This is a genomic window from Pseudomonas sp. GWSMS-1, assembly GCF_049847425.1.
Classification (GTDB): Bacteria; Pseudomonadota; Gammaproteobacteria; order Pseudomonadales; family Pseudomonadaceae; genus Aquipseudomonas.
On the sequence record NZ_JBMHHV010000003.1, the window covers coordinates 167899 to 282889 of the forward strand.

Here is a 114991-nt window from a genome sequence, read left to right on the forward strand (position 1 = left end):
GCACGATTTGCGGAACCACTCCAATACCAAAGCCTAGGCTGACCATGCTGACAATGGCTTCGTTACCGCTGACCTGTGCATAAATTCGCGGTTTGATGCTGTGGTTTTTCAGCCAGCGGTCTGTGCGTGTTCGGGCCAGTCCTTCCTCTGAAAGAATCATCGGCACTTCCCGCCAATTCGCGGCGTTGGGGTTTTTCAGTTGCTCATCTGTTAATAGTTGAGGCGACAGTGGGCCGATAAAGCACAGTGCGGAGCGGGCAATTGGCTGGAACTCGATGCCGGCTGGCAGACTGTCGGGGCGCGCGCCGATGGCAAGGTCTTCAAGGCCTTCTTGTACGCGTTGCACCGCTTTGGCGGCGTCGCCTGTGTGCAGCTTCATCTCAATGCGTGGGTAGTCCTGGCGAAAGCTGCTCAGGATGTCGTAAAGAAAGCTGTAGCTGGCCGTTACCGAGCAATACAGCGAGAGCTCTCCATGCAGGATCAGCTGATCCTGTTTGAAGGTCTGGCGCATTGCCTGCAAACCGCTTATGACCTCTTTGGCGTATTCACGAAATTGGTTGCCCTCGCGGGTCAGGCTGACTGAGCGGTTGTCTCTCAGAAACAGCGGCGCACCAAGTTCATCCTCAAGCTGCTTGATGCTGCGGCTGAGGGCGGAAGGGCTGACATGCTGTTCGCGGCTCGTCTTGCCGAAATGCAGGTTGTCGGCCAGAGAAAGGAACAGTCTTAGGGCGTGGCTATCCATGGTTGTTTCAATTTTCGGCATGTTGTGTTGCGAATATATCATTTTACGCAACTTGGCTGATCACTTAAGGTGGCTCTGTCGCGGTGCTTGCACCCATCCCTTTCGATTAGAAGAGCTAAGAACATGAAAGTTTATTACGACAAAGACTGTGACCTTTCGATCATCCAGGGCAAGAAAGTTGCCATCATCGGCTACGGTTCCCAGGGCCATGCTCAAGCGTGCAACCTGAAAGATTCCGGCGTTGACGTGACTGTTGGTCTGCGTAAAGGCTCGGCCACCGTTGCCAAGGCTGAGGCCCACGGCCTGAAAGTGACCGACGTAGCCAGCGCTGTTGCTGCAGCTGACCTGGTCATGATTCTGACCCCGGACGAGTTCCAGTCGCAGCTGTACAAGAACGAAGTTGAGCCGAACATCAAGAAAGGCGCTACCTTGGCCTTCTCCCACGGTTTTGCAATCCACTACAACCAGGTTGTGCCGCGTGCAGACCTCGACGTAATCATGATCGCGCCTAAGGCTCCAGGCCACACCGTGCGCACCGAGTTTGTCAAAGGCGGCGGTATCCCTGACCTGATCGCTGTTTACCAGGATGCTTCCGGCAACGCTAAAAATGTTGCGCTGTCCTACGCGTCGGGTGTTGGTGGCGGTCGTACCGGTATCATCGAAACCACCTTCAAGGACGAGACCGAAACCGACCTGTTCGGTGAACAGGCCGTACTGTGCGGTGGTACCGTTGAGCTGGTTAAAGCAGGCTTTGAAACCTTGGTGGAAGCCGGCTATGCACCTGAGATGGCTTACTTCGAGTGCTTGCATGAATTGAAGCTGATCGTTGACCTCATGTACGAAGGCGGTATCGCCAACATGAACTACTCGATCTCCAACAACGCTGAATACGGTGAGTACGTAACTGGCCCTGAGGTTATCAACGCCGAATCCCGCCAGGCTATGCGCAACGCGCTGAAGCGTATTCAGGACGGCGAATACGCGAAGATGTTCATCAGTGAAGGTGCCACCAACTATCCTTCGATGACTGCCAAGCGTCGTAACAACGCTGCCCACGGTATTGAGATCATCGGTGAGCAACTGCGCTCCATGATGCCGTGGATCGGTGCCAACAAAATCGTCGACAAAGCTAAGAACTAAGCACTGTTGATGTGAGAAAAAAACGCGGCCAAGGCCGCGTTTTTTCATGGTGCGGCAAGGCTTCTGGTATAAAGCCTGAGTGTTGATGGGTGCTGCGATGAATTATGAACGGCAGCGCTTGTCGAAATTCTCCAAATACGTTGCAAGGTGTTGTTCATGAATGAGCGTCCAGATGAGCCCCAATCTTCCGGCGATGCAGAAAGTCTGCTGCCAATCGATGAGCATATAGAGGAGGGGCATGACGCTGAGGGGCGTAAGGTCCGTCACCGCGGCATTTATCTACTACCTAACCTTTTCACCACGGCTAATTTGTTTGCCGGTTTCTACGCCATCATCAATGCCATGAACGGTAACTTTTATGTAGCGGCCGCTGCAGTATTTGTCGCCATGGTGCTCGATGGACTTGATGGGCGGGTAGCGCGCCTGACCAATACTCAGAGCGCCTTTGGTGCGGAGTATGATTCGCTGTCCGACATGGTTGCCTTTGGTGTCGCTCCGGCACTGCTCGCCTTTGAGTGGGCGCTGGGGAGTATGGGTAAGGTTGGCTGGATGGTCGCCTTCATTTATGTGGCTGGCGCTGCCTTGCGTCTAGCGCGCTTCAATACGCAGATTGGCAGTACCGATAAGCGTTACTTTATTGGCTTGGCCAGTCCTGCGGCTGCGGGTGTGGTTGCGGGTACGGTATGGGCTTTTAGTGACTTTGGCATCAAAGGCTCGAATATGGCTTTTGCGGTTGCGATTCTAGTGGCTGCTGCAGGCATGCTGATGGTTAGCAATATCAAGTACAACAGCTTTAAGGATCTCGACTTGAAAGGTCGAGTGCCTTTTGTGGCCATCTTGGCCGTAGTGTTGTTGTTTGCGGTTGTGTTCAGCGATCCGCCGCGAATTCTGCTGATCATCTTCCTAGCTTATGCGGCTTCAGGGCCAATCCAGTACCTGCTTCGCTTGCGTCGCGTTAAAAGCGCCTAGCGACTGCGGGATAAGTTCGACAAAGCCGTTGAGGCGTCAGCTTCAACGGCTTTGTCGTTTCTGCGGGCGGCGCACATTTGTCGGCGGGTAGGGTTCTTGCGGTGGGTGTTGAGTAAAAAAGCTGAGCAATCGCCTGGCTTGTATCGTGTTCTTTATGTCGCGCTGCTCTTTAGGCATGTGTGGCTGCTTAAACTTCTTATAAAACAATAGGTTGGTTTTCAAGAAGGGGTTGCAAAGCAGCGAAAGCTGCGTAGAATATGCGTGGCTGGCAGGGTAGTGGTTTGATTCTGTTGGTGGTTCGGTTGAGGCAATCGAAAGCGGTAAAAGAGGCGGTTGACAGCGGTTTGAAACGCTGTAGAATTCGCCTCCCGCTGACGAGAAGCTAGGAGTTGATCGAAAGCGCAAGTGGTTGAGTTTGAAAAGAAATTTTCGAAATCACTTGACGGAAGATGAGGCTGCTGTAGAATTTGCGCCTCGGTTGAGACGAAAGACTTAACCACCGCTCTTTAACAACTGAATCAAGCAATTCGTGTGGGTGCTTGTGAGGTAAGACTGCTAGTCGCAAGATTATCAGCATCACAAGTTACTCCGCGAGAAATCAAAGATGTAACCAACGATTGCTGAGCTAGGTTTAGGGTTTTCTCAAAACCCAAGCAGTATTGAACTGAAGAGTTTGATCATGGCTCAGATTGAACGCTGGCGGCAGGCCTAACACATGCAAGTCGAGCGGTAGAGAGAAGCTTGCTTCTCTTGAGAGCGGCGGACGGGTGAGTAATGCCTAGGAATCTGCCTAGTGGTGGGGATAACGTTCGGAAACGGACGCTAATACCGCATACGTCCTACGGGAGAAAGCGGGGGACCTTCGGGCCTCGCGCCATTAGATGAGCCTAGGTCGGATTAGCTAGTTGGTGAGGTAATGGCTCACCAAGGCTACGATCCGTAACTGGTCTGAGAGGATGATCAGTCACACTGGAACTGAGACACGGTCCAGACTCCTACGGGAGGCAGCAGTGGGGAATATTGGACAATGGGCGAAAGCCTGATCCAGCCATGCCGCGTGTGTGAAGAAGGTCTTCGGATTGTAAAGCACTTTAAGTTGGGAGGAAGGGTAGTAACTTAATACGTTGCTACTTTGACGTTACCGACAGAATAAGCACCGGCTAACTTCGTGCCAGCAGCCGCGGTAATACGAAGGGTGCAAGCGTTAATCGGAATTACTGGGCGTAAAGCGCGCGTAGGTGGTTCAGTAAGTTGGATGTGAAATCCCCGGGCTCAACCTGGGAACTGCATCCAAAACTGCTGAGCTAGAGTACGGTAGAGGGTAGTGGAATTTCCTGTGTAGCGGTGAAATGCGTAGATATAGGAAGGAACACCAGTGGCGAAGGCGACTACCTGGACTGGTACTGACACTGAGGTGCGAAAGCGTGGGGAGCAAACAGGATTAGATACCCTGGTAGTCCACGCCGTAAACGATGTCAACTAGCCGTTGGGAGTCTTGAACTCTTAGTGGCGCAGCTAACGCATTAAGTTGACCGCCTGGGGAGTACGGCCGCAAGGTTAAAACTCAAATGAATTGACGGGGGCCCGCACAAGCGGTGGAGCATGTGGTTTAATTCGAAGCAACGCGAAGAACCTTACCTGGCCTTGACATGCTGAGAACTTTCTAGAGATAGATTGGTGCCTTCGGGAACTCAGACACAGGTGCTGCATGGCTGTCGTCAGCTCGTGTCGTGAGATGTTGGGTTAAGTCCCGTAACGAGCGCAACCCTTGTCCTTAGTTACCAGCACGTAATGGTGGGAACTCTAAGGAGACTGCCGGTGACAAACCGGAGGAAGGTGGGGATGACGTCAAGTCATCATGGCCCTTACGGCCAGGGCTACACACGTGCTACAATGGTCGGTACAAAGGGTTGCCAAGCCGCGAGGTGGAGCTAATCCCATAAAACCGATCGTAGTCCGGATCGCAGTCTGCAACTCGACTGCGTGAAGTCGGAATCGCTAGTAATCGTGAATCAGAATGTCACGGTGAATACGTTCCCGGGCCTTGTACACACCGCCCGTCACACCATGGGAGTGGGTTGCACCAGAAGTAGCTAGTCTAACCCTCGGGAGGACGGTTACCACGGTGTGATTCATGACTGGGGTGAAGTCGTAACAAGGTAGCCGTAGGGGAACCTGCGGCTGGATCACCTCCTTAATCGAAGACTTCAGCTTCTTCATAAGTTCCCACACGAATTGCTTGATTCATTGAAAAAGACGATTGGGTCTGTAGCTCAGTTGGTTAGAGCGCACCCCTGATAAGGGTGAGGTCGGCAGTTCGAATCTGCCCAGACCCACCAATTGTTGTGGGGTTTGGCCTTGTACGAATATGGGGCCATAGCTCAGCTGGGAGAGCGCCTGCCTTGCACGCAGGAGGTCAGCGGTTCGATCCCGCTTGGCTCCACCATATACAGCATAGTAAGAGTTCAGAAATGAACGTTCCTGCTAACAGCAGATGAATGTTGATTTCTGGTCTTTGACCAGTAAGAAAATCGTTCTTTAAAAATTTGGGTATGTGATAGAAGTGACTGATTAATTACTTTCACTGGTAATTAATTTGGTCAAGGTAAAATTTGTAGTTCTCAATTGCAAATTTTCGGCGAATGTCGTCTTCACGTTAGAGACAATAACCAGATTGCTTGGGGTTATATGGTCAAGTGAAGAAGCGCATACGGTGGATGCCTTGGCAGTCAGAGGCGATGAAAGACGTTGTAGCCTGCGATAAGCTCCGGGGAGTCGGCAAACAGACTTTGATCCGGAGATCTCTGAATGGGGGAACCCAGCCAGCATAAGCTGGTTATCACACACTAAATACATAGGTGTGTGAGGCGAACCAGGGGAACTGAAACATCTAAGTACCCTGAGGAATAGAAATCAACCGAGATTCCCTTAGTAGTGGCGAGCGAACGGGGACTAGCCCTTAAGTTGATTTGAGATTAGTGGAAGGCTCTGGAAAGTGCCGCCGTAGTGGGTGATAGCCCCGTACACGAAAATCTCTTATCAATGAAATCGAGTAGGACGGAGCACGAGAAACTTTGTCTGAATATGGGGGGACCATCCTCTCCAAGGCTAAATACTACTGACTGACCGATAGTGAACTAGTACCGTGAGGGAAAGGCGAAAAGAACCCCGGAGAGGGGAGTGAAATAGATCCTGAAACCGTATGCGTACAAGCAGTGGGAGCCCACTTTGTTGGGTGACTGCGTACCTTTTGTATAATGGGTCAGCGACTTATATTCAGTGGCGAGCTTAACCGAATAGGGGAGGCGTAGCGAAAGCGAGTCTTAATAGGGCGACAGTCGCTGGGTATAGACCCGAAACCGGGCGATCTATCCATGGGCAGGTTGAAGGTTGGGTAACACTAACTGGAGGACCGAACCGACTACCGTTGAAAAGTTAGCGGATGACCTGTGGATCGGAGTGAAAGGCTAATCAAGCTCGGAGATAGCTGGTTCTCCTCGAAAGCTATTTAGGTAGCGCCTCGTGTATCACTGTTGGGGGTAGAGCACTGTTTCGGCTAGGGGGTCATCCCGACTTACCAAACCGATGCAAACTCCGAATACCAACAAGTGTCAGCACGGGAGACACACGGCGGGTGCTAACGTCCGTCGTGAAAAGGGAAACAACCCAGACCGTCAGCTAAGGTCCCAAAGTTATGGTTAAGTGGGAAACGATGTGGGAAGGCTTAGACAGCTAGGAAGTTGGCTTAGAAGCAGCCATCTTTTAAAGAAAGCGTAATAGCTCACTAGTCGAGTCGGCCTGCGCGGAAGATGTAACGGGGCTCAAACCATACACCGAAGCTACGGGTTCATCTTAGGATGAGCGGTAGAGGAGCGTTCTGTAAGCCTGTGAAGGTGAGTTGAGAGCTTGCTGGAGGTATCAGAAGTGCGAATGCTGACATGAGTAACGACAATGGGAGTGAAAAACTCCCACGCCGAAAGACCAAGGTTTCCTGCGCAACGTTAATCGACGCAGGGTGAGTCGGCCCTAAGGTGAGGCAGAAATGCGTAATCGATGGGAAACGGGTTAATATTCCCGTACTTCTAATTACTGCGATGGAGGGACGGAGAAGGCTAGGCCAGCACGGCGTTGGTTGTCCGTGTTTAAGGTGGTAGGCTGAATGCTTAGGTAAATCCGGGCGTTCAAGGCCGAGAACTGATGACGAGTTATCTTTTAGATGACGAAGTGGTTGATGCCATGCTTCCAGGAAAAGCTTCTAAGCTTCAGGTAATTAGGAACCGTACCCCAAACCGACACAGGTGGTTAGGTAGAGAATACCAAGGCGCTTGAGAGAACTCGGGTGAAGGAACTAGGCAAAATGGCACCGTAACTTCGGGAGAAGGTGCGCCGGTGAGGGTGAAGCATTTACTGCGTAAGCCCATGCCGGTCGAAGATACCAGGCCGCTGCGACTGTTTATTAAAAACACAGCACTCTGCAAACACGAAAGTGGACGTATAGGGTGTGACGCCTGCCCGGTGCCGGAAGGTTAATTGATGGGGTTAGCTAACGCGAAGCTCTTGATCGAAGCCCCGGTAAACGGCGGCCGTAACTATAACGGTCCTAAGGTAGCGAAATTCCTTGTCGGGTAAGTTCCGACCTGCACGAATGGCGTAACGATGGCGGCGCTGTCTCCACCCGAGACTCAGTGAAATTGAAATCGCTGTGAAGATGCAGTGTATCCGCGGCTAGACGGAAAGACCCCGTGAACCTTTACTATAGCTTTGCACTGGACTTTGAGTTTGCTTGTGTAGGATAGGTGGGAGGCTTTGAAGCGTGGACGCCAGTTCGCGTGGAGCCAACCTTGAAATACCACCCTGGCAACCTTGAGGTTCTAACTCTGGTCCGTTATCCGGATCGAGGACAGTGTATGGTGGGTAGTTTGACTGGGGCGGTCTCCTCCTAAAGAGTAACGGAGGAGTACGAAGGTGCGCTCAGACCGGTCGGAAATCGGTCGTAGAGTATAAAGGCAAAAGCGCGCTTGACTGCGAGACAGACACGTCGAGCAGGTACGAAAGTAGGTCTTAGTGATCCGGTGGTTCTGTATGGAAGGGCCATCGCTCAACGGATAAAAGGTACTCCGGGGATAACAGGCTGATACCGCCCAAGAGTTCATATCGACGGCGGTGTTTGGCACCTCGATGTCGGCTCATCACATCCTGGGGCTGAAGCCGGTCCCAAGGGTATGGCTGTTCGCCATTTAAAGTGGTACGCGAGCTGGGTTTAGAACGTCGTGAGACAGTTCGGTCCCTATCTGCCGTGGACGTTTGAGATTTGAAAGGGGCTGCTCCTAGTACGAGAGGACCGGAGTGGACGAACCTCTGGTGTTCCGGTTGTCACGCCAGTGGCATTGCCGGGTAGCTATGTTCGGAAAAGATAACCGCTGAAAGCATCTAAGCGGGAAACTTGCCTTGAGATGAGATCTCACTGGAACCTTGAGTTCCCTAAAGGGCCGTCGAAGACTACGACGTTGATAGGTTGGGTGTGTAAGCGCTGTGAGGCGTTGAGCTAACCAATACTAATTGCCCGTGAGGCTTGACCATATAACACCCAAACAATTTGATGTTTGTGTGTCTCTATGAAGACTGCAACAGCCGAAAATTTGTAAGAACACAGCTACCTTTATCACATACCCAATTCGGAGCAGCGTCTAACGACGATACTCCAGCTGAATCGCTTGACGACCATAGAGCATTGGAACCACCTGATCCCATCCCGAACTCAGTAGTGAAACGATGCATCGCCGATGGTAGTGTGGGGTTTCCCCATGTGAGAGTAGGTCATCGTCAAGCACCTATACCAAAACCCCCGATCAGGAAACTGGTCGGGGGTTTTACTATTAGTACAGGCATGAAGTTTTGAGCGATCAAAACTACTACCTAGAGATGTAATGCAAGTCGTTGACTAGAAAGAGAAATCTTCGAAAAACAGCTTGACTAAACAAGAGGCTGCTGTAGAATTCGCGCCTCGGTTGAGACGAAAGACTTAACCACCGCTCTTTAACAACTGAATCAAGCAATTCGTGTGGGTGCTTGTGAGGTAAGACTGCTAGTCGCAAGATTATCAGCATCACAAGTTACTCCGCGAGAAATCAAAGATGTAACCAACGATTGCTGAGCTAGGTTTAGGGTTTTCTCAAAACCCAAGCAGTATTGAACTGAAGAGTTTGATCATGGCTCAGATTGAACGCTGGCGGCAGGCCTAACACATGCAAGTCGAGCGGTAGAGAGAAGCTTGCTTCTCTTGAGAGCGGCGGACGGGTGAGTAATGCCTAGGAATCTGCCTAGTGGTGGGGGATAACGTTCGGAAACGGACGCTAATACCGCATACGTCCTACGGGAGAAAGCGGGGGACCTTCGGGCCTCGCGCCATTAGATGAGCCTAGGTCGGATTAGCTAGTTGGTGAGGTAATGGCTCACCAAGGCTACGATCCGTAACTGGTCTGAGAGGATGATCAGTCACACTGGAACTGAGACACGGTCCAGACTCCTACGGGAGGCAGCAGTGGGGAATATTGGACAATGGGCGAAAGCCTGATCCAGCCATGCCGCGTGTGTGAAGAAGGTCTTCGGATTGTAAAGCACTTTAAGTTGGGAGGAAGGGTAGTAACTTAATACGTTGCTACTTTGACGTTACCGACAGAATAAGCACCGGCTAACTTCGTGCCAGCAGCCGCGGTAATACGAAGGGTGCAAGCGTTAATCGGAATTACTGGGCGTAAAGCGCGCGTAGGTGGTTCAGTAAGTTGGATGTGAAATCCCCGGGCTCAACCTGGGAACTGCATCCAAAACTGCTGAGCTAGAGTACGGTAGAGGGTAGTGGAATTTCCTGTGTAGCGGTGAAATGCGTAGATATAGGAAGGAACACCAGTGGCGAAGGCGACTACCTGGACTGGTACTGACACTGAGGTGCGAAAGCGTGGGGAGCAAACAGGATTAGATACCCTGGTAGTCCACGCCGTAAACGATGTCAACTAGCCGTTGGGAGTCTTGAACTCTTAGTGGCGCAGCTAACGCATTAAGTTGACCGCCTGGGGAGTACGGCCGCAAGGTTAAAACTCAAATGAATTGACGGGGGCCCGCACAAGCGGTGGAGCATGTGGTTTAATTCGAAGCAACGCGAAGAACCTTACCTGGCCTTGACATGCTGAGAACTTTCTAGAGATAGATTGGTGCCTTCGGGAACTCAGACACAGGTGCTGCATGGCTGTCGTCAGCTCGTGTCGTGAGATGTTGGGTTAAGTCCCGTAACGAGCGCAACCCTTGTCCTTAGTTACCAGCACGTAATGGTGGGAACTCTAAGGAGACTGCCGGTGACAAACCGGAGGAAGGTGGGGATGACGTCAAGTCATCATGGCCCTTACGGCCAGGGCTACACACGTGCTACAATGGTCGGTACAAAGGGTTGCCAAGCCGCGAGGTGGAGCTAATCCCATAAAACCGATCGTAGTCCGGATCGCAGTCTGCAACTCGACTGCGTGAAGTCGGAATCGCTAGTAATCGTGAATCAGAATGTCACGGTGAATACGTTCCCGGGCCTTGTACACACCGCCCGTCACACCATGGGAGTGGGTTGCACCAGAAGTAGCTAGTCTAACCCTCGGGAGGACGGTTACCACGGTGTGATTCATGACTGGGGTGAAGTCGTAACAAGGTAGCCGTAGGGGAACCTGCGGCTGGATCACCTCCTTAATCGAAGACTTCAGCTTCTTCATAAGTTCCCACACGAATTGCTTGATTCATTGAAAAAGACGATTGGGTCTGTAGCTCAGTTGGTTAGAGCGCACCCCTGATAAGGGTGAGGTCGGCAGTTCGAATCTGCCCAGACCCACCAATTGTTGTGGGGTTTGGCCTTGTACGAATATGGGGCCATAGCTCAGCTGGGAGAGCGCCTGCCTTGCACGCAGGAGGTCAGCGGTTCGATCCCGCTTGGCTCCACCATATACAGCATAGTAAGAGTTCAGAAATGAACGTTCCTGCTAACAGCAGATGAATGTTGATTTCTGGTCTTTGACCAGTAAGAAAATCGTTCTTTAAAAATTTGGGTATGTGATAGAAGTGACTGATTAATTACTTTCACTGGTAATTAATTTGGTCAAGGTAAAATTTGTAGTTCTCAATTGCAAATTTTCGGCGAATGTCGTCTTCACGTTAGAGACAATAACCAGATTGCTTGGGGTTATATGGTCAAGTGAAGAAGCGCATACGGTGGATGCCTTGGCAGTCAGAGGCGATGAAAGACGTTGTAGCCTGCGATAAGCTCCGGGGAGTCGGCAAACAGACTTTGATCCGGAGATCTCTGAATGGGGGAACCCAGCCAGCATAAGCTGGTTATCACACACTAAATACATAGGTGTGTGAGGCGAACCAGGGGAACTGAAACATCTAAGTACCCTGAGGAATAGAAATCAACCGAGATTCCCTTAGTAGTGGCGAGCGAACGGGGACTAGCCCTTAAGTTGATTTGAGATTAGTGGAAGGCTCTGGAAAGTGCCGCCGTAGTGGGTGATAGCCCCGTACACGAAAATCTCTTATCAATGAAATCGAGTAGGACGGAGCACGAGAAACTTTGTCTGAATATGGGGGGACCATCCTCCAAGGCTAAATACTACTGACTGACCGATAGTGAACTAGTACCGTGAGGGAAAGGCGAAAAGAACCCCGGAGAGGGGAGTGAAATAGATCCTGAAACCGTATGCGTACAAGCAGTGGGAGCCCACTTTGTTGGGTGACTGCGTACCTTTTGTATAATGGGTCAGCGACTTATATTCAGTGGCGAGCTTAACCGAATAGGGGAGGCGTAGCGAAAGCGAGTCTTAATAGGGCGACAGTCGCTGGGTATAGACCCGAAACCGGGCGATCTATCCATGGGCAGGTTGAAGGTTGGGTAACACTAACTGGAGGACCGAACCGACTACCGTTGAAAAGTTAGCGGATGACCTGTGGATCGGAGTGAAAGGCTAATCAAGCTCGGAGATAGCTGGTTCTCCTCGAAAGCTATTTAGGTAGCGCCTCGTGTATCACTGTTGGGGGTAGAGCACTGTTTCGGCTAGGGGTCATCCCGACTTACCAAACCGATGCAAACTCCGAATACCAACAAGTGTCAGCACGGGAGACACACGGCGGGTGCTAACGTCCGTCGTGAAAAGGGAAACAACCCAGACCGTCAGCTAAGGTCCCAAAGTTATGGTTAAGTGGGAAACGATGTGGGAAGGCTTAGACAGCTAGGAAGTTGGCTTAGAAGCAGCCATCTTTTAAAGAAAGCGTAATAGCTCACTAGTCGAGTCGGCCTGCGCGGAAGATGTAACGGGGCTCAAACCATACACCGAAGCTACGGGTTCATCTTAGGATGAGCGGTAGAGGAGCGTTCTGTAAGCCTGTGAAGGTGAGTTGAGAAGCTTGCTGGAGGTATCAGAAGTGCGAATGCTGACATGAGTAACGACAATGGGAGTGAAAAACTCCCACGCCGAAAGACCAAGGTTTCCTGCGCAACGTTAATCGACGCAGGGTGAGTCGGCCCCTAAGGTGAGGCAGAAATGCGTAATCGATGGGAAACGGGTTAATATTCCCGTACTTCTAATTACTGCGATGGAGGGACGGAGAAGGCTAGGCCAGCACGGCGTTGGTTGTCCGTGTTTAAGGTGGTAGGCTGAATGCTTAGGTAAATCCGGGCGTTCAAGGCCGAGAACTGATGACGAGTTATCTTTTAGATGACGAAGTGGTTGATGCCATGCTTCCAGGAAAAGCTTCTAAGCTTCAGGTAATTAGGAACCGTACCCCAAACCGACACAGGTGGTTAGGTAGAGAATACCAAGGCGCTTGAGAGAACTCGGGTGAAGGAACTAGGCAAAATGGCACCGTAACTTCGGGAGAAGGTGCGCCGGTGAGGGTGAAGCATTTACTGCGTAAGCCCATGCCGGTCGAAGATACCAGGCCGCTGCGACTGTTTATTAAAAACACAGCACTCTGCAAACACGAAAGTGGACGTATAGGGTGTGACGCCTGCCCGGTGCCGGAAGGTTAATTGATGGGGTTAGCTAACGCGAAGCTCTTGATCGAAGCCCCGGTAAACGGCGGCCGTAACTATAACGGTCCTAAGGTAGCGAAATTCCTTGTCGGGTAAGTTCCGACCTGCACGAATGGCGTAACGATGGCGGCGCTGTCTCCACCCGAGACTCAGTGAAATTGAAATCGCTGTGAAGATGCAGTGTATCCGCGGCTAGACGGAAAGACCCCGTGAACCTTTACTATAGCTTTGCACTGGACTTTGAGTTTGCTTGTGTAGGATAGGTGGGAGGCTTTGAAGCGTGGACGCCAGTTCGCGTGGAGCCAACCTTGAAATACCACCCTGGCAACCTTGAGGTTCTAACTCTGGTCCGTTATCCGGATCGAGGACAGTGTATGGTGGGTAGTTTGACTGGGGCGGTCTCCTCCTAAAGAGTAACGGAGGAGTACGAAGGTGCGCTCAGACCGGTCGGAAATCGGTCGTAGAGTATAAAGGCAAAAGCGCGCTTGACTGCGAGACAGACACGTCGAGCAGGTACGAAAGTAGGTCTTAGTGATCCGGTGGTTCTGTATGGAAGGGCCATCGCTCAACGGATAAAAGGTACTCCGGGGATAACAGGCTGATACCGCCCAAGAGTTCATATCGACGGCGGTGTTTGGCACCTCGATGTCGGCTCATCACATCCTGGGGCTGAAGCCGGTCCCAAGGGTATGGCTGTTCGCCATTTAAAGTGGTACGCGAGCTGGGTTTAGAACGTCGTGAGACAGTTCGGTCCCTATCTGCCGTGGACGTTTGAGATTTGAAAGGGGCTGCTCCTAGTACGAGAGGACCGGAGTGGACGAACCTCTGGTGTTCCGGTTGTCACGCCAGTGGCATTGCCGGGTAGCTATGTTCGGAAAAGATAACCGCTGAAAGCATCTAAGCGGGAAACTTGCCTTGAGATGAGATCTCACTGGAACCTTGAGTTCCCTAAAGGGCCGTCGAAGACTACGACGTTGATAGGTTGGGTGTGTAAGCGCTGTGAGGCGTTGAGCTAACCAATACTAATTGCCCGTGAGGCTTGACCATATAACACCCAAACAATTTGATGTTTGTGTGTCTCTATGAAGACTGCAACAGCCGAAAATTTGTAAGAACACAGCTACCTTTATCACATACCCAATTCGGAGCAGCGTCTAACGACGATACTCCAGCTGAATCGCTTGACGACCATAGAGCATTGGAACCACCTGATCCCATCCCGAACTCAGTAGTGAAACGATGCATCGCCGATGGTAGTGTGGGGTTTCCCCATGTGAGAGTAGGTCATCGTCAAGCACCTATACCAAAACCCCCGATCAGGAAACTGGTCGGGGGTTTTACTTTGTGCGCCGAAAATATAAGCCGCGCTGCCAAGCCTTGATAGGCAACCAAACTGTGCATCGTTATCATGCGTGCCTTATTGCATGGCGGAACTCAAATGCTTGCATTGTTAAGGCTTCTTCAAGATGGGCGCTTCCACTCTGGTGAGGCGCTTGGTGCTGCCTTGGGTGTTAGTCGTTCGGCGGTTTGGAAGCAGCTACAGGTGCTTCAGGCTGAGTTGTCTTTGCCGGTACATAAGGTGCGTGGGCGCGGCTACCGGCTAGAAACTCCCCTGCGGTTGCTCGATGCGGATTGGTTGAATGCTCAAGTGGATGCGCCGCAGTGGCGCGCCTGCGTTATGCCGAGCGTGGATTCGACCAATGCTGAGGCGCTACGTCTACTTCCTTCAGCGGCCTCGCTACCGTTCTATGTGCTAGCCGAGCGACAAACAAGTGGGCGGGGACGGCGTGGTCGTAGCTGGATCAGTCCTTTCGGTGAAAACCTCTATTACAGCCTGGTTGTGCGTGTTGAGGGCGGTGTCCGTCAGCTTGATGGCATGAGTCTGGCTGTTGGCTTGGCGCTGCTCAACGTTATCCATCGTTTTGGTGTGACTAAGGCGGGGCTCAAATGGCCAAATGATGTGCTGGTTGGCGATCGTAAGCTGGCAGGTATTTTGTTAGAGCTATCAGGTGATCCGGCTGATGTTTGTCATGTGGTCATCGGCATCGGTTTGAATGTGAATATGCTTGTGGCTGAACCAGGAGTTATTGGGCAGCCGTGGACTTCGATGCGTGCCGAGTTGGGATGCCTGTTAGACAGAAATGAGCTAGTGGCTGAGTTAAACAGGCAGCTGTCAAGCTATCTAGATATACAGCGTCGGGATGGTTTCGCCGCATTGCAGGATGAATGGCACGCTAATCATCTCTGGCAGGGCCGATCTGTTGCGTTAACGGCAGGCGCTGACCCTGTTGAGGGAAAGGTTTTGGGGGTGGATCACTCGGGGGCAATTCGCCTAAGTATTGATGGGGTTGAGCGTGCCTTTAGTGGTGGAGAGCTCAGCCTGAGGTTGCGTGATGATTCTTGAGCTCGACTGCGGTAATACGCTTATAAAGTGGCGTTTGCTTCGAGATGGCAGTGCTATGGTAGTTGCCGGTGGTGTTGTTGAGTCTGATCAGGCGCTGATAGCTATTGTGCGCGAGCAAAACGTGCACTTGCGTGCCTGTCGCTTAGTGAGTGTGCGCACTGATGACGAAACGGCGCAGTTAATCGCGCTCACTGAGCAGGCCTTTACTGTTGAGTGTCGCGTTGCGCGCTCTGCAACGCTGTTGGCTGGAGTGCGTAACGGTTATGGTCAATACCAGCGGCTTGGGCTTGATCGTTGGCTTGCTGTGGTGGGGGCTTATCAGTTGTCGCGAAAGGCTGCGTTGGTTATCGATCTCGGCACTGCGGTTACTTCTGACTTTGTAAGTATGGAAGGTGAGCACTTGGGGGGCTTTATTTGTCCAGGTTTGCCTTTGATGCGCACGCAACTGCGTACCCATACACGGCGGACTCGCTATAACAGCGAGGAAGCTGCGCGTGCGCTCGAAGACCTGGTGCCAGGGCGCGCAACTGCAGAAGCTGTTGAGCGTGGTTGTGTGCTGATGCTGCGTGGCTTCGTGAGCGCTCAAGTGGCTATGGCTGCTGAGTTCCTGGGTGAGGATTTTGATGTTTTCCTCACGGGCGGTGATGCTCCCTTGGTCGTCGATGTTGTGCCGGGTGCGCGGGTTGTGCCGGATCTGGTTTTTATGGGCTTAGCGATCGCTTGCCCGGTCAATTGAGGTCATGCATGCGCTGGATGTTCTTGTGGTTCATTGTGCTGAATTTATTCTATTACGTTTGGCATCAGCAGCAGGCTCCGCTAAGGGTTACAGAGGTTGCTCCGCTCAATCTGTCGCAAGGCAGCAAGCGGGATATTCGTCTGCTGAGTGAGTCGAGTACCCCGATTCGACGAGAGGTTGCTGAGGCGCAACCGGTTGAGGCGGTGTGCTTGTTTCTTGGTGGTTTTGAGTCGAGAGCGGACGCGTCGGCCGTCGAGCAACGGTTGCTGAGCCTGGATATTCAGTCGCGGGTGCAAAGTATGGATGCGGCCGGTGGGGTCGACTACTGGGTCTACCTGCCGCCTTTGGCTTCACGGCAAGCTTCGCTGCGACAGTTGCGTGAGCTGCAGGCGCGGAAAATAGATAGCTACATTATTACTCAGGGCGATTTAGCCAACGGCATATCGCTGGGCATCTTTCCGCGAAGTGATTCAGCGCAAAGTGTTATGCAGCGCTTGCAGGACGCAGGTTATGAGCCATCACTCCGCGAGCTGACCCGTGCGCATCGTAGTTTCTGGGTGCGTATATCCCCGCAAAGTAGGCGTTTGGCGGATGATTCCGTGCTGCAGCGTTTAGCTTTTGACTTCAATGGCTTAGAACAGCAAATAATTCCGTGCGAGGGGGTTGCAAGGGGGCTTTAGAATGCATAGAATGGCGCCCGCTCAGCAGGGTGGCGCTTACAAGTGCTCTGCAGAGTTGCTGTCAATGTAGCTAACCTCAGGTTTTATAATGAGAAATTGCTTGACAGCAGGTCGGCATCGAATGAGAATGCCGCCCCGTTTGGAGGGATTCCCGAGTGGCCAAAGGGATCAGACTGTAAATCTGACGTCATCGACTTCGAAGGTTCGAATCCTTCTCCCTCCACCAGATTTAGCAAGAGTTGTAGATTGAGCGGGTATAGTTTAGTGGTAGAACCTCAGCCTTCCAAGCTGATGATGCGGGTTCGATTCCCGCTACCCGCTCCAGTTTTACTGCTCTTGCGTCGTGTTTTGCTCATGTAGCTCAGTTGGTAGAGCACACCCTTGGTAAGGGTGAGGTCAGCGGTTCAAGTCCGCTCATGAGCTCCATTTGATAAAGGCAGATATGCGAGTATCTGCCTTTGTTTTATGGTGCTGATACTAAGTCAGTTCTTCCCTTGGAGGCAGTCAAAATGGCTAAAGAAAAGTTTGATCGTTCCCTACCGCACGTCAACGTAGGCACTATTGGCCACGTTGACCACGGTAAGACCACTCTGACTGCAGCGCTGACACGCGTCTGCTCCGAGGTTTTCGGTTCTGCTGTTGTTGACTTCGATAAGATCGACAGCGCGCCGGAAGAGAAGGCTCGTGGTATCACCATCAACACCGCACACGTTGAATACAACTCGCTGATCCGTCACTACGCTCACGTTGACTGCCCGGGTCACGCTGACTATGTGAAGAACATGATCACCGGTGCTGCGCAGATGGATGGCGCTATCCTGGTTTGCTCGGCCGCTGATGGTCCGATGCCGCAAACTCGTGAGCACATCCTGCTGTCCCGTCAGGTTGGCGTTCCGTACATCGTGGTCTTCCTGAACAAGGCTGACCTGGTTGACGACGCTGAGCTGTTGGAGCTGGTGGAAATGGAAGTGCGTGACCTGCTCAGCACTTACGATTTCCCGGGCGATGACACTCCGATCATCATCGGTTCCGCGCGTATGGCGTTGGAAGGTAAAGACGACAACGAAATGGGCACCACTGCCGTTCGTAAGCTGGTTGAGACTCTGGATAGCTACATTCCAGATCCAGTGCGTCTGACCGACAAGCCGTTCCTGATGCCAATCGAAGACGTATTCTCGATCTCCGGTCGTGGCACCGTGGTAACTGGCCGTATCGAGCGTGGCATTGTTCGCGTTCAAGATCCGCTGGAAATCGTTGGTCTGCGCGATACCACTGTCACCACCTGCACCGGTGTTGAAATGTTCCGCAAGCTGCTCGACGAAGGCCGTGCTGGTGAGAACTGCGGCGTTCTGCTACGTGGCACCAAGCGTGACGACGTTGAGCGTGGCCAGGTTCTGGTTAAGCCAGGTTCGGTTAAGCCGCACACCACCTTCACTGCCGAAGTGTATGTGTTGAGCAAAGAAGAAGGCGGTCGTCATACTCCGTTCTTCAAAGGCTACCGTCCTCAGTTCTACTTCCGTACAACTGACGTAACTGGTAACTGCGAACTGCCGGAAGGCGTTGAGATGGTAATGCCAGGTGACAACATTCAGATGACTGTCACGCTGATCAAAACCATCGCAATGGAAGAAGGTCTGCGTTTCGCCATTCGTGAAGGCGGTCGTACCGTCGGTGCTGGCGTCGTAGCAAAGATCATCGCTTAATCGATTGATCTGTTTTAGTCAGGCCGGCATAATGGTCGGCCTGATTCAGTTTTTAGGTCAGTAGCTCAATTGGCAGAGCGACGGTCTCCAAAACCGTAGGTTGGGGGTTCGATTCCCTCCTGACCTGCCATATTCAATAGAATTTGGCGCGTCTTTTTACAGGATATTAGTAGATGAATGTTAAGGCTGAAGCCAAAGACTCGCGCTTTGATCTAGTGAAGTGGCTCCTAGTCGCTGCCCTAGTGATTGCAGGTGTGGTCGGTAATCAGTATTTCTCTGCTGAACCTATCTTGTATCGTGTTCTGGCGCTGCTGGTGGTTGCGGCGGTTGCTGGTGTGATTGCTTTGCAGACGTCAAAAGGGCAAGCCTTTTGGGTGCTGGCAAAAGAAGCGCGCGTTGAAATTCGTAAGGTCGTTTGGCCTACTCGTCAGGAAACCACGCAGACAACATTGATTGTTGTGGCTGTTGTTCTGGTTATGGCGTTGATGTTGTGGGTCTTGATTCCCTGCTTGGTTGGCTTGTTTCGTTGATTGTCGGTTAAAGGTGTCCCGTGGCTAAGCGTTGGTACGTTGTGCATGCTTACTCGGGTTACGAGAAGCATGTGATGCGCTCGTTGGTCGAGCGTGTGAAGCTCGCTGGTATGGAAGATGTTTTTGGTGAAATTCTGGTCCCTACTGAAGAAGTAGTCGAGATGCGGAATGGTCAGAAGCGCAAGAGCGAGCGTAAGTTTTTCCCAGGCTATGTTCTGGTGCAGATGGAGATGAGTGAGGCGACTTGGCATTTGATCAAGAATACGCCGCGCGTAATGGGCTTCATTGGCGGTACAGCCGATAAGCCGGCGCCAATCACTGAGAAAGAAGCCGAAGCCATTCTCCGTCGTGTGGCTGATAGTGGTGATAAGCCGAAGCCTAAGACGTTGTTCGAGCCAGGTGAGATGGTGCGCGTCACTGATGGTCCGTTTGCCGATTTCAGTGGTGTGGTTGAAGAAGTTAATTACGAAAAAAGCCGTATTCAGGTAGCTGTGACTATTTTTGGTCGCTCTACCCCGGTAGAGCTGGAGTTCAGTCAGGTCGAAAAGGCATAACTGAAATAAGCATCCCTTACCCCGCAGCCTTGGGCTGCGGGGTTTTGTCGTCACTGGGATAAACAGGTAATAACTGGGGAGCCGCAAGGCGTTAGAACCCAATATTGGAGTAGCTCATGGCTAAGAAAATTACGGCTTATATCAAGCTGCAAGTAAAGGCTGCACAAGCCAACCCGTCGCCACCCGTCGGTCCAGCTCTGGGTCAGCACGGCGTGAACATCATGGAATTCTGTAAGGCGTTCAATGCCCGTACTCAGGGTATCGAGCCAGGCCTGCCGACTCCAGTGATCATCACTGTATACAGCGACCGCAGCTTCACCTTTGAAACCAAAAGCACCCCGGCTGCCGTTCTGTTGAAGAAAGCTGCTGGTCTGACCAGCGGTTCGGCTCGTCCGAACACCGTTAAGGTCGGCACTGTGACTCGTGCTCAGCTGGAAGAGATCGCCAAGACTAAGCAGGCTGATCTAACTGCCGCTGATATGGATGCAGCTGTGCGTACTATCGCCGGCTCCGCTCGCAGCATGGGCCTCAACGTGGAGGGTGTGTAATGGCTAAGTTGACCAAACGTCAAAAGGCAATCGCTGAGAAAGTTGAAGCCGGTAAGGCTTATAACTTTGTTGAAGCGGCCGCTCTGCTGGCTGAGCTGTCGGCAGTCAAGTTCTCTGAGTCGGTAGATATCGCCGTCAACCTTGGTGTTGACCCGCGTAAATCTGACCAGGTTGTTCGTGGCGCTACTGTGCTGCCGAACGGTTCGGGCAAAAGCGTTCGCGTTGCCGTGTTCACCCAGGGTCCAGCTGCTGAAGCCGCTCTGGCTGCCGGCGCTGACCGCGTAGGTATGGACGATCTGGCTGCTGAAATGAAAGGCGGCGATCTGAACTATGACGTGGTTATTGCTTCCCCGGATGCAATGCGCGTTGTCGGTCAGTTGGGTCAAGTGCTCGGTCCACGTGGCCTGATGCCTAACCCGAAAGTCGGTACCGTGACGCCTGACGTTGCGACTGCTGTGAAGAATGCCAAAGCGGGTCAAGTGCGTTTCCGTACTGACAAGAACGGCATCATCCACGGTTCTGTTGGCAAGGTTGGCTTTGACGCTGAGAAGCTCAAGCAAAACGTTGAATCGCTGATTTCTGACCTTAAGCGTCTGAAGCCATCGACTTCGAAAGGTATCTACGTTAAGCGCGTAACCCTGAGCACCACTATGGGCCCAGGTTTGATCATTGATCAAGGCTCGCTGGACGCGTAACACATAGGGGCGGCGCGAGCGATTGCGCCGCTTCGACACTTTGGGGTCCCTGCTTTGCGGGGGCTATCCAAGACCGTAGGTGGCGCAAGCCTTAAACTTAAAGCCTACGCAGATGGTGCTCCCGGTTCCTTACCGAATCAGACACCAAAACGACATCGGGCTTCGGCCAGATGAAACGGTAACAAGCAGGAGTTAAACCCGTGGCAATTAAACTCGAAGACAAGAAGGCCATCGTCGCTGAAGTCAACGAGGCTGCCAAAGTCGCTCTGTCCGCTGTTGTGGTTGACGCCCGCGGTGTGACTGTAAGCGCTATGACCGGACTCCGTAAAGAGGCCCGCGAGGCTGGTGTATACGTACGTGTTGTACGTAATACCCTGCTCAAGCGCGCTGTTGAGGGCACTGATTATGCTGTCCTCAATGACGTGTTCAAAGGCCCGACCCTGATTGCATTCTCCAAGGAACATCCGGGCGCTGCTGCTCGTATTTTTAAAGAGTTCGCCAAGGGTCAGGATAAGTTCGAGATCAAGGCAGCTGCGTTTGAGGGCAAGTTCCTCGCAGCAAACGAGATCGACGTGTTGGCTTCGCTGCCAACTCGCGACGAAGCCATTGCGAAGCTGATGAGCGTGATTCAAGGCGCTACCAGCAAGCTGGCTCGTACTCTGGCGGCCATTCGCGACCAGAAAGAAGCTGCTGCTGCCTAAGGCATCGTCAACTCTTTCAAAATCATATGTTTAATTTGATGGCTGCGTAGGCTGTCACCCCAATACAGGATTTAAAGTCATGTCTCTGACTAACGAGCAAATCATCGAAGCAATCGGCCAGAAAACTGTTCTGGAAGTTGTTGAGCTGATCAAAGCAATGGAAGAAACCTTCGGCGTTACCGCTGCTGTTGCTTCTGCTGGCCCAGCTGCTGCTGCCGCTGTTGTTGAAGAGCAAACCGAATTCAACGTGATGTTGCTTGAAGCCGGCGAGAAGAAAGTAAACGTGATCAAGGCAGTTCGTGAACTGACCGGTCTGGGCCTGAAAGAAGCCAAGGCTGTTGTTGACGGCGCTCCTGCCATGGTTCTGGAAGCTGTTGCGAAAGACGCAGCTGACAAAGCCAAGGTTACCTTGGAAGAAGCTGGCGCCAAAGTCGAGCTCAAGTAAGCGACGACCTTGCGTCTACAGCCCGAGCGACTCGCGTAAGGCTGATGGCTGGTGGCTTTTGCCACCGGCCTTTTTCCGTTCTAGGTCGGCTAATCGTAGGCTGGCCGGGACGTGAAATACCCGCCCGATGTGGCGGTGCAAACTTAGGGTTTGCAAGAGTTTCTGGCAACTCCCGTCGGAGGGGCCAAATAAGCAGGTGACCAAGCTGGGGAACGCTGATGGCTTACTCATATACTGAGAAAAAACGTATCCGCAAGGACTTTAGCAAGTTGCCGGATGTCATGGATGTGCCTTATCTCCTGGCCATCCAGCTGGATTCGTATCGCGAATTCCTGCAGGCAGGAGCGACCAAGGACCAGTTCCGCGACATTGGCCTGCATGCGGCCTTCAAGTCTGTTTTCCCGATCATCAGCTATTCCGGCAATGCTGCTCTGGAGTATGTCGGTTATCGCCTGGGCGAGCCGGCTTTTGATGTCAAGGAATGTACGCTGCGTGGCGTAACCTACGCCGTGCCGTTGCGAGTCAAAGTCCGTCTGATCATTTTCGACAAAGAGTCGTCGAATAAAGCGATCAAGGACATCAAAGAACAAGAAGTGTACATGGGCGAAATTCCGCTCATGACCGAGAACGGTACCTTCGTTATTAACGGTACCGAGCGCGTTATCGTGTCCCAGCTGCACCGTTCCCCAGGCGTGTTCTTCGACCACGACCGTGGTAAGACGCACAGCTCGGGCAAGCTGCTGTACTCGGCGCGCATCATTCCTTACCGCGGCTCCTGGTTGGACTTCGAGTTCGATCCGAAGGACGCCGTGTTCGTGCGTATCGACCGTCGCCGCAAACTGCCGGCTTCCGTGCTGTTGCGTGCGCTGGGTTACAGCACAGAAGAAGTGCTGGACGCGTTCTATGCGACCAACGTGTTCCATGTGAAGGGTGAAAGCCTCAACCTGGAATTGGTCCCGCATCGCCTGCGCGGTGAGATTGCTGTCTTGGATATCCTGGACGACAAGGGCAAGGTCATCGTTGAGCAAGGCCGCCGGATTACCGCGCGCCACATTAACCAGCTGGATAAGGCTGGTATTACTGAGCTGCAAGTACCGATTGATTACCTGATCGGTCGTACCTCGGCTAAGGCGATCGTGCACCCGGCTACCGGCGAAATCATCGCTGAGTGCAACACCGAATTGAGCGTCGAGATCCTGGCCCATGTGGTTAAGGCTCAGGTTGTACGCATCGAAACGCTGTACACCAACGACATCGATTGCGGTCCGTTCATCTCCGATACCTTGAAGATCGACAGCACCACCAATCAGTTGGAAGCGCTGGTCGAGATCTACCGCATGATGCGTCCTGGCGAGCCGCCAACCAAGGATGCAGCTGAGACCCTGTTCAACAACCTGTTCTTCAGCCCAGAGCGTTACGATCTGTCGGCTGTAGGTCGGATGAAGTTCAACCGTCGTATCGGTCGCACCGAGATCGAAGGTTCGGGCGTGCTGAGCAAAGAAGATATCGTTGCGGTCCTCAAGACCCTGGTTGATATCCGTAACGGCAAAGGCATCGTCGATGACATCGACCACCTGGGTAACCGTCGTGTTCGCTGCGTTGGCGAAATGGCCGAGAACCAGTTCCGCGTTGGCCTGGTACGTGTAGAACGTGCGGTCAAAGAGCGTCTGTCGATGGCTGAAAGCGAAGGCTTGATGCCGCAGGACCTGATCAACGCCAAGCCGGTTGCGGCTGCCGTTAAAGAGTTCTTCGGTTCCAGCCAGCTCTCGCAGTTTATGGACCAGAACAACCCGCTCTCTGAAATCACCCACAAGCGCCGTGTTTCGGCTCTTGGCCCGGGCGGTTTGACCCGTGAGCGTGCAGGCTTTGAAGTCCGTGACGTACACCCGACCCATTACGGCCGTGTGTGCCCGATCGAGACGCCTGAAGGTCCGAACATTGGTCTGATCAACTCGTTGGCAGCCTATGCGCGCACCAACCAGTACGGCTTCCTTGAGAGCCCGTACCGTGTGGTGAAAGACACGCTGGTGACTGACGAAATCGTGTTCCTGTCGGCCATTGAAGAGGCCGATCACGTGATCGCCCAGGCTTCGGCGACCATGAACGACAGCGGTCAGCTGGTTGATGAGTTGGTTGCCGTACGTCACCTCAACGAATTCACCGTTAAAGCGCCTGAAGACGTCACCCTGATGGACGTGTCGCCGAAGCAGGTAGTTTCGGTTGCTGCTTCGTTGATTCCGTTCCTCGAGCACGACGACGCCAACCGTGCGTTGATGGGTTCGAACATGCAGCGCCAGGCTGTACCGACACTGCGTGCTGACAAGCCGCTGGTAGGTACTGGCATGGAGCGCAACGTGGCACGCGACTCCGGCGTTTGCGTCGTGGCGCGTCGTGGCGGTGTGATTGATTCGGTTGATGCCAGCCGTGTTGTGGTTCGCGTCAATGACGACGAAGTTGAAACTGGCGAAGCCGGTGTCGACATCTACAACCTGACCAAATACACCCGTTCCAACCAAAACACCTGCATCAACCAGCGTCCGCTGGTGAGCAAAGGTGACAAGGTTGAGCGCAGCGACATCCTGGCCGATGGCCCGTCCACCGATATGGGTGAATTGGCTCTGGGTCAGAACATGCGCGTCGCGTTCATGCCGTGGAACGGTTACAACTTCGAAGACTCCATCTGCCTCTCCGAGCGCGTGGTGCAAGAAGATCGTTTCACCACGATCCACATCCAGGAACTGACCTGTGTGGCGCGTGACACCAAGCTCGGCTCGGAAGAAATCACGTCCGACATCCCTAACGTTGGCGAGTCCGCACTCAACAAGCTGGACGAAGCAGGCATCGTGTATGTCGGTGCTGAAGTCGGCCCTGGCGACATTCTGGTAGGTAAAGTGACGCCTAAGGGCGAAACCCAGCTGACCCCAGAAGAGAAGCTGTTGCGTGCGATCTTCGGTGAGAAGGCGTCTGACGTTAAAGACACCTCCCTGCGTGTGCCGACTGGCACCAAAGGTACCGTTATCGACGTGCAGGTCTTCACTCGCGACGGCGTTGAGCGTGATGCGCGTGCCCTGTCGATCGAGAAGAGCCAGCTCGACGAGATCCGTAAGGACCTCAACGAAGAGTTCCGCATCGTTGAAGGTGCAACCTTCGAACGCCTGCGTTCCGCTCTGGTGGGTAAGAAAGCCGAAGGCGGCGCTGGCCTGAAGAAGGGCGCAGAAGTCACTGACGAGTTCCTCGACGGCCTCGAGCACGGTCAGTGGTTCAAGCTGCGCATGGCTGACGATGCGCTGAACGAGCAGTTGGAAAAGGCTCAGGCCTATATCTCCGACCGCCGTCACTTGCTCGACGACAAGTTCGAAGACAAGAAGCGCAAGCTGCAGCAGGGCGATGACCTGGCACCAGGCGTACTGAAGATCGTCAAGGTTTACCTGGCTATCCGTCGTCGCATCCAGCCGGGTGACAAGATGGCTGGTCGTCACGGTAACAAGGGTGTGGTCTCGGTGATCATGCCGGTTGAAGACATGCCGCACGACGTCAACGGTACGCCGGTCGACATCGTTCTCAACCCGCTGGGCGTACCGTCGCGTATGAACGTTGGGCAGATCCTCGAAACTCACTTGGGCCTCGCGGCTAAAGGTCTGGGCGAGAAGATTAACCGCATGCTCGAAGAGCAGCGCAAGGTCGCCGAGCTGCGTAAGTTTATGCAGCAGATCTACAACGAAATTGGCGGTCGTCAGGAAAGCCTGGATGAACTGAGTGATCAGGAAATCCTGCGTTTGGCGCACAACCTCAAAGGCGGTGTGCCGATGGCCACGCCGGTGTTCGACGGCGCTAAGGAAACTGAGATCAAGGCCATGCTCAAGCTGGCCGATCTGCCAGAGAGCGGTCAGATGCAGTTGGTTGACGGTCGTACCGGCAACCTCTTCGAGCGTCCGACCACCGTTGGTTACATGTACATGCTGAAACTGAACCACCTGGTGGACGACAAGATGCACGCGCGTTCCACGGGTTCCTACAGCCTGGTTACTCAGCAGCCGCTGGGTGGTAAGGCGCAGTTCGGTGGTCAGCGCTTCGGGGAGATGGAGGTCTGGGCACTGGAAGCTTATGGCGCCGCCTACACCCTGCAGGAAATGCTGACCGTGAAGTCGGACGACGTGAACGGCCGTACCAAGATGTACAAAAACATCGTGGACGGTGATCACCGTATGGAGCCGGGCATGCCCGAGTCCTTCAACGTACTGATCAAAGAGATCCGTTCGCTGGGTATCGACATCGATCTGGAAACCGAATAACACGTGACGCGAATCGAGAGCGCGGCTGTATAGTCCGCTCTCTGCTCCGCCAGGAGGAAAGGCCTTGAAAGACCTACTGAATTTGCTGAAAAACCAGGGTCAAGTCGAAGAGTTCGACGCAATCCGTATTGCGTTGGCGTCGCCTGAGATGATCCGTTCGTGGTCGTTCGGTGAAGTTAAAAAGCCGGAAACCATCAACTACCGTACGTTCAAGCCTGAGCGTGACGGCCTGTTCTGCGCCAAGATCTTTGGCCCGGTAAAGGATTACGAGTGCCTGTGCGGTAAGTACAAGCGCTTGAAGCATCGCGGCGTGATCTGCGAGAAGTGCGGCGTTGAAGTGGCACTGGCCAAGGTTCGGCGTGAGCGCATGGCGCACATCGAACTGGCTTCGCCGGTTGCTCACATCTGGTTCCTTAAGTCGCTGCCAAGCCGTATCGGTTTGCTGATGGACATGACCCTGCGTGATATCGAACGCGTTCTCTACTTCGAGAGCTATGTCGTTATCGATCCGGGCATGACCACCCTTGAAAAAGGCCAGCTGCTGAACGACGAGCAGTACTTCGAAGCCCTCGAAGAGTTCGGTGATGACTTCGACGCCCGCATGGGTGCTGAAGCCGTTCGCGAACTGCTGCACGCGATTGACCTGGAGCACGAGATTGGCCGTCTGCGCGAAGAAATTCCGCAAACCAACTCGGAAACCAAGATCAAGAAGCTGTCCAAGCGCCTGAAGCTGATGGAAGCCTTCCTGGGGTCGGGCAACCTGCCTGAGTGGATGGTGTTGACCGTTCTGCCGGTTCTGCCGCCAGATCTGCGTCCGCTGGTTCCGCTCGACGGTGGCCGTTTTGCGACTTCGGATCTCAACGATCTGTATCGCCGCGTGATCAACCGTAACAACCGCTTGAAGCGCCTGCTTGATTTGTCCGCGCCGGACATCATCGTGCGCAACGAAAAGCGCATGCTGCAAGAAGCGGTCGACGCCCTGCTCGACAACGGCCGTCGTGGTCGCGCCATCACTGGCTCGAACAAGCGTCCGCTGAAATCCTTGGCTGACATGATCAAGGGTAAGCAAGGTCGTTTCCGTCAGAACTTGCTCGGTAAGCGCGTGGACTACTCCGGTCGTTCGGTAATTACCGTAGGCCCGACCCTGCGTCTGCATCAGTGCGGTCTGCCGAAGAAGATGGCCCTCGAGCTGTTCAAGCCGTTCATTTTCGGCAAGCTGGAAATGCGTGGCCTTGCGACCACCATCAAAGCGGCCAAGAAAATGGTCGAGCGCGAACTGCCTGAGGTTTGGGATGTTCTCGCCGAAGTGATTCGCGAACACCCAGTGCTCCTCAACCGTGCACCGACCCTTCACCGTCTGGGTATCCAAGCGTTTGAGCCAGTACTGATCGAAGGTAAAGCGATTCAGCTGCACCCGCTGGTCTGCGCCGCGTACAACGCCGACTTCGACGGTGACCAAATGGCCGTGCACGTACCGCTGACACTGGAAGCCCAGTTGGAAGCGCGTGCGTTGATGATGTCGACCAACAACATCCTGTCGCCAGCCAACGGTGAGCCAATCATCGTGCCGTCGCAGGACGTTGTATTGGGTCTGTACTACATGACCCGCGAAGCGATCAACGCCAAGGGCGAAGGTCGTGTATTCGCTGATCTGCAGGAAGTTGACCGGGTTTTCCGTGGTGGCCAGGCTTCGCTGCATGCTCGCGTTAAAGTGCGCATCAACGAAGTGATCAAAGACCGCGACGGCAGCATCACCAAGAACACCCGTATCGTCGACACCACTGTCGGTCGTGCGTTGCTGTTCCAAATCGTGCCGGATGGCCTGTCGTATGACGTGGTCAACCACTCGATGAAGAAGAAGGCGATCTCCAAGCTGATCAACCAGTGCTACCGCACCGTTGGCTTGAAAGACACCGTGATCTTCGCTGACCAGTTGATGTACACCGGTTTCGCCTATTCGACCATCTCCGGTGTGTCGATTGGTGTGAACGACTTCGTTATCCCGGATGAGAAGGCGCGCATCATTGACGCCGCTACCGAGGAAGTTAAAGAGATCGAATCGCAGTACGCCTCCGGCCTGGTAACCCAGGGCGAGAAGTACAACAAAGTGATCGACCTTTGGTCCAAGGCTAACGACGAAGTATCCAAGGCGATGATGGCCAACCTTTCGAAAGAGAAAGTGGTTGATCGCGATGGCAATACCGTTGAGCAAGAGTCGTTCAACTCGATGTACATGATGGCCGACTCCGGTGCACGGGGTTCTGCTGCGCAGATCCGTCAGCTCGCCGGTATGCGTGGTCTGATGGCCAAGCCGGACGGCTCGATCATCGAAACGCCGATCACCGCGAACTTCCGCGAAGGTCTGTCGGTTCTGCAGTACTTCATCTCGACGCACGGTGCTCGTAAGGGTCTTGCGGATACCGCGTTGAAAACCGCTAACTCCGGTTACCTGACGCGTCGTCTGGTAGACGTGGCGCAGGATCTGGTTGTTACCGCGATCGATTGCGGCACCGAGCACGGCCTGCTGATGACTCCGCACATTGAAGGCGGCGACGTTGTAGAGCCATTGGGTGAGCGCGTTCTGGGTCGAGTAATCGCCCGTGACGTATTCAAACCAGGCACCGAAGAAGTCATCGTTCCAGCCGGTACGCTGGTTGACGAGCAGTGGGTTGAATTCATCGAGCTGAACAGCATCGACGAAGTGATCGTGCGTTCGCCGATCAGCTGCGAAACCCGCTACGGCATCTGCGCCAAGTGCTACGGTCGCGACCTGGCTCGTGGTCACCAGATCAACATCGGTGAAGCCGTGGGTGTTATCGCTGCCCAGTCGATTGGTGAGCCGGGTACTCAGCTGACCATGCGTACGTTCCACATCGGTGGTGCGGCAAGCCGGACCTCGGCTGCTGACAGCGTACAAGTGAAGAACGGTGGTGCGATTCGTCTGCACAACCTTAAGCACGTTGAGCGTCTCGACGGCAACCTGGTGGCGGTTTCCCGCTCCGGCGAGCTGGCGATTGCCGACGAGTTCGGTCGTGAGCGTGAGCGCTATAAGCTGCCGTACGGTGCCGTGATTTCCGTGAAGGAAGGCGACAAGGTCGACGCTGGCGCCATCGTCGCCAAGTGGGACCCGCACACCCACCCGATCGTTACCGAAATGAAAGGTACCGTGACCTACGTGGGCATGGAAGAAGGCATCACCATCAAGCGTCAGACCGACGAATTGACGGGTTTGACCAACATCGAAGTCCTCGATCCGAAAGATCGTCCGGCTGCCGGCAAAGACATCCGTCCTGCCGTGAAGATGGTTGGCGAAGATGGCAAGGATCTGCTGCTGCCAGGTACCGACGTAATGGCTCAGTACTTCCTGCCGGCCAACGCCCTGGTGGGTGTGGCAAATGGTGCGAATATCGCGATCGGTGATGTTATCGCGCGTATCCCGCAAGAAACTTCGAAGACCCGTGACATCACCGGTGGTCTGCCGCGCGTTGCCGACTTGTTCGAAGCGCGTCGTCCGAAAGAAGCCTCGATTCTGGCTGAAATCAGCGGCACCATCGCGTTCGGTAAAGAGACCAAAGGCAAGCGCCGTCTGGTCATTACCCCGAACGACGGTAGCGATCCGTACGAAGAGCTGATTCCTAAGTGGCGTCACCTGAACGTGTTCGAAGGTGAACAGGTTAACAAGGGTGAAGTGATCTCCGACGGTCCAAGTGATCCGCACGATATCCTGCGTCTGCTGGGTGTCAGCGCGCTGGCCAAGTACATCGTCAACGAGATCCAGGACGTGTACCGCCTGCAGGGCGTGAAGATCAACGACAAGCACATCGAAACCATCCTGCGCCAGATGCTGCGCAAGGTTGAAGTGGCTGAGTCGGGCGATTCGACCTTCATCAAGGGCGACCAGATGGAGTTGACCGCGGTACTGGGTGAGAACGAGCGTCTGGCAGCAGACGATAAGTTCATCGCCAAGTACAACCGCGTACTGTTGGGTATCACCAAGGCGTCGTTGTCCACCGAGTCGTTTATCTCGGCGGCCTCCTTCCAGGAAACCACTCGGGTTCTTACCGAGGCAGCGGTTACTGGCAAGCGCGACTACTTGCGTGGCCTGAAAGAAAACGTGGTGGTGGGTCGTTTGATCCCAGCCGGTACCGGTCTGGCTTACCACGCTGAGCGTAAGCGCAAGCGTGAAGCTGACAAGCCGGTACGGGTTAGCGCCAGTGAAGTGGAAGCTGCACTGACCGAAGCACTGAACTTTAGCGGTAATTAAGTACAAAGCCCTGCTACTTCGGTAGCGGGGCTTTGTCTTGACTGGGGCGGTGAGTCTCATTAGACTCATGCACCCCTAAATTTGGCAGGGCACGTGCTCTGCCATTTTGTTTAGTAGGGCAATAGCGTCGCAAGACAACAGTGGAGCTTAAGATGGCAACTATCAACCAGCTGGTACGTCAGCCGCGTAAGCGTATCGTCGAGAAATCCGACGTACCTGCGCTGCAGAACTGCCCGCAGCGTCGTGGTGTGTGCACTCGCGTGTATACCACTACGCCGAAAAAACCTAACTCGGCACTGCGTAAAGTATGCCGTGTGCGCCTGACCAACGGTTTCGAGGTTTCCTCGTACATCGGTGGTGAAGGTCACAACCTGCAAGAGCACAGCGTCGTACTGATTCGTGGCGGTCGTGTAAAAGACTTGCCAGGTGTTCGTTACCACACCGTGCGCGGTTCGCTGGATACCTCTGGCGTTAAAGACCGTAAGCAGGGTCGTTCGAAGTACGGTACCAAGCGTCCGAAGTAATCGGTGCTTGTACTGAAAAGCGAGTTTCTATTTTTCTGAGTCGATAAGAGTAAGGTCGGGCATCCATCCTTAGCGGATGCAGTCCCGGGCTAACCTGAAGACCGTTTGAGGGCTTATCAAATGCCAAGACGTCGTGTAGCAGCCAAGCGCGAAGTGCTTGATGATCCAAAATACGGAAGCCAAATCCTGGCCAAGTTCATGAACCACGTGATGGAAAGCGGCAAGAAAGCCGTTGCCGAGCGTATCGTTTATGGCGCCCTGGACAAGGTTAAAGAGCGTAAGAACAGCGATCCCCTGGAAATCTTCGAGAAAGCTCTCGACGCCATCGCTCCGCTGGTCGAAGTGAAGTCGCGCCGTGTAGGCGGTGCTACTTACCAGGTTCCGGTCGAAGTTCGTCCGTCCCGTCGTAATGCGCTTGCCATGCGTTGGTTGGTAGATTACGCCCGTAAGCGTGGCGAGAAGTCTATGGCTCTGCGCTTGGCTGGTGAGTTGCTGGATGCCGCTGAAGGCAAAGGTGCTGCAGTTAAGAAGCGTGAAGACGTGCACCGTATGGCTGAAGCCAACAAGGCTTTCTCGCACTACCGCTTCTAATTTTTGCGCTTCTAAATTTGCGAGGGCTTTATGGCTCGTATTACCCCGATTAGCCGCTACCGTAATATTGGTATCTGCGCCCACGTGGACGCCGGTAAGACCACTACTACAGAGCGTGTCCTGTTCTATACAGGCAAAAGCCACAAGATGGGCGAGGTGCATGACGGCGCCGCGACCACAGACTGGATGGTGCAGGAGCAGGAGCGTGGTATTACCATTACTTCTGCTGCTATCACCGCCTTCTGGAAAGGTTCCGAGAAGCAGTACAAAGACGAGCATCGCTTTAACGTTATCGATACCCCTGGCCACGTAGACTTCACCATTGAAGTTGAGCGTTCGCTGCGTGTACTCGACGGTGCTGTCGTTGTGTTCTGTGGCACCTCAGGTGTTGAGCCGCAGTCGGAAACCGTATGGCGTCAGGCCAACAAGTACGGTGTTCCACGTCTTGTTTACGTCAACAAGATGGACCGTGCCGGTGCTGACTTCCTGCGCGTAGTTGAGCAGATCAAAAAGCGTCTGGGTCACACCCCAGTGCCGATCCAGCTGGCTATCGGTTCTGAGGACAACTTCCAGGGTCAGATCGACCTGATCAACATGCAAGCTGTCTATTGGGACGATGCGAACAAGGGCACTGTGCCAGTTCGCAAAGACATCCCAGCAGAGCTGTTGGAAGAAGCCGAGAAGTGGCGCAGCAACATGGTTGAGGCTGCGGCCGAAGCCAATGAAGAGCTGATGAACAAGTACCTCGAGGGTGAAGAGCTCACCATCGCGGAAATCAAGGGTGCTCTGCGTCAGCGTACTATCGCTGGTGAGATCGTTCTGGCTGTTTGCGGTTCTTCTTTCAAGAACAAGGGTGTTCCCCTGGTTCTCGACGCCGTTATCGACTTCCTGCCTGCGCCTAGCGATATTCCTGCCATCAAGGGTACTGACCCGGATGACGAGACTATCGAATTGGAGCGTCATGCTACCGACGACGAGCCTTTCTCGGCACTGGCGTTCAAGATCGCTACTGACCCATTCGTGGGTACCCTGACCTTCGTCCGCGTTTACTCGGGCGTGTTGAACTCCGGTGACGGCGTGATCAACTCGGTTAAGGGTAAGAAAGAGCGCGTGGGTCGTATGGTGCAAATGCACGCAAACGCCCGTGAAGAGATCAAAGAAGTTCGCGCTGGTGACATCGCGGCGTTGATCGGCATGAAGGACGTCACCACCGGTGAAACTTTGTGCAACGCTGACAAGCCAATCATCCTGGTTCGCATGGACTTCCCGGAGCCGGTTATTTCGGTTGCCGTAGAGCCTAAGACCAAGGACGACCAGGAAAAAATGGGTATCGCGCTGGGCAAGCTTGCTCAGGAAGATCCATCTTTCCGCGTCAAAACCGATGAAGAGACGGGTCAGACGATCATCTCCGGTATGGGTGAGTTGCACCTGGATATCCTGGTCGACCGCATGCGCCGCGAGTTCAACGTCGAAGCCAACATCGGCAAGCCTCAGGTTTCCTATCGTGAGCGCATCACGAAGAACTGTGAAATCGAAGGCAAGTTCGTTCGTCAGTCCGGCGGTCGTGGTCAGTTTGGTCATTGCTGGGTACGCTTCTCGCCTGCCGATGAAGGCCAAGAAGGTCTGCAGTTCGTCAACGAGGTTGTGGGCGGTGTGATTCCTAAGGAATACATCCCGGCTATCCAGAAGGGCATCGAAGAGCAGATGAAGAACGGCGTTGTTGCCGGCTATCCGCTGATCGGCCTGAAGGCTACCGTGTTTGATGGTTCTTACCATGACGTCGACTCTAACGAGATGGCGTTCAAGGTAGCGGCTTCCATGGCAACCAAGCAGTTGGCCCAGAAGGGCGGCGGCGAGTTGCTCGAGCCGATCATGGCGGTAGAAGTTGTTACCCCTGAAGACTATATGGGTGACGTGATGGGCGACCTTAACCGCCGTCGCGGCATGATCTTGGGTATGGAAGACACGGTCTCCGGCAAAGTGATTCGCGCCGAAGTTCCGCTGGGTGAGATGTTCGGTTATGCGACCGACGTTCGTTCCATGTCTCAGGGTCGCGCAAGCTACTCTATGGAATTCAAAAAATACAATACAGCTCCGTCGCACATCGTCGAATCTGTAACCAAAAAACAAGGCTGATTCAGCCCTTTAGGCAAGGAGTTAATTGTCGTGGCTAAAGAAAAATTTGATCGTTCCCTACCGCACGTCAACGTTGGCACTATCGGTCACGTTGACCATGGTAAAACCACGCTGACTGCAGCGCTGACTCGTGTTTGCTCCGAAGTTTTCGGTTCGGCTGTTGTTGACTTCGACAAGATCGACAGCGCGCCAGAAGAAAAGGCTCGTGGTATCACCATCAACACCGCACACGTTGAATACAACTCGCTGATCCGTCACTACGCTCACGTTGACTGCCCAGGTCACGCTGACTATGTGAAGAACATGATCACCGGTGCTGCGCAGATGGACGGCGCTATCCTGGTTTGCTCGGCCGCTGATGGTCCGATGCCGCAAACTCGTGAGCACATCCTGCTGTCCCGTCAGGTTGGCGTTCCGTACATCGTGGTCTTCCTGAACAAGGCTGACCTGGTAGACGACGCTGAGCTGTTGGAGCTGGTGGAAATGGAAGTGCGTGACCTGCTCAGCACTTACGATTTCCCAGGCGATGACACTCCGATCATCATCGGTTCCGCGCGTATGGCGTTGGAAGGTAAAGACGACAACGAAATGGGCACCACTGCCGTTCGTAAGCTGGTTGAGACTCTGGACAGCTACATTCCAGATCCAGTGCGTCTGACCGACAAGCCATTCCTGATGCCAATCGAAGACGTATTCTCGATCTCCGGTCGTGGCACCGTGGTAACTGGCCGTATCGAGCGTGGCATTGTTCGCGTTCAAGATCCGCTGGAAATCGTTGGTCTGCGCGATACCACTGTCACCACCTGCACGGGTGTTGAAATGTTCCGCAAGCTGCTCGACGAAGGTCGTGCTGGTGAGAACTGCGGCGTTCTGCTGCGTGGCACCAAGCGTGACGACGTTGAGCGTGGCCAGGTTCTGGTCAAGCCAGGTTCGGTTAAGCCGCACACCACCTTCACTGCTGAAGTGTATGTGTTGAGCAAAGAAGAAGGCGGCCGTCATACTCCGTTCTTCAAAGGCTACCGTCCTCAGTTCTACTTCCGTACAACTGATGTAACTGGTAACTGCGAACTGCCGGAAGGCGTTGAGATGGTAATGCCAGGTGACAACATTCAGATGACTGTCACGCTGATCAAAACCATCGCGATGGAAGAAGGTCTGCGTTTCGCCATTCGTGAAGGCGGTCGTACCGTCGGCGCTGGCGTCGTAGCCAAAATCATTGCGTAAGTGATGATTTAAGAAAAGCCTCCGCTTGCGGGGGCTTTTTTATTGGGTTGACACCTGCTAGGGGCGTCTATAGAATCACGCCTCCTTTTAACGGGCGTATTGCGCTCGTTGGGAATAGCAGCTTGGAATCTGAGGTCAAAATGCAAAACCAACAAATCCGTATTCGGTTGAAGGCTTTTGACCATCGCCTGATCGATCAATCTACCCAGGAAATCGTGGAAACCGCGAAACGTACTGGTGCTCAGGTGCGTGGTCCTATTCCTCTGCCTACCCGCAAAGAGCGGTTCACCGTACTGACCTCGCCACACGTCAACAAAGACGCGCGTGATCAGTTCGAGATCCGTACTCATAAGCGTGTTCTGGACATCGTCCAGCCAACGGATAAAACCGTTGATGCGCTGATGAAGCTTGATCTTGCGGCTGGTGTGGAAGTGCAGATCAGCCTCGGCTAAGACCGCTTTAGGTTTTAGTCGTGTAACGCTCTGAAATGGGCGGCCATAGCGGGTGAAAGCCCCGTACACTCATGAGGTTACAACATGACTATTGGTGCAGTCGGACGTAAGTGCGGTATGACCCGCATTTTCACCGAAGAAGGTGTCTCCATTCCGGTTACGGTCATTGAGATCGAACCGAATCGCGTCACTCAGTTTAAAACTGAAGAGACCGATGGCTATCGCGCAGTGCAAGTCACTGTCGGTGAGCGTCGCGCTTCTCGTGTCAGCAAGGCGCAAGCCGGTCACTTCGCTAAGGCGAATGTCGCGGCAGGTCGTACTGTTATGGAATTCCGTCTTGAAGAAGGCGAGTACCAGGCAGGTGATCTGATCAACGCTGAAATATTCCAAGCTGGTCAACTGGTGGATGTCACCGGTCAGTCCAAAGGTAAAGGCTTTGCCGGTACCATCAAGCGTTGGAACTTCCGCGGCCAAGACAACACTCACGGTAACTCCGTGTCCCACCGTGTTCCGGGTTCTATTGGCCAGTGCCAGACTCCGGGTCGCGTATTCAAGGGCAAGAAAATGTCCGGTCACATGGGTGCTGAGCGCGTGACTGTGCAGTCCCTAGAAGTAGTGCGCGTCGATGCTGAACGCAACCTGCTGCTGGTCAAGGGTGCCGTTCCTGGCGCTACTGGCGGCAACCTGGTTGTCCGTCCGGCAGCCAAGGCTCGCGGTTAAGGGGAAGCTGACATGCAATTAAATGTAAATGGCGCTCAAGCAATCGAAGTATCCGAAGCCACTTTTGGCGGCGCATACAACGAGACCCTGGTTCACCAAGCAGTTGTGGCCTACATGGCCGGCGGCCGTCAGGGCAGCAAGCAGCAGAAGACTCGTTCCGACGTATCCGGTGGCGGTAAGCGCCCATGGCGTCAGAAGGGTACCGGTCGTGCTCGTGCAGGTACCACTCGTGGTCCGATCTGGCGTGGCGGTGGTGTAACCTTCGCGGCTCGTCCGCAGAATCACGATCAAAAGCTGAACAAGAAGATGTACCGCGCGGCTATCCGCTCGATTCTTGCTGAGCTGGTTCGCACTGATCGTATGATCGTTGTTGATGACTTCAGTGTTGAAGCGCCGAAGACTAAAGATCTGCTGAACAAGTTGAATGGCATGGGTCTGACCGACGTACTGATCGTGTCCGATGCTATTGATGAAAATCTGTACCTGGCTGCACGTAACCTGCCGCACGTCGAAGTTCGCGATGTGCAGGGTTCCGATCCGGTCAGTCTGATCGCGTACGAGAAGGTGTTGGTTACCGTATCTGCCGTGAAGAAATTCGAGGAGCTGCTGGGATGAACCAGGAACGCGTATTTAAAGTGCTGCTTGGCCCGCACATCTCCGAGAAGGCAACACTTCTGGCTGATAAAAAAAGCCAATTCGTTTTCAAGGTTGCAATTGATGCAACCAAGCTGGAAATCAAGAAGGCCGTCGAAAGCCTGTTCAGTGTGAACGTTGCTGCTGTCAACACCGTGAATGTACTCGGTAAGACTAAGCGCACCGCTCGTGGTCTGGGCAAGCGTAACGACTGGAAGAAAGCGATCATTTCGCTTGAGCCAGGCCAAGATCTCGATTTCGCCAGCAGTGCTGAGTAAGGAAGGGGTGCATCATGGCAATCGTTAAATGCAAACCGACTTCCCCTGGCCGCCGTTTTGTGGTCAAGGTGGTCAATCAGGAGCTGCATAAAGGCGCTCCTTACGCTCCGCTGCTTGAAAAGAAGTCGAAGACTGGCGGTCGTAACAACAATGGTCGTATTACCACCCGTCATATCGGTGGTGGCCACAAGCAGCATTACCGTCTGGTCGACTTCCGTCGCAACGACAAAGATGGCATTCCAGCCACTGTCGAGCGTATTGAATACGATCCAAACCGTACTGCACACATCGCACTTATGCTTTATGCAGATGGCGAGCGTCGCTACATCATCGCCCCTAAAGGCGTGAGCGCTGGCGATCAGCTGATTGCGGGCATCATGGCTCCGATCAAGCCGGGCAACAGCATGCAACTGCGCAACATTCCAGTTGGTAGCACGGTGCACGGTATCGAGTTGAAGCCGGGTAAAGGCGCACAAATTGCACGTTCCGCTGGTGCTTCGGCTCAGCTGATTGCGCGTGAAGGTGTCTACGTGACCCTGCGTCTGCGTTCAGGTGAAGTGCGTAAAGTCCTGGCTGAATGCCGTGCGACCTTGGGTGAAGTCTCGAACTCCGAGCATAGCCTTCGTTCGCTGGGTAAAGCTGGTGCCAAGCGCTGGCGTGGCGTTCGCCCAACCGTTCGTGGTGTTGCCATGAACCCGGTTGACCACCCACACGGTGGTGGTGAAGGTCGTACCTCTGGTGGTCGTCATCCGGTGTCTCCATGGGGCTTCCCGACGAAGGGCGCGAAGACTCGTGGTAACAAACGCACCGACAACATGATCGTCCGTCGTCGCAAGTAAATAGAGGGATACGACAGTGCCACGTTCTCTGAAAAAAGGTCCTTTTATTGATCTTCACCTACTGAAGAAGATCGAAGTGGCGGTGGAAAAGAACGATCGCAAGCCGGTGAAAACCTGGTCGCGCCGTTCCATGATCCTGCCACAAATGGTCGGTCTGACCATTGCTGTACATAACGGTCGTCAACATGTCCCAGTTCTCGTGAACGAAGATATGGTCGGTCACAAACTGGGCGAATTTGCCGGCACTCGTACCTATCGTGGGCACGTGGCTGACAAGAAAGCCAAGCGTTAAGGGGTAGGGAAATGGAAGTAGCCGCTAAGTTGTCGGGCGCTCGCATCTCCGCCCAGAAAGCCCGCTTGGTCGCCGACCAGATCCGCGGGAAGAAGGTGGGCGAAGCGCTCAACCTCCTGGCTTTCAGCAGTAAGAAAGCCGCCGAGATCATTAAGAAAGTGCTGGAGTCGGCTGTAGCCAACGCCGAGCACAACGAAGGCGCAGACGTTGATGACTTGAAGGTCAGCACCGTTTTCGTCAACGAAGGGCGTTCGCTGAAGCGAATCATGCCGCGTGCCAAAGGCCGCGCTGATCGCATCGTCAAGCGGTCTTGCCATATCACTGTCAAGGTTGCGGACAAGTAACGGAGTCGATCAGATGGGTCAGAAAGTACATCCCATTGGCATTCGCCTGGGAATCGTCAAGGAGCACACCTCCGTCTGGTACGCCAGCGGTCGGACTTATGCGGACTATTTGTTCGCTGATCTGAAGGTGCGTGAGTATCTCCAAGACAAACTAAAAAGCGCGTCCGTAAGCCGTATCGACATTGCTCGCCCGGCTCAAACTGCACGTATCACCATCCACACTGCTCGTCCCGGTATCGTTATCGGTAAGAAAGGTGAAGATGTTGAGAAACTGCGTCAGGACCTGACCAAGCAAATGGGTGTGCCTGTGCACATCAATATCGAAGAGATCCGTAAGCCGGAGCTCGACGGTATGCTGGTTGCGCAGAGCGTAGCTCAGCAGCTGGAGCGTCGCGTGATGTTCCGTCGCGCTATGAAGCGCGCTGTACAAAACGCCATGCGTATTGGTGCCAAGGGCATCAAAATCCAAGTGAGCGGTCGTCTCGGCGGTGCTGAAATTGCACGTACCGAATGGTATCGCGAAGGTCGTGTGCCGTTGCACACCCTGCGTGCTGATATCGACTATGCCACGTACGAAGCGCACACCACTTATGGTGTGATCGGTGTCAAGGTTTGGATCTTCAAAGGCGAAGTAATTGGTGGCCTTAAAGAAGAACTGAAACCACAAGCACCTGCGCCTCGTAAAAAAGCTGCTAAGTAAGGGGTACGCCAAATGTTGCAACCAAAGCGTACGAAGTTCCGCAAGCAGATGACAGGCCACAACCGTGGTCTGGCTCAGCGCGGTAGCAAAGTCAGCTTCGGCGAGTTCGCGCTGAAGTCTGTTGCCCGCGGTCGTCTCACCGCCCGTCAGATTGAGTCCGCTCGTCGTGCTCTGACTCGTCACGTTAAGCGTGGCGGGAAAATCTGGATTCGCGTTTTCCCGGACAAGCCGGTTACCAAGAAGCCTCTCGAAGTGCGGATGGGTAAAGGTAAGGGTAGCGTTGAATATTGGGTAGCCCAGATCCAGCCAGGTAAAGTCCTGTATGAGATCGAAGGCGTTTCCGAAGAGTTGGCGCGTGAGGCTTTTGCCCTGGCTGCTGCAAAGCTGCCGCTCGCCACCACTTTTGTTAAGCGGACGGTGATGTGATGAAGGCGAATGAACTTCGTGAAAAATCAGCACAGCAGCTGAACGAGCAACTGCTCGGCCTGCTGCGCGACCAGTTCAATCTGCGTATGCAGAAAGCAACTGGCCAGTTGGGGCAGTCTCACCTGCTCTCGCAAGTTAAGCGCGACATCGCTCGTGTGAAAACTGTGCTCAACCAGCAGGCAGGTAAGTGATCATGGCTGAAGCCGAAAAAACAGTCCGTACGCTGACCGGCCGTGTCGTCAGCGACAAGATGGACAAGACCATCACCGTATTGATCGAGCGTCGCGTTAAGCACCCGATCTACGGCAAATATGTCAAGCGTTCGACCAAGCTGCACGCACACGACGAAACCAATCAGAGCAAGATCGGCGACAAAGTTTCCATTCGTGAAACGCGTCCCGTAGCCAAGACTAAGTCTTGGGCGCTGGTTGAGATCCTCGAACGCGCAGTGGAAGTCTAAGGGCTAAGGGTCGGAGAAATTATATGATTCAGACTCAATCCATGCTCGACGTCGCTGACAACAGCGGTGCTCGTCGCGTTATGTGTATCAAGGTGCTTGGCGGTTCCCACCGTCGTTATGCTGGCATCGGCGATATCATCAAGGTGACCGTTAAGGAAGCAATTCCGCGCGGTAAAGTGAAGAAAGGCCAAGTGATGACTGCTGTCGTAGTCCGCACACGTCATGGCGTTCGTCGCCCTGATGGCTCGATCATTCGCTTCGATGGCAACGCTGCTGTTCTGCTGAACAACAAGCAAGAGCCAATCGGCACTCGTATTTTTGGGCCAGTGACTCGTGAGCTTCGTAATGAGAAGTTCATGAAGATCGTCTCGCTCGCCCCTGAAGTGCTCTAAGGAGATCCGACATGCAAAAGATTCGTCGTGACGACGAGATCATCGTGATCGCCGGTAAAGACAAAGGTAAGCGTGGCAAGGTGCTGAAGGTTCTCGCTGACGACCGTTTGGTCGTTGGTGGGATCAACCTGGTGAAGCGCCATACCAAGCCGAACCCGATGTCGGGCGTTCAGGGCGGTATCATCGAGAAAGAAGCGCCTCTGCACGCTTCTAACGTTGCCATCTTCAATGGCGAAACCAGCAAGGCTGACCGCGTTGGTTTCAAAATTGAAGACGGTAAGAAAATTCGTGTCTTCAAGTCGACCCAAAAAGCGGTTGATGCTTGAACACTGCTAGGTAGAAGACCATGGCACGACTAAAAGAGATTTACCGGAAAGAAATCGCGCCGAAGCTTAAGGAAGAACTTAAGCTCGCGAACGTGATGGAAGTTCCGCGCATCACCAAGATCACCCTTAACATGGGCCTGGGCGAAGCAATCGGTGACAAGAAAATCATCGAGCACGCTGTAGCCGACCTGGAAAAGATTACCGGTCAGAAAGTCGTTGTGACTTATGCCCGTAAGTCGATTGCAGGCTTCAAGGTTCGTGAGGGCTGGCCGATTGGCGTCAAAGTTACTCTGCGTCGTGAAAAGATGTATGAGTTCCTGGATCGTCTGCTGTCCATCTCCCTGCCGCGCGTGCGTGACTTCCGCGGCCTGAATGCCAAGTCCTTCGATGGCCGTGGCAACTACAGCATGGGCGTTAAAGAGCAGATCATTTTCCCGGAAATTGACTACGACAAGATCGACGCTCTGCGTGGTTTGGACATTACCCTGACCACCACCGCTCGTTCGGATGATGAAGGTCGCGCCCTGTTGCGTGCTTTCAAATTCCCGTTCCGCAACTGATTGGAGTTGGATCATGGCCAAAACCAGCATGAAAAACCGTGAGCTGAAGCGTCAGCAAACGGTAGCAAAGTACGCTAAGAAGCGTGCTGAGCTGAAAGCTACCATCGCCGATCTGAACGCCAGTCCAGAAGCGCGTTGGGAAGCTCAGGTAGCGCTGCAGAAGCAACCGCGTGACGCGAGTGCTTCGCGCCTGCGTAACCGCTGCCGCATTACCGGTCGTCCGCACGGCGTTTATCGCAAGTTCGGTCTGTCGCGTATCAAGCTGCGTGAAGCTGCAATGCGTGGTGATGTACCAGGTCTGGTTAAAGCCAGCTGGTAAAAGCAAAGCCGGCCTAGTGCCGGCTTTGTCTTATCTGTGAATCAAGCCCCTTTGGGGCTTGATTCATTTTTGATCAGTCTCTAGAATGCTCGGCTCGCCTGAGCCTGGCTTGATTTTTTCAAGAGTTCTCAGCGACTGTAGCCGCAAGGCTAATTCTTTTTGTATCAGGAGCGTCTAGCCCATGAGTATGCAGGACCCGTTAGCGGACATGCTAACTCGTATCCGTAATGCCCAGATGGCTGAAAAGTCCGTCGTAAGCATGCCGTCTTCCACGTTGAAGATAGCTGTAGCCAAAGTTTTGAAAGACGAAGGTTATATTGCGGGTTATCAGATCAGCGGCGAAGTTAAGCCGCAGCTGTCCATCGAGCTGAAGTACTTCGAAGGCCGTCCAGTCATCGAAGAAGTTAAGCGCGTAAGCCGTCCAGGCCTTCGCCAATATAAATCCTCCGATGATCTGCCGAAAGTTCGTGGCGGTCTTGGGGTTTCCATCGTCTCCACCAATAAAGGTGTGATGACGGACCGCGCTGCGCGCGCTGCCGGTGTCGGCGGCGAAGTGCTTTGCACAGTGTTCTAAGGGGGGAATAAGCATGTCTCGCGTTGCTAAGAACCCCGTTACGCTGCCCGCTGGTGTTGAGGTCAAACTCGCCGGCCAACAGCTTTCGGTAAAGGGTGCCAAGGGCACTCTCGAACTGAATGTTCACTCGTCCGTTGAAGTCCTGCATGAAGCCGGTGAGTTGCGTTTCGCTGCTCGCAATGGTGATCAGCAGACTCGCGCCATGGCCGGCACTACTCGTGCTCTGGTCAACAATATGGTGATCGGCGTCAATGCTGGCTTTGAGCGCAAGCTTCAATTGGTCGGTGTTGGTTACAAGGCGCAAGCCAAAGGTCAGGTGTTGAGCCTCTCTCTGGGCTATTCCCACCCGATTGAGTACGAATTGCCGGAAGGCATCGTGGCTGAGACTCCCAACCAGACCGAGATCCTGATCAAGGGTACGGACAAGCAAGTGGTTGGTCAGGTCGCTGCGGAGATTCGTGACTTCCGTCGTCCTGAACCTTATAAGGGCAAAGGTGTTCGTTACGCTGACGAAGTCGTCCGCCGTAAAGAAGCCAAGAAGAAGTAGGGCATAGCAAATGACCGACAAAAAAGTTACTCGACTGCGTCGCGCTCGCAAGGCACGCCTGAAAATGCACGAGCTAGAAGCCGTGCGGCTCTGCGTGTATCGCTCTTCGCAGCACATTTATGCCCAGGTCATTTCGGCCGACGGCAGCAAGGTTCTGGCCAGCGCCTCTACCTTGGACAAAGCACTGCGTGACGGCGCCACTGGCAACGTCGACGCGGCCAAGAAAGTTGGTGGGCTGATTGCCGAGCGTGCGAAAGCCGCTGGTGTAACTCAGGTTGCATTCGACCGTTCTGGCTTCAAGTACCACGGCCGCGTCCAGGCGCTGGCTGATGCTGCTCGTGAAGGCGGGCTGGAGTTCTAAGTTATGTCAAATAACGACCAAAAGCGCGACGAAGGCTACATCGAGAAGCTGGTACAGGTTAACCGCGTTGCCAAAACCGTTAAGGGTGGCCGTATCTTCACATTCACCGCGTTGACCGTGGTTGGTGATGGTAAGGGTCGCGTTGGTTTCGGCCGTGGTAAGTCCCGTGAAGTGCCAGCTGCTATCCAGAAAGCGATGGAAGCTGCTCGTCGCAACATGATTCAAGTAGATCTGAACGGTACAACCCTGCAGTACGCCATCAAGTCTAACCATGGCGCCTCCAAGGTTTACATGCAGCCTGCTTCTGAAGGTACCGGCATTATCGCTGGTGGCGCTATGCGTGCCGTTTTGGAAGTTGCTGGTGTGCAGAACGTTCTGGCTAAGTGCTACGGCTCGACTAACCAAGTGAACGTGGTTTACGCCACTTTCAAAGGTTTGAAAGCGATGCAGTCGCCAGGTTCTATTGCGGCCAAGCGTGGCAAGAGCGTCGAGGAGATTCTCTAATCATGGCTACTACCGTAAAAGTTACGCTGATCAAAAGCATGACCGGCCGTATTCCTAACCATAAGCTCTGCGTTAAGGGTTTGGGTCTGCGTCGCATTGGTCACACCGTAGAAGTGCTTGATACTCCCGAGAATCGCGGGATGATCAACAAGGCTTACTACATGCTCCGCGTCGAGGGTTAATACATGTACCTGAACGATTTGAGTCCTGCGCCGGGTTCCCGTCGCGAGAAGCACCGTCCGGGCCGTGGTATCGGTAGCGGTTTGGGTAAGACTGGTGGCCGTGGCCACAAAGGTCAAACCTCCCGCTCCGGTGGCACCATTGCTCCGGGTTTCGAAGGCGGCCAGCAGCCTCTGCACCGCCGTCTGCCAAAGTTCGGTTTCGTTTCTTTGAAGGCTATGGATCGTGCGCAAGTGCGTACCTCCGAGCTGAATAAAATCGAAGGCGGCATTGTTACTCTGCAGTCGCTGAAGGATGCCAACCTGATTAACCAAAACGTACAGCGTGTGAAAGTCATGCTGTCCGGTGAAGTTACTCAGGCAGTCACCCTTAAAGGTATCGCCGTCACCAAAGGTGCGCGTGCGGCTATCGAAGCAGCTGGCGGTAAGTTCGAGGAATAAATGGCTAAGCAAGGTGCTCTCTCAGCGCTCAGCAATGGCGGGTTATCCGAGCTCTGGGCTCGTCTGCGCTTTCTGTTAATGGCGATTATCGTCTATCGGATAGGTGCACACATCCCGGTTCCCGGTATCAACCCTGATCGGCTGGCGGACCTGTTTCGACAGAATGAGGGGACCATTCTTAGCTTGTTCAACATGTTTTCCGGCGGCGCGCTGGAGCGTATGAGTATTTTTGCACTGGGGATCATGCCGTATATTTCGGCGTCGATCATCATGCAGCTCATGACCGCTGTTAGCCCGCAGCTGGAGCAGTTGAAGAAGGAAGGTGAGGCTGGCCGTCGTAAGATTAGCCAGTACACCCGCTACGGCACCCTCGTCCTGGCTATTGTCCAAGCAGTCGGCATGTCCGTCGGCTTGGCCAGTCAGGGCGTAGCGTTTACGGTCGATTTCGGCTTCCACTTCGTTGCAGTCACCACGTTTGTGGCGGGTGCGATGTTTATGATGTGGCTGGGCGAGCAAATCACCGAGCGTGGTGTTGGCAACGGTATTTCGATGCTGATCTTTGCAGGCATCGTGGCCGGTCTGCCGTCGGCGATTGGGCAGTCTTTCGAGTCTGCCCGTCAGGGTGATATCAATATCTTTGCCTTGATCGCCATCGGTTTGCTGGCAGTAGCGATTATCGGTTTCGTGGTGTTCATTGAGCGTGGTCAGCGTCGCATTGCGGTGCATTACGCCAAGCGTCAGCAGGGCCGTAAGGTCTTCGCTGCGCAGACCAGCCACTTGCCGTTGAAGGTGAATATGGCGGGGGTTATCCCGGCTATTTTCGCCAGCAGCCTTCTGTTATTCCCGGCTTCGCTGGGTGCCTGGTTTGGTCAGTCTGAGGGTATGGGCTGGCTGCAGGATATTTCACAGGCTATCGCTCCTGGTCAGCCGTTGAACATTTTGCTGTTTAGTGCAGGGATCGTATTTTTCTGCTTCTTCTATACAGCGTTGATGTTCAACCCGAAAGACGTAGCGGAGAACCTGAAGAAGTCCGGTGCCTTTATTCCCGGTATCCGTCCAGGCGAGCAGTCGGCGCGCTATATCGATGGCGTGTTGACGCGTTTGACCATGTTCGGTGCTCTGTACATGACGGCCGTATGCTTGTTGCCCCAGTTCTTGGTGGTAGCTGCCAACGTACCGTTCTATCTTGGCGGGACTTCGTTGCTGATCGTGGTAGTGGTTGTGATGGACTTCATGTCGCAAGTACAATCGCACCTCGTTTCGCACCAGTACGAATCCCTGATGAAGAAAGCCAACCTGAAGGGCTACGGCAGCGGCATGCTGCGCTGAAGTCCATAAGGTTCGAGGAGTTGGTGATGAAAGTTCGTGCATCGGTGAAAAAGCTGTGCCGTAACTGCAAGATTGTTCGTCGCGAAGGTGTTGTTCGCGTCATTTGCAGCGCGGAGCCGCGTCACAAGCAGCGCCAAGGCTGATTGTGAAGAAGTGATAAGCCCGGCAGCTAGTGCGCTGCCGGGTTGATTATTTGTTTTTACAGCGTTAATATCTCGCGCCCTATTTCTTGGCTTCCGGGGCGTAGGTAGCTGTCAATTGGAGTTCCACTGAATGGCCCGTATTGCAGGCGTTAACATTCCGGATAACAAGCACACTGTTATCTCGTTGACCTACATCTATGGTGTTGGTCGCACAACTGCACAGAAAGTCTGTGCTGCCGCCGGCGTTAATCCGGCTGCAAAAATCAAAGATCTCTCTGATGAGCAGATCGAGCAGCTGCGTGGCGAAGTAGCCAAGGTGAATACCGAAGGCGACCTGCGTCGTGAAGTGAACATGAAAATCAAGCGTTTGATGGACCTGGGTTGCTTCCGTGGTCTGCGTCATCGTCGCGGTCTGCCGGTTCGCGGTCAGCGTACCAAGACCAACGCGCGTACCCGTAAGGGCCCGCGTAAGCCGATCCGCAAGTAATCGCATTCGCGCATCGACAGGAATTTAGTCATGGCAAAACCTGCTGCTCGTACTCGTAAGAAAGTCAAAAAGACAGTGGTTGATGGCATCGCCCACATCCACGCTTCGTTCAACAACACAATCGTGACCATTACTGACCGTCAGGGCAATGCTCTGTCCTGGGCTACCTCTGGTGGTTCGGGTTTCCGCGGCTCGCGTAAAAGCACCCCGTTCGCCGCCCAGGTGGCTGCAGAACGTGCTGGTCAAGCTGCGCTGGAATACGGCCTGAAGAACCTCGACGTTAACGTCAAGGGTCCCGGTCCGGGTCGTGAGTCCGCTGTCCGTGCTTTGAACGGCTGTGGTTATAAGATCGCCAGCATCACCGATGTGACGCCTATCCCGCACAACGGGTGCCGTCCTTCGAAGAAGCGTCGCGTGTAATCAGGAGACAGTGAGAAATGGCTCGTTACATTGGTCCCAAATGCAAACTGTCTCGTCGTGAAGGCACAGATCTTTTCCTGAAAAGCGGTGTACGCGCTCTGGAATCGAAGTGCAACATCGAAGCAGCCCCAGGTATTCACGGTCAGCGCCGTGGTCGTCAGTCCGACTACGGTACTCAGCTGCGTGAAAAGCAAAAAGTTCGTCGTATCTACGGTGTGCTTGAGCGTCAATTCAGCGGTTATTACAAAGCAGCTGCCGGCAAAAAAGGCGCTACTGGTGAGAACCTGCTGCAACTGCTCGAGTGCCGTCTGGATAACGTGGTTTATCGCATGGGCTACGGCTCCACTCGCGCTGAATCCCGTCAGCTGGTATCGCACAAGTCGATCAGCGTAAACGGCAATACTGTAAACGTTCCGTCCTACCAGGTTAAAGCTGGCGACGTCGTTGCAGTTCGCGAGAAGGCGAAGAATCAGCTGCGCATTGTTCAAGCTCTCGAGCTGTGTGCTCAGCGTGGCCGCGTTGAATGGGTAGATGTAGACACTGAGAAGAAGTCTGGCGTGTTCAAAAACGTTCCGGCTCGCAGTGATCTCTCCGCCGACATCAACGAAAGCCTGATTGTCGAGCTCTACTCCAAGTAAGGGCTAGAAAATAGGTGCATCCATGCAGATTTCGGTAAATGAGTTCCTGACCCCCCGTCACATTGATGTGCAGGTGGTCAGTCCGACCCGCGCCAAGATCACTCTCGAGCCTCTCGAGCGTGGCTTTGGCCACACCCTGGGCAACGCGCTGCGACGCATCTTGTTGTCCTCTATGCCTGGCTGTGCAGTAGTTGAGGCCGAGATTGACGGTGTACTTCATGAGTACAGCGCCATCGAAGGTGTTCAGGAAGATGTCATTGAAATCCTGCTCAACCTGAAAGGTCTGGCTGTCAAACTGCACGGTCGTGACGAAGTGACACTGACTCTGGCGAAGAAGGGCTCGGGCGTAGTTACCGCTGCCGATATTCAGCTGGATCACGATGTCGAAATCGTCAATGGCGACCACGTAATCGCCAATATGGCTTCCACTGGCGCGCTGAACATGAAGCTCACCATAGCTCGTGGTCGCGGCTATGAGCCGGCTGACGCTCGTCAGAGCGATGAAGATGAAAGCCGCAGCATTGGTCGCTTGCAGCTGGATGCTTCGTTCAGCCCGGTACGCCGTGTGTCGTACGTGGTGGAAAACGCTCGTGTTGAGCAGCGTACTAACTTGGACAAGCTGGTTATCGACCTGGAGACCAACGGTACTCTGGATCCTGAAGAGGCTATTCGTCGTGCCGCAACCATTCTGCAACAGCAGTTGGCTGCGTTCGTCGACCTCAAAGGTGACAGCGAGCCTGTGGTTATCGAGCAGGAAGACGAGATCGATCCGATCCTTCTGCGTCCGGTTGATGACTTGGAATTGACTGTTCGTTCGGCGAACTGCCTCAAGGCAGAAAACATTTACTACATCGGTGATCTGATTCAGCGCACCGAAGTGGAACTGTTGAAAACGCCGAACTTGGGCAAGAAATCCCTGACTGAAATCAAGGATGTTCTGGCTTCTCGCGGTCTTTCCCTCGGTATGCGCCTCGACAACTGGCCGCCGGCAAGTCTGAAGAAAGACGATAAGGCGACTGCCTGATCGTCATCATCACCGAACGTGAGTTTGGTAAGGAATTGAACCATGCGTCATCGTAAAAGTGGCCGTCACCTCAGCCGCACCAGCGCACACCGCAAGGCCATGTTCCAGAACATGGCGGTATCGTTGTTCGAGCATGAGCTGATCAAAACTACTCTGCCGAAAGCCAAAGAGCTGCGTCGCGTTGCCGAGCCGCTGATTACTCTGGCTAAAGAAGACAGCGTTGCCAATCGTCGTCTGGCCTTCGACCGTACACGTTCGAAAGCTATCGTTGGTAAGTTGTTCAACGACCTGGGCAAGCGCTATGCCACCCGTCAGGGCGGTTACCTGCGTATTCTCAAGTGCGGTTTCCGCGCTGGCGACAATGCTCCAATGGCTTATGTTGAGCTGGTTGACCGTCCGGTCGCTGGTGCAGCTGTAGACGCTGAGTAAGTTGTAGGTTGTATAAAAAACCGGGCCTTGGCCCGGTTTTTTTATGGGTGAAATAAGCGTCGCCCATCTGCTGTGCTGAGCCCCGCGAAGCATCAGTGGGTGCCTAGTTTCTAGCTTTGTGCTTGACCCATGCGTTGCGTGCGGCCAGCATTAGCGCCTGTACCGCTCGTTTAAGGATATGCCCCGTGAAAGGCCATGTAGAAGTCATCGATTACCTGAAAATGCTGCTTAAAGGCGAGCTGGCGGCACGTGATCAATATTTCGTGCATTCGCGTCTGTATGAAGACTGGGGTTTCAACAAGCTGTACGAACGTATTAACCATGAAATGGAAGAGGAGACTCAGCACGCTGATGCCATCCTCAAGCGCATTCTATTTCTTGAAGGTACGCCGGATATGGTTCCTGACAGCTTCTGCTTCGGCCAGAGCGTGCCGGAGATGCTCAAGCTTGATCTCGCGTTGGAATATCACGTGCGTGCGGCGCTGAGCAAAGGTATCGCGCTGTGCGAGCAGCATCAGGATTACCAGACCCGCGACATCCTGCTGGTGCAACTTAAGGACACCGAAGAAGATCACGCTTATTGGCTGGAAGTTCAGCTTGGCTTGATCGGCCGAATCGGTTTGGAGAACTATCTGCAGGCGCAGATGTAAGCGTTCAATGGCCCAAGAAAAAGCCCCGCATATGCGGGGCTTTTTCTTGGGGCGGGCTTAATCGCGATCACGCTCCAGTAGCGGCTTGAGGAAGTAGCCGGTGTGCGACTGCGGCATCTCGGCGACTTCTTCCGGGGTACCGACCGCGATAATCTGGCCGCCCTTAGAGCCCCCTTCTGGACCGAGGTCCACCAGCCAGTCGGCCGTCTTGATTACGTCCAGATTGTGTTCGATCACCACCACGGTGTTGCCGTGATCGCGCAGGCGGTGCAACACGTCGAGCAGTTGCTGAATGTCGGCGAAGTGCAGGCCTGTGGTTGGCTCATCAAGGATGTACAGCGTCTTGCCGGTGTCACGCTTGCTTAGCTCGCGACTCAGTTTGACTCGCTGCGCTTCGCCGCCCGAGAGGGTGGTCGCGCTCTGCCCTAGCTTGATGTAGGACAAGCCAACATCCATCAGGGTTTGCAGCTTGCGCGCCAGCGCCGGCACGGCATCGAAGAACAGTCGCGCTTCTTCAATGGTCATGTCGAGCACTTCGGTGATGCTTTTACCCTTGTACTTCACTTCCAAGGTTTCGCGGTTGTAGCGTTTGCTCTTGCACACATCGCAAGGCACATAAATGTCCGGCAGGAAGTGCATCTCGACCTTGATCAAGCCGTCGCCCTGGCAGGCCTCGCAGCGGCCGCCCTTGACGTTGAAGCTGAAACGCCCCGGGCCGTAACCGCGCGAGCGGGATTCCGGCACGCCCGCGAACAGTTCGCGGATCGGGGTGAACAGGCCGGTATAGGTCGCCGGGTTGGAGCGTGGCGTGCGGCCGATCGGGCTTTGGTCGATGTCGACCACTTTATCTAAATGCTGCAAGCCAACGATGCTGTCGTGGGCGGCGGCTTCCAGGGTAGTGGCACCGTTGAGCGCAGTGGCACTCAGCGGATACAGGGTGTTGTTGATCAGTGTCGATTTGCCCGAGCCGGATACACCTGTCACGCAGGTCAGCAAGCCAATCGGGATCTCCAGGTCGACATTGCGCAGGTTGTTGCCGCGCGCGCCCTTAATCTTCAGCGAAAGGGTGTTGTCTCGCGGCGTGCGTTTGGCTGGTACGGCAATTTTTACGCGGCCCGAGAGGTACTTGCCGGTCAGCGAGTCCGGGTGGGCCATGACTTCAGCGGCTGTGCCCTGGGCGACGATCTGGCCGCCGTGCACGCCAGCGCCTGGGCCAATATCGACCACGTAATCGGCCATGCGGATGGCGTCTTCGTCGTGCTCTACCACGATCACCGTGTTGCCGATGTCACGTAGGTGGCGCAGTGTGCCGAGCAGGCGCTCATTGTCGCGCTGATGCAGGCCAATAGAGGGTTCGTCGAGGATGTACATGACGCCTACCAGGCCGGCGCCGATCTGGCTCGCCAGGCGAATGCGTTGCGCTTCGCCGCCGGACAGGGTATCGGCGCTGCGGTCCAGGGTCAGGTAATCGAGGCCGACGTTGACCAGAAACTGCAGGCGCTCGCGAATTTCCTTGAGGATTTTTTCGGCAATTTCTCCGCGCCGACCAGGCAGGGCCAGGCTGCCGAAGTACTCGGTGGCATCACCAATCGGCATGCCGCTCACGGCGGGCAAGGTTTTCTCGCCGACCCACACGTGCCGCGCTTCACGGCGTAGGCGTGTACCGCGGCAGTCCTGGCAGGCTTGGGTGCTGAGGAACTTAGCCAGCTCCTCGCGCACGCTGGTGGATTCGGTTTCGCGGTAGCGCCGCTCCAGGTTCGGCACGATGCCTTCGAACGGGTGCGAGCGTTTGACGATATCGCCACGGTCGTTGAGGTACTTGAAGTCGACGTTCTGCGCGCCGCTGCCGAACAGGATGCACTTCTGGTGTTCGGCGCTTAGCTCATCAAACGGCACTTCCAGGCTGAACCCGTAATGTGCAGCGAGTGAGCCGAGCATTTGGAAGTAATAGACGTTACGTCGGTCCCAGCCGCGGATTGCACCCTCGGCCAGGGTCATCTCGCCGTTCACCAGGCGTTTGATGTCGAAGAATTGCTTAACGCCCAAGCCGTCACATGTCGGGCAGGCGCCAGCCGGATTGTTGAACGAGAACAGCTTGGGTTCAAGCTCACTGATTGAGTGGCCACAGGTCGGGCAGGCGAAGCGCGCAGAGAAAATGATTTCTTCACCGCTCTCACCTTCCATCGGGGCGATGAGCGCCAGGCCGTCGGCTAGCTTCAGTGCCGTCTCGAACGACTCGGCAAGGCGCTGCTGTAGGTCGCCGCGGGCTTTGAAGCGGTCAACCACCGCATCAATGCTGTGCTTCTTTTGCTTGTCGAGTTTCGGCAGCTCGTCCAGCTCATAAATCTTGCCGTTGACTCGCACGCGTACGAAACCCTGCGCGCGCAGTTCATCGAAAACCGCCAAGTGCTCGCCTTTACGCTCGCGAATAATCGGCGCCAGCAGCATTAGCTTGCTGCCTTCGGGCAGGGCTAGCACCTGATCAACCATCTGGCTGACGGTTTGTGCTTCCAGCGGCAGGTCGTGATCCGGGCAGCGCGGAATGCCGGCGCGGGCGTAGAGCAGGCGCAGGTAGTCGTAGATTTCGGTGATGGTGCCGACGGTGGAGCGCGGGTTGTGCGACGTGGATTTCTGCTCGATGGAGATCGCCGGCGACAGGCCTTCGATGGTGTCTACGTCGGGCTTTTCCATCATCGACAAAAATTGCCGGGCGTAGGCCGAGAGTGATTCGACATAGCGGCGCTGGCCCTCGGCGTAGAGGGTGTCAAAAGCCAGTGATGACTTGCCGGAGCCGGACAGACCGGTAATCACGATCAGCTTGTCGCGCGGCAGGGTCAGGTCGATATTCTTCAGGTTATGGGTGCGGGCACCCCGGATCAGAATCTTGTCCACAAACAGCGGCCTCGCATGGCGGGCGGAAAACCACCGAGTATACGGGGCCAAAGGCGAGCGCGGCAAAGCGTCACTGCTGTGCCGCATTGATTGAGTGCTGGTAGAATCGCCGCCTCTTTATTCAGGGTCTTTCCCATGCATGATCCGCACAGCGAGCGTATGAGCGGCAGCGAAACCCGTGCGGCCGGTGGCCTGGCGCTGGTGTTCGCGTTCCGCATGCTCGGTATGTTTATGGTGTTGCCCGTGCTGGCGACCTATGGCATGGAATTGCAGGGCAGTACGCCGGCACTAATCGGCCTGGCAATCGGTGCGTATGGGCTGACTCAGGCGTTTTTGCAGATTCCTTTTGGCATGCTCAGTGACCGCATTGGTCGCCGTCCGGTGATTTATGCAGGGCTGGTGATCTTTGCCGCCGGCAGCCTGCTGGCGGCCAATGCCGATTCGATCTATGGGGTGATTGCCGGGCGCGTGCTGCAGGGGGCTGGCGCGATTTCAGCGGCGGTGATGGCGTTGCTTTCCGACCTTACCCGCGAGCAGCACAGGACTAAGGCCATGGCGATGATTGGCATGAGTATCGGCCTGTCCTTTGCCGTGGCGATGGTGGTGGGGCCGCTGCTAACCCGCGCCTTTGGCCTGTCGGGGTTGTTTCTTGCCACCGCAGCCATGGCGCTGCTGGGTATTGTTATTGTCGCGGGGCTCGTACCGTCTTCCGCTGGGCCGTTGCAGCATCGCGAGTCCGGGGTGAGAAAGCGGGCGTTAGTGCCGACCCTTAAAAATGCGGACCTGCTGCGCCTGGACTTCGGCATTCTGGTGCTGCATGCAATCTTGATGGCCAGCTTTATCGCGTTGCCGTTGGCGTTGGTTGAGCAGGGCGGGTTAGCCAAGGAAGAGCACTGGTGGGTCTATCTGACTGCCTTGCTAGTGGGCTTCTTCGGCATGGTGCCGTTTATTATCTATGGCGAAAAAAAGCGTCGCATGAAGCACGTTCTGCTGGGTGCGGTGAGCGTGCTGCTGCTGTGTGAACTGTTTTTCTGGTGGTTCGGTACGAGTCTGCGTGCTTTGGTGCTGGGCACTGTGGTGTTCTTCACGGCATTCAACCTGCTGGAAGCTTCGTTGCCGTCGCTGATCAGCAAGGTCGCGCCGGCCGGCGGCAAAGGTACGGCGATGGGCGTGTATTCCACCAGCCAGTTCCTCGGCGCAGCTATCGGCGGCATCCTTGGTGGCTGGCTGTATCAGCACTACAGTCTGTCGGGCGTGTTTGCGGGCTGTGCCTTACTGGCTCTTTTTTGGCTAGCCTTTGCTGTTACTATGCGCGAACCGCCGTATGTAACCAGCCTGCGCCTGCCGCTTTCAGCGGCAGCGTTGCAAGAAGCTGGACTGGCCGAGCGTTTACAGGCAGTGCCCGGAGTGGCGGATGCCGTAGTGGCGCGTGATGAAGCGGCCATCTATATCAAAGTGGATACCCAACAATTGGATCGTACGTCCCTCGAGCGCCTCATTGAGCCGGCGCCGGCGACGTGCTGAAAGCTTAGGAGAACGTTATGGCCCGTGGGGTTAACAAAGTCATTCTGGTCGGTACCTGCGGACAGGACCCGGAAACCCGCTACCTGCCAAACGGTAACGCGGTTACCAACCTGAGCCTCGCTACCAGCGAGCAGTGGACCGATAAGCAAACCGGGCAGAAGGTCGAGAAGACCGAATGGCACCGCGTTTCGATGTTCGGCAAGGTCGCGGAGATCGCCGGCGAATACCTGCGCAAAGGTTCGCAAGTCTATATCGAAGGCAAGCTGCAAACCCGCGAGTGGGAAAAAGACGGCATTAAGCGTTACACCACTGAAATCGTTGTGGATATGCAAGGCACCATGCAGCTGCTGGGCGGTCGTCCAGACAACGCCGGTGGTGATTCTGCATCGCGTCAGCAGCGTCCTGCTGCGCCGCAGCGCGCGCCACAGCAAGCCGCTCCGCGTCCGGCACCGCAACCGGCGGCTCAGCCTGCGCCGGATTTCGACAGCTTTGATGACGATATTCCATTCTGATTAGCTGAGTCAGCGCTCAATTATGCGTATGCGGCTGATGCTGCTAGGTGGCGGTAATGCGCTGGGACAGGCGTTAATCCGTCTCGGCGCTGAAGAAGACATTAGTTTTCTCGCGCCCAAACCGCCTGAATCTGGTTGGGATCCTGCCAGCTTGACCCAGTTGCTGGATGACACCCGGCCCGATGCTCTGATCAACCTTGCTTACTACTTCGACTGGTTCCAGGCCGAAGCCGTCAGCGAGGCGCAGTTTTCTGCCCAAGAGCGCTCCGTCGAGCGCCTTGCCGAGCTGTGTCAGCATCACCAGATCCGTTTGCTGCAGCCATCCAGTTACCGCGTCTTCGATGGTGTACGCGCGACGGCCTACAGCGAGAAGGAAGAGCCGCAGCCGCTTGGCGTGCGTGGGCAGGCGCTGTGGCGTTTCGAGCAGCACGTGCGCGCGATCTGTCCGCGCCATGTGTTGTTGCGTTTTGGCTGGCTGCTGGACGACAGCGCCAACGGTTTGCTTGGGCGCTTTCTGGTCCGTACCGCCGAGGACTCGCCGCTGCTGTTGGCGGATGATCGGCGGGGCAACCCGACTCCGGTTGACGATGCCGCTCGCGTGATTATTGCGGTGCTCAAGCAATTGGATTGCCAAACGCCCTTGTGGGGGACTTACCACTACGGCGGGCATGAGGCGACGACATCGTTGGCGCTGGGGCAAGCGGTGCTTAGTGAGGCGCGCAACTTCCGTAGCAATCTAATCGAAGAGCTGAGCCCCCAGGCTCACAGCGCGCGTGCGGATGCCGCTGAAGAGCCGCAACATGCGGTGCTGTCGTGTAAGAAAATTCTGCACACCTTCGGTATTAAACCGCGCGCTTGGCGCTCGGGCTTGCCGAGCCTGCTGGATCGTTATTATCGTCATGTCTGATTCCCGACCTATTTTGATTACAGGTGGCGCCGGCTTTATCGGTTCGCACTTGGTTGATGCCTTGTTGGCACAAGGACGCTGCGTACGCGTGCTGGACAACCTGTCGATGGGCAGGTTGGCCAACCTGCCGCTGGATAATCCCCGGCTGCAGTTTATCCAGGGCGATGTAGCCGACGCGGCTATCGTGGCCCACGCGGTGGCGGGTTGCGCTGCGGTGGCGCACTTAGCGGCGGTGGCTTCAGTGCAAGCCTCGGTGGACGACCCGGTGAGCACTCACCAGAGCAATTTTGTCGGCACCCTGAACGTCTGCGAGGCGATGCGCTTACATGGCGTTAAGCGCGTGCTGTTCGCCTCCAGTGCGGCGGTCTATGGCAATAATAGCGAAGGCCATGCAATTGATGAAAGTACGGCTAAGGCCCCGCTGACGCCCTATGCGGCTGATAAGTTGGCCAGTGAGCATTACTTGGATTTCTATCGTCGCCAGCATGGTTTGGAACCGGCGATTTTTCGCTTCTTCAATATCTTCGGACCGCGCCAGGACCCGTCTTCGCCGTACTCGGGCGTCATCAGTATCTTCACTCAGCGTGCCCAGCAGGGCTTGCCGATTAGTGTGTTTGGTGATGGCGAGCAGACCCGTGATTTCTTCTTTGTTGCCGATCTGGTGATACTGCTGATGCAGGCGCTGAATGCACCGCACGTGGTGGCGGGGGCGGTAAATGTCGGCTGGAACCAGGCGGTCAGCTTGAACCAGTTGCTGGCCGAAATTGGTGAGCTGTGCGGTGGCTTGCCGGTCGTTAGTTACCAGGCGGCGCGTGCGGGCGATATTCGTCATTCGCGGGCCGATAACCAGCGGCTGCGGGCGCATTATCAGCTGCCGTCAGCTACTTCGATGGGCGAGGGTTTACGCCGATTGCTGGCTCAGCCTTGACGCCTCGCTAAACGAAAAAAACCGGCCATCAAGGCCGGTTTTTTTATGGTGCTCAGGCTTAGAACTTATAGCCCAGGCCGACCATGTACACGAGTGGGTCGACATCCACGTCGACTTTGACCTTCTTGCCACCATATGAAGTGGTGCCGGTAGTTTCAATGTCGATGTAACGTACTTGGGCGTTAAACATGATGTTGTCGGTCAGCATATAGTCCATGCCGATCTGGGCTGCGAGGCCCCACGAGTCTTTCATATCCAAGCCACTGAAGCCTTTGGTTTCTGCTTCGCTGCTCAACTCGGTGTCGAAGAACCACGTGTAGTTAATGCCCGCCCCCAAGTAGGGCTGGAAGGCCGAGCTGGCGTCCAGTGGGTAATAAAGCACGCTCAGAGTTGGCGGTAGGTGCTTGAGCTCGCCCAGGTTGCCATTAAGACCTGCAAAGCCGCCGGGCATGCCTTTTACGCCGACGTTATGGCTGAAGGGTGTTGCAGCCAAGAGCTCGATGCCGATGTTGTTGGTCAGCATGTAAGCGAAGTTCAGGCCCAGCTGTGTATCGCTGTCCAGCGTTGCTTTGGTACCGGCAACATCAGTGTTAAGAGCACCCACCCAGATGTCGCTGCTGCTTTCCTGCGGGTCAACGGTAATCGCGCCGGCACGCACGATGATATCGCCAGCCTGGTGCGCATGCGCCAGTGGGGCGGCAATAGCCAGGGCCAGCAGTGAGGCGGTAAAGAGTGAAGTGCGCATGGTGTGCTCCCATAAAGCGTCGGTTCGTATTCGCTGGGTGTGATTTTAAGGCGCGAGAAAAAGCAGCTGTTGATCCAGCTCAATAAAGTAGTTAGCTACCTAAATTTGCCGACAGTTATTCAGGTGCGTCGCTTACGCTTTGTGGATGAGCGTGCGATTGGCTTCAGCGCGGCTTGCTTGAAGATGGAGACGCAGTTGATAATGCTTCTCTTTATGTTCAGTCTCTTCACAAGGAATGCCTTCATGACCCCTCTGCCGAAGCGCCTGCTGGCAGCCGCTCTGGTTCTGGCCAGTACGCCACTTGCGGCGACACCTCTGGATGCCGCCTTGGATGAAAGCCAGCAGCTAGCTGTCGAAGCCAAGGCCTCGCAGGCGCGTGTTGAGCAGCTTGATGACGCCAGTCGGGAAATGCTGACCGAGTACCGCAATGCGTTGCAGCAAGCTGAAGCCTTGCAGGGCTATAACGCCCAGCTGCGTGAGTTAGTGGCGGCGCAGCGCAAAGAATTGGCGGGTTATCAGCAGCAGTTGGATGGCATTGAGCGCACTCAGGAGGCGGTAACGCCGCAGATGCGCCGTATGGTCGAGGTGCTGGAGGAGTTTATCGCCGCCGATCTGCCGTTCTTGCCGGACGAGCGCAGTGATCGCCTGGCGCAGTTACAAGACCTGCTGCCGCGGGCGGATGTCAGCCTGGCCGAGAAATACCGCCGTATTCTTGAGGCCTACCAAGTGGAAAGCGATTACGGCCGCACCCTCGAAGCCTGGCGCGGTGAGCTGCCACGCGATGGCGCCTCGCGCAGCGTTGAGTTCCTCCGCCTGGGCCGGGTCATGCTGTATTTCCAAACCCTCGATGGCCATGAAAGTGGTTGGTGGAACCCGCAAACGCGCAGCTGGCAAATCCTTGATGGCAGTGCCCGTCGTCCGCTGCGCCAGGCCATAGCCATTGCCCGCCAGGAGCAGGCGCCTGCCTTGCTTGACCTGCCTGTGAAGACCCTGGCGCTGGAGGCCAAGCCATGAATCGTCGCGTTCTTGCTTTCACCTTGGCTCTTTTGCCCGCTCTGGCGGGTGCGGCCGAACCGCTGAGCCCTGATCAATTGTTGCAGCGCATTCGCAGTGAGCGTGCTGCTGAAGTCACTGCCATGCACAGCCGCGAACAGGCGTTTATTGCTGAGCGCGGCGAGCGTGCCCAGTTGCTGGCCAGCGCGCGCCGTGCCCTGGCCACACAGAAAGCCGAAGCCGAACAGCTGAAAGCCGAGTTTGACCGCCAGGAGAGCCAGCTGGCCGAGCAGGAAAAACTGCTGACTCAGCGCGTCGGTCATCTTGGCGAGCTATTTGGCGTGGTGCGTCAGAGTGCCGGTGATGTGGCCGGGCAATGGCAGGACAGTCTGCTCAATGCCCAATACCCTGAGCGTCTGGCACGCCTCAAGGCGCTGGCGGAAAGTCGCACATTGCCGTCGGCCGCTGACCTCGATGGCTACTGGATGCTGTTGCTCGAAGATCTGGCCGCCAGTGGCCGTGTCGAGCAGCTGCAGTTACCGGTGGTGGCCGCCGACGGCACGCGCACGGCGCAAAACGTCCTGCGTGTGGGCGCGTTCTCGGCCTATGGCGACGATGCCTTCCTGCGTTATGACGCTGACGCCGCTGAGCTGTTGGCGCCGCCGCGTCAGCCGTCTGGGCTTGGCCAGGTTGAGGATTACCTTGGCAGTGGCGACGCGGTGGCCAGCCTGCCGATCGACCCGAGTCGTGGCACCTTGCTGGCGCAGTTGCAGCGTCAGCCGGGGCTGTGGGATCGCGTACAGCAAGGAGGGCTGGTCGGCGGGGTGATTCTCGCTCTAGGTCTGTTTGGTCTGTTGCTGGCGATCTGGCGCATGGTTTATCTGACCCGAGTGGGCCGTGGCGTCAACGCGCAGATGCATGACCTCAGCGCGCCACGTGCAGACAACCCACTGGGCCGGATCATCGGCGTGCTGGGCCCTAAGCCGCAGTTATCGGATCTGGAAACCCTGGAGCTGAAACTCGACGAGGCGATCCTGCAGGAAACCCCGCCGCTGGAAAAAGGCCAGGGCCTGCTCAAGCTGCTGAGCGCCGTGGCACCGCTGCTCGGCCTGTTGGGTACCGTGACCGGAATGATCGTCACGTTCCAGGCGATTACCCAAGGCGGTGGCGGTGATTCGCGGCTGATGGCCGATGGCATCTCGCAAGCGCTGGTGACCACGGTGCTGGGCCTGGTGGTGGCGATTCCGCTGCTGTTCCTGCACACCTTGCTCGCCAGCCGCAGCAAGGGCCTGATTCAGCTGCTGGAACAGCAAAGCGCCGGGCTGATTGCCCTGCACCTGTCCGGGGCGCCGCGTCGTGACTGATTGGCTGGCGCTGTGGTTGCGCCTGGTGGACAGCGGCCATGCCTTGCTCGACTTCATGAGCGCCGGCGGCGTGGTGATGTGGGCGCTGGCTGGCCTGTGCGTGGTGTTCTGGACCCTGGTGTTTGAGCGCTTCTGGTACATGCGCCGGGTGTTTCCGGAGTGGGTGCGTGAACGCCGCCAGGCTTGGCAGCAGGTGCTCGGTGATGACGCCGTCAACTGGCAACGCGCGGTGCGCAGTGCCTGGTTGGCGCAGGCGCAGCAGCATTTGCTCGGGCCACTGCGCCTGAGCAAGACCCTGGTGGCGATGTACCCGCTGTTGGGCTTGCTCGGCACGGTCAGCGGCATGGTCGCGGTGTTTGACGTGCTGGCCATCAATGGCACGGGCAACCCGCGTGGCATGGCGGCGGGCGTCTGGCAGGCGACCCTGCCCACCATGGCCGGCATGGTGCTGGCGATTACTGGATTGTTCAGCTTGGCGCGCCTCGAACGTGATGCGCGCCGGGCTCTAGAGCGGCTGGCTGACCAGCTGCGTCACGACTGAGATTCAACATATGAGAATGCGCCGTCACCACCAGCAAGACGAAGACACCGGCATCGACCTGACGCCGATGCTCGACGTGGTTTTTATCATGCTGATCTTCTTTATCGTCACCAGCTCGTTTATCAAAGAGTCAGGCGTCGACGTGCAGCGCCCGCAGGCGCAAACCGCCAGCCCGCAGGACAAAGGCAACATTCTCATCGCCATCACCGCTGACGGGCAGGTGTGGATGGACAAAAAAGTGGTCGATGTACGCAGCGTGCGCGCCCATGTTGAGCGTATGCGCGTCGATCAGCCAGACGGTGCCGTGGTGGTGCAGGCCGATCAAGATGCACGTACCGGCCTGGTGGTGCAGGTGATGGACCAAGCGCGCCTGGCTGGCGTGCAGGATGTTGCCTTGGCCGCTACGGCGGGAGCGCGTTGATGCGCCTGCCACTGTCTTTTGCCGCCGCCTGTGTGATGGCGTTGGCGCTGTTCGGCCTGATGCTTTATATGGTCGCGCCGCCGGCGAGTAAGCCGAGTGACGAGCCGCTGACGGTGGCCAATTTTGTGCGTTTGGACGGTAAGTCTAGCGATACGGCGACGCGCACCCGGCAACAGGCGCCGCAGCCCCCGCAGGCACAAACGCCGCAGCCGCCAACACCCCCGGCGCCGATGACGGCCACTCCGAGTGCCAACCTGCCGGCCCTGGATTTGCCAGTGCCGAGCCTGAGCGCGGGGATTGCTGTGAACAGCGCGCCGACGCCGAGTTTGACTGGCCTGGCAGCAGGCGCGGCAGCGCCAAGCGTGGCGACGCCCGGCGCGCCAGCCCCAGCGATGCGGGCGGGCAGCCGGGTGGCCCGGAAAGTGAAGTCATGCCGCTTAACGACGTCAGTCCTAATTACCCGCGCTATGCCTTGCAGCGCGGCATCGAAGGCTACGTGAAGCTGGCATTCACCATTAACCGTGCCGGCGCAGTGGAGAACCTGCGTGTTCTCGAAGCCAGTCCGCAGAATGTGTTCGAGCGTGAAGCGCGCCGCGCTGCGCTGCGCTGGCGTTTTGCGCCGCGCACCGAGGGTGGCCTAGCGGTGCCGCGCGAAGCGGTGAAAACCCTGTACTTCCGACTGGAAGGAGGTCGCTGATATGTATCGCTTACTGTTGCTGATCGCGCTGTGTGGTGCGGGTGTCGCGCAGGCGGCCGGACAGAACGTCGACCCAAGTGTGTTTCGTGCCCTGGATGCCGCGCAGACGGCGCAGAAGAAAGGCGACTACGCGGCCGCACGACGTGCTTTGGAGGCTGCCAACGGCCAGTCGGGTAGTCTGGAGGAAGCGCTGCTGTGGCGCAGTCGCGGTTACCTGGCCTGGGCCGAAGGCAATAATCCTCAGGCCATCGAACTGCTCAATAAAGTGCTGAAAAGCGCCAAGCTGGACGCCGAGCTGCAGGCCGCTGAAGTGCTCAATCTGGCTCGCCTAAACCTGGTCGAACGCCGCTACGCCCAGGTGGTGACCCTGCTTGCGCCGGGACAGGCCAACGCCAATGAAGAGGTGCTGCAGATGCTGGTGCAGGCTTATCAGGGGCTAGGCCAGCCGACTAAGGCGCTGCCCCTGGCCGAGCGTTACGTGCAGGCCAATCCGCAGGCGGCCGACAGCTGGCTGCAGTTTTTAGTCGCAATAAATGCGGACGTGAAACGCTACCCAGCCGCCGAGCGTTGGCAGCGTCAACTGCTGGCGCGCCAGCCGAATAATGCCCAGGGCTGGCGTCAGTTGGCGGCGTTGCAGCAGCTCAGCGGTAATCACGCTAAGTCCCTGGCGACCTTGCGCGCGGCCTACCAGAAGGGGCTGCGCTTCAATGAAAATGAGTTGGATAACCTGGTGTTGCTGGCCGGCGCCGCCGAGCAACCCTGGCAAGGTGCCACGCTGCTGGCCGGCATGCTCGATCAAGGCTTGCTGCCGCGTACCGCCGCTCGCGAAGAACGCCTGGCGCTGCTCTGGTGGCAGGCGCGCGAGCGCAGTCAGGCTGCGCAGATTTTTCGTGAGCTCGCCGAGCGTTCGGGCAGTGCTAAACACTGGATGAATCTGGCCCAGTTGGAGATGGAGCAGGCGCGCTGGCAGGCGGGGCTGGATGCCCTGGCCAAGGCCGAGCGAGCTGGCGCCGAGCGCAGCAAAGTGCGCAGTTGGCGGAACTGGGCGGAAAGTGAGTTGAGCTTCGAGCGGGAAAAGCGTGTGGCCAGCGCCGGCTAATCGACTGCCGGTTGTAGCACCTAATAAAAAAAGCCAGACCGAGGTCTGGCTTTTTTCTGGCTGGTCGCCGCGTAGAGCCTGGGTGCGTAGGGTGGGTTACGCGCCGCGCCATGATCGTGTTCGGTTGATCGGTCGGCGCACTGCGTCTGACCCACTCTATGGGTCAGACGCTTAGCTGTCCGGCAGCTCATAGGCATAAATCTTTTCCGCCTCCATCTGATAGCCCGCTTCGGCCAGCTCGCTGCTGGTCTGCTCGACTTTTAGCGGGCCTTCAATCCAGAACGGCTGGTACAGCGCATCGAGCAGCACGCCCAACTCACTGGTGACGTGAACGATCTGATTCGACGGCGGTGGCGGCACGTGGATGCACGCGCCGAAGTACGGCACTAAGAGAAACTCGGTTACTCGGCCTTCCTCGGTGACATCCAGCGGCACGATATAGCCGGGCAGTTTTACCGCTTGGCCATCCAGCGCCTGCACCACTGGGGCGGCCGGCGATTGCTGCTGGCTGGCGGGCCCGGACTCGGCCAGGGCGTCGGCCAGCTGCGAGAGGTCATGGATCGGTGCCGGTTCAACCACTTGCGGCGGCGCATCGGCGGGGACCATTTCCGACCAGGTCAGCTCGCGCACCTCGGCAGCCGCCAGCGGCAGGGCCAGTGTGAGCAACAGAGTGGCGAGCAGGGAACGGTGCATGCAAAGAAGCCTCATAAGCGGATCGATAAGCCATCGGCCAGGGATTGGCGATACGCACGCCAGGCCGGTACACAGCCCATCAACAGGGCGGCGCTCAGGATAGCGCCGAGCAGCGTCCACTCATAGCGGGTTGGCAGATTCAGGGGCAGGTACAGGCCGTAATTCGCCTGCACATAGCCCTGCGCGCCGGCGATACCCAGGTACAGCAACAGCAAACCGAGCAGTACGCCAGCCAGAGCCAGGGCAAAGGCTTCAACAATCAGTAGGCTGGCGATATGCCAAGGACGCGCGCCGACCGAGCGCAGAATCGCCATTTCCCGGCGGCGTTCGTTGAGGCTGGTGAGAATCGCGGTAAGCATGCCGATCAGTCCGGTCAGCACCACGAACAGTGAGACCACGAACAGCGCTTTCTCGGCGGTACCCATCAGGCTCCACAGCTCCTGCAGGGCTACGCCGGGCAGTATCGCCAGCAGCGGTTCACCGCGAAATTCATTGATTTCCCGTTGCAGGCTGAAGGTGGCGATCTTGCTTTTCAGGCCGAGCAGCACGGCGGTGATCTGCTTGGGCTGTAGATCCATGGCCCGCGCTTGTTCCGCGCCGACCTTGGCCGCGCCGCGTGCCGGCATGCCGTTTTGCCAGTCGACATGCAGGGCTTCCATACCGGCCAGCGAGATATGCAGGGTGCGGTCTACTGGTGTGCCGGTGCGGTTGAGTATGCCGACCACTTTGAACGGTTTGTCGTCATGTTTGACCAGGCTGATGGTGGCCACGCCGTGGGCCAGTACCAGCTCCTGATCGAGCTGGTAGTTGAGGGCCTGGGCCACTTCTGCGCCGAGCACCACTTCAAACGGGTTATCGGCAAAGGCGCGGCCGCTGCTGAGTTGCAGCGGCTGGGTGCGGGCGTAGCGGTAGTGCTCGAAATACGCCGGGCTGGTGCCCATCACTCGGTAGCCACGGTGCGAGTCACCCAGGGAGATCGGGATGGCCCACTTGACCTGACGATGGTCGGCGAAGTGCTCGAAGCTCTCCCAACGGATGTTGTTGGTGGCGTTACCGATGCGAAATACCGAGTACAGCAGCAGGTTCACGCTGCCTGAGCGCGCACCGACAATCAGGTCGGTGCCGCTGATGGTATTGGCAAAGCTGGCACGGGCTTCCGTGCGCACCCGCTCGACCGCGAGCAACAAACACACAGAAAGCGCGATGGCGAATACGGTGAGCAGTGCAGTAAAGCGGCGGTTGCCCAGGCTGGCCAGGGCGAGACGCAGTAGGTACATCGTTAAATCTCCGCCAGACGGGTGGCTTTGTTCAGTTCGGCCAACGACAAGCTGCGATCGAATAGGCGCGCCAGGCTTTGATCGTGACTGACAAACAGCAGGCTGGAACCGGCGGTACGGCATTCGGCGAATAGCAGCTCGAGGAAGGCTTCACGGGCGTCGGCATCCAGTGCAGAGGTGGGTTCGTCGGCGATTACCAGCTCCGGCTGGCCGATCAGCGCGCGGGCGGCGGCGACGCGTTGTTGCTGGCCGATCGATAGGTCGCCGGCGCGGCGTTGCAGCAGTTCCGGCTGGTGCAAACCGAGGTGGGCGAGTAGGGCGCTGGTGGCCTTGGCTACGCTGCCGTGGCGCTGCACTGCACGGCCCGCGCGCAGTTTGGAAAAGTGACAGGGCAGTTCGACGTTTTCACGCACCGAGAGAAACGGCAGCAGGTTGAACTGCTGGAAGATATAGCCGGTGTGATCGACGCGGAAGCGGTCGCGGGCGCCGGCGGACAGTGTGCTCAAGTCCTGATCGAGCAGTTGGATGCTGCCGCGATTGGGCTTTTGCACACCGCCGAGCAGGCCCAGTAGGGTGGTCTTGCCGCTGCCGCTGGGGCCTTTGAGAAACAGGCTTTCGCCGCGTTGCAGGGTGAAGCTGTCGATGTCCAGCAGTTCGGGCTGGCCGGGCCATGCAAAGCCGAGGTTAGAGAGTTGGATCAGGGCTGAACTCATGGGGGAACTCGTTTGGCGCGTAGGGTGGATCGGGGCGCGTAGCTGACGCTCTTTTCATCCACCGCAAAATTGCAAGGGTGGATGGGTGAAGCGTCATCCACCCTACGTTAAATCGGCAAAAAATCAGAAACTCAGAGTCGGCTCCGCGGGGGTTAGTTCTAACCCTTGCTGACCATTTGGGCCGATCAGTTGTACCTGAATTTTCTCGGTGGCGGGGAAGCGCTTGAATAGCTCGGTCAGATCAAGCTGCTTGAGCTGGTCGGGGGCCTGGCAGTCGAGGGTGTAGTGCGCGTCGATGTCACTGTGAGCGCTCTCATGCTCATGTGCTTCAGCATGTTCAGCAAACAGCGGGCTTTGTAATTCCGTCTGGCTAAGGCTGCAGTCGCCGGCATTCACGCCGAACAGCACTGTTGGCTGTTCCAGCTGGCTACGCGCAGCGGCGACCTTGGCTTTGTCCGCATCCGTCTCGGCGTTATGTTCGAAACCCACTAGGTTCATGGCTGGGCTCTCCAGTTGTAGCTCCAGCACATTTCCATCGAGCACCACGTTGAGTTGCGCGGCGCCGTGCGCGTGGGCATCCAGGCTGCCGTGCTCGGCATGCTGATGCTCATCGTGCTCATGGTTGTGTTCGGCAGCATCGGCGGCAAGCGGCAGTAGGGCAAAAGGCAGGGCAAGTAGCAGGCGGCGCATGGTGGTCTCCGGTTCGAAATAATTACTTGTTACGTTATAACAACTTTATGGGGCGCATGACCAGTCTTCCTTGGCGTCCTCGTTGTGGCGTGGGAGCATGGCGGCTGATCAGTAGAGGGACTGGGTGATGGTACGAATTCGTGGGCAGATCGGCGCCTGGCCGGTGGACCTGACGGTTGAGCTGGATGCGCAGGATTGGGCGCAACTGGCTCAACATGTGACCTTGGAAGTGCCTGCTGCGCCGGCAGCGGCTGCCGCACCCGTAGCCAACGATGCGCTATGGCAAACCACGCTGGCATTATTACGTAAGGCCGGGCAGCTTGAAGGGCCGCACTTGCTTGGGCAACTGGCGGGACTGGCAGGTAGTGAGGTAGCAGGCAAGCGCCTGTTGGTGCGCTTGCGTCATTGCGCGCAGGTGCGAGTGGAGGCGGGCGCTGATGCGCCCATTTACCATTGGGTGGGTTGATGGGCGACGCGCAGGCGTTGCTGCGCGCCGTCATCTTGCGATTAATCTGTCGCGGCTAAAGCCCCGGCCACGGAGTTCACTGTGCACGTGGGAGGGGCTTTAGCCGTGAGATTCGCACCGAACGGCAGATAGGGTTTAGTAAATCGCTTGATACAGCTTGCGTCGGTAGGCCGTGACCAATGGGTGGTCATTGCCGAGCAGGTCGAAGACTTGCAGCAGCGTCTTGTGCGGTAGGCCGTCGGCGTAGTTACGGTTGCGGATAAACAGCGCGAGCAGGGCGACTAATGCGGGCTCGTAATGCTGGCGCGCCAACTGCTGCACCGCCAGTTGATAGCAGGCTTCATCATCTTCCGCGTTCTGCCCCAGGCGGGTTTTCAGGCTGGCAACGTCGGGCAGTTCGCTGGCCTGGCGCAGAAAGGTCAGCTGCGCGCGGGCGCCGGCCAGGGCTTGTTTGTGCTCATCGCCTTTGACGGCGCCTAACACGGCTTCGGCTTCGTCCAGTTCGCCGCGTTCGGCCAGGCAGCGCGCGTAGAGAATGAGCGCCGCAGCTTGTTCATTATTCTCCGTCAGCAGCACTTTGAGTACAGCTTCGGCATCGGCAAAACGCCCTTCGCTGAACAGCGCTTGCGCGGCTTCCATCGGGTCGGCTGCCGCGGGTGCAGGCTCGGCCACATGGGGCTTGAGCATCTCGCGGATCGCCGACTCGGGCTGCGCTCCGGTAAAACCATCGACCGGCTTACCCTCTTTGAACAACACCACGGTAGGCAGGCTGCGAATGCCAAAGCGGGCGACGATATCTTGCTCGATGTCGCAGTTGACCTTGGCCAGCAGCAACTCGCCCTGATACTCCTCGGTAATTTTCGCCAGCAGTGGCATCAATGCTTTGCAGGGCGCACACCATTCAGCCCAAAAATCCACCAGGACGGGTTGCTGGAAGGAGTTTTCGATGACCAGCTGTTCGAAGCTGGCGCTGCCTGCGATATCAAAAATATAAGGGGAGTCGCTCATGGTCGGTCTCGGCTGAAATGCAATGGGCTATAAATGCGGGCGCGGCGCGCTGGATGCAAGGGGCGATTTAATCGCGCTGCGCGTGGTACAGGCTGACGTGGCGAAACTCAGCCGGCTCGGCCAGGTCTGGCCAGGTGCACGCCTCGATTATGCCAAGGCGCTGATACAGCGGGTGCTGGAAGTCGCGTACCCGTGAGTCGGCCACCAGCGCTTGGCGGCCGCGACTGAGGAACTGGTCGAGCAGCGGCAGGTTGGCGCGGTCATACAACACGTCGGCGACGATGATCAGGTCGAAGCGATCAGCCTCTTGAAAGAAATCCGCCGAGTAACTGAGCTCCACATCATTCAATGCCGCGTTGGCTCGGCAAGCGTCGATGGCCAATGGGTCGAGGTCGCAGGCCACCACTTCCAGTGCACCGGCCTTGGCGGCGGCAATGGCCGCCACGCCGGAGCCAGTACCGAAATCCAGTACGCGCTTGCCGCGCACCCACTCGGGGTGTTCGGCCAGCCAGCGTGCCAGCACCAGGCCGCTGGCCCAGCAGAAACACCAGTAGGGCGGCTCTTCGAGGATGCGCCGAGTCTCCTCAGGGCTGAAGGCGCGGTCCATATTTTCCGCATCGATCAGCCAGAGTTTGAGGTCCGTGCCGGGCAGAGTTTCCGCGCTGAGCTGAGCATCACCCAGCAGTTCGCTGAGCGCGGCTTGCAGGGCTGCTGGTGCGGTCATGGCGCGGGCGCCAGGCGTAGTTGGCCGAGGGTTTGGGTTTCGGCTTGGGTAATCGGCTGCGCGGGCAAGCGCAGAATCAACCGGCCGGCCTGATTGGCGCGGCCGTGCAACTCGATGCGCGCGTGCTTGCTGAAGGTGTCTGGGTTGAATGGCAGGCGAAACGCCAGCGGGCTACCCGTGCCGCGCAGCTGGATATTGCCCAGCAGCGCCTGGGGGCGACCGCGTTCGTCGACGGCCAGCAGGGCGAGCTCGACATCTGCGCCGCTTGGCACATTGAGCAGGCTGCCACTTAGCTCGCGCTGATAGGCGGGTAGCGGCGCTGTTGCCGCCTGGGCTTGAGGCGGTGTGGTCGTCGCGGCGGGTGGACCATCGCGGGTGCAGGCCGCCAGGAGCACTACCAGGCTCAATGCGATCAGCGATTGCAGCGGCGTACGGTTTTTCATCGAGGGCATCAACTCCGCTGGTTTGGGTGGGCGCCTGTATACCGCAAAGCCCTCGGTTTGTCTTGCCAGAGGGATGCGCTACCATGGTGCTTTCGTTCTAAGGCTGGCTTTATTTATGCACTGCCCTTTTTGCGCTGCCAATGACACCAAGGTGATCGACTCACGGCTGGTTGCCGAGGGCGGGCAGGTACGTCGTCGGCGCGAATGCGTGGCCTGTGAAGAGCGCTTTACCACCTTTGAAACCGCCGAACTGGTGATGCCGCGCCTGATCAAACAGGATGGTAGTCGTCAGCCATTCGATGAGGACAAGCTGCGTGCTGGCATGCAGCGTGCGCTGGAAAAACGTCCGGTGAGCATCGAGCGTTTGGAAGCGGCCATCGCCCACATCAAACACAAGCTGCGTGCCACCGGTGAGCGTGAGATCAAGTCGCTGGTGCTCGGTGAACTAGTGATGGGCGAGCTACAGAAGCTCGATGAAGTGGCTTATATCCGCTTCGCCTCGGTGTACAAGCGCTTTCAAGACCTCAACGAATTCCGCGAGGAAATCGACCGTCTATCCCGCGAGCCCATCAAAGGTTGATGATGAATTCCGATCACGCCTTTATGGCCCGTGCACTGGAGCTGGCCCGTAAAGGCCTGTACTCCACCCACCCCAATCCCCGTGTTGGCTGTGTAATCGTCCAGGATGGGCGCATCGTCGGTGAAGGTTGGCATGCCCGTGCGGGCGAGCCCCATGCCGAAGTGCATGCGCTGCGCCAGGCCGGTGACAAGGCGCGTGGTGCCACGGCCTACGTCACGCTGGAACCTTGCAGCCATCACGGGCGCACGCCACCCTGTGCTGATGCGCTGGTCAATGCCGGTATCGCTCGTGTAGTGACGGCCATGCAAGACCCCAATCCACAAGTTGGCGGCAATGGTCTGTTGCGGCTGATGCATGCGGGTATTGCGGTGCAGAGCGGTGTGCTGGAGGTTGAGGCACGCGCCCTGAATGCCGGCTTTATCAAGCGTATGGAGACGGGCCTGCCATTTGTACGGGTCAAGCTGGCGATGAGTCTGGACGGGCGTACCGCCATGGCCAGCGGCGAGAGCCAGTGGATTACCGGCCCTGCGGCGCGGGCGGCGGTACAGCGATTGCGCGCCCGCTCCAGCGTGGTGCTAACCGGTGCCGACACGGTGCTGGCTGATGATGCGCGCTTGACCGTACGCCCCGATGAGTTGGGGCTCGGCGCTGAGTTAAGTGCTTTGGCGCAGGCGCGGCCGCCGTTGCGTGTGCTGGTCGATGGACGCTTGCGGGTGCCGCTGAGTGTGCCGTTTTTCCAGGCCGGCGCTGCCATGGTGGCGACCTGTGCGGCGGCGTCTGCACGAGATCGCTATCTCGACGATGGACACGAACTATTGGCCGTGCCGGGCAGCAACGGGCATGTTGACCTGCGCAAACTACTGGTTGAGTTGGCCGCGCGTGGTGCTAACGAGGTGTTGGTTGAAGCTGGTCCGCGACTGGCCGGGGCGTTTGCCCGCTTGGGGCTGGTAGATGAGTACCAACTGTTCGTCGCGCCCAAACTGCTCGGCTCCAGTGCGCGGCCGCTGCTTGACCTGCCGTTAGCGCGGATGGCCGACGCACCCGCGCTGAAAATTGTCGAGATGCGTGCCGTCGGTGATGACTGGCGAATTATCGCGGTGCCGCAACCTGCCGCGTGATGGGTGGCTCTTGATGATGGTCTGGCATTACCGATGCCTCGTTATTAGCAATGGCGGGCCATTCAGGCTGTCAGTTGGCGATGCAGAGCAGCGGCTATTTATGGTAAAACGCTTCTCGGCTACGCAGGTGGTCGTAACGTTCTCAGGGCGGGGTGTAATTCCCCACCGGCGGTAATGACGCGCAAAGTGTCTAGCCCGCGAGCGCTTGTCCAAGGCGGTGTAAGCCCCGGGGCAAGGTCAGCAGACCCGGTGTGATTCCGGGGCCGACGGTTAAAGTCCGGATAAAGAGAGAGCGGGATTGCCTCTATAAGGCGCATTTAGGTGCGTCTTGAAATCCCTATCGATCAAACACGCCCTGTTTTTTATAAAACAGGAGTTGGTCTAGATGTCTGATTTATTTTCCGTGCCGCGCGCATCTGGCGTTCCCCGCCAGTGCTTTGCCGTGGGCGCTAAACAGGGGGTGGCATGTTTACCGGCATAATCGAAGCCATTGGCAGCATCCGCGCACTGACGCCCAAGGGCGGTGACGTACGGGTGTATGTGGAGACTGGCAAGCTGGACCTCGGCGACGTCAAACTGGGCGACAGCATTGCGGTCAACGGCGTATGCCTGACCGCTGTTGAGTTGCCAGGCGATGGTTTCTGGGCTGATGTCAGCCGCGAAACCTTGGCGCGCACCGCGTTTATCGATTTCAAGGCTGGCAGTAAGGTCAACCTGGAAAAGGCCCTGACGCCCACCAGCCGTCTAGGTGGCCACCTGGTCAGTGGGCATATTGACGGCGTCGGCGAGATCGTCTCGATGGCGGAAAATGCCCGTGCTTGGCAGTTCACCATCCGCGCCCCGCGTGAGTTGGCCAAGTACATCGCCCATAAAGGCTCGATCACCGTCGATGGCACCAGCCTGACGGTCAACTCGGTCAACGGTGCTGAGTTCGAGCTGACTATCGTGCCGCATACCTTGGCCGAGACCATCATGATCGACTACCGCCCTGGCCGTCAGGTCAATCTCGAAGTGGACCTGCTGGCCCGTTACCTGGAGCGTCTGTTGCTCGGTGACAAGGCTGCCGAGCCTACTGCCTCGGGCATGACCGCAAGTTTTCTCGCCGAACACGGCTACCTGAACAAATAAGGAATCGCCTGCATGGCTCTTAACAGTATCGAAGAACTGGTCGAAGACATCCGCGCCGGCAAGATGGTCATTCTGATGGATGACGAAGATCGCGAGAACGAAGGCGACCTGATCATCGCCTCCGAGTGTGTCACCGCCGAGCACATCAACTTTATGGCGCGTTTCGCTCGCGGCCTGATCTGCATGCCGATGACCCGTGAACGCTGCGAAACGCTCAAGCTGCCGCTGATGGCGCCGCGTAACGGTTCCGGTTTTGGCACTAAATTCACCGTCTCCATCGAGGCCGCCGAAGGCGTCACCACCGGTATCTCCGCAGCCGACCGCGCGCGCACCGTGCAGGCCGCAGCCGCGAAGAACGCCCAGGCCGACGATATCGTCAGCCCGGGGCATATCTTCCCGCTGATGGCGCAAGCCGGCGGCGTGCTGGCGCGTGCCGGCCATACCGAGGCCGCTTGCGACCTGGCGCGGATGGGCGGCTTCGAGCCGAGCGGGGTGATCTGCGAGATCATGAACGACGACGGCACCATGTCGCGTCGCCCGGAGCTGGAAGTGTTCGCTGCCGAGCACGGCATCAAGATCGGCACCATCGCCGACCTGATTCACTACCGTTTGATGCACGAACGCACGGTTGAGCGGGCCAGCGAGCAGGTGCTCAACACCGAGCTGGGCCAGTTCAACCTGGTGACCTACCGTGATGGCGTGGAAGACACCGCACACATGGCCCTGACGCTGGGCGCGGTGTGTGCGGAAGAACCGACCCTGGTGCGCGTGCACAACATGGACCCGCTGCGCGACCTGTTTCTGGTCAACCAGCCGGGCCGTTGGAGCCTGCGTGCGGCCATGGCCGAGGTGGCTAAGGCCGGTAGCGGCGTGGTGCTGCTGCTGGGCAATCCGCTGACCGGGCCAGAGCTGCTGGCGCTGCTGGATCGTCAGCAACCGGCCAGCCCGGCTACGTACAGTACGGTCGGTGCTGGCTCGCAGATTTTGCGTGACCTCGGCGTGCGCAAGATGCGCCTGATGAGCTCGCCGATGAAGTTCAATGCGATATCCGGCTTTGACCTAGAAGTTGTAGAATACTTGCCCGCTGAATAACGACTGCCGCGCTACGCGCTGTTTCGTCGGGCCGTCCATTTTTTTGCCCCTGGCTCTTTAACGCTATATGAGAATTGTTCCATGACCCTGAAGACCATCGAAGGTACTTTCATCGCCCCGCAAGGCAAATTCGCCCTGGTCGTCGGCCGCTTTAACAGCTTTGTTGTCGAAAGCCTGGTAAGTGGCGCCGTTGACGCCCTGGTTCGCCATGGCGTGAAGGAAGACGACATCACCATCATCCGTGCGCCGGGTGCCTTCGAGATCCCGCTGGTGGCTCAGAAAGTCGCCCAGCGTGGTGACTTTGACGCGATCATCGCCCTCGGTGCAGTCATCCGTGGCGGCACCCCGCACTTCGAATACGTGGCGGGCGAATGCACCAAGGGCTTGGCCCAGGTGTCCATGGAGTTCGGTGTGCCGGTCGCCTTTGGCGTGCTGACCGTCGACTCTATCGAGCAAGCTATTGAACGTTCCGGCACCAAGGCCGGCAACAAAGGTGCAGAAGCTGCATTGTCTGCCCTCGAAATGGTTAGCCTGCTGGCGCAGTTGGAGGCCAAGTGAGCCAGACCGACGGTAACGGGCAGCCACCGCAAGCGCCGAAAAAAGGCCCTAGCACCAAGACCCTAGCACGCCGTCAGGCGCGCACGCTGGCCATGCAGGCACTGTATTCCTGGCACATGGCTGGGCAGCAGTTGAACGAAATCGAAGCGCAGTTCCGCGTCGATAATGACTTCACAGCAGTGGACGGTGCTTACTTTCACGAGATTCTGCACGGCGTGCCGCGGCAGAAAAGCGAGATCGACGGGGCTTTTGCGTCGTTGCTGGATCGCCCGCTGGATGAAATCGATCCCGTTGAGCTTTCGATCTTGCGTCTGTCGACCTTCGAGCTGAAAAACCGCATCGATATCCCTTATCGCGTGGTGATCAACGAAGGCATCGAGCTGGCCAAGGTGTTTGGCGCAACTGACGGGCACAAGTTCGTTAACGGCGTGCTGGACAAGCTGGCGCCGCGTTTGCGGGCCGATGAAGTTCGCGCTCACAAGCGCTGATCTGGCTTGAGTGCCTTGGGTGAGTTCGAGCTGATCCGTCACTACTTCGCCGCTGCGTCCTGTGCGCAGGCTGGCGAAGGCGTGGCCTTAGGTATTGGCGACGACTGTGCCCTGTTGGAGTTGCCAGCTGGCGAACAGCTGGCCATCTCCACTGACACCCTGGTTAGTGGGGTGCATTTTCCCCAATCACCTGACCCTTATCTGCTCGGCCAACGCGCGCTGGGTGTCTCGGTCAGTGATTTAGCTGCGATGGGCGCGACGCCTGTCGGCTTTACCCTCGCCTTAACCTTGCCTGGCGCCGAGCCCGATTGGCTGCAAGCCTTTGCTCGCGGTTTGGACCACATGGCGCAACGCTGCACGATTCGTTTAATTGGCGGCGACACCACCCGCGGTCCGCTGAGTCTCACCCTGACGGTTTTCGGCCGTGTGCCTACCGGCATGGCGCTGACGCGAAAGGGTGCCCAGGTCGGTGAGCTTCTCTGCGTGGGTGGCGAACTGGGCGATGCCGCGGGTGCGTTGCCGCTGGTGCTGGGGCAGCGACATGCCGACTCCGTCGTGGCCGATGCGCTGCTGGCGCGTTACTGGTCGCCCATGCCGCAGCTTGCTTTGGGCCTGGCCCTGCGCGGCAAGGCCAGCGCCGCGCTGGATATCTCCGATGGTTTACTCGCCGATTGCGGGCATATTGCCGCCGCGTCTGGCGTGGGGTTGATTATCGAGCAGGCGCAGGTGCCGCTTTCCGCCGCCTTGCGGGCCTTCGCCGGAGAGTCGGCGGCGCGTCAGTGCGGGTTAAGTGGCGGCGATGATTACCGGCTGGCCTTTACCTTGCCGGCGCACTATCTCCCTGAGTTACAGCAGGCCGGCTTGCCGGTGCAGGTGATTGGCCGGGTAGTGGCCGGCCAGGGCGTTACCCTGCTGGACCCACACGGTCAGCCCGTTCAGCTGCCCCGTAGCGGCTATCAACATTTTGGAAGTGTCCGTGACTGATCATCCCAAGCAAGTTCCTGCCGAGTTCGTACCGCCTTCGGTGTGGCGCAATCCCTGGCATTTCCTGGCCTTCGGTTTCGGCGCCGGCACCTTGCCGAAAGCGCCGGGTACCTGGGGCTCGCTGGTGGCATTGCCTTTTATCCCGCTGCTTCAGTTACTGCCGGACTGGGGTTATTGGCTGATGCTCGGCCTTACCATGCTGTTTGGCTTCTGGCTGTGCGGCAAGGTGGCCGATGACCTGCGGGTGCATGACCATGAAGGCATCGTCTGGGACGAAATGGTCGGCATGTGGATTACCCTTTGGCTGGTACCGGACGGCTGGGGCTGGCTGCTGCTAGGCTTTCTATTGTTTCGCCTGTTCGACATTCTCAAGCCGTGGCCGATTCGCTGGATCGATCGGCATGTGCATGGCGGTGTCGGCATCATGCTTGATGACGTACTCGCGGGAGTATTCGCCTGGTTGGCGCTGCAACTGATTGTCTGGGGTTGGGCCAATGGGCTGGCTGCTGCACTGGGTTGGTGATGTGTAGGAGGTAGGCAATGGAGCGCTGCGTTTATTGGATGCTGTGGGCGGTAGTGAGCGTGGTCAGTACCTTGGCCTGTGCTATCGAGCCGACACCGGTACGCATCGCTGCCGAGTCTTGGCCGCAGCACACCAATGCCGATGGTCACGGCCTGGCCTGGGATATTTTCCGGGCGGTGTATGAGCCGGCAGGCGTGCAGTTGCAGATAAACAGCGTGCCCTATACCCGCTCGATTGGTCTGGTGCAGCGTGGCGAAGCCGACGCCTGGGTAGGCTCCTATCGCAATGAAATCGCTGACCGTGTGATTTACCCACGTTGGCACTATGACGCCGACAATATTGTGGCGCTGGGGTTGGCCAGCACGCCAGCGCCGACCCTTGAAAGCATCGGTTCGTTTCGCCTGGCGTGGGTACGCGGTTATGAATACCAGCGCTATTTGCCAAATTTGCACCAGTACCGCGAAGTGCTGCGCCGCAGCGGTATCCTCGGCATGCTGGATCAGGGGCGCACAGATTTCTATCTCGACGCTCAAGATGAAGTGACATTTATTTTGCGTGATGCCCGTGTGCCGTCGCGTTACCGCGTTTATCCGTTGACTGAGTTGCCGCTGTATTTGGGCTTTGGCGATAACCCGCGTGGCCGGGCCCTGGCCGATTTGTTCGATAAACGCATGGACGTGTTGGTGGCAGATGGCAGTTTGCGGCCGATATTCCAGCGCTGGAAGCAGTCTTATCCGTTTGATTAACCTGTGTGAGGCCGTCCATGTACGCCCTGAAATTAATCCTATTGAGCGTGCCGTTGCTATTGAGCAGCTGGGTAATGGCGGCCACCCAGGTGCGCGTCGTCGGCCTGTTCCCCGGCGCTGCCGTATTGAATGTTGAGGGGCAGCGCAAACTGGTCAAGGTCGGCCAGGTTGGCCCGCGTGGTGTGCAGGTGATCAGTGCCGACAGCCGTGGCGCGGTGTTGCGTGTCGACGGTATTGAGCGCAGCTATAGCCTCAGCCGCGAGTACAGCAACGGTTTTGCCGAAGCGCAGAAGAAGCAACTCAGCGTGGCCAAAGGTATCGGGGGGCATTACTGGGTGGCTGGCTCAGTGAACAGTCAGTCCATCCAATTTCTAGTCGATACCGGCGCTACCTCGGTGGCTCTAAATGATGAGCATGCTCGCCGGTTGGGTATTGATTACCGGGTGATTGGCTCGCCTTTGCAAGTCAGCACCGCCAGTGGCACGGCACGCGGCTGGCGCGTGACGCTGGATCGGGTCAAGGTCGGTGAGCTGGAAGTGTTGGGGGTTGAGGCTGTGGTGCTCGAAGGCAGTTCACCTCGCGAAGCCTTGCTCGGCATGAGCTTCCTCAGTCGGGTTGGCTGGAAAGTGGAGCAGGATATGCTGGTGTTGGAATCCAAGTACTAAGAGCCTGTTTACGGTCTGCTGCGCGTCGGCCCTGTGGCGTTAAAAACAGGGCGCCAGCTCGCAAGAGTGGAAACAAATGCTAGGCGGCTCGATCCTTATCATCAGTAATTCAGGCTGACCGGCTGCTGGGGCCTGCTGTTACAATGCCGGCCTGATTATTCCCTGCCCATTTCCTTTAGGAGTATCCGGTGTCCGTCGTGTTTGTCGCCGCCTCCCAGTTGCCTACGCCTTTTGGCCTATTCACCATGCATGGCTTCCTCGAAGAGGCCACCGGCAAGGAACACGTTGCCCTGACCTTTGGGGATGTCGCCGATGGCGCCCCTGTCTTGGGCCGCTTGCACTCCGAGTGCTTGACCGGCGATGCGCTGTTCAGTCTGCGCTGCGACTGCGGCTTCCAGCTGGAAGCGGCGCTGCGTGCAATTGCGGATGAAGGCCGTGGCGTCTTGCTCTATCTGCGTCAGGAGGGTCGTGGTATTGGCCTGCTGAACAAGATCCGCGCCTATGAGCTGCAAGATGGCGGTGCTGACACAGTCGAGGCCAACGAGCGCCTGGGCTTCGGCGCCGATCAGCGTGACTACGCAATCTGCCTGCCGATGCTCGATCATCTGGGCATTAGCCAGATCAAGCTGATGACCAACAACCCGCGCAAGGTTAAGGCGCTGGGCGATATGGGCATCAATGTGGCAACCCGTGTGCCGTTGCAGATCGACCACAATCCGCATAACAAAAAGTACCTCGCGACCAAGGCTGGCAAGCTCGGGCATATGCTCGGCAGCCTGCACCAGGGCGAGGTTGAGGAAAGCCTGTGACACGCAGCGAAGTGCGCCGGCGGCTGGCGCTGGAGTGGTGGCGGCAGCTGGCCGTAACCCTACTGCCGCTGTTTGTGCTCAACCTGCTGTTTGGGGCTGAGCAGCAGACCGGCTTGCTGACCATGCCGCTGTTTATCGCCGGCCTGGCTTCAATGTTTGCCAGCTTGCCCTTGTTCAGCCGCTATAAGCGCGCCTTGGTGGCCACTGAAAAAGCCCTCGATACTGCCGCCGAACACGATGCCTGGCTTGAGTTGGCGCGCGTTCGACGCCTTGGGTTTTTGGGTGCCGCAGCGCCGGCCTGGATTGCGGCCGTTGCGGTGTTCGCCGGCCTGGAAGCGATTCCGCTGATCCTGCTGGCGATTTCCAGCGTCGTCATGCTCTACCTCTACCGCATCCCTCGCCAACTCGGCTGATGCGCGCGCTTGTTGTGGCCCTGTTGGCGCTGCTGGCCTGGCCGGCAGCGGGCGCCGAGCGGCTGATCAGTCTGGGCCCTCTGTAACTGAAATCGTGCTTGAACTCGGAGCCGTCGACCTGCTGGTGGGCGTGCTTGATGCGGGGCCGCGCCCGCCTGCGGCCGCGCATGTGCCTTCCGTCGGGCGCTACGGACAGTTGGAAATGGAGCGCGTCATCAGTCTGCAGCCTGACCTGGTGTTGCTCTTGCCTGAGAGCATTAGCCGGGCGCAGCGTCAGCAGTTGCAGGCCTTTGGCATCCCTATGTTGGTCGTTAAACCGCGCAAGCTGGCCGACCTGGCGCAACAGTTTGTCGAGATCGGTACGCGTATCGGTCGTGCCGAACAAGGTTTGCGCCTGCAGCAGCAATTTCTTGATGGGATGGCTGGTTTAGCTCAACGCTATCGCCGTCCACAGCCACTGCGGGTGTTTTACCAGGTCTGGGATGTACCGATGTATACCCTTGGCGGCCAGCAGATTATTAGCGATGCCCTGCGTGTTTGTGGTGCCGAAAATATCTTTGCCGACCTGAGCCTGCCGGCTCCGCAAGTGAGTGTCGAGGCCGTCTTGCAGCGCAACCCCGAGGTGATTCTGGCCGGCAGCCAGGCGCAACTAGATGCCTGGCGTAACTGGCCAGTCGTGCGCGCGGTTGAGCTGGATCAGCTCTGGTTAGTGCCCGATGATGGCCTGGAACGGCCAAGCTTTCAGATGTTGGGGGCGATGGAGCGTCTGTGTCAGGTGCTGGCCAGCGCGCACTAAGCCCCGCATGTTGCGGGGCTTAGTGCGCGTTTCAGTTGGCGCCTCAGAGCTGAGGCGTCCAAGTCACGGCAAACAGTGCAGTGCGCCCTTCGGTGTTGAAACCGTAGCGGCCATTGTTGGTTTTGTAAGTTGCTTCGGCATAATCCTTGTCGAAGATGTTATTCAGCTTCAGGTTGAATGCCACCTCCTGGCTCGCTTGCCAGGCACCGCGCAGGCTGAGCAGGCCATAGCCACTCAGCTCTTGGGTGTTATCGGCGTCGTCGTAGCGGCCACTGACTGCACGCCAGCTGATGCCGGCAGAAAAAGCGCCGAACTCGCGATCCAGATCCATGCTCAGCGTGCGTTTGGCGCGGCGAGCGAGGGTGTTGCCCGTGTCGCGATCACGTGGGTCGATCAGCGCGAGTGCCAAGTTGCCCTGCCAGCCGAATAGCTCCTGCTTTAGCGCAGCTTCGAAGCCATTGATGCGAGCGGTCTGCACATTCTGCGGAATAAAGTTCTGGTCGAGAACAATCGCGTCTTGCAGGTCGATGCGGTACAGCGACAGTTCCAGCGCGCCGGTTTCACTGTAGCGGTTGCGCCATAGCGCTTCATAGCTTTTGGAGGTTTCTGGCTTAAGGTCGGGGTTGGCGCTGGCGGAGCAAAAGCCGCCGAAGCAGAAGTCGGGGTAATACAGGTCGTTGAAGGTCGGTGCGCGGAAGCCTTCGCTGTAGGACAGGATCAAATCGTTTTTGTGACTGAACGGCACAGTTAGCGCCGCGCTCCAGGTGTTTTCGCTGCCGAACTGCTGGTTCCTGTCATGGCGCAGACCCAGCTCAGTAGAAAAAGAGTCGGCGTTGTAGCGGTGTTGGATAAAGCCTGCCTGGTTCCAGCGCGAGTCCTCAGTAAAGTCCTCGCTGCCATTCACGCGATCCTCATACCAGTCGGCACCCAGCAGCACTTGATGGCGCTCGTTGAGGGTCAGGGTGTTCACCCAGTTGACCGAGTCGCGGTAGGTATTAAAGCTGTAGAACGAGAATGCGCTGGCGTTTGTCTGGTCGTTGCCGGTGTCGCGCTTGTCCTCGCTGTGGCCGAATTCCAGGCGACTATTCCAGGTGTCGTTGATGTTGCCATCGATGTGGCTGGACAGGCTGCTCAGCTGGAAGTCGGTAGTGGGCAGTGAGGCGCTGAAGAGGTCTTCGAACTCGGCTTGGCCGCGTTGATCGAGCGCGCTGAATCCGACTTTCAAATCGTCATTGAAGCGGTGCGAGAGGTTCAGGCTCAGCGATTTATTGCGATAGGCATCGTCATCGCCGTTGGCTCCGAAGTTATCGCGGGTGGCGTCGATCCCCTGGGTTTCATCGAGGGCGGCGCCCAGGTTGAAGCGGGTCTGTGCATCGCGGCCGGACAGGCCAAGGCTGCGCTCGAAGGTCTGGTTGCTGCCGGCGCCAAAGCGTACATAGGGCTTGAGGCCGTCACCGCTGCCTTGGCGGGTGAAAATCTGCACGACGCCACCGATGGCATCCGAGCCATAGAGCGCCGAACGCGCGCCGCGTACGACTTCAACGCGCTCAATCTGCTCCGGGCTGAGGAACTCCAGACTGCTGGTGCCGCTGGAGGCAGCAGAAATGCGCTGGCCGTCTACCAGGACGAGGGTTTGTGCAGTTGAGGTGCCGCGCACGAACAGACCGGTCTGGCTACCTGCTCCGCCGGTACGGCTGACGCTGACGCCGGGCACGCGCTCAAGCAGCTCTGCCGCGCTGCGCACTTGCAAGCGTTCAATATCTTTGCGGGTAAATACTGTAGTTGCAGCGGTCGCCTGTTGGATTGGTTCAGCATACCGCCCGGATGTCACAACCAATGGCTGCAATTGGAGTGGGTTCGCATGAGCAGTCAGCGGCGCAAGCACCACGGCCAGGGCAAGGCGGGACAATTTCACGTAGAGAATCCTCAAAAGGTCGGAAGACTTTTGAGGAGGGCAGGTGCAAGAACGGGCGCGCGGACGCAGCCTGAGCTTGACGGTGATGCCCTCCGCAACACCAGTCACATCCAATAAGGCCGGTCTCCGGGCTCTCGACGTGCGCCGCTTCGCCTTCCCGGGGTAGCCCAGTGGCGGATGAAGCTGCGTGCAGACTCGCTCTGCGGTCGATTACCGTTGCGGGGGCAGCGCCGGGATAGCTCTTTATGAGCGCACCGGCTTCCCGTTTAACGCCGCTTTACGGATAAAGAGGCGCACCTTGTTGGAAGTAAAACGTCGCGCACCTTAATGCGCGGTGGGATGAACTACAAGCAAGCGGCGTTCAGCGCTGGATGAGCGGTACTCATACAGCCTGTAGTGCGAGCCGGGCGCGTATAGCCGCTTCGATGCCGGCAGCATCCAGCCCACACTCGGCGAGCATCTGCGTGGGTTTGGCGTGCTCGACGTAGTAGTCAGGCAGGCCCAGGTGCAGCAGCGGTTTGAGGATGTTCTCGCGGGCAAGGAACTCGCTGACCGCACTGCCGGCACCGCCCATCACGCTGTTCTCTTCAATCGTTACCAGCAGTTGATGGCTGGCGGCCAGTTCGCGTACCAGGGCTTCGTCCAGCGGTTTGACAAAGCGCATGTCGACTACGGTGGCATCGAGCGTTTCGCCGACCTTGAGTGCTTCGCTCAGTTGTACGCCGAACACAAGTAGGGCGGTTTGTTTGCCCTGGCGGCGGATGATGCCTTTGCCAATTTCAAGAGGCTCAAGGCCTGGCTCGATGGGCGCATTAGGGCCTGTGCCGCGCGGGTAGCGTACGGCTGCCGGGCCATCGAACAGGTGGCCGGTGGTGAGCATGCGGCGCAGTTCGTTCTCGTCACTCGGCGTCATCACCAGCATGCCGGGGATACAGCGCAGGTAGGAAATATCGAAGCTGCCGGCGTGGGTCGGGCCGTCTTCGCCAACCAGGCCTGCACGGTCGATGGCGAACAGCACGTCGAGGTGTTGTACGGCTACGTCATGAATCAGCTGGTCATAGGCACGCTGGAGGAAGGTCGAGTAGATCGCAACCACCGGCTTAACCCCGTCGCAGGCCATGCCGGCGGCCAGGGTCACCGCGTGCTGTTCGGCGATGGCCACGTCGAAATAGCGCTCGGGGTAACGCTCGCTGAACGCCACCAAATCCGAGCCTTCTTTCATCGCCGGGGTTATACCGACCAGGCGCGGGTCTTGCGCGGCCATGTCGCACAGCCACTGACCGAATACGCTGGAATATTTCGGGCCTGTTGGCTGCTTGGCCACGGGCGGGGCGTTGATTGGCTCCAGCTTGGTGATCGCGTGATAGCCAATCGGGTCGGCCTCGGCTGGCGCAAAGCCCTTACCTTTCTTGGTCACCACGTGCAGGAACTGCGGACCGTCGAGGTCACGCATATTGCGCAGGGTGGCGAGCAGGCTGGGCAGGTCGTGGCCGTCGATCGGGCCGATGTAGTTCCAGCCGAGTTCTTCGAACAGGGTGCCGGAGACCAGCATGCCCTTGGCATGTTCTTCAGTTTTGCGCGCGATCTCCCAGGCGCCGGGCAGCTTGGACAGCACTTTCTTGCTGCCTTCACGCATGTTGGCGTAGGTACGACTGGAGAGGATCTTGGCCAGGTAAGTGGACAGACCGCCGACATTTTTCGAGATCGACATGTCGTTGTCGTTGAGCACCACCAGCATGTTGGCTTTGACGTCGCTGGCGTGATTCAGCGCCTCGAAGGCCATGCCGGCGGTCAGCGCACCATCACCGATCACCGCGACCGATTTGCGCTTGCTGCCCTGCATGCGCGCCGCAATGGCCATGCCGAGCGCCGCGCTGATGCTGGTGCTGGAGTGGCCGACGCCGAAGGTGTCGTATTCACTTTCCGAGCGGCGTGGGAAGGCGGCGATGCCGTCCTTCTGGCGCAGGCTGCCCATTTGCTCGCGACGGCCGGTGAGAATCTTGTGCGGGTAGGCTTGGTGGCCAACGTCCCACACCAGGCGGTCGTCCGGCGTATCGAAGACATAATGCAGCGCTACAGTCAGCTCGATTACACCGAGGCCCGCGCCGAAATGCCCACCCGTTTGCCCGACGGTATACAGCAGGTACTGGCGCAACTCGTCGGCCAGGGTTTCCAGCTCGGCTTCGCCCAGGCGGCGCAGCTCGTCCGGCGTATTGGCGCGGTCTAGAAGGGGCGTCAGCGGGCGCTCACGGGGAATCTCGTGGAAGGTCGTCGGCATCGGGCAGATCGTTATAGGAGCAAAAGATGCGGCAGTTTACCCGATGCGCCGGAAACTGCCCAAACATGCTTCGGTTCAACGCTGCTGTTGCCCGGATTGCATCCGGGCTACGGTCAGTGGCTTACCAGGTATCGACTGCGCGCTTCTTGCCGGTGCGCGGCGTGGGCGTTGGCGCTGCATTCAGGCCGCGCAGCAGCCAGGCGCGGGTCTCCACCGGGTCGATCACCGCATCAATCTCCAGAAAGCTGGCCATATTGATGCCCTTACCGTTTTGGTAAGCCTTGGCCACCATTTTGTCGAACAGCTGCTGGCGCGCGGCGGGTTCTTCGATAGCTGCCAGCTCCTTGGCAAAGCCCAGGCGTACCGCACCCTCCAGGCCCATCGCGCCAAACTCGGCACTGGGCCAGGCGATGGTAAACAGCGGCGAATGGAAGCTGCCGGCGGCCATGGCTTGCGCGCCGAGGCCGTAACCCTTGCGTAGCACCACGGTGAAAAACGGCACTGTCAGGCTGGCGGCGGCAACGAACATGCGCGACACATGGCGCACCGTGGCCTGTTTCTCTGCCTCCGGGCCGACCATAAAACCGGGGGTATCGCACAGCGATAGCAGCGGAATATCGAAGGCATCGCACAGCTGCATAAAGCGCGCGGCTTTGTCGCCTGCCACTGCGTCGATGGCCCCGCCCAGGTGCGCGGGATTATTGGCCAGCAGGCCGAAGGGCTTGCCTTCAATGCGGATAAACGCGGTGATCAGCCCCGGGGCAAACTGGCGGCGCAGTTCCAGCACTGAGTCGTGGTCGGCCAGCGTGGCAATGACCTGGCGGATGTCATACACGCGCAGGCGGTTTTCCGGGATCACATGGCGCAGCTCGCGCTGATCAGCACATTGCCAGTCGCTTAGCGTGCCCTGGAAGTAGCTCAGGTATTGTTTGGCGACCTGCACGGCCTCGGTTTCATCTGTCACCAAAACGTCGATGACGCCATTGGGCGCCTGCACGCTGACTGGGCCGACTTGTTCCGGTTTGAAGCTGCCCAGGCCGCCGCCCTCGGCAAACAGTACCAGCGGCAAGCGCTACTGGGCGGCTGGTAGGGCATCAGGTTGCCTGCGGCCGGGCGTGTGCTGCAATCGCTGCTCATGCTTTCCAGGTTAATCCGCAGTTGCACGGCGCAGCCATTGAGCAGTGGCGGTTGCAGCAGGCCGAGTTCGGTTAGTGAGGGTGTGTTCAATTTGGATGCGCGGGTTTGCTTCCATAAAGTAGAAACACTAAGGCTGCTCGGTATCCAGTAGAAATTTAAAGGTGCTCAGGCCTTGGTAGTCCGCCGCGGCGGCTAGCTTGAGTGCTGCTGCGATGATGCTCTGAGAGAAAGCCGTGGGCCTCATCCGGGCTGATTGCTCGAATAATACCCACCACCAGCGGTACGTCGCAGTGCTCGGCCTTTTCGCCAAGCCGTTGCAGCACCCCAGCACTGGGGCCAAAAAGCACACGCTGGCGGCTTGGCAGCTGCGGGCGAACTCGGCGTTTTCCGCGAGAAAGCCATAGCTGGGTGTACGGCATTGCTGCCCTTGGCCTTGGCAATTTCGATTAGCTGATCCATATCCAGATAGCCCCCTTGAGCGCTACGACACCATCGTCGATACCATGCTGATTAGTGTAACGAGTTCGACCAACAATAAGATTGGCGAGCGTGACCCGAAGATGGTCCAGACCACGGTACAGCGGCCAGAGTGACGGATATTACTTAAGTTTATAGGTTGTGCATGGCGAGGGCCGCGTGGTTTGCGCTGACGCAGGTTTTACATGCGTCGAGCTGCATAAAGGGAGTGCTGGTCGCGAAACGATTTTACAGGTGGCAGTCTTCTTAGCACCCAGCAAAAAGCTGGGTAAGAACAGCGCGCTTTACAAGGTCAGGTGCAAGATCGAGAAAGTCAAGGCTCCGGTGCGTGCCAGGGTTGGGCGTCTGTGCGGGTTATCGGCGGCCGTTCGGTTATGTGAAGGCGCGCTTCTTTGGCATAGTCAAAACCTGGTAATTGGTTACTTAATTCGCACTATAGAGCCTATAGGTGGCGCACAGGCATTCACTGTCGAATACCTGCGCGTCTGTAATATCGGAAGTAGCTGCCGCGAGGTACTTACGTCGTATAAACTACATAAATAAGTGAGTTGTATGGTCGTTTTCCGCTTTCAAAATCGGTGGTGGCTGAGGTCAGTCAGAAAATATGAATGCTTCAGGCCAGCCTTAGGTATTATTTTGCATGCTCGTGTATAACTTCTTTGTAAATGCGAGCCGTTTCTGCACACATACGCTCTGCTGTAAACAGCTGCTCGAACCGCCTCGCAGCTCCTGCTCCGAGTTGATTTGCTTTTAGATGGTTACTCCATAGGTCGAACATTGCTTCGCGTAACGCTTTTGGGTCCGCCGGAGGTACTGTTATACCTGTTACGCCATCAATGTTGACAAAGGTCGTACCTGTGCCGATCTCACATGAAATAAGCGGTTTGCTGTAGAGTGATGCTTCCAATAGAGAAATGCCGAAGGCCTCCGAACGCAAATGTGAAGGGAATACAAATGCATGGCAACGTTGTAGTAGACAGCCTTTGTCTCGATCCTCAATGCGGCCTAAAAACTTAACGTTACTTAAGCCGAGGCTTTTAGCCTGGCTTTTAAGTTTTTCCTCCTCTGGCCCTGATCCTGCAATTACAAGTTGCCAAGGTGCTCCTACCATCGCCTCCAGTAAAAAATTCAGTCCTTTGTAATAACGCAATACGCCGACAAAAAGGAAATATGGTTCGTTCAATTTCTGTTGCCAATGGAGTGATCGTTCAATAGATGGCTTGGGGTAGTCAGATGGTGCAAGGCCATAAGGGATTACTTCTGTTTTATCCATAAAGCACGATAAGACTTTGCTGCTTTTTATGTAATTAGGTGAGGCTACTAAGATTCGATCAGCACTGGCTAGAAATCGCTTCATTAAGGGGCGGTACATCATAAGAAGGATTTGCTGGCGCACTATGTCAGAATGATAACTGACTACGCATGGTTTTTGATGGGATGTGGCAAAGTGGACTACATCCATTACCGGCCAAGGGAAGTGATAGTGCACCACGTCTGCTTCGTGTGCCATTTCTCTAAATGCCGTAAAAGCCTCGTATGAGAATCCGGTCGAGGCGATGAATAAATCTTGTTGTGCTCGACGCACTTCGTGGTTAGCTACGCGTAATCGAGTAGGTTGTGCATCTGTAGATAGCGTTAGCACATCGCTCTCGATGCCATGCTTACGGCAACCCTCAGAAAGTTGGTAAATGACCTGCTCGATCCCGCCAGTCGTATCCGGTAGGTAGGTCTTGAAAAAATGAAGAACTTTCATGGGGCTTTAAGGTTCGCGCAGGTCAAAAAAGAAAGTATATGGTAGCTAGTTTTGTGGTTGCAGTGTGCCCCTGTGAAGATTGTCGGGCATATGCCCGGTAGGCAGCTAGTCCAATGTGAGCGTCTGAAAGCTATTTTGGCGTTGGCAAGGTGTCTAGGTTGGGCTTACAGGGTTTACTATAGGCTAGATGATTTTCACCGGCGCAGAGCATGCTGGTGAGCGTAAGTTCGCTCATGAAAAGTTGTTCGTGATGGATGGGGGGTGTGACGTCGTGAAAGGCTTGGTTGTCCTGGTCTGTCAGCATTGCCCCTAAAACAGAAGGCTCGCATCGATTTGGATCGAGGATAAGGCTTGCTAAAATGCTGTAGTGGGTTCTCCCCGAGCCACGGGTCTATACCGAGAATAATGGTTGCTGAAGTTGGGAGTGTCCTGATGAGGCTAATGTCAGTTGACTTGGCCAAGTCCGTTTACCAAGTAGTCGAGAGTGTTCGTTCTGGTCAGATGATGCAGGGCGTTTGCAGGGGCTGAGTGCGGCACGGTTATTGAATTGAAGCCGGAGCATCATGCCGCGTAGCCATGGCTCCTTGCATCACCTCACCCATAACTTCGATGGAATAATTGAAGTCGAAGCGCTTGCGGGTCGCATGTTCAGTTGCGGCGCGATGGCATCCAGCTCTTCCTGGCTGTGTACCGATAAGTCTGTGCCTTTGGGCAGGTACTGGCGAATCAGGTCGTTGATGTTTTCGTTGCTACCTCGTCGCTGAGGGCTGTGCGGGTCGCAGAAGAATATCGTCACACCTGATCTCGGCTTGCCGCGCCATCTCCCGTCTTTGGTCGTATGTTATGCTCTTTCGCCTCGCTAGCGGCACTACAATGAGTGCTGCACTGAATGCCGAGGTCGCCGTCGCGTCGCTCATCTTTACCAGTATCAGGTAGCCACTGGTGCGCTCCACCAGTGTGCCTACAGGCGATGCGTTGGCTTTACCCTTGGTCAGATCGCCTTCCCAATGCTCCGGCATCAAGCGATCTTCGATCTCCGGCGGGCGCACATGAATGCTGATCATCTCGGGGATCTGTCCGCGCCGATCAGCGCCGCCCGGGGCGGTCTGCGCGTTGCCTTGCTTTGGTGTAGGCAGCTGCGCAGCTCACAGCTCGCCGATCGGTAGGGCATAGATCGCGTTATAGATCGTCTCGAGACAGGCGTAAGCATTTCTGAGGCTGGGTATTTTCATGCTACGCAGCTTGCCGGCAATCTGCTAGGGAGCCAGGCGCTCACGCAGTATGTGGGCCACCAACTCGAAGAGATCGCTACCCGGTAAGAGCTTTCGCTGCGGTCGACAAGCTTGATGGCGGATTTGCATCTGTTGTTGCGCTACACGGGCCGAGTAGCCAAAGTGGGCATCTCGGTTGCGACGCAACTCCCGGCTGATGGTCGAGGAGGTGGCTGATCAGGCATGAAATCTCAAGCAGACTGAAGCCCTGTGCGCGATCGAGCTGAATAGTGGCACGCTCTTCAGCGTTGAGTTCGTTATAAAACATAGGGGCAGTATCGTGCCGGAAAGGTCAGGTGTTGCACTCGGTTTTTGCCGCCGCCCAGTGTAAGCAGCTTCGCTGAGAGGTGTTTAGGCGTCATGTGCAGGTGTAAGTCGAGGTGGTCGAGTGGGTGGTGGGGCTGTGGCACGGTGCATTGTTGGGGGGGGGCGCGCAAGCGCTTAATCGCTAAGATAAGTTGGTTCATCTGTGCTGTGCTCGGCCCTGTCGACGTAACAGCGCTGCCTGTAACGATTGTGATGCCATGCTCGAAGTGATGCACTGCAAGGGCTGCGCGAGGTCTGGGCGCGCGTCCGGTGGGTCAATCTGCTGCGCGGTATTTTGCGCGAGGCGGGCGCCGGAGCGTCTGGCTTTGTCGTCGCCTTTATCCGCGCCGCCCATGAATTAGTTGAGCGTCTCGAGATTGCGCCTTTGAGTCATTAGTTGCATATCGTTCTGGCGGATATCAGTCTTCACCAGCAGTACATGATTGAGTGCGAGCAGCAACTCAAGCGCTGGCATGCCGGCGATCAAGTCGTGCGCAAGCTCGATGAGGTCAGTGGCATTGGTCTGCTGCGACCGGCGACCGGCGACCTGACGGCCGCAGTCGGCAAGCCCGAGCGTTTTGCCAATGGTCGCCAGCTCAGCGCTTGGTTGGGTAGGACGCCGTGCGGATTCAGTAGTGGCGACAGGCTTAAGCTGGGCAGCCTCAGCCGGCAGTGCAGCGATTGTGTGTGCTTTATTGGTCCGCGGCTCGCGAGCGGCCTTGCTGGTGGCAGTAGAGCTGCCAGGCTCGTACGTCGGATAAGCTGGCCCAGTTGCAGCGCTGGGCCAACGAGAAGGCCGTTCGTATTGCTCTTAATGAAGTGTCCGTGGCCTTGGTGTCCGACCGGATCACTGCCTCCAGGAAGCAGTTGGGCGCAACGTGCAACGCACTATTGGGATATATCCTTTCCTAACCCTGGTATCAGTGCGGCTGCACTCGTATATCCAGCCTCTTTTGGGCTTTACAGCCCTGGCCATTCTGCAGTCCGCGCGCCGGGAGCCAAGCGCTCGGCGCTCAATCAATCACGTGGGTCATAATTGATATCGACCTTATTCCGCAGCAGAACACGCTTGCTTCTACCGTGCGACCACTCACCGCAACCTCAGGAAAAACCACTAAGCCTTGCTGGCTACCCCGCCGCCAGGCGGGCTTTACACCTTGTCAGCCGGACTAGACTGCCGCTCAAAACACCACGCAGTCCAACAAATCCTGACCAGTTTGCCGGCCAAGCTGATAACGCTCTAGCGTGAGATGCCAGTCCAGGTAGTTCGTGAGGTAGTGGGTGGTTGCGCCATGAGGTCTGGCCGTTCAGCCCTTCAAACGACTGTGGTAAGCGTTGACGTTCTGGATATGGAAGGCTCCCTGGCGTACGCGCTGGCCGTGGCGGGCGTGCGCGGCTTTGATGGATAATGCCCAGGGTTCGGGTAAGGCTGGCATAGACCTCCGCCCCGTCGGTGCAGGGCACTGACTCCGGGTCGATCAGGGGTAGCAGCGCTTCGCGCGAATGAGTTGCGTCGAGCTTGGTGAGTTTGAGGTCAGCAGTATGGCTCTCTCGGTCGCGCACCACCATCATCGGGGTTTGGTCTTTATCCGTGCCGCGGGCCACGCTGACTCCGTTGCGTTTACGGGGCGGCCTCGATAAGCGTCGCTGAGCTTCTGAATGGCTTCAGAAAGAACGTCTCACCCACTTCGACAATCCCGGCCTCATGCGTGACGTGGTGCCTAGCCGCTGCCGCCAGAGAAAGGCCGTGTTCTTGCTGATGCCACATACCTTGGCCGCCTTGCGCACGCTCAACCTGTTAATCAGTGTCTAGTTATAGTCTTTCCAGCGTTCGGGATAGTTTAGGCGAGTCAGGCTTGTTGCTGACGGTGCGGCGCATATCCGCTGACAGCTACTGCAGCGATAGCGGTGCAGCCTTCGCGACTAGTCCCGGGGCGAGCTGCTTTGTGGGGCTTGGCAATGTGGGCAGTCTGCAAGGCTGGCAGGCAATCAAGCGTCGCTGATGCAGGCGGGTGCTGCAAGGCTTGATGGCGCGTGTGCTTCTGCTGGTGGCTGAGCTGGCTCAGTTGAGCCAAGGGCTTGCGTATCCATGATGGGCAGGCCTTCAGAATGGGTGCCTGTCTTTCAGATTCGCTGTTGCAGCACATCATTGGCGCGTGGCCTTGAAATCGTCAGTAGTCGAAAGAAAGTTGCCGGAAATGTTGGGCTACTTCAGATCATCCTAAAATGCTAGAATTGTCGGCTTTCGAACGTCCGGCAGTCTTCCACCATGCGTAACACAAATGAAAACAGCCTTAAGGTCGCTCTGAGGGCCTGCAGGGGTAGTTTCATATCAGTCGGTTTCTTCAGTTTTTTTGTCAATATGCTGATGCTGGTTCCATCCTTCTACATGCTTCAGGTCTACGGGCGAGTGGTGACCAGCGGAAGTATATCCACTCTGGTGATGCTGACCCTGATCATGACCGTGCTTATGGCGACAATGGGCTCGCTCGAATGGACGCGTTCACGGATCATGGTACGGCTCAGCACCAAACTCGACGTCATGCTCAGTCGCGACGTCTACCGCGCCAGTTTCAAGCGCGCACTGGACAGCGGCGGCATGGACGCTTCGGCGCAGTCCCTCAACGATCTCACCGGCCTGCGGCAGTTCCTTACGGGTAATGGTCTTTTCGCCTTTTTCGACACCCCCTGGCTGCCTGTATATATCGGCGTTATGTTCCTGTTTCACCCCTGGTATGGCTGGATTGCGATTGCCAGCGCCATCATCCTGTTGTGTCTGGCTGCGATCAACGAGAAGCTCACAGGCAAGGCCATCGCCGAGGCCAACAAGCAGAATATCTCGGCCAGCCTCTATACCACCAAGAACCTGCGCAACGCCGAGGTCATCGAGTCCATGGGGATGTTGCATACCCTGATGGAGCGTTGGGGTGCGCGGCAGAAGAAGGTCCTAGCACTGCAGTCCAGTGCCAGCGACAAAGGGGGCATGATCTCCTCACTGTCCAAGACTTTTCGCTTGCTGGTTCAGTCCTTGATTCTTGGCGTGGGTGCCTACCTGGCGGTCAAGCAGGAAATCACTCCCGGCCTGATGATCGCCGGCTCCATCTTGCTGGGTCGGGCGCTGGCGCCAATCGACCTGATGATCGGCAGCTGGAAAGGCTTTATCAGTGCGCGCTCACAGTACGAGCGTCTCAACGATGTTCTCGATAAGCAGCAGGCCGAGCCTCAGCGCATGTCGTTGCCAGCCCCGCAGGGCAACGTGCTGGTGGAAAACCTCATAGTCGGTGCGCCCGGCTCCAAGACGCCGATCCTCAAGAACATCAGCTTCGCTGTCCTGGCGGGCTCGGTCGTAGGCATCATAGGCCCTAGCGCCTCGGGCAAATCGACCCTGGCGCGTGCATTGCTCGGCGTCTGGGCGCCGCAGCATGGCGTCGTACGCCTCGATGGCGCTGACATCAACAACTGGGACAAGCGCGAACTGGGGCCTTATGTAGGCTACCTTCCCCAGGACATCGAGCTGTTCGAGGGCACCATTAGCGAAAATATCGCCCGTTTTGGCGAAATCGATCCCGAGAAAGTGATTCACGCAGCCAAAACGGCCGGCGTTCACGAAATGATCCTGCAGCTGCCCGACGGCTATGACACGCTCATCGGCAGCGAGGGCGTCAACCTCTCCGGTGGGCAGCGCCAGCGTGTCGGGCTGGCGCGTGCCATTTATGGCGCGCCTCGGCTGATCATTCTCGACGAGCCTAACTCTAACCTCGATGAGGTGGGCGAGCGTGCCCTAGCTCAGGCCATCGCCCAGCTCAAGACTACTGGTGCCACCATCTTTATTATTACCCATCGCACCAATATCCTGGCTCAGCTCGACCGCCTGTTGGTGCTGAGCAACGGTACGATCGGTCTGTATGGTCCGAGTGAGCTGGTGATGGCCGAACTGAACAAACAGCAACAGGCAGCCCAGCAGAAAGTTGCCCAGGCCACTCCAGCCGCCTCCATGGCGCGAACCTGAGCAGAGAACGATCATGACTAGCATCAACCCTGCCTCAACAGATAGCCTGTCCGGCCTGCCGACTTCCGACAGCCGTGCACGCTTTATTGGTTATTTCATCGTATTCGTCACATTTGGCATTTTCGGCACTTGGGCCGCCTTCGCACCGCTCGAAAGTGCAGCCCTGGCGCCCGGTGTCGTGACGGTACAGTCCTATCGCAAAACCGTGCAGCATCTCGAAGGCGGCATCGTTAAGGAACTGCACGCCCGTGACGGCGAAGTCGTCTCGGCGGGCGATCCGCTGATCGTCCTCGACGATACTCAGGTGCGCGCCGAATACGGCATCACCCGCAGCCAGCTGGTCGCAACGCAGGCCATGGAGGCGCGCCTGCGGGCCGAGCGTGATGGTCTTGGTGCGATTGACTACAGCCGTATGTTCGAAAGCGACAGCCGTCGTGCCCAAGAGGCACGTGAGGGTGAAACCCAGGTATTCAATGCCCGCAGAGGCTCACGGCTCGGCGAAGTGGCAGTGCTGGAAAAGCGCATCGGCCAGCTGAACGAACAGATCAGTGGCCTGCGGTCGATGATCACCACTAAAGGCAGTTTGGAAAAATCCTACAAAGACGAAATCGCTGAGCTGACTGATCTGCTGGCCGAAGGCTTCGTCGACAAGCAGCGCCTGCTGGATCAGGAGCGTAAACTGAACATGCTACGCTCCGAGATCGCCGATCATCAGTCTGATATCACCAAAACTCGTCTGCAAATCAGCGAAACCGAATTGCAGATACTACAGCTTAACAAGGACTTCAGCGCCGAAGTGGTCGGGCAGCTCGCCGAGGTGCAGACCAAGGTGTTCGACCTGCAGGAGCGAATGTCCGCCCTTGAAGACCGCTTGACCCGCATCGTCATCCGCGCCCCCGAAAACGGCATGATCATCGGAATGACCGTGCATACCGTCGGGGGGGTGATCAGCCCTGGTACGCCGCTGTTGGATATCGTACCGGCTCAATCCGACTTGATCGTCGAGGCTCAGGTGTCGCCTATCGACATCGACCGTGTGCGGGTCGGCAAGCAAGCTGACATTCGCTTCAGCGCCTTCAAGAGTTCCACCACGCCGGTAATGAAGGGTGAGGTCGCGCACGTGTCGGCTGACCGTCTGATCAATCAGGACACCGGCATGCCCTACTACCTGGCGCGTGTGGTGTTGACCGAAGAGGGTTCGCGCGCCCTCGGTTCGCTGCAATTGCAGCCAGGCATGCCCGCCGAAGTCCTTATCAATACGGGAGAGCGCACCATGCTTCAGTATCTGGTATCGCCGGCGACCGACGCCTTTGCCAAATCGATGATCGAGGATTGAGCGTGCGAATAGCCGTCAGCCTGCTCTTGGCCGCCTTTGTTGCTCACTCTCATGCCCAGGAGCTTGACAATCTGCCGTCCGCGCCTGCTAGCATCAGTGCCAATGAATATGCCGCCGACCTGATGCAGCTCTATCGTGAGTCGCGTCTGGAGGACCCTCGCGTGCTAGCAGCCTATGCGCGTGCCCAGGCCGGTGTGGACCGCCAGCGTGAAGCCTTTGGTGGACTGCTTCCACAAATCACCGCCAGTGGCTCCTTCAACCGTACCAATCGTGATGTCGAAATCGACTCTGAAAGCTACAACAACGAAAGCTACGTCCTTCGTCTCAGCCAGCACCTCTATAACAAGGCCGCCTGGGAAAACTACCAGAAGTTCAAGAAGCTTGCCCGGCAGGGCGAATTCGAGTCGGTGGATGCCCAGGCCGAGGCCACGGTCGATCTCGCGCAGCGCTATTTCGTCGCGCTGGCCTCTGATGACGAGCTGGAACTGATCCTGGCCGAGCGCCGTGCTACCCAGAAAAACCTCGACCGCGTCAATGCCCTGTACGACAGGAAAATGGCCATGGTTACCGATGTGTTCGACCTCCAGGCGCGTGTCGATGCGCTGGCTGCGCAGGAAGTCGAGGCGCGCAATCAGGTGCGACTCAGCCGCGAAGAACTCTCCGAGATCGTCGGCAGGCCCGTCGAGGAAAAGCTCAGCCGCATTCGCGAAGATGTCGAACTGCAGGTTCCCGACGAGGCGATCGATCAGTGGATCGATCGCGCCCTAGCGGCCAACCCTGCTCTCAAGGCCCGGGAACAAGCCCTAGGCGCAGCTGATGCGGCGTTGCGCGAGAGCCGTGGCGCGCATTATCCCAGCCTCAGTATGAACCTCAGCGCTCAGCGCAGTGATGTGGGCTACGACAATACCCTGACGCCGCGTTCGGACAGTTACGTTGCCAGTTTCGGCGTGCAGATCCCTATCTACAGTGGCGGCTCCGCCTCGGCGCGGGTGCGCTCACTGCACAGTGATCGTCTGGCAACCGAACAACAGCTAGAAGCAGTCCGCCGTCAGGTTGTCAAGGAAACCACCAGTGCCTATCTGACGGCCCAGTCCAGCATCGAAAGGATACGCGCCTCGCGCAATGCGCTGGAGTCGGCGGAAAAATCCAGCATTGCCGCGGAACGAGGCTTCCAGTACGGCGTCGTCAACGCTGTCGACGTGCTGATCAGCGTGCAGAATGAATACAAGGCGCGGCGTGACCTGCTCAAGGCTCAGTACGACTTCATCACCAATCTTCTGGTACTGAATCGTTGGGCCGGACGGCTGTCCGAGCAGAGCATCGAAAACGTCAATGTATGGTTGGCTCGCAGCGAGCAAGCGCGAGCCCTGGAAAGGAAAACAACTAAATGAGCATCACCATCAAGACTGCCATCGTCACCGGCATCACCGGGCAGGATGGGGCCTATCTCACACAACTTCTGCTGGAGAAGGGCTACAAAGTGTACGGCACCTACCGCCGTACCAGTTCGGTGAACTTCTGGCGCCTGGAGGACGTCGGCGTCATCGGCCACCCGAATCTTGAGCTGGTCGAGCACGATCTCACAGATCTGGGCGCAAGTATCCGCCTGCTCGAAAAAGCTCAGCCTGACGAGGTCTACAATCTCGCCGCGCAGAGCTTTGTAGGCGTCTCCTTCGACCAGCCCATCACCACGGCTGAGATCACTGGGATTGGCGCGGTTAACTTGCTCGAAGCGATCCGCATTGTCAATTCGAAGATCCGCTTCTACCAAGCCTCCACCTCGGAAATGTTCGGCGAGGTCCAGCAAATCCCGCAGACCGAAGCCACGCCGTTCTACCCACGAAGTCCCTATGGCGCTGCCAAGCTCTACGCCCACTGGATGACCGTCAACTACCGCGAGTCCTACGGCATCTTCGGTGCCAGCGGCATCCTCTTCAATCATGAGTCCCCGCTGCGCGGCAAGGAATTCGTCACCCGCAAGATCACCGATGCAGCGGCGCGCATTTCTCTGAGTAAGCAGGACAGCCTGGAGCTGGGTAACCTCGCCGCTAAGCGTGACTGGGGCTATGCCAAGGAATACGTCGAAGGCATGTGGCGCATGCTGCAGATCGATCAGCCGGATACCTTCGTCCTCGCCACCAACCGCACCGAGACCGTGCGTGACTTTGTCTCGCTGGCCTTCAATGCGGTGAATATCCAGCTCGACTGGCAGGGTAGCGAAGAGAACGAGCGCGGTATCGACAGTGGAACCGGCAAAACGCTGGTACGGGTCAACCCGCGGTTTTACCGTCCGGCGGAGGTCGACCTGCTGATCGGAAACCCCGAAAAAGCCACCCAAGTGCTCGGCTGGAAGCCTCAGACTACGCTGGAAGAGCTGTGTCGGCTGATGGTCGAGGCCGACCTGCAGCGCGTTCAAAACGGCAAGTCGTTCTAGGAATATGCTAAAGCCTGCAGAACTTGCAGGTCATCACCTGTAGATGCGGGTGTGGATAGGCCCCGCAGGGGCGGCACCTAGCCGCGAACGAACACCGATGACAAAACATGAAATTCATAACTGACGCAGGGTCGGGTCAACTCTTTGAACAAGACAATTAATGATCTATGGCAGGCTCGCCAGTTTATAAAAAGCTCCATTCGCAATGAGTTCGTCACCCGAGTCGTACGCAGTCGTTTAGGTCTTGTCTGGATTGTCATCTATCCCCTGGCTCAAGTCGCCATTTACGCCTTTGTGCTGTCGGCACTCATGACCGCCAAGCTGCCCGGGCTGCAGACAGCATATGCCTACCCAATCTATCTGACTTCGGGAATCATGGCATGGACCCTGTTCTCCGAAGTCGTGGGGCGCTGCCTGAATGTCTTTATCGAAAACAGCAACCTGCTCAAGAAGATGGCTTTTCCGCGTCTTGCGCTGCCAGCCATCGTTACGGGCAGCGCCATGCTCAACAACACGCTGCTATTTCTGTCAGTATTGCTGATTTTTGCAATTCTGGGGCACACACCAACCCTGAGCCTGCTCTGGCTTCCGATCCTGACGCTCCTGCTGCTCATGCTGGCGTTGGGGCTGGGCTTGGCACTGGGCCTGCTCAACGTATTCTTCAGGGATGTCGGCCAACTGGTGAGCATCGCACTTCAGTTCGGCTTTTGGCTCACCCCTATCGTGTATACACTCGACCTCTTTCCGCCGACCTATCAGAAGATGCTTCATATCAACCCCATGACAGGCATCGTCCAGGGCTATCAGGCAGTGCTGGTCTTCGGGCGTACTCCTGACTGGCAAATACTGATCTACCCAGCACTGTTCGCAATTATGGCTTTGTCTCTGGCAGTCTTTCTCTACAGTCGTGCCATTGACGAAGTGGTGGATGTGCTATGACCGTTGCACTGCGAGTTGCCGGTATTGGCAAGGCATTCAATCACTACAGTCGCGAGCGACACAGGCTCATGTCTTGGTTTGGCTTGCCGACGGCATCGGTCGAGCGTCACTGGGTGCTCAAGGACATTTCCTTTGCCTTGGAACCAGGGGAGGCTGTTGGCCTGATAGGGCTCAACGGCGCCGGCAAGAGCACCCTGCTAAAGATCATTACCGGCACGTTGAAACCCACCACTGGAAATGTAGTGGTCAATGGCCGCGTATCCGCCATTCTGGAACTCGGAATGGGCTTTCATCCGGATCTGACCGGCCGGCAGAACACCTACCATGTGACGGGGCTGATGGGCTTCGCCAGGGCGCAGATTGACGACCTGATAGACGAAATCCATGCCTTCTCCGAAATCGGTGAGTACTTCGATCAGCCGGTACGGGTCTACTCCAGCGGTATGCAGGCGCGACTCGCTTTTGCCATCGCGACTGCACAGCGCCCGGAAGTGCTGATTGTTGACGAGGCTCTGTCGGTCGGCGACGCGTACTTCCAGCACAAGAGCTTTGATCGCATTCGACAGTTCACACGGCAAGGCACAACACTGCTGTTGGTCAGCCACGACAAGCAGGCCATTCAGAGCATCTGTAACCGGGCCATTTTGCTCAATGATGGTCAGGTTGCCATGCAGGGTGAGCCGGATGCTGTCATGGATTACTACAATGCCCTGCTGGCCGCCCATCAGGATCAGCAGATCACTAACGACCCCCAGAGCAGCGCGATCTTGTCCGGCACGGGCGAGGTAGTGTTTACGGCCTTCGAACTCACGGCTGATGACCAGCTAGTGGAGGTCATTGATGTGGGGCAGTCGATCAAGCTGCGCGTACGGGCGCAATGCCAGAGCGCAGTGCCTGATCTGGTCCTTGGATTTCTCATCAAGGACCGCTATGGCCAGGATGTATTTGGCACCAATACCCGCCACCTGAATCAGGTAATTCATGACCCTGTCCCTGGGCAGATACTGTCTTGGGCGTTTACGTTTGATGCTGATATCGGCCCCGGCACCTACTCGATTACCCTGGCGTTGCACAGCAAGGAAGGGCATATCGAACGTAACTATGCATGGCAGGAGCGTGCCCTGATGTTCGAAGTGGTTAATCGCAGCCAGATCGAGTTCGCCGGTGTGGCCTGGCTGGGAAACAGGCTGGAGTGTCATCAAGACCATGAGTGATGATTTCTATCGTGCGCTAGAAGAGCGCTTCCGAGCCTCTCGTGAGGAAATTCACTCACGGCTATCCGGTTACCGCCCGTTTCTCGAGGTCTTGCTTGAGCAGCATCCACGGCCTCGTGCCTTCGATATTGGCTGCGGGCGTGGTGAATGGCTTCAACTACTTGGCGATGCGGGCTTTGACGCCCGAGGTGTCGATCTTGATGATGCCATGCTGGCTGCCTGTCATGAGGCCGGCCTCGACGCCTGCAATCAGGACGCCTTGAGTGCGCTGCAGGCCGCACCGGATGACAGCTACCACCTCATCACATCGTTCCATGTCGTCGAGCATCTCGACTTCGACTACTTGCGCTTGCTGCTCCAGGAAGCCAAACGCACGCTGACGCCCGATGGCTTGTTGATCCTGGAAACGCCAAACAGTGAAAATCTCATGGTGGGCACCAACAGTTTCTACCTGGACCCTACCCATCAGCGCCCTGTCCCCGCCCTGTTTCTAGAGTTTCTCTGCCAGCAGAGCGGTTTCGCCCGCAGTAGGATCCTGCGACTGCAGGAAGATCCGGCGCTGGTTTCGCCCGACGCCGCTATTGGCCTATGGCAAGTGCTCTACGGAGTAAGCCCGGACTACGCGATCATGGCGCAGAAGCAGCCGGCCAGCACAGGCCTGGCTGATCCTTTCGCCGAGCTGTTTGCCCGTGACTACGGCCTTGGGCTTGAAACACTGGCCATTCGGCACGATCAGCATATAGATAAACAGCTCCAGCAATTGGCCCAAGATCAACAGGCTGCGAACAAGTGGCTGGAAGAGCGGCTTACTGACCTCGCAAATCGCTGCGAACAGACGGAAGCGGCGTTGCAGCAAGTCTATCTGAGTCGATCATGGCGTATTACCCAGCCCATACGTGATCTGGCTGACTTCCTGCGTCACCTGGACCGCGCCCGGGTGCGAGGATTGCTGCTGCGCCCGCTGCGAGCAGGGCTTTTTCACCTGCGCAAAAGCCCGGCGCTGAACGCTTCGATTGTACGTTTCGTGCGCCGTATACCGGGCCTTGAAGAACGCTTGCGACGTTTGCAAGCGATGCTCGAACGACCGGATATGGACGCCCACGGCCAAGCCGATGAATACTCGCCGCGAGTCTTGCGTCTCGCATCACGGCTGGGCAAGCTGGCTGACCGAGCCCCACGGCCCACCACGACCGAGCGTCCGCGGCTGGCCTTCGTCACCCCGCTGCCGCCCGAACGTACCGGGATCGCCGACTACAGCGCCGAACTGCTACCGGAGCTGTCGGCCTATTACCAGATCGATGTGATCATGGAGCAGGACGTCATCGATGCGCCCTGGGTCAGCGAGCACTGCCAGGTGCACGACGCCGACTGGCTGCGTGACAATGCCGACGCCTTCGATGCCGTGCTCTACCACATCGGCAATTCCGCCTACCACGACTGGATGGTCTCCCTGCTTGAGGACGTGCCCGGTGTGCTGGTCTTGCATGACTTCTTCCTTAGCGGGCTGATCTGGTCGCTCGAAGCCCGGCCCCAGCATCAGGGCATCAAGCTGCGGGAGCTGTATTACAGTCACGGTTATCCCGCGCTGGTGCAAGCCCTACAGGGCGAAGAAGGCGCGCAGATCGCCTTCCGCTATCCCTTCAATCGCACCATCATCGAGGCCGCCGTTGGTGTGATCGTGCATTCGGATGTTTCATTTAGGCTGGCGCAGCAATGGTACGGCGATGATGCGGCGAGCATGTGGCAACGCATCCCCTTGCTGCGTGTGCCGGCAGAGCCGCTGCAGAAGCAGGAAGCTCGCCAGCGCCTGCAGATACCGGATTCGGCATTTGTCGTCTGCAGTTATGGTCAGCTTGGCGTCACCAAGCTCAACCACCGCCTGTTGCAAGCCTGGCTAGACTCAGACCTAGCACGCGACCCGGACTGCATGCTGGTTTTCGTCGGGGAACTGGGTAGCGACGATTACGCCCAACGTCTTCGTACCGCCATACTCGAAAGCGGGATGCAGTCGCGGATACGGATTACCGGCTGGGCAAGTGGCGAGAGTTTCCGGGACTATCTCGCCGTGGCCGATCTCGCTGTCCAGCTGCGTACGCTGTCGCGAGGTGAAACCTCCGCAGCCGTTCTCGACTGCATGAACTACGGCTTACCGACAATAGTCAATGCCAACGGCAGCATGGCCGACCTGCCGGCTGAAGGCGTGTACCGCCTGGCGGACGATTTCGAAACGGCTGATCTGAGCGCGGCGCTTGATGACCTGCATAGCAATCCGCAGGCGCGGGACGCGCTAGGCGTGCGTGCAAGAGGCATCGTTGAAACGCTTCACTCTCCGGCTGGCTGCGCGCGCCTCTATCATCAGGCCATCGACGATTTTGCTGCACAGGCCCGGCAAAGCGAGCAGCACCTGCTAGAAGCCCTTGGCACACTGCCGGGCACGCCGAGCGAAGCATCGCTGCTGGCGCTGGCCGAGCGCCTACTCGAAGATCAGCCCGCGCCGCTCCGTCAGCCGCAATTGCTGCTCGACATCACCGCGACCAGCCGTCTGGACCGGCATACCGGCATCGAGCGCGTAGCCAAGGCCCTGACCCTTGCTCTTCTTACGCAGCCACCTGCAGGCTATCGCGTTGAGCCGGTTTACCTGACCGATCAAGGCGGACGCTGGCACTACCGATATGCCAGCGCCTACACCGCCCGTCTGCTGGGTATCCCCGAAGTGATTCAAGATCGGGGCGTTGACTATGCGACTGGCGACTGCCTGCTCGCGCTTGATTACTCAGGCGAGGCATTTATCCGCGCGAGTGACAAAGGCCTGTTCAGGACCCTGCGCGAGCAAGGCGTCAATTGCCGGATGCTGGTGCATGATCTGTTGCCAGTGACCCGTCCTGAGCTGTTCCCGCCCAGCGCTAACGCTTATTTCGGTCGCTGGCTCGATGTTGTGGCACAACTTGACGGCGCAATATGCGTAACCCGTACCGTTGCCGCTGAACTGCACCGCTGGCTTGAACAGCATCACCCGCAGCGCAGCGAAATCCTCATGCTTGATCACTCCCACCATGGCGCAGACCTCTGCGGAGCGGCTCCCAGTCGTGGCTTGCCTGAAAATGCCGCAGAGCTGCTGGCGCAGCTGGCGGCACGTCCAAGCGTGCTCATGGTCGGTACGCTGGAGCCGCGCAAGGGCTATGTGCAGGCGCTGGCTGCCTTTACCCATCTCTGGCAGGGCGGGGCCGAGATCAACTTGGTCATCGTCGGACGGGAAGGCTGGAAGGACCTGCCCGACGAGCAGCGGCGTGACATTCCCGAGCTGATCAAGCAATTGCGCCAGCACCCGCAATTGGGGCAGCGCCTGTTCTGGCTGAACGACGTCAGTGATGAGCTCCTGGAAAAGGTATACACCACTGCCGACGGCTTGCTGGCGGCTTCGCTGGACGAAGGCTTCGGTCTGCCGCTGATCGAGGCGGCCCAGAAGGGCCTGCCTATTCTAGCGCGCGACATCCCCGTATTCCGCGAGGTTGCCGGCGAGCACGCCTGTTTCTTCCACGCGGACCAGGCTGGCGAACTGGCTGAAGCCATTGATGCCTGGCAGCGCGGCGGTTTCAGGCCAGCCTCCAGCAGTATGCCCTGGCAGACCTGGCAGCAAAGTGCGAACAACCTTCAGCAGATCATGCTCCGCAACAGGGAACAGCTTCCATGAGTCATGGACTGGCAACCCCGCCCGCCCGCTACTACCCCTATATCGATGGTCTGCGTGCGCTGGCCGTGCTTTCGGTGCTGGTCTATCACCTACACGGTCCCTGGTTGCCGGGCGGCTTTGTCGGTGTAGACGTATTTTTCGTCATCTCCGGCTTCGTCGTCAGTGCCTCCATCGCCAGCTTCAAGGGGCAGGGCTTGTGGCAGTTCCTAGGGTATTTCTACGCCCGGCGCATTCGTCGCATCTTTCCGGCCCTAATTGTCTGTCTGTTGTTGACCAGCCTGGCCAGTGCGCTCTTCATACCCTCCATCTGGCTTAGCGAAGTTAACCAGCGCACAGGTATCTATGCCTTCTTTGGCCTGAGCAATTTTATCCTCGCGCAAACTGGGCGGGACTACTTCGCCCCGACCACAGAATTCAACCCCTACACCCATACCTGGTCGCTGGCCGTCGAAGAGCAGTTCTATCTGGTCTTCCCGTTCCTGTTCCTCGCCTGGCTGTCGGGGCCGCGTGGCCGCAAGCTCTCCATGCTCCTGTTTGCAATTACGGCAGCAGCATCCATGGCTCTGGCGGGCTGGCAGAGCCAGGCCAGCCCCACCCAGGCCTACTTCCTGACGCCGGCGCGCTTCTGGGAACTGGCCGCAGGCGTCCTGCTGTACCAGCTGCTCAGTAAACTGCCGGAACGCACCGCCGCTGATCGTCATGGCGGGCTCTACGCGCTTGCAGCCAGTCTGTCGCTTATCGTAGTGCTGCTTGCCTTCATCGTGTCTACACCCCAGCGCTTTCCCATGCCCGGTGCCTTGCTGGCAGTCGTGGGGACCCTCGGCGTATTGGGGGTTCTGTACCACCATGCCGGCTTGCGTCGGCTGCACAGCCTACTTGGCAGCCGTCCGCTTGTAGCCGTAGGCAAAATGTCCTACTCGCTGTACCTCTGGCACTGGCCGGTTTTCGTATTGTTCCGTTGGACCGTCGGGCTGGAGACGCCTCTGCAACGAATCATCGCGGTGGCGCTGGCGTTCGCCCTGGCCGTGGCCTCTTACCGCTGGGTTGAAACCCCCGTGCGTCATGCCGCCTTTATGCGCCGCATGCCTCAGCGCGCGGTGATCGCCTGCGGCCTTTTGATCATCCTGGCCGGCTGGTCGAGCGCGCACTATATCGATCAAAAACAGCCACAACTGTCGCTGAGCAGCATCAGCCAGGTGCCCGACGACTGGTACCCGCGTGGCGCCTCAAGCTTCAAGGGTTTTCCAGGCTGTACCGCCGACCCTGAATACCGAGTGGTCAATGGCGCCACGCTGATGCTCTACACACCGCATGGCTGCGACCAATCCCGCCCTTTACAGGAGCGTGTGCTGTACGTCATTGGCGACTCCCACGCCATGGCCTATGAAGGGCTGTTCAAGCAGTACGCCATCGAACAGTCGATTCGCGTGCACGCCTATGTCAAAAGCGGATGTGCCTTCATCAGTTTGCAACCATGGAACAATGATGCAGCCTGTCGGCAGTTTGCGCGTGATGTGCTCTCAGACCTGGCAACGCTCAAAGCAGGCGACATTCTTTTCCTGCCGTCGCTGCGCCTGCCTAGGTTCGCTGACCAATGGGCTTTTCTTGGGACGGAGCAAGCTTACGACGGGATGTTCGGCCCTGACGCCGACGCAGGGCGTCAGCTGGTGGTGGAAGAAACCATCCTTATTTTGCGTGAGTTTACTGATCGAGGCGTGCAGATTGTATTTGAAGCGCCCAAGCCCCTGTTCAAAGCACCCCTTTTCCGCTGTGCCGACTGGTACAACCGCGGCAACCCCGTCTGTGCCCAGGGGGTAGAGGTATCCCGCAAGCAATTACAGGAATATCGCCAGCCCGTCATGGCGGCGTTTACCGATATTCAGCAACGGCTGCCTAATGTGGGTATTTGGGACCCATTCCCTGTTTTGTGTCCGCAGGAGCCTTGCAGTGCTTGGCACGACGGCAAGCCATTGTTTCTGGATGCTGACCACATCAGTGGTTATGGCAACAGTCGCTTAGTGGCAGATTTTACCGGCTACATGCGCAAACTCCCTGGCAGGCCTTTGCCGCGAATGACCCCTTAACACGACTGGCTAGGCCCGCATGGCATTCTTCCTGAAACGCGTCACTGGCAGCTCACTTACCCCCCTGCCACACCAGCCCTATATAGATGGCTTACGAGCCCTGGCCGTGCTTGCCGTGCTGGTTTACCACCTTAACGGAGCGTGGTTGCCTGGGGGGTTTGCCGGGGTCGATGTGTTCTTCGTGCTGTCTGGCTTCGTTGTGAGTGCCTCCGTTGCGCGTTTTCGGGGCGAGGGCCTGTGGCGCTTCGCTGAGTACTTTTACACCAGGCGAATTACGCGCATTTTTCCGGCGCTCATCGTCTGCTTAATAGCTACAGCGCTGTTCAGCGCTGTCTTCATCCCATCTGCCTGGCTCAGTGCGGTTAATCAGCAAACCGGGTTTTATGCATTCTTCGGCCTGAGCAACTTCATACTTGCGCAATCTGGGCGCGACTATTTCGCCCCCGCCACCGAGTACAACCCCTATACCCATACGTGGTCACTGGCAGTAGAAGAGCAGTTCTACTTTGTATTCCCGTTTCTATTCGTCGCCTGGTTGGCTGGCGGGCGAGGGCGCCAGGTATCCATCGGGTTGTTTGCTGTCGGCGCGCTGGCGTCCGTCGGCTACGCCCTATGGTTTCTGCGCGGTAATCCGGTGGCAGCCTTCTTTCTGGCGCCGGGGCGGTTTTGGGAATTGGCGGCAGGTGTCTTGCTTTATCAATGCATTGGCGAGCGCAGCGAAACCCCCGGGGTGCAGGGCCGGGGCGGGCTAGCGTTAGCCGCGCTGCTGCTGGTGCTGGCTGCTTTTGCGGTATCTCGCCCGGGTAGCTTTCCTGTTCCAGGTGCACTGCTGGCCGTAACGGGCACAGTAGGGGTGCTTTTTTGCCTGCATCGTCGCGACACCTATCTTCACCGGGTGCTGGGCGGGCACGTGTTAGTCACGGTTGGGCGCATGTCCTACTCCCTGTATTTGTGGCATTGGCCGGTTTTTGTCCTGTTTCGCTGGACCTGCGGGCTGGAGACAGCTGTAACCAGAGTGACCGCGGTGGTGCTGGCATTCCTGCTGGCGTATTGCTCTTACCGGTGGGTTGAGAACCCCATTAGGCACTCCGCCCTGCTGCGGCGGCTGCCTAAAGGGTTAACAATTTTAATCGGGTTAACCACCATCGCCTTGGGCAGTTGGAGCGTCCAGCTAATCGACAAGCATCGAGCCTCGCTACCCTTCAGCCAGCTCAATTCGCAACCGCAGGTGTGGTACCCCCACGGGTTGTCAGTAAACCCCCTACGCCCTGGCTGTAATGCCGACCCCCAATACCATCATGGCGACAGTGGCCTGGTGCTCCTTTATCAGGTACGAGGGTGCCAAACGCCACCGGAGCCCGCCCAAACAACCCTCTATGTTATTGGCGACTCCCATGCCCTGGCTTACGAGGGCATGTTTAAGCAGTACGCCCTACTCACCGGGCGCACCGTGCATGCTTACAACAATGGCGGGTGCCCCTTTATCAGCCTGCAGCCCTGGCGAGATAGCGAAAACCCCGGCTGTCTGGCCCACATTGATGCGGCGCTGACTGACCTGCGTGCCCGAATAAAACCGGGTGATGTGCTATTTCTGCCCTCGCTGCGCATGCCTCGCCTCGCCGACCAATGGGGCGTTTTCGCCGATGAAAAGGTCAATGAGCAAGTTTTCAGCGAGCGCGCGATAGAAGGACGGCAGCGCGCTCAAACGGCGGCTGTTGAGGTTCTGCGTGAGTTTGCTGAGGCCGGTGTGCAGGTTGTGCTGGAGGGGCCCAAACCCCTGTTCAAGGCACCGCCGTTTCGGTGTGCGGACTGGTTCAACCGGCAAAACCCGGTGTGCGGCCCCGGCTTCAGCATGCCGCGTGATGAGCTGCAGGCGTATCGTCAACCGGTGCTGGAAGGGTTTGCCGACATAGCGCGGCATCTTCCCGGAGTCAGCATCTGGGACCCTTTCCCCTTGCTGTGCCCAGGCACAGCCTGTTCAGCGTGGCGGCATCAGCAGCCGCTATTTTTTGACGGCGACCACCTCAGCGGCTATGGCAACCAACTGCTTTTGCCGCACTTCGTTGAATATATAAATGCCCAGATAGAGCGCCAGTAAGGCCGTGGGGTTTCTACATGCGGCGGATTGGCAGCATCATTTTGCGGTTGGTCTTGTTGCCCATAGCGAAAAGTGTGTAGCATGCCCGTGCTTTCAATCGAGTTCATGTGGGTGCCTAGGATAATGCGCGCCCCTGTAACTTGGTGTTGCACCACCCATCAAGGGGGCCATGCCCCGATGGGGCATGGCAGGTAGACCGAGCCGACGGGCTTTTTGTACCCAGGTCTACATGTCGATTCGACTTAATTTTTTGGAGATATTGCTAAATGGCAACTGCATCTGATCTGCAACAGCTGTACATCGGTTACTTTGGTCGCGCTGCTGACCAAACTGGTCTAGATTTTTGGGTTAATGCCATCAACAACGGTGGTTTGAGCCTGGACAATGTGCGCGCCTCTTTCGTGCAGAGCGCCGAATACAGCGCCAAGTACACCGGCCTGACCAGCGATGCTCTGGTTGCCCAGGTTTACTTGAACGTTCTGGGCCGCCCTGCAGAAGCAGAAGGTAAGGCTTTCTGGGCCAACGCACTGAACACCGGTGCAATTACTCAGGACAAGCTCATTGAGGGCCTGCTGAGTGGTTTGAGCGCTGGTGATCAGGCGATCATCAATAACAAGGTTACTGTTGCTAACTTCTACACCGCGCAGCGCGGTGCAGACTTTAACGCCAGCGACATCGGCAACAGCGCGTTGATTATTGCTCCAGTTAACGGCAGCACTGCGACCGTTTCTACCGCTTTGAACACAATCGTCACCACAGTACCGGCTTCTGCAGCGGCGAACGGCCCGGTTGCCTCTGCTTTGAATGTCTACTTGGCAGCTGCCAAAGCGGCTGAAGATTCCGCTAAAACCGTGATTGACCCCGTCACAAAAGTAGCGGTAGTTGACGGTAATGCAAACGGTTCGGTTGTTGATGAAGCCACTACTATCCTCACCGCCGCGCAAGGTACTGCGTTTGGCACTGCGGATATCAAAGTTGGTGCCGCTTCTTCGGTTGACTTAGAAGTAACTGATGCAGCTTCCGTCACTGCGGCCAAGCTGAGTGAAGCCACTACTCAAGCTGCTGCAGCTGTTACTGCCGCTCAAGCCGCTGTTGATGCTAAGCCAGGTCTGAACGCCGCAGCTACATCGTTTGTTGCCGCAAAAGCAAATTTTGATGCTGCTGCTGCTGCTGCTACCGCTGCCGGCAACGAATACCTTGCTGAAAATGCCAAGTTTGCTGTGTTTGATGGTGCTATCACCACGCCTGCAACAGCAGCTACTCTGGTTGCTGCCAATGGTGTTGTTGCTGGCTTGACCAAAGTAGATGTAGCCACCGGCAATTTAGTCCTCGAAGCTGCATATGCCACGCCTGCCAAAACAGCCGTACAGGTAGCAGCAGCTAATGAACTGTTGGCTGATATCAAGGCTTTGTTGGCCGCTGATAAAGCGCAAATCGCCGCGAATACCGCCGTTGATAACGCAGCTGCAGCAGTGACTACACTGGACGCCGCTAACATTTACGATACTGGCACCAATGCGTTTACTGCTGGTCTGGTGTTTAATTTGCAAACCGAAAAAACCCAGCAAACCGAATTGGCCAAAGCAATTTCTGACTTGGCTGCTGCCGACTCAGCGCTTAAGCAACTGGCTGATCTGAACAGTGCTAAAACTGCTGCTGACACTGCAGTAGACAAGGTTCTGGCTGGCGGTTTGGTTATCGCTGATGGTTCTGCGGCTGGCAATGGCGCACAAGCTGAGCTGTTCATCGCTAAAGCTAACGATGCAGTGCTTTTCGAAAAAGGTGACTTCCTTTACGTAGGTGCCGGCTTTGCTAAGGGTGTGGATGCCGATGCAGTTGCTGGTGGCATCCAAGGCGGCAATGACAGTGCGCTTGAGGTGTTCTTCCAGACTGTTGGTGCTGACACCAACGTAGTGATTGAGAAGACCGTGTTTGGTAGCAGCGCAGTAGTTCCAGAGGTCATCACCATCACACTGACTGGTGTTACCGCTGATAAGCTGGCATTTGACGCAGGTACAGGTCTGGTATCTGTAGCTTAAGTGTTGAAAACTAGCTAAATAGCTTTGAGAAAACCCGCTTCCACAGGAAGCGGGTTTTTTTTATCTAGGAAAAGGGGGCGGGCACATATACCGCTCATTTCCCCTCCGCCAGTTCACCGTTTTCCCCTCGGGCGACGGTGATTCCGGGGGCAATTGTTCAGCGTGAGCTGAGTGATCAACCCGCGCTGGGGTATGCCGCGTCAGCTAACGTTCGTTGGGCTGCCGTACTCTATCAAGCAGCGCGACAGCGCCAGTCCAAGCGGGTGGTCCCCATCCCCAATACGTTGTCCTGGGTGTGACGACTGCCAAGCGCCATGAGCATTGTCGTACCTGGGTTTTGCAAGGCGAACAGGCGCGCGTGACAACTCAGCTGGGCAACGCTGCCCTGTAGAGCGCTGCTTTGGGTTTGTGGCAATTCGCCCGCCACATTGGGCCGATGCTCGGACGCGATGTCGCGGTCAGGCCACGAGGTCGGCCTAAACAGTAACCCTGGCGGTATCGGGCAAGGGTCAATTGCGCCTTATTAACGCATGGGCGGCTGTTGCTGCTTAGGTTTCAGGGCGATTCCTTTTGCCAGGCTTTCGCCTTAAGATGCGAACCGGCTTTCCCATGATGGGATATAGCCACTACGCATCACTTATAACGCTGCGAAAAGCGGTCGTACCCAGGCAGCGGCAGGCCGTAGGCTACGAATTATCCGGCCTCGCGTGTTCGCTGTAACCACGAGAGAAGGCTTTTTCAGACCGCGCCCTTAAGCCTCTTTTGCCACCACTTTACATCGAGTGGTGGCTAATAACGCCCAAGCAATTGAATGTCGGCACGGGCAAGGCCAGGGCGGCGTAAAGGTTAGCGCAGCTAACGTTCAGCTAAGTCCAGCCTGGGGCTGTGGTTGTGTGTATAGCCAAGCCGGGCATTGATGCCCAGCGATGGTGGCTCGTCCACCGCGTAATTGACTAACAAGGAACCCGTATGACCACTGATATGCCTCAGGCATCTGCTGTTGAAACTACGTTGCCACACTCACCCTTGTCTTTCGCTGGGGTATCCGCGAGCCAACAGGATTTTCTGGTCGCACTTTATGTAGGTGCCTTCAGCCGCGCACCTGAGTTCGACGGGTTGAAGTTCTGGGCTGGGGCATTGGCCAATCAGATAACGTACGGTGCTAATGCGGATGTCGCGTTGCAGGATATTGGTCGGGCAATGTATCAGGCCGGTGCTCAGAACGGCGAGGGGGGCACCCAGCTCAGCACCCGAGACTATGTGAGCTTTGCTTATCAAAACTCGCTGGGCCGCGAACCCGATGAAGGTGGATTCAACTTCTGGGTGGAGGTACTGGAGAGTGGCCAGCTTCAGCGTGGTGACTTCCTCGCGACGTTTCTATCCTCCGCGCTGGATAATCCAACCGGTGACAGTCAGTTTCTCAATGCGCGCATCACCGTGGCGGAGTACATGGCGCAAGAGCACGTGTCAGGCCCGGGCGCACCGGGGCTTGATGCAGGCTTTTTGAAGAGCACCCTGCTGGCAGTAACCGATGAGCAATCTGCTCGTAAGACTATCGGTGACATTCTTCAGCAATACGGTGAGGGCAATGGCTCGGTGGATCTGCCTGGCGCAGGCCATGATGGTATTGCCTTTTTCTCGGGCACTATTGGCGTCGCAGAAACCTGGAGCATGAACTTTGAGGGATATCGCAAGTTCGAGATCCTGGATTTCACGCCTGGCGAGGATCGTTTGTTTTTCGGTGGCATGGTGCTGGACGAGGTTATTTACCTGGGCGAGCCGCGTAGCTACGAGGATATGTTCAACAATTATTTCACAGGTGTTCCCGGCCAGGCTGCGCTTAACCGCAGCACCAGCGAACTGATTGTCGATGTAAACGGCGATGGCAAATACAGCGCAGCGGAAGATCTGCTGATCACGTTGGTTGGCGTGTATCAGCTGGAAGATAGCGACCTGACCTCCTGAGCCTGCTTCAAGCTCTTGTCTAGGGACGTGTTGTGAAACAGGTGGTGGATGGAGGGGCGCCAAGCCATTGTTCACCGCACAATCGCTGCAGTCGCATGAGTGAAGTGTTTCACCCACTCTGCGACTGCAGGCATCTGATCAGCCAAGCCCCTGTAGAATTACAGTTTTGCTCTGCACCGCTCTGTCAGGATGCCTGCGCACGCTGAAAATAAAGCCAGCAGCACCTTTGCCTGCCATTTCGGCTCGGGGCAATTAGCCGCCAATAGTAGATGTTTGTTGGAGCGGAGCAATACCCGTTAAGGGGCCGCTAGGCGCATTGGTTCGCGGGCGTGGCCCGCTCCGACGGGTTTGTGGCCGGTAATTTAAACGCAAATGTACCGGCCCATTTTTTCTAGCCTAAACCTGGCTCGACTGCTGTCTGTACCCCCACGATGCCGATTGCGTTGCCATCGCTGGCCAGGAAACGGTCGTGATATTCCGTGGTGGTCGCCGTTGACGCCGCCATGAACTGGGTCATGTCGCCGATTGCGGGGTATTGCTCTAGCCAGTAGCTCCTGCCTTCGGCATCCGGCTCGCGGTTGAGCAAACCCAGATAGAGCAAGTCAACCGCTACGTCATCAGCCATTTCGGCTTTGTACTCGCTGGATTGGGAAACACCGTAGAGCATGCCTCCCCGGGTGGTTACGCCGGTCTCGATTTGCTCCAGCCACCAGGCCCCGCCGGCGGCGTCCGCTGTGCGCCCGAGCACGTTCTGGTAGATGAAGTCGACGAACTGGCTGTTGCTCAAGCCAGTGTGTTGCGCCACGAATTCAGGGGAACTCAGGAAGGCCTCGCCTATTTGCGCCTGGCCTACGTTTTCATTGGCGCGACCCAGCCAGTAGTTATAACCGCACAGTTCGGGGCTACGATCCAGAACCGCATGGTAGAGGCGAATGATGGCGGCGGCGTGAGTATCGAGCTCGCTGCTGCCCAGTACCTGGCTCAACACCTCAGCCTTACCGATGCTGCCTTGGTTGAGTTGGTTGGCCAGCTCGGCGGCCTGGCTGTCACCGTGCCCCTCACGCCCATAAAGGTCTCGCCACAGTTGATTGACCCACTGGCTGGCGTTACCGAAGACGTCGTTGTCTTTTTTGTTGACGTCCGTGCCCGTGAGCAACTCGATGGTATCGGGTATCTGGTCCTGGTCCGCATCGATGCGGAACGGGTCATAGGGGCAAGCGGGGTTCTGGATGAGGACGCCGAGAATGCCGGGGTCGGTGATGATGCCATCGGCCTTGCCGTCAGCGTCGAATTCGCCTCCGTCTTGGATTACGAAGTCCAGGCGGGTTTTGCCATACTCGGTGATGATCTGGCCGCCATTTGCCGGGTCGGCCAGGTTCACCCAGACGCCGCTGGCGTTCTGCTTGAAGTAACCGTTGACGCCGAGGCTGGCATCGATGAACAGGCTGAAGGTTTCATTGGCGCCCGGGATGTCCACCTTGGCAGCGAAGGCTAGCAGGCCCAGCGGCGCGCTCAGCCCATCCGGTAGAACGGCAGGTGCATCCAGTTGCTCGATGTAGGTGATCTTGGCATTGCCGTCGGGGTTAGTCTGGCCGGCAAGACTGTTTGCCACCAGGGTAAGCGGTGCTTGCAGTGCCGAAGGATCAGTACTGATCTGGCCAGTCTGGCGGAACACCAGCGAGGTGACATCGCTCTGCTCGCTATCGCGAATGCCGTCGCCGTTGCCATCCCCCTGCAGCGGCGCACCGCCCCCCGGGGTAGGCAGGCCTGGAATGGAGTCTTCTTCTTCGGAACTCACGTTGTCGCCATCGGGCGGCGTGGGCTGCGGCGAAGAGGGCGCAGGCTGTGTCGTGAAGTCGAGGGTGGTCTTGTCAGCCATCGCTGCTGCTGCATTGCCCGCCAGGTCCAGCAGTGCGTCCGCATCCCAGGTGAAGTAGTAGCCGGTGCCATAGGCCAGGTTGTCGGCAGGGTTGATGACCAGCGCCCCGTCAGCGTTGATGGTGACGGTGGCGGGCACCAGTGCATCGGTGGCTGTGCTTTTGAGATAGACCCGGCCAAGGTCGCTACTGGCGGCGTGCAGCGGCTCGGAGAATGTCAGTACGATATCGTTGCTGATAGAGACGCCGGTCGCGTTGTCCGCTGGCGTGCCGCCTGCAGCGTTGAGGCTGGGCGCGGTGGTGTCGATGGTGATGGCCCGGGAACTGCTGACGACCGATTCGGTACCTGCAGCATCGCGGGCCTTGGCAACTAGGTTGTAGCTGGCATCGGCCAGCGCAGAACTGGTGATGCTCCAGTTGCCGCTGCCGTCGGTCGTGGTGCTGCCCAGTAGCGTGGCGCCATTGTACAAGCTGACGGTCACGCCGGCTTCGGCTGTACCGGTAAGCGTAGGCGTGGCATAGCGGGTGATGCCGTCGCTGCTGCTGTAGCCCGTGTCCGAAGCCGCGTGGAGTGTTGGAGTTGATGGTGCATCGGGGGCCACGCCGTCGATCAGCACAGCCGTTGTGGCGCCGACTGAGTTGAGCGTGAGCAGCGCATTGTTGCCGGCCAGGTCGCCGAGTGTTCCGCCGTTGAGGGAAAGCGCGCCGACGGCGATGCCGTTCGTATCGAGCCAGCCTGCCTGGACGGTAGCGCTGAACTGCAGCGCAGCCGTACCGGAACCAGACACGTAATCGGCATAGTACGTATCGGCACCGATTACCAGAGCGAGACGGGGGATGCCGCCTACGATAACCGCTTCACTGAAATTGACAGTGAAGACAAGGCTTTCGCCCAAACCGTAGGTACCTCCAGCCGGCACACTGACGGAGCTGACCACTGGTGTCGCAGTATCGATGGCGTAAACGTTGGAGGTAGTGATGCCGGCGCCTGAGTTGCCCGATACGTCGGCAACCCCAGTGTTATCGAGGGTGATCACACTGCTGTTGGCGGTGACATTGGCCGCTGGGGTCAGGGTGGCCGTCCAAGTGACGCCGCCGTCGCTGGAGCTGAGAGAGTTCAACGTGCCGTTGGGCGCCGTCAGGTCCGCTGGTGTGAAGCCCGTTACCGCTTCGCTGAAGGTGATGGTCACGGTAGTGGTTTCGCCGGCTGCCAAGGCGGTGTCAGCCACCACGATGGTAGCGCTCGGCCGCGCAGTGTCAATGGCGTAGTTGTTCGACGTGGCGGTGCCCGTGCCTGCGTTACCTGCGAGGTCGGCGACGCCCGAGTTGTCGAGGGTAATCAGATTAGCAGTGTCGGTGACGTTGGTTGTTGGGGTCAGGGTGGTGGTCCAGGTAGTACCGCCATCAGCAGAGCTGAGGGCGCTCAGGGTACCGTTGGCCACCGTAAGGTCAATTGCTGTGAGGCCCGTCACCGCTTCGTTGAAGGTGATGGTCACCAAGCTGGTTTCACCGGCCAGAAGCGTGGCGTCTGCCACCATAATGGTGGCGCTTGGCGGTGTGGTGTCGACGGTATAGCTCTGCCCCCCGGTGAAACCACCGCTGATGGGGTTGCCATTGACATCGCTGACCCCGGTGCCCGAGCCGTTGAAGTCCAGCTTCAGCGTGCCCTCGCCGCTGACGCCATTCACGGTCACGATGTAGGTGCCGCCTGAGCCGATGATGCTAGCAATGGTGCCGGCTGCCGTACCGGTTGAGCTCAGGGTGAAGTCGGAGGTATCGATCCCTGTCACGGCTTCGCTGAAGACGATGGTGTAATCCAGGCTGGTCGCGTTGGTGCTGGCAGCGCCATCACGTGTGATCGAGTTGACGCCGGGGGGCACATCGTCCGTTGCGGTGATGGTGAAGCTTTTCTCGAAGCTGGCACTGCCGTCGTTGGTTGCAATACGTACGCTGTAGACGCCGGGAGTGAGGGCTGTCGCTTCGTTGGCGCGTAGTGTGCCGCCCTGGATGGAGAACAGCGTGTTGTGGGTGTCGCCCGTGCCACTGACCAGCGTGTATGTGTGGGTCTGGCCAGTGTCGACATCGACGGTGGAGAGGCTACCAACGCTCGCGTTGGCGCCGCCGGAGTGGCTGGCTGTGGCGGTTGAGAGCGCAATATCGGTAGGCGCATCGTTCACAGGGACGACGTCGAGCGTAATCGTGCCATCGGCGGGCCCACTGCCAGCTGCATCGCGCACGCGGGTGGTGATGGTGATGTCCTGGTCCCAGTTGGCCGCAGGTGTGAAGGTCACTGCTGCCAGTGCAGCATTGGCGTCGCTCATCGAGCCGGCCACTGTCCATATACCCGTGCCGGCATTGTAGGTGGTGATCGCCGAGCCGAAGGTGCCGGTGCTCAGACTGCCTGCAGCGGCGTTGCTCAGGGTTAGTGTCGCTGTCAGCGTATCGCCGATATCGGTGTCGGTAATGACGATATCGCCGAGTGCCACTGAGGGCGCATCTTCGCTGTAGGTCACCGTCTGGGTGAGGTTGGTGGCAGTGGGCGCCGCATTGACAATGACCTCGGTACCGGTGCCATTGGTTACCGCCGTCTGCATGGCCTGCATGCGCGTGCCAGCCGTGGTGGTGACGTCCGTGTCGCCATCGATAGACAGGATGTAGGTCTGCCCTTCGGCCAGGCCGGTAGTATCGTTGTAGTAGGCGTTGATGGTGTAGGTTTCGGCCCCGCCATCGTTCACCGAGATATTCAGCCCGGCGAAGGTGATGGTATTGGTTGCCGCACTGTAGGTGCCGATGACATTGTCCGCATCATCGCCACTCAGGCGCCAGGTTGCCTTGCTGAAGTCGCCTGTGCCTGAAGTGTGAACCACCAGGCTGCTGACACCCAGAGTCACGCTGTCGCCGCTGCCTCCGTCCGTCAGGGTGAAGTCGAAGACGTTCACCGCCTCGCCTACTGTGTCGGCGGAGGCGGGCAGGCCTACGGGCTCGCTGACGCCGGGGGCTGCGGTCAGGGTGCCGTCGGCGTTGGTTGGGGGTGTCGAGTTGTTGATGAAGATCTTGACTGCGCCGGAGTAGGTGTATGTGTTCCAGTCCATCGTGTAGAACGCTACAGCCAGGTCTAGGTCGCCGTCGCCATCAACATCCCCGGCTCCGAGGATTCTGCCGTTCACCGGCGCGCCGTCGTACATGAAGGCGCCATCTTGGAAGGTGAAACCCGAATCCACGAGCACGCCGGAACCGTTGTTGATCATGAGCTTTTGGCCCAAACCATCAAGGTAACCATCACCATCCACATCGGCAAATGCACTTGGCACTTCAGAATAGTCGAAAATCTGCAGTTGAGTTCCGATCGTACCGCTGCCGTTGTTCTGATACAGGATGAGATTGGCTGCCGGGCCGTTCATGCCGCTCACAATGACGTCGGCGTAGCCATCGCCAGTCAGGTCCGCAGAGCGGGCAACGCCACCATAAACATCGCCAAAACTGCTGAGTTGGGTGAAACCACCGCTACCATCGTTACGGAGAATCCGGATGGAGTTTTCTTCAACGGCCACGAGGTCCTGATCACCGTCCTTGTCCAGATCAACCAGCGTCAATGACAGCGGATCACTGCCCTTGGCAGGGCTGGACGACAGCGTGAACGCGCCGGAGCCATTGTTCTTGTATACGGCATAGTTGCTTTGGAAATTCCCGACAAAAATATCCAGATCGCCGTCGCCATCTAGGTCAGCAACGTCGGCAGTGTTCACCCTGGTGCCAAATGTCGCGCCCGCTGTAAACGTGCCATTGCCGTTGTTTTGCCATATCTGCAGTGGCGAGTCGTAGGCGCGGGTAATCAACTCCAGCTCAGGGTCATTGTCGATATTGACCAGCCACGACTGGACAACGCGCGCCGCCGTAAAGGTCTGGTGTAGGGTGAAATTGCCGGTACCATCATTCTTCCAGATCTGGCTGCTCTGATTACCTGCGGCCTTTTCCACGCCGATATAGATATCGAGATCTCCGTCGCCATCAAAGTCACTGAACTGGGCTGTGCTGGCATTGGAGTTGTCGCTGTTGTTCGAAAAGAACCAGAGCATCTGTCCGGGGATGAAAGAGAGAGCCATTCCTTTAGTCCTTTACCGAGTTGGTGTTGGGTTTGATGACTCTGGCTTGACCGCGTGCATCGTTACGCCAGAAAGCCATGTCCTGGTACTTTTCGAAAATATCGGGTGGCAGCACGGTTG

95 protein-coding genes, 8 tRNA genes, 6 rRNA genes, 7 pseudogenes and 2 riboswitches (2 of these 118 running past the window's edge) are annotated in these 114991 nt (G+C 57.1%); of the genes and pseudogenes, 97 read left to right on the plus strand and 19 right to left on the minus strand.

From position 1 onward, the window contains the following. Window positions 1–742, minus strand: the 5' portion of a protein-coding gene (gene ilvY, locus ACEPAJ_RS01670; protein ID WP_322949147.1) for an HTH-type transcriptional activator IlvY. It extends 140 nt beyond the left edge of the window; the window shows 742 of its 882 coding nt (coding positions 1–742); the start codon lies at window positions 740–742; the stop codon falls past the left edge of the window. A 105-nt stretch (window positions 743–847) separates the two neighbouring features. Here ilvY and ilvC point away from each other — a divergent pair, with 105 nt between their 5' ends. The 61 genes and pseudogenes from ilvC (at window position 848) to bfr (ending at window position 49408) form a co-directional block, all read left to right on the plus strand. Then, entirely contained in the window at window positions 848–1882 is a 1035-nt protein-coding gene (gene ilvC / locus ACEPAJ_RS01675) for a ketol-acid reductoisomerase (protein ID WP_322949205.1), read from the plus strand. Window positions 1883–2038: 156 nt separating this feature from the next. Continuing rightward, window positions 2039–2851: a CDP-diacylglycerol--serine O-phosphatidyltransferase gene (pssA, locus tag ACEPAJ_RS01680; protein ID WP_274086153.1), complete on the plus strand. Its 813-nt coding sequence runs from the start codon at window positions 2039–2041 to the stop codon at window positions 2849–2851. 661 nt (window positions 2852–3512) lie between these two features. Next, window positions 3513–5048 (plus strand): 16S ribosomal RNA (locus ACEPAJ_RS01685). Window positions 5049–5113: 65 nt separating this feature from the next. Continuing rightward, window positions 5114–5190, plus strand: a tRNA-Ile gene (locus ACEPAJ_RS01690). Window positions 5191–5221: 31 nt separating this feature from the next. Then, window positions 5222–5297, plus strand: a tRNA-Ala gene (locus tag ACEPAJ_RS01695). 244 nt (window positions 5298–5541) lie between these two features. Continuing rightward, window positions 5542–8431, plus strand: a 23S ribosomal RNA gene (locus ACEPAJ_RS01700). A 133-nt stretch (window positions 8432–8564) separates the two neighbouring features. Then, a 5S ribosomal RNA gene (gene rrf / locus ACEPAJ_RS01705) occupies window positions 8565–8680 on the plus strand. A 362-nt stretch (window positions 8681–9042) separates the two neighbouring features. After that, window positions 9043–10579: ribosomal RNA gene (locus ACEPAJ_RS01710) — 16S ribosomal RNA — on the plus strand. A 65-nt stretch (window positions 10580–10644) separates the two neighbouring features. Further along, window positions 10645–10721 (plus strand) — tRNA-Ile (locus ACEPAJ_RS01715). 31 nt (window positions 10722–10752) lie between these two features. Beyond that, window positions 10753–10828 (plus strand) — tRNA-Ala (locus tag ACEPAJ_RS01720). 244 nt (window positions 10829–11072) lie between these two features. Continuing rightward, window positions 11073–13961, plus strand: a 23S ribosomal RNA gene (locus ACEPAJ_RS01725). Window positions 13962–14094: 133 nt separating this feature from the next. Further along, window positions 14095–14210, plus strand: a 5S ribosomal RNA gene (gene rrf / locus ACEPAJ_RS01730). The 16S, 23S and 5S rRNA genes sit together here with 4 tRNA genes alongside, the layout of an rRNA operon. Window positions 14211–14352: 142 nt before the next feature. Next, window positions 14353–15318, plus strand: a complete 966-nt coding sequence (gene birA / locus ACEPAJ_RS01735; protein ID WP_425913544.1) for a bifunctional biotin--[acetyl-CoA-carboxylase] ligase/biotin operon repressor BirA — start codon at window positions 14353–14355, stop codon at window positions 15316–15318. Next, on the plus strand, window positions 15308–16054 hold the full coding sequence (locus ACEPAJ_RS01740) for a pantothenate kinase (protein WP_425913156.1): 747 nt from the start codon (window positions 15308–15310) through the stop codon (window positions 16052–16054). The genes birA and ACEPAJ_RS01740 overlap by 11 nt, the downstream gene beginning before the upstream one ends. An 8-nt stretch (window positions 16055–16062) precedes the next feature. Continuing rightward, complete coding sequence (locus tag ACEPAJ_RS01745) at window positions 16063–16734, plus strand: SPOR domain-containing protein (RefSeq protein WP_425913157.1); 672 nt, start codon at window positions 16063–16065, stop codon at window positions 16732–16734. Window positions 16735–16875: 141 nt separating this feature from the next. Continuing rightward, window positions 16876–16960, plus strand: a tRNA-Tyr gene (locus ACEPAJ_RS01750). 24 nt (window positions 16961–16984) lie between these two features. Then, window positions 16985–17058 (plus strand) — tRNA-Gly (locus tag ACEPAJ_RS01755). A gap of 26 nt (window positions 17059–17084) precedes the next feature. Beyond that, a tRNA-Thr gene (locus ACEPAJ_RS01760) sits at window positions 17085–17160 on the plus strand. A gap of 83 nt (window positions 17161–17243) precedes the next feature. Beyond that, a complete protein-coding gene (tuf, locus tag ACEPAJ_RS01765; RefSeq protein WP_425913158.1) occupies window positions 17244–18437 on the plus strand; it encodes an elongation factor Tu in 1194 nt (397 codons plus the stop codon). A 54-nt stretch (window positions 18438–18491) separates the two neighbouring features. Continuing rightward, window positions 18492–18567: transfer RNA gene (locus ACEPAJ_RS01770), tRNA-Trp, on the plus strand. Window positions 18568–18610: 43 nt separating this feature from the next. Then, window positions 18611–18978 (plus strand): annotated as a pseudogene (gene secE, locus ACEPAJ_RS01775) (preprotein translocase subunit SecE). 9 nt (window positions 18979–18987) lie between these two features. Beyond that, window positions 18988–19521, plus strand: a complete 534-nt coding sequence (nusG, locus tag ACEPAJ_RS01780) for a transcription termination/antitermination protein NusG (protein WP_274087696.1) — start codon at window positions 18988–18990, stop codon at window positions 19519–19521. A gap of 116 nt (window positions 19522–19637) precedes the next feature. Next, window positions 19638–20069 (plus strand): 50S ribosomal protein L11, encoded by a 432-nt coding sequence (rplK, locus tag ACEPAJ_RS01785; RefSeq protein WP_425913160.1) that lies wholly within the window; start codon window positions 19638–19640, stop codon window positions 20067–20069. Continuing rightward, a complete protein-coding gene (rplA, locus tag ACEPAJ_RS01790) occupies window positions 20069–20764 on the plus strand; it encodes a 50S ribosomal protein L1 (protein WP_425913162.1) in 696 nt (231 codons plus the stop codon). The genes rplK and rplA overlap by 1 nt, the downstream gene beginning before the upstream one ends. A gap of 200 nt (window positions 20765–20964) precedes the next feature. After that, window positions 20965–21465 (plus strand): 50S ribosomal protein L10, encoded by a 501-nt coding sequence (rplJ, locus tag ACEPAJ_RS01795; RefSeq protein WP_274087699.1) that lies wholly within the window; start codon window positions 20965–20967, stop codon window positions 21463–21465. Window positions 21466–21544: 79 nt separating this feature from the next. Further along, window positions 21545–21910: a 50S ribosomal protein L7/L12 gene (gene rplL / locus ACEPAJ_RS01800; RefSeq protein WP_425913164.1), complete on the plus strand. Its 366-nt coding sequence runs from the start codon at window positions 21545–21547 to the stop codon at window positions 21908–21910. Window positions 21911–22128: 218 nt separating this feature from the next. Further along, window positions 22129–26202 carry a DNA-directed RNA polymerase subunit beta gene (rpoB, locus tag ACEPAJ_RS01805; RefSeq protein WP_425913166.1) on the plus strand — a complete coding sequence of 1358 codons (4074 nt, stop codon included), beginning with the start codon at window positions 22129–22131 and terminating at the stop codon, window positions 26200–26202. A 64-nt stretch (window positions 26203–26266) separates the two neighbouring features. After that, entirely contained in the window at window positions 26267–30466 is a 4200-nt protein-coding gene (gene rpoC, locus ACEPAJ_RS01810; protein WP_425913167.1) for a DNA-directed RNA polymerase subunit beta', read from the plus strand. 152 nt (window positions 30467–30618) lie between these two features. Beyond that, entirely contained in the window at window positions 30619–30990 is a 372-nt protein-coding gene (gene rpsL / locus ACEPAJ_RS01815; protein WP_003463319.1) for a 30S ribosomal protein S12, read from the plus strand. 120 nt (window positions 30991–31110) lie between these two features. Further along, the gene (gene rpsG / locus ACEPAJ_RS01820; protein ID WP_073269011.1) at window positions 31111–31581 is read left to right on the plus strand and encodes a 30S ribosomal protein S7; all 471 of its coding nucleotides are present in this window, start codon (window positions 31111–31113) and stop codon (window positions 31579–31581) included. 30 nt (window positions 31582–31611) lie between these two features. Continuing rightward, on the plus strand, window positions 31612–33717 hold the full coding sequence (gene fusA / locus ACEPAJ_RS01825) for an elongation factor G (protein ID WP_425913169.1): 2106 nt from the start codon (window positions 31612–31614) through the stop codon (window positions 33715–33717). A 30-nt stretch (window positions 33718–33747) separates the two neighbouring features. Continuing rightward, complete coding sequence (gene tuf / locus ACEPAJ_RS01830; protein WP_425913158.1) at window positions 33748–34941, plus strand: elongation factor Tu; 1194 nt, start codon at window positions 33748–33750, stop codon at window positions 34939–34941. A 140-nt stretch (window positions 34942–35081) separates the two neighbouring features. Next, complete coding sequence (gene rpsJ, locus ACEPAJ_RS01835; protein ID WP_010486970.1) at window positions 35082–35393, plus strand: 30S ribosomal protein S10; 312 nt, start codon at window positions 35082–35084, stop codon at window positions 35391–35393. 84 nt (window positions 35394–35477) lie between these two features. Then, window positions 35478–36113 carry a 50S ribosomal protein L3 gene (gene rplC / locus ACEPAJ_RS01840; protein ID WP_274087705.1) on the plus strand — a complete coding sequence of 212 codons (636 nt, stop codon included), beginning with the start codon at window positions 35478–35480 and terminating at the stop codon, window positions 36111–36113. A 12-nt stretch (window positions 36114–36125) separates the two neighbouring features. Next, window positions 36126–36728, plus strand: a complete 603-nt coding sequence (gene rplD / locus ACEPAJ_RS01845) for a 50S ribosomal protein L4 (protein ID WP_425913171.1) — start codon at window positions 36126–36128, stop codon at window positions 36726–36728. Beyond that, complete coding sequence (gene rplW, locus ACEPAJ_RS01850) at window positions 36725–37024, plus strand: 50S ribosomal protein L23 (protein WP_274087707.1); 300 nt, start codon at window positions 36725–36727, stop codon at window positions 37022–37024. Before rplD ends, rplW begins: the two co-directional genes overlap by 4 nt. A 14-nt stretch (window positions 37025–37038) precedes the next feature. Beyond that, the gene (gene rplB / locus ACEPAJ_RS01855; RefSeq protein ID WP_090243094.1) at window positions 37039–37863 is read left to right on the plus strand and encodes a 50S ribosomal protein L2; all 825 of its coding nucleotides are present in this window, start codon (window positions 37039–37041) and stop codon (window positions 37861–37863) included. 16 nt (window positions 37864–37879) lie between these two features. Beyond that, window positions 37880–38155, plus strand: a complete 276-nt coding sequence (gene rpsS, locus ACEPAJ_RS01860; protein WP_010486981.1) for a 30S ribosomal protein S19 — start codon at window positions 37880–37882, stop codon at window positions 38153–38155. An 11-nt stretch (window positions 38156–38166) separates the two neighbouring features. Continuing rightward, complete coding sequence (rplV, locus tag ACEPAJ_RS01865; RefSeq protein ID WP_003210077.1) at window positions 38167–38499, plus strand: 50S ribosomal protein L22; 333 nt, start codon at window positions 38167–38169, stop codon at window positions 38497–38499. A gap of 13 nt (window positions 38500–38512) precedes the next feature. Next, complete coding sequence (rpsC, locus tag ACEPAJ_RS01870) at window positions 38513–39199, plus strand: 30S ribosomal protein S3 (protein ID WP_069519907.1); 687 nt, start codon at window positions 38513–38515, stop codon at window positions 39197–39199. A 12-nt stretch (window positions 39200–39211) separates the two neighbouring features. Beyond that, window positions 39212–39625: a 50S ribosomal protein L16 gene (gene rplP, locus ACEPAJ_RS01875; protein WP_042552939.1), complete on the plus strand. Its 414-nt coding sequence runs from the start codon at window positions 39212–39214 to the stop codon at window positions 39623–39625. Continuing rightward, window positions 39625–39816: a 50S ribosomal protein L29 gene (gene rpmC / locus ACEPAJ_RS01880; protein WP_002555481.1), complete on the plus strand. Its 192-nt coding sequence runs from the start codon at window positions 39625–39627 to the stop codon at window positions 39814–39816. The genes rplP and rpmC overlap by 1 nt, the downstream gene beginning before the upstream one ends. A 2-nt stretch (window positions 39817–39818) precedes the next feature. Then, entirely contained in the window at window positions 39819–40085 is a 267-nt protein-coding gene (gene rpsQ, locus ACEPAJ_RS01885) for a 30S ribosomal protein S17 (RefSeq protein WP_090243097.1), read from the plus strand. Between the two features lie 23 nt (window positions 40086–40108). Further along, on the plus strand, window positions 40109–40477 hold the full coding sequence (gene rplN, locus ACEPAJ_RS01890; protein ID WP_014854220.1) for a 50S ribosomal protein L14: 369 nt from the start codon (window positions 40109–40111) through the stop codon (window positions 40475–40477). Between the two features lie 11 nt (window positions 40478–40488). Then, complete coding sequence (gene rplX, locus ACEPAJ_RS01895) at window positions 40489–40803, plus strand: 50S ribosomal protein L24 (RefSeq protein WP_090243099.1); 315 nt, start codon at window positions 40489–40491, stop codon at window positions 40801–40803. A 20-nt stretch (window positions 40804–40823) separates the two neighbouring features. Continuing rightward, window positions 40824–41363 carry a 50S ribosomal protein L5 gene (gene rplE, locus ACEPAJ_RS01900; RefSeq protein ID WP_274087709.1) on the plus strand — a complete coding sequence of 180 codons (540 nt, stop codon included), beginning with the start codon at window positions 40824–40826 and terminating at the stop codon, window positions 41361–41363. Window positions 41364–41376: 13 nt separating this feature from the next. After that, a complete protein-coding gene (gene rpsN / locus ACEPAJ_RS01905; RefSeq protein ID WP_090243102.1) occupies window positions 41377–41682 on the plus strand; it encodes a 30S ribosomal protein S14 in 306 nt (101 codons plus the stop codon). A gap of 181 nt (window positions 41683–41863) precedes the next feature. Then, window positions 41864–42256 carry a 30S ribosomal protein S8 gene (rpsH, locus tag ACEPAJ_RS01910; protein ID WP_425913176.1) on the plus strand — a complete coding sequence of 131 codons (393 nt, stop codon included), beginning with the start codon at window positions 41864–41866 and terminating at the stop codon, window positions 42254–42256. Window positions 42257–42269: 13 nt separating this feature from the next. Then, the gene (gene rplF / locus ACEPAJ_RS01915) at window positions 42270–42803 is read left to right on the plus strand and encodes a 50S ribosomal protein L6 (protein WP_425913178.1); all 534 of its coding nucleotides are present in this window, start codon (window positions 42270–42272) and stop codon (window positions 42801–42803) included. Window positions 42804–42813: 10 nt separating this feature from the next. Continuing rightward, entirely contained in the window at window positions 42814–43164 is a 351-nt protein-coding gene (gene rplR, locus ACEPAJ_RS01920) for a 50S ribosomal protein L18 (protein WP_425913180.1), read from the plus strand. Between the two features lie 3 nt (window positions 43165–43167). Beyond that, window positions 43168–43668: a 30S ribosomal protein S5 gene (gene rpsE / locus ACEPAJ_RS01925; protein ID WP_090243105.1), complete on the plus strand. Its 501-nt coding sequence runs from the start codon at window positions 43168–43170 to the stop codon at window positions 43666–43668. A 2-nt stretch (window positions 43669–43670) separates the two neighbouring features. Then, window positions 43671–43850 carry a 50S ribosomal protein L30 gene (rpmD, locus tag ACEPAJ_RS01930; RefSeq protein WP_090243106.1) on the plus strand — a complete coding sequence of 60 codons (180 nt, stop codon included), beginning with the start codon at window positions 43671–43673 and terminating at the stop codon, window positions 43848–43850. 3 nt (window positions 43851–43853) lie between these two features. After that, complete coding sequence (gene rplO / locus ACEPAJ_RS01935) at window positions 43854–44288, plus strand: 50S ribosomal protein L15 (protein WP_090243121.1); 435 nt, start codon at window positions 43854–43856, stop codon at window positions 44286–44288. Next, window positions 44289–45617 carry a preprotein translocase subunit SecY gene (gene secY, locus ACEPAJ_RS01940; RefSeq protein ID WP_090243123.1) on the plus strand — a complete coding sequence of 443 codons (1329 nt, stop codon included), beginning with the start codon at window positions 44289–44291 and terminating at the stop codon, window positions 45615–45617. A gap of 26 nt (window positions 45618–45643) precedes the next feature. Next, window positions 45644–45760: a 50S ribosomal protein L36 gene (gene rpmJ / locus ACEPAJ_RS01945; protein WP_014854209.1), complete on the plus strand. Its 117-nt coding sequence runs from the start codon at window positions 45644–45646 to the stop codon at window positions 45758–45760. A gap of 130 nt (window positions 45761–45890) precedes the next feature. Beyond that, window positions 45891–46247: a 30S ribosomal protein S13 gene (gene rpsM / locus ACEPAJ_RS01950; protein ID WP_274087711.1), complete on the plus strand. Its 357-nt coding sequence runs from the start codon at window positions 45891–45893 to the stop codon at window positions 46245–46247. A 30-nt stretch (window positions 46248–46277) separates the two neighbouring features. Further along, window positions 46278–46667 (plus strand): 30S ribosomal protein S11, encoded by a 390-nt coding sequence (gene rpsK / locus ACEPAJ_RS01955; protein ID WP_013789773.1) that lies wholly within the window; start codon window positions 46278–46280, stop codon window positions 46665–46667. 17 nt (window positions 46668–46684) lie between these two features. After that, window positions 46685–47305, plus strand: coding sequence for a 30S ribosomal protein S4 (gene rpsD, locus ACEPAJ_RS01960; RefSeq protein ID WP_425913183.1), 621 nt, complete (start codon window positions 46685–46687; stop codon window positions 47303–47305). 22 nt (window positions 47306–47327) lie between these two features. Next, a complete protein-coding gene (locus ACEPAJ_RS01965) occupies window positions 47328–48329 on the plus strand; it encodes a DNA-directed RNA polymerase subunit alpha (RefSeq protein ID WP_136665573.1) in 1002 nt (333 codons plus the stop codon). Between the two features lie 42 nt (window positions 48330–48371). After that, window positions 48372–48758, plus strand: coding sequence for a 50S ribosomal protein L17 (gene rplQ / locus ACEPAJ_RS01970; RefSeq protein ID WP_160347644.1), 387 nt, complete (start codon window positions 48372–48374; stop codon window positions 48756–48758). Window positions 48759–48943: 185 nt separating this feature from the next. Beyond that, window positions 48944–49408: a bacterioferritin gene (gene bfr / locus ACEPAJ_RS01975; RefSeq protein ID WP_425913185.1), complete on the plus strand. Its 465-nt coding sequence runs from the start codon at window positions 48944–48946 to the stop codon at window positions 49406–49408. Between the two features lie 57 nt (window positions 49409–49465). On the opposite strand, the gene uvrA is transcribed toward bfr, so the two are convergent. Next, a complete protein-coding gene (gene uvrA, locus ACEPAJ_RS01980; protein WP_425913187.1) occupies window positions 49466–52300 on the minus strand; it encodes an excinuclease ABC subunit UvrA in 2835 nt (944 codons plus the stop codon). A gap of 135 nt (window positions 52301–52435) precedes the next feature. Here uvrA and ACEPAJ_RS01985 point away from each other — a divergent pair, with 135 nt between their 5' ends. The 4 genes from ACEPAJ_RS01985 to ACEPAJ_RS02000 are packed head-to-tail and all read left to right on the plus strand — an operon-like array spanning window position 52436 to window position 56171. Then, the gene (locus tag ACEPAJ_RS01985; RefSeq protein WP_425913189.1) at window positions 52436–53824 is read left to right on the plus strand and encodes an MFS transporter; all 1389 of its coding nucleotides are present in this window, start codon (window positions 52436–52438) and stop codon (window positions 53822–53824) included. A gap of 17 nt (window positions 53825–53841) precedes the next feature. Beyond that, window positions 53842–54336 carry a single-stranded DNA-binding protein gene (locus ACEPAJ_RS01990; protein WP_425913190.1) on the plus strand — a complete coding sequence of 165 codons (495 nt, stop codon included), beginning with the start codon at window positions 53842–53844 and terminating at the stop codon, window positions 54334–54336. 22 nt (window positions 54337–54358) lie between these two features. Continuing rightward, complete coding sequence (locus tag ACEPAJ_RS01995; protein ID WP_425913192.1) at window positions 54359–55243, plus strand: sugar nucleotide-binding protein; 885 nt, start codon at window positions 54359–54361, stop codon at window positions 55241–55243. Next, window positions 55236–56171, plus strand: a complete 936-nt coding sequence (locus ACEPAJ_RS02000; RefSeq protein ID WP_425913194.1) for an NAD-dependent epimerase/dehydratase family protein — start codon at window positions 55236–55238, stop codon at window positions 56169–56171. Before ACEPAJ_RS01995 ends, ACEPAJ_RS02000 begins: the two co-directional genes overlap by 8 nt. A 58-nt stretch (window positions 56172–56229) precedes the next feature. On the opposite strand, the gene ACEPAJ_RS02005 is transcribed toward ACEPAJ_RS02000, so the two are convergent. After that, window positions 56230–56916: an OmpW/AlkL family protein gene (locus ACEPAJ_RS02005; protein WP_425913196.1), complete on the minus strand. Its 687-nt coding sequence runs from the start codon at window positions 56914–56916 to the stop codon at window positions 56230–56232. A 243-nt stretch (window positions 56917–57159) separates the two neighbouring features. Between ACEPAJ_RS02005 and ACEPAJ_RS02010 the strand changes: the two genes are divergently transcribed. From ACEPAJ_RS02010 to ACEPAJ_RS02035, 6 genes and pseudogenes are all read left to right on the plus strand, one after another. Continuing rightward, window positions 57160–57930 (plus strand): DUF3450 domain-containing protein, encoded by a 771-nt coding sequence (locus ACEPAJ_RS02010; protein WP_425913197.1) that lies wholly within the window; start codon window positions 57160–57162, stop codon window positions 57928–57930. Further along, a complete protein-coding gene (locus ACEPAJ_RS02015; protein ID WP_425913199.1) occupies window positions 57927–59273 on the plus strand; it encodes a MotA/TolQ/ExbB proton channel family protein in 1347 nt (448 codons plus the stop codon). Before ACEPAJ_RS02010 ends, ACEPAJ_RS02015 begins: the two co-directional genes overlap by 4 nt. Then, window positions 59266–59814, plus strand: coding sequence for a MotA/TolQ/ExbB proton channel family protein (locus ACEPAJ_RS02020; protein ID WP_425913201.1), 549 nt, complete (start codon window positions 59266–59268; stop codon window positions 59812–59814). Before ACEPAJ_RS02015 ends, ACEPAJ_RS02020 begins: the two co-directional genes overlap by 8 nt. Before the next feature lie 10 nt (window positions 59815–59824). Then, window positions 59825–60235 (plus strand): ExbD/TolR family protein, encoded by a 411-nt coding sequence (locus ACEPAJ_RS02025; protein WP_425913203.1) that lies wholly within the window; start codon window positions 59825–59827, stop codon window positions 60233–60235. Continuing rightward, window positions 60235–60932, plus strand: a pseudogene (locus ACEPAJ_RS02030) (energy transducer TonB). Before ACEPAJ_RS02025 ends, ACEPAJ_RS02030 begins: the two are co-directional and overlap by 1 nt. A gap of 1 nt (window position 60933) precedes the next feature. Continuing rightward, window positions 60934–62031, plus strand: a complete 1098-nt coding sequence (locus tag ACEPAJ_RS02035) for a tetratricopeptide repeat protein (RefSeq protein WP_425913205.1) — start codon at window positions 60934–60936, stop codon at window positions 62029–62031. 171 nt (window positions 62032–62202) lie between these two features. Here ACEPAJ_RS02035 and ACEPAJ_RS02040 read toward each other — a convergent pair whose 3' ends face one another. From ACEPAJ_RS02040 to ACEPAJ_RS02055, 4 genes are all read right to left on the minus strand, one after another. Continuing rightward, entirely contained in the window at window positions 62203–62724 is a 522-nt protein-coding gene (locus tag ACEPAJ_RS02040) for a DUF3299 domain-containing protein (protein WP_425913207.1), read from the minus strand. Between the two features lie 11 nt (window positions 62725–62735). Continuing rightward, complete coding sequence (locus ACEPAJ_RS02045; RefSeq protein WP_425913209.1) at window positions 62736–64001, minus strand: ABC transporter permease; 1266 nt, start codon at window positions 63999–64001, stop codon at window positions 62736–62738. Window positions 64002–64003: 2 nt separating this feature from the next. After that, a complete protein-coding gene (locus ACEPAJ_RS02050) occupies window positions 64004–64714 on the minus strand; it encodes an ABC transporter ATP-binding protein (protein WP_425913211.1) in 711 nt (236 codons plus the stop codon). 123 nt (window positions 64715–64837) lie between these two features. Next, the gene (locus tag ACEPAJ_RS02055; RefSeq protein ID WP_425913213.1) at window positions 64838–65404 is read right to left on the minus strand and encodes a DUF2796 domain-containing protein; all 567 of its coding nucleotides are present in this window, start codon (window positions 65402–65404) and stop codon (window positions 64838–64840) included. 127 nt (window positions 65405–65531) lie between these two features. On the opposite strand from ACEPAJ_RS02055, the gene ACEPAJ_RS02060 reads away from it, so the two are divergent. Next, window positions 65532–65870, plus strand: a complete 339-nt coding sequence (locus tag ACEPAJ_RS02060; protein WP_425913214.1) for a hypothetical protein — start codon at window positions 65532–65534, stop codon at window positions 65868–65870. Window positions 65871–66005: 135 nt separating this feature from the next. Here the strand turns inward: ACEPAJ_RS02060 and trxA are convergent, their stop codons facing one another. The 3 genes from trxA to ACEPAJ_RS02075 form a co-directional block, all read right to left on the minus strand. Next, on the minus strand, window positions 66006–66878 hold the full coding sequence (trxA, locus tag ACEPAJ_RS02065) for a thioredoxin (protein ID WP_425913216.1): 873 nt from the start codon (window positions 66876–66878) through the stop codon (window positions 66006–66008). A 67-nt stretch (window positions 66879–66945) separates the two neighbouring features. Next, complete coding sequence (locus tag ACEPAJ_RS02070) at window positions 66946–67602, minus strand: class I SAM-dependent methyltransferase (protein WP_425913218.1); 657 nt, start codon at window positions 67600–67602, stop codon at window positions 66946–66948. Beyond that, window positions 67599–68045 (minus strand): YbaY family lipoprotein, encoded by a 447-nt coding sequence (locus ACEPAJ_RS02075; protein ID WP_425913219.1) that lies wholly within the window; start codon window positions 68043–68045, stop codon window positions 67599–67601. Before ACEPAJ_RS02075 ends, ACEPAJ_RS02070 begins: the two co-directional genes overlap by 4 nt. Before the next feature lie 115 nt (window positions 68046–68160). On the opposite strand from ACEPAJ_RS02075, the gene nrdR reads away from it, so the two are divergent. The 13 genes and pseudogenes from nrdR (at window position 68161) to ACEPAJ_RS02140 (ending at window position 77945) form a co-directional block, all read left to right on the plus strand. Then, the gene (nrdR, locus tag ACEPAJ_RS02080; RefSeq protein WP_167376767.1) at window positions 68161–68625 is read left to right on the plus strand and encodes a transcriptional regulator NrdR; all 465 of its coding nucleotides are present in this window, start codon (window positions 68161–68163) and stop codon (window positions 68623–68625) included. Next, a complete protein-coding gene (gene ribD / locus ACEPAJ_RS02085; protein ID WP_425913221.1) occupies window positions 68625–69743 on the plus strand; it encodes a bifunctional diaminohydroxyphosphoribosylaminopyrimidine deaminase/5-amino-6-(5-phosphoribosylamino)uracil reductase RibD in 1119 nt (372 codons plus the stop codon). Before nrdR ends, ribD begins: the two co-directional genes overlap by 1 nt. Before the next feature lie 134 nt (window positions 69744–69877). Further along, a riboswitch (FMN riboswitch) is annotated at window positions 69878–70041 on the plus strand. A 167-nt stretch (window positions 70042–70208) separates the two neighbouring features. Next, window positions 70209–70871 carry a riboflavin synthase gene (locus tag ACEPAJ_RS02090; RefSeq protein WP_425913223.1) on the plus strand — a complete coding sequence of 221 codons (663 nt, stop codon included), beginning with the start codon at window positions 70209–70211 and terminating at the stop codon, window positions 70869–70871. 12 nt (window positions 70872–70883) lie between these two features. Further along, window positions 70884–71963, plus strand: coding sequence for a bifunctional 3,4-dihydroxy-2-butanone-4-phosphate synthase/GTP cyclohydrolase II (ribBA, locus tag ACEPAJ_RS02095; protein WP_425913225.1), 1080 nt, complete (start codon window positions 70884–70886; stop codon window positions 71961–71963). 81 nt (window positions 71964–72044) lie between these two features. Further along, window positions 72045–72521, plus strand: a complete 477-nt coding sequence (gene ribH, locus ACEPAJ_RS02100) for a 6,7-dimethyl-8-ribityllumazine synthase (protein ID WP_090243179.1) — start codon at window positions 72045–72047, stop codon at window positions 72519–72521. After that, entirely contained in the window at window positions 72518–73009 is a 492-nt protein-coding gene (gene nusB, locus ACEPAJ_RS02105; RefSeq protein ID WP_274087737.1) for a transcription antitermination factor NusB, read from the plus strand. The genes ribH and nusB overlap by 4 nt, the downstream gene beginning before the upstream one ends. A gap of 15 nt (window positions 73010–73024) precedes the next feature. Beyond that, on the plus strand, window positions 73025–73993 hold the full coding sequence (gene thiL, locus ACEPAJ_RS02110; protein WP_425913545.1) for a thiamine-phosphate kinase: 969 nt from the start codon (window positions 73025–73027) through the stop codon (window positions 73991–73993). Then, complete coding sequence (locus ACEPAJ_RS02115; RefSeq protein WP_425913228.1) at window positions 73986–74516, plus strand: phosphatidylglycerophosphatase A family protein; 531 nt, start codon at window positions 73986–73988, stop codon at window positions 74514–74516. Before thiL ends, ACEPAJ_RS02115 begins: the two co-directional genes overlap by 8 nt. 17 nt (window positions 74517–74533) lie before the next feature. Continuing rightward, window positions 74534–75262 carry a substrate-binding periplasmic protein gene (locus tag ACEPAJ_RS02120; protein ID WP_425913230.1) on the plus strand — a complete coding sequence of 243 codons (729 nt, stop codon included), beginning with the start codon at window positions 74534–74536 and terminating at the stop codon, window positions 75260–75262. A 17-nt stretch (window positions 75263–75279) separates the two neighbouring features. Continuing rightward, the gene (locus tag ACEPAJ_RS02125) at window positions 75280–75927 is read left to right on the plus strand and encodes a retropepsin-like aspartic protease family protein (RefSeq protein ID WP_425913232.1); all 648 of its coding nucleotides are present in this window, start codon (window positions 75280–75282) and stop codon (window positions 75925–75927) included. Window positions 75928–76115: 188 nt separating this feature from the next. Continuing rightward, window positions 76116–76736 (plus strand): GTP cyclohydrolase II, encoded by a 621-nt coding sequence (ribA, locus tag ACEPAJ_RS02130; RefSeq protein WP_425913233.1) that lies wholly within the window; start codon window positions 76116–76118, stop codon window positions 76734–76736. Next, window positions 76733–77149, plus strand: a complete 417-nt coding sequence (locus tag ACEPAJ_RS02135) for an MFS transporter (protein WP_322950397.1) — start codon at window positions 76733–76735, stop codon at window positions 77147–77149. Before ribA ends, ACEPAJ_RS02135 begins: the two co-directional genes overlap by 4 nt. Next, window positions 77149–77945: pseudogene (locus ACEPAJ_RS02140) on the plus strand (cobalamin-binding protein). The gene ACEPAJ_RS02135 and the pseudogene ACEPAJ_RS02140 overlap by 1 nt, the downstream one beginning before the upstream one ends. Window positions 77946–77988: 43 nt before the next feature. Here the strand turns inward: ACEPAJ_RS02140 and ACEPAJ_RS02145 are convergent. From ACEPAJ_RS02145 to ACEPAJ_RS02170, 6 genes and pseudogenes are all read right to left on the minus strand, one after another. After that, window positions 77989–79860, minus strand: a complete 1872-nt coding sequence (locus tag ACEPAJ_RS02145; protein ID WP_425913235.1) for a TonB-dependent receptor domain-containing protein — start codon at window positions 79858–79860, stop codon at window positions 77989–77991. Between the two features lie 100 nt (window positions 79861–79960). After that, window positions 79961–80176, minus strand: a riboswitch (cobalamin riboswitch). A gap of 66 nt (window positions 80177–80242) precedes the next feature. After that, a complete protein-coding gene (gene dxs / locus ACEPAJ_RS02150) occupies window positions 80243–82138 on the minus strand; it encodes a 1-deoxy-D-xylulose-5-phosphate synthase (RefSeq protein WP_425913237.1) in 1896 nt (631 codons plus the stop codon). Between the two features lie 121 nt (window positions 82139–82259). Further along, window positions 82260–83186: pseudogene (locus tag ACEPAJ_RS02155) on the minus strand (carboxyl transferase domain-containing protein); the annotation flags it as partial. A 216-nt stretch (window positions 83187–83402) separates the two neighbouring features. After that, window positions 83403–83684 (minus strand): annotated as a pseudogene (locus ACEPAJ_RS02160) (biotin carboxylase N-terminal domain-containing protein); the annotation flags it as partial. Between the two features lie 699 nt (window positions 83685–84383). Further along, complete coding sequence (locus ACEPAJ_RS02165) at window positions 84384–85505, minus strand: glycosyltransferase family 4 protein (protein ID WP_425913238.1); 1122 nt, start codon at window positions 85503–85505, stop codon at window positions 84384–84386. Window positions 85506–86044: 539 nt separating this feature from the next. Continuing rightward, window positions 86045–87044: pseudogene (locus tag ACEPAJ_RS02170) on the minus strand (IS30 family transposase). A 76-nt stretch (window positions 87045–87120) separates the two neighbouring features. Here ACEPAJ_RS02170 and ACEPAJ_RS02175 point away from each other — a divergent pair. Next, window positions 87121–87922, plus strand: a pseudogene (locus ACEPAJ_RS02175) (transposase); the annotation flags it as partial. A 467-nt stretch (window positions 87923–88389) separates the two neighbouring features. Here the strand turns inward: ACEPAJ_RS02175 and ACEPAJ_RS02180 are convergent. Beyond that, window positions 88390–88518: a hypothetical protein gene (locus ACEPAJ_RS02180; protein WP_425913240.1), complete on the minus strand. Its 129-nt coding sequence runs from the start codon at window positions 88516–88518 to the stop codon at window positions 88390–88392. An 833-nt stretch (window positions 88519–89351) separates the two neighbouring features. Between ACEPAJ_RS02180 and ACEPAJ_RS02185 the strand changes: the two genes are divergently transcribed. The 11 genes from ACEPAJ_RS02185 (at window position 89352) to ACEPAJ_RS02235 (ending at window position 108891) form a co-directional block, all read left to right on the plus strand. After that, a complete protein-coding gene (locus tag ACEPAJ_RS02185) occupies window positions 89352–91091 on the plus strand; it encodes a type I secretion system permease/ATPase (protein ID WP_425913242.1) in 1740 nt (579 codons plus the stop codon). Between the two features lie 13 nt (window positions 91092–91104). Continuing rightward, on the plus strand, window positions 91105–92427 hold the full coding sequence (locus ACEPAJ_RS02190) for an HlyD family type I secretion periplasmic adaptor subunit (protein WP_425913243.1): 1323 nt from the start codon (window positions 91105–91107) through the stop codon (window positions 92425–92427). Further along, window positions 92424–93818 carry a TolC family outer membrane protein gene (locus tag ACEPAJ_RS02195; protein WP_425913245.1) on the plus strand — a complete coding sequence of 465 codons (1395 nt, stop codon included), beginning with the start codon at window positions 92424–92426 and terminating at the stop codon, window positions 93816–93818. Before ACEPAJ_RS02190 ends, ACEPAJ_RS02195 begins: the two co-directional genes overlap by 4 nt. Then, a complete protein-coding gene (gene gmd / locus ACEPAJ_RS02200) occupies window positions 93815–94861 on the plus strand; it encodes a GDP-mannose 4,6-dehydratase (RefSeq protein WP_425913247.1) in 1047 nt (348 codons plus the stop codon). The genes ACEPAJ_RS02195 and gmd overlap by 4 nt, the downstream gene beginning before the upstream one ends. A gap of 144 nt (window positions 94862–95005) precedes the next feature. Beyond that, entirely contained in the window at window positions 95006–95800 is a 795-nt protein-coding gene (locus ACEPAJ_RS02205; protein WP_425913248.1) for an ABC transporter permease, read from the plus strand. Continuing rightward, window positions 95797–97014 (plus strand): ABC transporter ATP-binding protein, encoded by a 1218-nt coding sequence (locus tag ACEPAJ_RS02210; RefSeq protein WP_425913250.1) that lies wholly within the window; start codon window positions 95797–95799, stop codon window positions 97012–97014. Before ACEPAJ_RS02205 ends, ACEPAJ_RS02210 begins: the two co-directional genes overlap by 4 nt. Beyond that, window positions 97007–100705, plus strand: coding sequence for a glycosyltransferase (locus tag ACEPAJ_RS02215; RefSeq protein WP_425913252.1), 3699 nt, complete (start codon window positions 97007–97009; stop codon window positions 100703–100705). Before ACEPAJ_RS02210 ends, ACEPAJ_RS02215 begins: the two co-directional genes overlap by 8 nt. Continuing rightward, complete coding sequence (locus ACEPAJ_RS02220) at window positions 100702–102789, plus strand: acyltransferase family protein (protein WP_425913254.1); 2088 nt, start codon at window positions 100702–100704, stop codon at window positions 102787–102789. Before ACEPAJ_RS02215 ends, ACEPAJ_RS02220 begins: the two co-directional genes overlap by 4 nt. A 19-nt stretch (window positions 102790–102808) precedes the next feature. Then, window positions 102809–104887, plus strand: a complete 2079-nt coding sequence (locus tag ACEPAJ_RS02225; RefSeq protein ID WP_425913256.1) for an acyltransferase family protein — start codon at window positions 102809–102811, stop codon at window positions 104885–104887. Window positions 104888–105153: 266 nt separating this feature from the next. Continuing rightward, window positions 105154–106926, plus strand: a complete 1773-nt coding sequence (locus ACEPAJ_RS02230) for a DUF4214 domain-containing protein (protein ID WP_425913257.1) — start codon at window positions 105154–105156, stop codon at window positions 106924–106926. A 969-nt stretch (window positions 106927–107895) separates the two neighbouring features. Further along, window positions 107896–108891, plus strand: a complete 996-nt coding sequence (locus tag ACEPAJ_RS02235) for a DUF4214 domain-containing protein (protein ID WP_425913259.1) — start codon at window positions 107896–107898, stop codon at window positions 108889–108891. Between the two features lie 391 nt (window positions 108892–109282). Here the strand turns inward: ACEPAJ_RS02235 and ACEPAJ_RS02240 are convergent, their stop codons facing one another. Further along, a complete protein-coding gene (locus ACEPAJ_RS02240; RefSeq protein ID WP_425913261.1) occupies window positions 109283–114871 on the minus strand; it encodes an Ig-like domain-containing protein in 5589 nt (1862 codons plus the stop codon). A gap of 4 nt (window positions 114872–114875) precedes the next feature. Then, a protein-coding gene (locus tag ACEPAJ_RS02245) for a sulfotransferase (RefSeq protein ID WP_425913263.1) crosses the window boundary here: on the minus strand, window positions 114876–114991 show its final stretch. 730 nt of this gene lie beyond the right edge of the window; the window shows 116 of its 846 coding nt (coding positions 731–846); its start codon lies off the right edge, out of view; the stop codon is at window positions 114876–114878.

What these genes read in the sequence shown, in the direction of transcription:
- ACEPAJ_RS02120 (WP_425913230.1), top strand. Translation starts at nt 74,534, where the DNA reads ATGGAGCGCTGCGTTTATTGGATGCTGTGGGCGGTAGTGAGCGTGGTC.
- ribH (WP_090243179.1), top strand. Translation starts at nt 72,045, where the DNA reads ATGACCCTGAAGACCATCGAAGGTACTTTCATCGCCCCGCAAGGCAAA.
- ACEPAJ_RS02015 (WP_425913199.1), top strand. Translation starts at nt 57,927, where the DNA reads ATGAATCGTCGCGTTCTTGCTTTCACCTTGGCTCTTTTGCCCGCTCTG.
- ACEPAJ_RS02050 (WP_425913211.1), bottom strand. Translation starts at nt 64,714, where the DNA reads ATGAGTTCAGCCCTGATCCAACTCTCTAACCTCGGCTTTGCATGGCCC.
- ACEPAJ_RS02165 (WP_425913238.1), bottom strand. Translation starts at nt 85,505, where the DNA reads ATGAAAGTTCTTCATTTTTTCAAGACCTACCTACCGGATACGACTGGC.
- rplN (WP_014854220.1), top strand. Translation starts at nt 40,109, where the DNA reads ATGATTCAGACTCAATCCATGCTCGACGTCGCTGACAACAGCGGTGCT.
- ACEPAJ_RS02060 (WP_425913214.1), top strand. Translation starts at nt 65,532, where the DNA reads ATGGTACGAATTCGTGGGCAGATCGGCGCCTGGCCGGTGGACCTGACG.
- secY (WP_090243123.1), top strand. Translation starts at nt 44,289, where the DNA reads ATGGCTAAGCAAGGTGCTCTCTCAGCGCTCAGCAATGGCGGGTTATCC.
- ACEPAJ_RS02075 (WP_425913219.1), bottom strand. Translation starts at nt 68,045, where the DNA reads ATGAAAAACCGTACGCCGCTGCAATCGCTGATCGCATTGAGCCTGGTA.
- rplV (WP_003210077.1), top strand. Translation starts at nt 38,167, where the DNA reads ATGGAAGTAGCCGCTAAGTTGTCGGGCGCTCGCATCTCCGCCCAGAAA.
- ACEPAJ_RS02000 (WP_425913194.1), top strand. Translation starts at nt 55,236, where the DNA reads ATGTCTGATTCCCGACCTATTTTGATTACAGGTGGCGCCGGCTTTATC.
- ACEPAJ_RS02035 (WP_425913205.1), top strand. Translation starts at nt 60,934, where the DNA reads ATGTATCGCTTACTGTTGCTGATCGCGCTGTGTGGTGCGGGTGTCGCG.
- rpoB (WP_425913166.1), top strand. Translation starts at nt 22,129, where the DNA reads ATGGCTTACTCATATACTGAGAAAAAACGTATCCGCAAGGACTTTAGC.
- rplD (WP_425913171.1), top strand. Translation starts at nt 36,126, where the DNA reads ATGCAATTAAATGTAAATGGCGCTCAAGCAATCGAAGTATCCGAAGCC.
- rplL (WP_425913164.1), top strand. Translation starts at nt 21,545, where the DNA reads ATGTCTCTGACTAACGAGCAAATCATCGAAGCAATCGGCCAGAAAACT.
- nrdR (WP_167376767.1), top strand. Translation starts at nt 68,161, where the DNA reads ATGCACTGCCCTTTTTGCGCTGCCAATGACACCAAGGTGATCGACTCA.
- fusA (WP_425913169.1), top strand. Translation starts at nt 31,612, where the DNA reads ATGGCTCGTATTACCCCGATTAGCCGCTACCGTAATATTGGTATCTGC.
- rpmJ (WP_014854209.1), top strand. Translation starts at nt 45,644, where the DNA reads ATGAAAGTTCGTGCATCGGTGAAAAAGCTGTGCCGTAACTGCAAGATT.
- rplO (WP_090243121.1), top strand. Translation starts at nt 43,854, where the DNA reads ATGTACCTGAACGATTTGAGTCCTGCGCCGGGTTCCCGTCGCGAGAAG.
- ACEPAJ_RS02070 (WP_425913218.1), bottom strand. Translation starts at nt 67,602, where the DNA reads ATGACCGCACCAGCAGCCCTGCAAGCCGCGCTCAGCGAACTGCTGGGT.
- ribBA (WP_425913225.1), top strand. Translation starts at nt 70,884, where the DNA reads ATGGCTCTTAACAGTATCGAAGAACTGGTCGAAGACATCCGCGCCGGC.
- ACEPAJ_RS01745 (WP_425913157.1), top strand. Translation starts at nt 16,063, where the DNA reads ATGCGCTGGATGTTCTTGTGGTTCATTGTGCTGAATTTATTCTATTAC.
- rpmD (WP_090243106.1), top strand. Translation starts at nt 43,671, where the DNA reads ATGGCTACTACCGTAAAAGTTACGCTGATCAAAAGCATGACCGGCCGT.
- ACEPAJ_RS02125 (WP_425913232.1), top strand. Translation starts at nt 75,280, where the DNA reads ATGTACGCCCTGAAATTAATCCTATTGAGCGTGCCGTTGCTATTGAGC.
- ACEPAJ_RS02215 (WP_425913252.1), top strand. Translation starts at nt 97,007, where the DNA reads ATGAGTGATGATTTCTATCGTGCGCTAGAAGAGCGCTTCCGAGCCTCT.
- trxA (WP_425913216.1), bottom strand. Translation starts at nt 66,878, where the DNA reads ATGAGCGACTCCCCTTATATTTTTGATATCGCAGGCAGCGCCAGCTTC.
- rpsK (WP_013789773.1), top strand. Translation starts at nt 46,278, where the DNA reads ATGGCAAAACCTGCTGCTCGTACTCGTAAGAAAGTCAAAAAGACAGTG.
- ACEPAJ_RS02190 (WP_425913243.1), top strand. Translation starts at nt 91,105, where the DNA reads ATGACTAGCATCAACCCTGCCTCAACAGATAGCCTGTCCGGCCTGCCG.
- rplX (WP_090243099.1), top strand. Translation starts at nt 40,489, where the DNA reads ATGCAAAAGATTCGTCGTGACGACGAGATCATCGTGATCGCCGGTAAA.
- birA (WP_425913544.1), top strand. Translation starts at nt 14,353, where the DNA reads ATGCTTGCATTGTTAAGGCTTCTTCAAGATGGGCGCTTCCACTCTGGT.
- ACEPAJ_RS02010 (WP_425913197.1), top strand. Translation starts at nt 57,160, where the DNA reads ATGACCCCTCTGCCGAAGCGCCTGCTGGCAGCCGCTCTGGTTCTGGCC.
- rpsQ (WP_090243097.1), top strand. Translation starts at nt 39,819, where the DNA reads ATGGCTGAAGCCGAAAAAACAGTCCGTACGCTGACCGGCCGTGTCGTC.
- rpsC (WP_069519907.1), top strand. Translation starts at nt 38,513, where the DNA reads ATGGGTCAGAAAGTACATCCCATTGGCATTCGCCTGGGAATCGTCAAG.
- ACEPAJ_RS01985 (WP_425913189.1), top strand. Translation starts at nt 52,436, where the DNA reads ATGCATGATCCGCACAGCGAGCGTATGAGCGGCAGCGAAACCCGTGCG.
- tuf (WP_425913158.1), top strand. Translation starts at nt 17,244, where the DNA reads ATGGCTAAAGAAAAGTTTGATCGTTCCCTACCGCACGTCAACGTAGGC.
- rplQ (WP_160347644.1), top strand. Translation starts at nt 48,372, where the DNA reads ATGCGTCATCGTAAAAGTGGCCGTCACCTCAGCCGCACCAGCGCACAC.
- rpsN (WP_090243102.1), top strand. Translation starts at nt 41,377, where the DNA reads ATGGCCAAAACCAGCATGAAAAACCGTGAGCTGAAGCGTCAGCAAACG.
- ACEPAJ_RS02185 (WP_425913242.1), top strand. Translation starts at nt 89,352, where the DNA reads ATGCGTAACACAAATGAAAACAGCCTTAAGGTCGCTCTGAGGGCCTGC.
- rpsE (WP_090243105.1), top strand. Translation starts at nt 43,168, where the DNA reads ATGTCAAATAACGACCAAAAGCGCGACGAAGGCTACATCGAGAAGCTG.
- ACEPAJ_RS02210 (WP_425913250.1), top strand. Translation starts at nt 95,797, where the DNA reads ATGACCGTTGCACTGCGAGTTGCCGGTATTGGCAAGGCATTCAATCAC.
- ACEPAJ_RS02055 (WP_425913213.1), bottom strand. Translation starts at nt 65,404, where the DNA reads ATGCGCCGCCTGCTACTTGCCCTGCCTTTTGCCCTACTGCCGCTTGCC.
- rpsH (WP_425913176.1), top strand. Translation starts at nt 41,864, where the DNA reads ATGAGTATGCAGGACCCGTTAGCGGACATGCTAACTCGTATCCGTAAT.
- rplK (WP_425913160.1), top strand. Translation starts at nt 19,638, where the DNA reads ATGGCTAAGAAAATTACGGCTTATATCAAGCTGCAAGTAAAGGCTGCA.
- ACEPAJ_RS02025 (WP_425913203.1), top strand. Translation starts at nt 59,825, where the DNA reads ATGAGAATGCGCCGTCACCACCAGCAAGACGAAGACACCGGCATCGAC.
- ACEPAJ_RS02090 (WP_425913223.1), top strand. Translation starts at nt 70,209, where the DNA reads ATGTTTACCGGCATAATCGAAGCCATTGGCAGCATCCGCGCACTGACG.
- rplC (WP_274087705.1), top strand. Translation starts at nt 35,478, where the DNA reads ATGACTATTGGTGCAGTCGGACGTAAGTGCGGTATGACCCGCATTTTC.
- rpsD (WP_425913183.1), top strand. Translation starts at nt 46,685, where the DNA reads ATGGCTCGTTACATTGGTCCCAAATGCAAACTGTCTCGTCGTGAAGGC.
- rplB (WP_090243094.1), top strand. Translation starts at nt 37,039, where the DNA reads ATGGCAATCGTTAAATGCAAACCGACTTCCCCTGGCCGCCGTTTTGTG.
- ACEPAJ_RS01965 (WP_136665573.1), top strand. Translation starts at nt 47,328, where the DNA reads ATGCAGATTTCGGTAAATGAGTTCCTGACCCCCCGTCACATTGATGTG.
- gmd (WP_425913247.1), top strand. Translation starts at nt 93,815, where the DNA reads ATGAGCATCACCATCAAGACTGCCATCGTCACCGGCATCACCGGGCAG.
- pssA (WP_274086153.1), top strand. Translation starts at nt 2,039, where the DNA reads ATGAATGAGCGTCCAGATGAGCCCCAATCTTCCGGCGATGCAGAAAGT.
- ACEPAJ_RS01995 (WP_425913192.1), top strand. Translation starts at nt 54,359, where the DNA reads ATGCGTATGCGGCTGATGCTGCTAGGTGGCGGTAATGCGCTGGGACAG.
- rplW (WP_274087707.1), top strand. Translation starts at nt 36,725, where the DNA reads ATGAACCAGGAACGCGTATTTAAAGTGCTGCTTGGCCCGCACATCTCC.
- ACEPAJ_RS01740 (WP_425913156.1), top strand. Translation starts at nt 15,308, where the DNA reads ATGATTCTTGAGCTCGACTGCGGTAATACGCTTATAAAGTGGCGTTTG.
- rplP (WP_042552939.1), top strand. Translation starts at nt 39,212, where the DNA reads ATGTTGCAACCAAAGCGTACGAAGTTCCGCAAGCAGATGACAGGCCAC.
- ACEPAJ_RS02045 (WP_425913209.1), bottom strand. Translation starts at nt 64,001, where the DNA reads ATGTACCTACTGCGTCTCGCCCTGGCCAGCCTGGGCAACCGCCGCTTT.
- ribD (WP_425913221.1), top strand. Translation starts at nt 68,625, where the DNA reads ATGATGAATTCCGATCACGCCTTTATGGCCCGTGCACTGGAGCTGGCC.
- ACEPAJ_RS02005 (WP_425913196.1), bottom strand. Translation starts at nt 56,916, where the DNA reads ATGCGCACTTCACTCTTTACCGCCTCACTGCTGGCCCTGGCTATTGCC.
- ACEPAJ_RS02240 (WP_425913261.1), bottom strand. Translation starts at nt 114,871, where the DNA reads ATGGCTCTCTCTTTCATCCCCGGACAGATGCTCTGGTTCTTTTCGAAC.
- dxs (WP_425913237.1), bottom strand. Translation starts at nt 82,138, where the DNA reads ATGCCGACGACCTTCCACGAGATTCCCCGTGAGCGCCCGCTGACGCCC.
- rplE (WP_274087709.1), top strand. Translation starts at nt 40,824, where the DNA reads ATGGCACGACTAAAAGAGATTTACCGGAAAGAAATCGCGCCGAAGCTT.
- ACEPAJ_RS02220 (WP_425913254.1), top strand. Translation starts at nt 100,702, where the DNA reads ATGAGTCATGGACTGGCAACCCCGCCCGCCCGCTACTACCCCTATATC.
- rpsL (WP_003463319.1), top strand. Translation starts at nt 30,619, where the DNA reads ATGGCAACTATCAACCAGCTGGTACGTCAGCCGCGTAAGCGTATCGTC.
- rplA (WP_425913162.1), top strand. Translation starts at nt 20,069, where the DNA reads ATGGCTAAGTTGACCAAACGTCAAAAGGCAATCGCTGAGAAAGTTGAA.
- ACEPAJ_RS01990 (WP_425913190.1), top strand. Translation starts at nt 53,842, where the DNA reads ATGGCCCGTGGGGTTAACAAAGTCATTCTGGTCGGTACCTGCGGACAG.
- ACEPAJ_RS02180 (WP_425913240.1), bottom strand. Translation starts at nt 88,518, where the DNA reads ATGCCAGCCTTACCCGAACCCTGGGCATTATCCATCAAAGCCGCGCAC.
- ACEPAJ_RS02225 (WP_425913256.1), top strand. Translation starts at nt 102,809, where the DNA reads ATGGCATTCTTCCTGAAACGCGTCACTGGCAGCTCACTTACCCCCCTG.
- ACEPAJ_RS02230 (WP_425913257.1), top strand. Translation starts at nt 105,154, where the DNA reads ATGGCAACTGCATCTGATCTGCAACAGCTGTACATCGGTTACTTTGGT.
- rpsG (WP_073269011.1), top strand. Translation starts at nt 31,111, where the DNA reads ATGCCAAGACGTCGTGTAGCAGCCAAGCGCGAAGTGCTTGATGATCCA.
- rpsM (WP_274087711.1), top strand. Translation starts at nt 45,891, where the DNA reads ATGGCCCGTATTGCAGGCGTTAACATTCCGGATAACAAGCACACTGTT.
- ACEPAJ_RS02040 (WP_425913207.1), bottom strand. Translation starts at nt 62,724, where the DNA reads ATGCACCGTTCCCTGCTCGCCACTCTGTTGCTCACACTGGCCCTGCCG.
- rpmC (WP_002555481.1), top strand. Translation starts at nt 39,625, where the DNA reads ATGAAGGCGAATGAACTTCGTGAAAAATCAGCACAGCAGCTGAACGAG.
- rplR (WP_425913180.1), top strand. Translation starts at nt 42,814, where the DNA reads ATGACCGACAAAAAAGTTACTCGACTGCGTCGCGCTCGCAAGGCACGC.
- ACEPAJ_RS02235 (WP_425913259.1), top strand. Translation starts at nt 107,896, where the DNA reads ATGACCACTGATATGCCTCAGGCATCTGCTGTTGAAACTACGTTGCCA.
- rpsJ (WP_010486970.1), top strand. Translation starts at nt 35,082, where the DNA reads ATGCAAAACCAACAAATCCGTATTCGGTTGAAGGCTTTTGACCATCGC.
- rplF (WP_425913178.1), top strand. Translation starts at nt 42,270, where the DNA reads ATGTCTCGCGTTGCTAAGAACCCCGTTACGCTGCCCGCTGGTGTTGAG.